General features: G+C 67.4%; 84 protein-coding genes, 1 pseudogene and 1 riboswitch (2 of these 86 cut by a window edge). Of the genes and pseudogenes, 51 read left to right on the forward strand and 34 right to left on the reverse strand.

Going from position 1 to position 115343, the window contains the following annotated elements:
• The 5 genes from GBA63_RS01110 to GBA63_RS01130 form a co-directional block, all read left to right on the forward strand.
• Positions 1–173, forward strand: partial view of a hypothetical protein gene (locus tag GBA63_RS01110; RefSeq protein WP_166172682.1) — the 3' portion only. It extends 346 nt beyond the left edge of the window; the window shows 173 of its 519 coding nt (coding positions 347–519); its start codon lies off the left edge, out of view; the stop codon is at positions 171–173.
• On the forward strand, positions 170–748 hold the full coding sequence (gene lepB, locus GBA63_RS01115; RefSeq protein WP_166172684.1) for a signal peptidase I: 579 nt from the start codon (positions 170–172) through the stop codon (positions 746–748). Before GBA63_RS01110 ends, lepB begins: the two co-directional genes overlap by 4 nt.
• 173 nt (positions 749–921) lie before the next feature.
• The gene (locus tag GBA63_RS01120) at positions 922–7197 is read left to right on the forward strand and encodes a hypothetical protein (RefSeq protein ID WP_166172686.1); all 6276 of its coding nucleotides are present in this window, start codon (positions 922–924) and stop codon (positions 7195–7197) included.
• A 210-nt stretch (positions 7198–7407) separates the two neighbouring features.
• Positions 7408–7833 (forward strand): calcium-binding protein, encoded by a 426-nt coding sequence (locus tag GBA63_RS01125; RefSeq protein WP_166172688.1) that lies wholly within the window; start codon positions 7408–7410, stop codon positions 7831–7833.
• 196 nt (positions 7834–8029) lie between these two features.
• Complete coding sequence (locus tag GBA63_RS01130; RefSeq protein ID WP_166172690.1) at positions 8030–9931, forward strand: hypothetical protein; 1902 nt, start codon at positions 8030–8032, stop codon at positions 9929–9931.
• A 226-nt stretch (positions 9932–10157) separates the two neighbouring features.
• Here the strand turns inward: GBA63_RS01130 and GBA63_RS01135 are convergent, their stop codons facing one another.
• Complete coding sequence (locus tag GBA63_RS01135) at positions 10158–10679, reverse strand: calcium-binding protein (protein WP_166172692.1); 522 nt, start codon at positions 10677–10679, stop codon at positions 10158–10160.
• 437 nt (positions 10680–11116) lie between these two features.
• Between GBA63_RS01135 and GBA63_RS01140 the strand changes: the two genes are divergently transcribed.
• The 11 genes from GBA63_RS01140 (at position 11117) to GBA63_RS01190 (ending at position 31883) form a co-directional block, all read left to right on the forward strand.
• Positions 11117–15013, forward strand: coding sequence for a chitobiase/beta-hexosaminidase C-terminal domain-containing protein (locus GBA63_RS01140; protein WP_166172694.1), 3897 nt, complete (start codon positions 11117–11119; stop codon positions 15011–15013).
• Positions 15014–15432: 419 nt separating this feature from the next.
• Positions 15433–15702, forward strand: a complete 270-nt coding sequence (locus GBA63_RS01145) for a methyltransferase family protein (protein ID WP_228282429.1) — start codon at positions 15433–15435, stop codon at positions 15700–15702.
• Between the two features lie 332 nt (positions 15703–16034).
• Complete coding sequence (locus GBA63_RS01150; RefSeq protein WP_166172696.1) at positions 16035–19763, forward strand: chitobiase/beta-hexosaminidase C-terminal domain-containing protein; 3729 nt, start codon at positions 16035–16037, stop codon at positions 19761–19763.
• A 334-nt stretch (positions 19764–20097) separates the two neighbouring features.
• Positions 20098–22047 carry a chitobiase/beta-hexosaminidase C-terminal domain-containing protein gene (locus GBA63_RS01155; protein ID WP_166172698.1) on the forward strand — a complete coding sequence of 650 codons (1950 nt, stop codon included), beginning with the start codon at positions 20098–20100 and terminating at the stop codon, positions 22045–22047.
• A 201-nt stretch (positions 22048–22248) separates the two neighbouring features.
• Positions 22249–24156 (forward strand): chitobiase/beta-hexosaminidase C-terminal domain-containing protein, encoded by a 1908-nt coding sequence (locus GBA63_RS01160; protein ID WP_166172700.1) that lies wholly within the window; start codon positions 22249–22251, stop codon positions 24154–24156.
• Between the two features lie 302 nt (positions 24157–24458).
• Positions 24459–24806 (forward strand): hypothetical protein, encoded by a 348-nt coding sequence (locus GBA63_RS01165; protein ID WP_166172702.1) that lies wholly within the window; start codon positions 24459–24461, stop codon positions 24804–24806.
• A 172-nt stretch (positions 24807–24978) separates the two neighbouring features.
• A complete protein-coding gene (locus GBA63_RS01170; RefSeq protein ID WP_166172704.1) occupies positions 24979–25575 on the forward strand; it encodes a DUF4352 domain-containing protein in 597 nt (198 codons plus the stop codon).
• Positions 25576–25832: 257 nt separating this feature from the next.
• The gene (locus tag GBA63_RS01175; RefSeq protein WP_166172706.1) at positions 25833–27707 is read left to right on the forward strand and encodes a chitobiase/beta-hexosaminidase C-terminal domain-containing protein; all 1875 of its coding nucleotides are present in this window, start codon (positions 25833–25835) and stop codon (positions 27705–27707) included.
• A gap of 461 nt (positions 27708–28168) precedes the next feature.
• Positions 28169–29557, forward strand: a complete 1389-nt coding sequence (locus GBA63_RS01180) for a chitobiase/beta-hexosaminidase C-terminal domain-containing protein (RefSeq protein WP_166172708.1) — start codon at positions 28169–28171, stop codon at positions 29555–29557.
• Between the two features lie 58 nt (positions 29558–29615).
• On the forward strand, positions 29616–31040 hold the full coding sequence (locus GBA63_RS01185) for a chitobiase/beta-hexosaminidase C-terminal domain-containing protein (protein ID WP_166172710.1): 1425 nt from the start codon (positions 29616–29618) through the stop codon (positions 31038–31040).
• Positions 31041–31214: 174 nt separating this feature from the next.
• Positions 31215–31883 (forward strand): response regulator transcription factor, encoded by a 669-nt coding sequence (locus tag GBA63_RS01190; RefSeq protein ID WP_228282255.1) that lies wholly within the window; start codon positions 31215–31217, stop codon positions 31881–31883.
• 34 nt (positions 31884–31917) lie between these two features.
• Here GBA63_RS01190 and GBA63_RS01195 read toward each other — a convergent pair whose 3' ends face one another.
• Both GBA63_RS01195 and GBA63_RS01200 read right to left on the reverse strand, forming a co-directional pair.
• Entirely contained in the window at positions 31918–32631 is a 714-nt protein-coding gene (locus GBA63_RS01195) for a hypothetical protein (protein ID WP_166172714.1), read from the reverse strand.
• A gap of 209 nt (positions 32632–32840) precedes the next feature.
• A complete protein-coding gene (locus tag GBA63_RS01200; RefSeq protein ID WP_207957009.1) occupies positions 32841–34673 on the reverse strand; it encodes a PhoX family protein in 1833 nt (610 codons plus the stop codon).
• 283 nt (positions 34674–34956) lie between these two features.
• On the opposite strand from GBA63_RS01200, the gene GBA63_RS01205 reads away from it, so the two are divergent.
• A complete protein-coding gene (locus GBA63_RS01205) occupies positions 34957–35415 on the forward strand; it encodes a calcium-binding protein (protein WP_166172716.1) in 459 nt (152 codons plus the stop codon).
• Between the two features lie 201 nt (positions 35416–35616).
• Here GBA63_RS01205 and GBA63_RS01210 read toward each other — a convergent pair whose 3' ends face one another.
• Together GBA63_RS01210 and GBA63_RS01215 are read right to left on the reverse strand one after the other, a co-directional pair.
• Entirely contained in the window at positions 35617–36825 is a 1209-nt protein-coding gene (locus GBA63_RS01210; RefSeq protein WP_166172718.1) for a mannosyltransferase family protein, read from the reverse strand.
• 166 nt (positions 36826–36991) lie between these two features.
• A complete protein-coding gene (locus tag GBA63_RS01215) occupies positions 36992–39112 on the reverse strand; it encodes a DUF6541 family protein (protein WP_166172720.1) in 2121 nt (706 codons plus the stop codon).
• A gap of 305 nt (positions 39113–39417) precedes the next feature.
• On the opposite strand from GBA63_RS01215, the gene GBA63_RS01220 reads away from it, so the two are divergent.
• Both GBA63_RS01220 and GBA63_RS01225 read left to right on the forward strand, forming a co-directional pair.
• The gene (locus GBA63_RS01220; protein WP_166172722.1) at positions 39418–40758 is read left to right on the forward strand and encodes a PAS domain S-box protein; all 1341 of its coding nucleotides are present in this window, start codon (positions 39418–39420) and stop codon (positions 40756–40758) included.
• 186 nt (positions 40759–40944) lie between these two features.
• On the forward strand, positions 40945–41310 hold the full coding sequence (locus tag GBA63_RS01225; RefSeq protein ID WP_166172724.1) for a calcium-binding protein: 366 nt from the start codon (positions 40945–40947) through the stop codon (positions 41308–41310).
• Between the two features lie 159 nt (positions 41311–41469).
• Here GBA63_RS01225 and GBA63_RS01230 read toward each other — a convergent pair whose 3' ends face one another.
• Positions 41470–43536 carry a hypothetical protein gene (locus tag GBA63_RS01230; protein WP_166172726.1) on the reverse strand — a complete coding sequence of 689 codons (2067 nt, stop codon included), beginning with the start codon at positions 43534–43536 and terminating at the stop codon, positions 41470–41472.
• A gap of 211 nt (positions 43537–43747) precedes the next feature.
• Between GBA63_RS01230 and GBA63_RS01235 the strand changes: the two genes are divergently transcribed.
• Positions 43748–45334 (forward strand): sulfatase family protein, encoded by a 1587-nt coding sequence (locus GBA63_RS01235; RefSeq protein WP_166172728.1) that lies wholly within the window; start codon positions 43748–43750, stop codon positions 45332–45334.
• A 126-nt stretch (positions 45335–45460) separates the two neighbouring features.
• Here the strand turns inward: GBA63_RS01235 and GBA63_RS01240 are convergent, their stop codons facing one another.
• Positions 45461–47083: a protein O-mannosyl-transferase family gene (locus GBA63_RS01240; protein WP_228282256.1), complete on the reverse strand. Its 1623-nt coding sequence runs from the start codon at positions 47081–47083 to the stop codon at positions 45461–45463.
• A gap of 291 nt (positions 47084–47374) precedes the next feature.
• Here GBA63_RS01240 and GBA63_RS01245 point away from each other — a divergent pair, with 291 nt between their 5' ends.
• From GBA63_RS01245 to GBA63_RS01260, 4 genes are all read left to right on the forward strand, one after another.
• Positions 47375–48574 (forward strand): NAD-dependent epimerase/dehydratase family protein, encoded by a 1200-nt coding sequence (locus tag GBA63_RS01245; protein ID WP_166172732.1) that lies wholly within the window; start codon positions 47375–47377, stop codon positions 48572–48574.
• Positions 48575–48576: 2 nt separating this feature from the next.
• Positions 48577–49629, forward strand: coding sequence for a DUF2304 family protein (locus tag GBA63_RS01250; protein ID WP_166172734.1), 1053 nt, complete (start codon positions 48577–48579; stop codon positions 49627–49629).
• A 161-nt stretch (positions 49630–49790) separates the two neighbouring features.
• On the forward strand, positions 49791–50900 hold the full coding sequence (locus tag GBA63_RS01255; RefSeq protein ID WP_166172736.1) for a winged helix DNA-binding domain-containing protein: 1110 nt from the start codon (positions 49791–49793) through the stop codon (positions 50898–50900).
• Between the two features lie 146 nt (positions 50901–51046).
• On the forward strand, positions 51047–52303 hold the full coding sequence (locus GBA63_RS01260) for a lipopolysaccharide biosynthesis protein (protein ID WP_166172738.1): 1257 nt from the start codon (positions 51047–51049) through the stop codon (positions 52301–52303).
• Between the two features lie 24 nt (positions 52304–52327).
• On the opposite strand, the gene GBA63_RS01265 is transcribed toward GBA63_RS01260, so the two are convergent.
• Positions 52328–52573: a hypothetical protein gene (locus GBA63_RS01265; RefSeq protein WP_166172740.1), complete on the reverse strand. Its 246-nt coding sequence runs from the start codon at positions 52571–52573 to the stop codon at positions 52328–52330.
• Between the two features lie 58 nt (positions 52574–52631).
• Positions 52632–53621 carry an NAD-dependent epimerase/dehydratase family protein gene (locus GBA63_RS01270; protein ID WP_166172742.1) on the reverse strand — a complete coding sequence of 330 codons (990 nt, stop codon included), beginning with the start codon at positions 53619–53621 and terminating at the stop codon, positions 52632–52634.
• A gap of 248 nt (positions 53622–53869) precedes the next feature.
• Here GBA63_RS01270 and GBA63_RS01275 point away from each other — a divergent pair, with 248 nt between their 5' ends.
• From GBA63_RS01275 to GBA63_RS01295, 5 genes are all read left to right on the forward strand, one after another.
• Positions 53870–55363, forward strand: coding sequence for a sulfatase (locus tag GBA63_RS01275; protein WP_228282257.1), 1494 nt, complete (start codon positions 53870–53872; stop codon positions 55361–55363).
• Positions 55364–55373: 10 nt separating this feature from the next.
• Complete coding sequence (locus GBA63_RS01280; RefSeq protein ID WP_166172746.1) at positions 55374–55988, forward strand: hypothetical protein; 615 nt, start codon at positions 55374–55376, stop codon at positions 55986–55988.
• Between the two features lie 120 nt (positions 55989–56108).
• Entirely contained in the window at positions 56109–58211 is a 2103-nt protein-coding gene (locus GBA63_RS01285; protein ID WP_166172748.1) for a DUF6077 domain-containing protein, read from the forward strand.
• 59 nt (positions 58212–58270) lie between these two features.
• The gene (locus GBA63_RS01290; protein WP_166172750.1) at positions 58271–58738 is read left to right on the forward strand and encodes a GNAT family N-acetyltransferase; all 468 of its coding nucleotides are present in this window, start codon (positions 58271–58273) and stop codon (positions 58736–58738) included.
• A gap of 66 nt (positions 58739–58804) precedes the next feature.
• Positions 58805–59209, forward strand: a complete 405-nt coding sequence (locus GBA63_RS01295) for a hotdog fold thioesterase (RefSeq protein WP_207957010.1) — start codon at positions 58805–58807, stop codon at positions 59207–59209.
• Positions 59210–59261: 52 nt separating this feature from the next.
• Here GBA63_RS01295 and GBA63_RS01300 read toward each other — a convergent pair whose 3' ends face one another.
• Complete coding sequence (locus GBA63_RS01300) at positions 59262–60206, reverse strand: alpha/beta fold hydrolase (protein ID WP_166172752.1); 945 nt, start codon at positions 60204–60206, stop codon at positions 59262–59264.
• Positions 60207–60340: 134 nt separating this feature from the next.
• Between GBA63_RS01300 and GBA63_RS01305 the strand changes: the two genes are divergently transcribed.
• The 5 genes from GBA63_RS01305 (at position 60341) to GBA63_RS01325 (ending at position 66645) form a co-directional block, all read left to right on the forward strand.
• The gene (locus tag GBA63_RS01305) at positions 60341–60829 is read left to right on the forward strand and encodes a MarR family winged helix-turn-helix transcriptional regulator (protein ID WP_166172754.1); all 489 of its coding nucleotides are present in this window, start codon (positions 60341–60343) and stop codon (positions 60827–60829) included.
• Complete coding sequence (locus GBA63_RS01310) at positions 60829–64368, forward strand: efflux RND transporter permease subunit (RefSeq protein ID WP_166172756.1); 3540 nt, start codon at positions 60829–60831, stop codon at positions 64366–64368. Before GBA63_RS01305 ends, GBA63_RS01310 begins: the two co-directional genes overlap by 1 nt.
• A gap of 3 nt (positions 64369–64371) precedes the next feature.
• Positions 64372–64863 (forward strand): thioredoxin domain-containing protein, encoded by a 492-nt coding sequence (locus GBA63_RS01315; protein WP_166172758.1) that lies wholly within the window; start codon positions 64372–64374, stop codon positions 64861–64863.
• Between the two features lie 75 nt (positions 64864–64938).
• On the forward strand, positions 64939–65199 hold the full coding sequence (locus GBA63_RS01320) for a hypothetical protein (RefSeq protein ID WP_166172760.1): 261 nt from the start codon (positions 64939–64941) through the stop codon (positions 65197–65199).
• Positions 65200–65529: 330 nt separating this feature from the next.
• Positions 65530–66645 (forward strand): serine hydrolase domain-containing protein, encoded by a 1116-nt coding sequence (locus GBA63_RS01325; RefSeq protein WP_228282431.1) that lies wholly within the window; start codon positions 65530–65532, stop codon positions 66643–66645.
• A gap of 33 nt (positions 66646–66678) precedes the next feature.
• Here GBA63_RS01325 and GBA63_RS01330 read toward each other — a convergent pair whose 3' ends face one another.
• Complete coding sequence (locus GBA63_RS01330) at positions 66679–68349, reverse strand: M14 family metallopeptidase (RefSeq protein WP_166172764.1); 1671 nt, start codon at positions 68347–68349, stop codon at positions 66679–66681.
• A gap of 270 nt (positions 68350–68619) precedes the next feature.
• Here GBA63_RS01330 and GBA63_RS01335 point away from each other — a divergent pair, with 270 nt between their 5' ends.
• Complete coding sequence (locus GBA63_RS01335) at positions 68620–70110, forward strand: protein kinase domain-containing protein (protein WP_166172766.1); 1491 nt, start codon at positions 68620–68622, stop codon at positions 70108–70110.
• Positions 70111–70168: 58 nt separating this feature from the next.
• On the opposite strand, the gene GBA63_RS01340 is transcribed toward GBA63_RS01335, so the two are convergent.
• On the reverse strand, positions 70169–70684 hold the full coding sequence (locus tag GBA63_RS01340; RefSeq protein WP_166172768.1) for a hypothetical protein: 516 nt from the start codon (positions 70682–70684) through the stop codon (positions 70169–70171).
• Positions 70685–70827: 143 nt separating this feature from the next.
• Between GBA63_RS01340 and GBA63_RS01345 the strand changes: the two genes are divergently transcribed.
• Both GBA63_RS01345 and GBA63_RS01350 read left to right on the forward strand, forming a co-directional pair.
• The gene (locus tag GBA63_RS01345) at positions 70828–71187 is read left to right on the forward strand and encodes a cupredoxin domain-containing protein (protein WP_166172770.1); all 360 of its coding nucleotides are present in this window, start codon (positions 70828–70830) and stop codon (positions 71185–71187) included.
• A 247-nt stretch (positions 71188–71434) separates the two neighbouring features.
• Positions 71435–73243 carry a peptidoglycan binding domain-containing protein gene (locus GBA63_RS01350; protein ID WP_166172772.1) on the forward strand — a complete coding sequence of 603 codons (1809 nt, stop codon included), beginning with the start codon at positions 71435–71437 and terminating at the stop codon, positions 73241–73243.
• Positions 73244–73320: 77 nt separating this feature from the next.
• On the opposite strand, the gene GBA63_RS01355 is transcribed toward GBA63_RS01350, so the two are convergent.
• The 4 genes from GBA63_RS01355 to GBA63_RS01370 are packed head-to-tail and all read right to left on the reverse strand — an operon-like array spanning position 73321 to position 77687.
• The gene (locus GBA63_RS01355) at positions 73321–74655 is read right to left on the reverse strand and encodes a type III PLP-dependent enzyme (RefSeq protein WP_166172774.1); all 1335 of its coding nucleotides are present in this window, start codon (positions 74653–74655) and stop codon (positions 73321–73323) included.
• Complete coding sequence (locus GBA63_RS01360) at positions 74636–76222, reverse strand: AMP-binding protein (protein WP_166172776.1); 1587 nt, start codon at positions 76220–76222, stop codon at positions 74636–74638. Before GBA63_RS01360 ends, GBA63_RS01355 begins: the two co-directional genes overlap by 20 nt.
• Positions 76222–76473 carry an acyl carrier protein gene (locus tag GBA63_RS01365; RefSeq protein ID WP_166172778.1) on the reverse strand — a complete coding sequence of 84 codons (252 nt, stop codon included), beginning with the start codon at positions 76471–76473 and terminating at the stop codon, positions 76222–76224. Before GBA63_RS01365 ends, GBA63_RS01360 begins: the two co-directional genes overlap by 1 nt.
• An 11-nt stretch (positions 76474–76484) precedes the next feature.
• Complete coding sequence (locus GBA63_RS01370) at positions 76485–77687, reverse strand: GNAT family N-acetyltransferase (protein ID WP_166172780.1); 1203 nt, start codon at positions 77685–77687, stop codon at positions 76485–76487.
• Between the two features lie 325 nt (positions 77688–78012).
• Between GBA63_RS01370 and GBA63_RS01375 the strand changes: the two genes are divergently transcribed.
• Positions 78013–79482 (forward strand): VanW family protein, encoded by a 1470-nt coding sequence (locus GBA63_RS01375; RefSeq protein WP_166172782.1) that lies wholly within the window; start codon positions 78013–78015, stop codon positions 79480–79482.
• A 44-nt stretch (positions 79483–79526) separates the two neighbouring features.
• Positions 79527–81026: a serine hydrolase gene (locus tag GBA63_RS01380; RefSeq protein ID WP_166172784.1), complete on the forward strand. Its 1500-nt coding sequence runs from the start codon at positions 79527–79529 to the stop codon at positions 81024–81026.
• 269 nt (positions 81027–81295) lie between these two features.
• Here the strand turns inward: GBA63_RS01380 and murJ are convergent, their stop codons facing one another.
• From murJ to GBA63_RS01400, 4 genes are all read right to left on the reverse strand, one after another.
• Positions 81296–82876: a murein biosynthesis integral membrane protein MurJ gene (murJ, locus tag GBA63_RS01385; protein ID WP_166172786.1), complete on the reverse strand. Its 1581-nt coding sequence runs from the start codon at positions 82874–82876 to the stop codon at positions 81296–81298.
• Between the two features lie 264 nt (positions 82877–83140).
• A complete protein-coding gene (locus GBA63_RS01390; RefSeq protein ID WP_166172788.1) occupies positions 83141–83968 on the reverse strand; it encodes a basic amino acid ABC transporter substrate-binding protein in 828 nt (275 codons plus the stop codon).
• Between the two features lie 132 nt (positions 83969–84100).
• On the reverse strand, positions 84101–84823 hold the full coding sequence (locus GBA63_RS01395; protein WP_207957011.1) for an amino acid ABC transporter permease: 723 nt from the start codon (positions 84821–84823) through the stop codon (positions 84101–84103).
• 18 nt (positions 84824–84841) lie between these two features.
• Positions 84842–85642: a basic amino acid ABC transporter substrate-binding protein gene (locus GBA63_RS01400; RefSeq protein WP_166172790.1), complete on the reverse strand. Its 801-nt coding sequence runs from the start codon at positions 85640–85642 to the stop codon at positions 84842–84844.
• 191 nt (positions 85643–85833) lie between these two features.
• Between GBA63_RS01400 and GBA63_RS01405 the strand changes: the two genes are divergently transcribed.
• The 3 genes from GBA63_RS01405 (at position 85834) to GBA63_RS01415 (ending at position 89085) form a co-directional block, all read left to right on the forward strand.
• Positions 85834–87123, forward strand: coding sequence for an ArgE/DapE family deacylase (locus GBA63_RS01405; RefSeq protein ID WP_166172792.1), 1290 nt, complete (start codon positions 85834–85836; stop codon positions 87121–87123).
• 79 nt (positions 87124–87202) lie between these two features.
• Complete coding sequence (locus tag GBA63_RS01410; protein WP_166172794.1) at positions 87203–88633, forward strand: APC family permease; 1431 nt, start codon at positions 87203–87205, stop codon at positions 88631–88633.
• Complete coding sequence (locus GBA63_RS01415) at positions 88630–89085, forward strand: universal stress protein (protein WP_166172796.1); 456 nt, start codon at positions 88630–88632, stop codon at positions 89083–89085. The genes GBA63_RS01410 and GBA63_RS01415 overlap by 4 nt, the downstream gene beginning before the upstream one ends.
• A gap of 174 nt (positions 89086–89259) precedes the next feature.
• On the opposite strand, the gene GBA63_RS01420 is transcribed toward GBA63_RS01415, so the two are convergent.
• The gene (locus GBA63_RS01420) at positions 89260–90318 is read right to left on the reverse strand and encodes a pyridoxal phosphate-dependent aminotransferase (protein WP_166172798.1); all 1059 of its coding nucleotides are present in this window, start codon (positions 90316–90318) and stop codon (positions 89260–89262) included.
• Between the two features lie 103 nt (positions 90319–90421).
• On the opposite strand from GBA63_RS01420, the gene GBA63_RS01425 reads away from it, so the two are divergent.
• A complete protein-coding gene (locus tag GBA63_RS01425) occupies positions 90422–91222 on the forward strand; it encodes an ankyrin repeat domain-containing protein (protein WP_207957012.1) in 801 nt (266 codons plus the stop codon).
• A 47-nt stretch (positions 91223–91269) separates the two neighbouring features.
• Here GBA63_RS01425 and GBA63_RS01430 read toward each other — a convergent pair whose 3' ends face one another.
• Positions 91270–91995, reverse strand: a complete 726-nt coding sequence (locus tag GBA63_RS01430) for an amino acid ABC transporter ATP-binding protein (protein ID WP_166179702.1) — start codon at positions 91993–91995, stop codon at positions 91270–91272.
• A 73-nt stretch (positions 91996–92068) separates the two neighbouring features.
• Here GBA63_RS01430 and GBA63_RS01435 point away from each other — a divergent pair, with 73 nt between their 5' ends.
• Positions 92069–92716, forward strand: a complete 648-nt coding sequence (locus GBA63_RS01435) for a uracil-DNA glycosylase (protein ID WP_166172800.1) — start codon at positions 92069–92071, stop codon at positions 92714–92716.
• Between the two features lie 32 nt (positions 92717–92748).
• Here GBA63_RS01435 and GBA63_RS01440 read toward each other — a convergent pair whose 3' ends face one another.
• A complete protein-coding gene (locus tag GBA63_RS01440) occupies positions 92749–93645 on the reverse strand; it encodes an aminoglycoside phosphotransferase family protein (protein ID WP_166172802.1) in 897 nt (298 codons plus the stop codon).
• 157 nt (positions 93646–93802) lie between these two features.
• On the opposite strand from GBA63_RS01440, the gene ahbA reads away from it, so the two are divergent.
• Both ahbA and GBA63_RS01450 read left to right on the forward strand, forming a co-directional pair.
• Complete coding sequence (gene ahbA / locus GBA63_RS01445) at positions 93803–94837, forward strand: siroheme decarboxylase subunit alpha (RefSeq protein WP_166172804.1); 1035 nt, start codon at positions 93803–93805, stop codon at positions 94835–94837.
• Between the two features lie 127 nt (positions 94838–94964).
• A complete protein-coding gene (locus GBA63_RS01450; RefSeq protein ID WP_166172806.1) occupies positions 94965–95708 on the forward strand; it encodes a sulfite exporter TauE/SafE family protein in 744 nt (247 codons plus the stop codon).
• A 13-nt stretch (positions 95709–95721) separates the two neighbouring features.
• Here GBA63_RS01450 and GBA63_RS01455 read toward each other — a convergent pair whose 3' ends face one another.
• From GBA63_RS01455 to GBA63_RS01475, 5 genes are read right to left on the reverse strand one after another with little or no spacing between them, the layout of a single operon-like run.
• Positions 95722–99123, reverse strand: a complete 3402-nt coding sequence (locus GBA63_RS01455) for a pyruvate carboxylase (RefSeq protein ID WP_166172808.1) — start codon at positions 99121–99123, stop codon at positions 95722–95724.
• A 25-nt stretch (positions 99124–99148) separates the two neighbouring features.
• On the reverse strand, positions 99149–100249 hold the full coding sequence (locus GBA63_RS01460; RefSeq protein WP_207957014.1) for a molybdopterin-dependent oxidoreductase: 1101 nt from the start codon (positions 100247–100249) through the stop codon (positions 99149–99151).
• A gap of 3 nt (positions 100250–100252) precedes the next feature.
• On the reverse strand, positions 100253–100402 hold the full coding sequence (locus GBA63_RS01465; protein WP_166172810.1) for a hypothetical protein: 150 nt from the start codon (positions 100400–100402) through the stop codon (positions 100253–100255).
• A 3-nt stretch (positions 100403–100405) separates the two neighbouring features.
• Positions 100406–101566 (reverse strand): UxaA family hydrolase, encoded by a 1161-nt coding sequence (locus GBA63_RS01470; protein ID WP_166172812.1) that lies wholly within the window; start codon positions 101564–101566, stop codon positions 100406–100408.
• Entirely contained in the window at positions 101560–101838 is a 279-nt protein-coding gene (locus tag GBA63_RS01475) for a UxaA family hydrolase (RefSeq protein ID WP_166172814.1), read from the reverse strand. The genes GBA63_RS01470 and GBA63_RS01475 overlap by 7 nt, the downstream gene beginning before the upstream one ends.
• A 283-nt stretch (positions 101839–102121) precedes the next feature.
• Here GBA63_RS01475 and GBA63_RS01480 point away from each other — a divergent pair, with 283 nt between their 5' ends.
• Both GBA63_RS01480 and GBA63_RS01485 read left to right on the forward strand, forming a co-directional pair.
• Entirely contained in the window at positions 102122–103807 is a 1686-nt protein-coding gene (locus tag GBA63_RS01480) for a SulP family inorganic anion transporter (protein WP_166172816.1), read from the forward strand.
• A gap of 34 nt (positions 103808–103841) precedes the next feature.
• Positions 103842–104642 carry an LLM class F420-dependent oxidoreductase gene (locus tag GBA63_RS01485; protein ID WP_166172818.1) on the forward strand — a complete coding sequence of 267 codons (801 nt, stop codon included), beginning with the start codon at positions 103842–103844 and terminating at the stop codon, positions 104640–104642.
• Positions 104643–104676: 34 nt separating this feature from the next.
• Here GBA63_RS01485 and pssA read toward each other — a convergent pair whose 3' ends face one another.
• From pssA to GBA63_RS01500, 3 genes are read right to left on the reverse strand one after another with little or no spacing between them, the layout of a single operon-like run.
• A complete protein-coding gene (gene pssA / locus GBA63_RS01490) occupies positions 104677–105222 on the reverse strand; it encodes a CDP-diacylglycerol--serine O-phosphatidyltransferase (RefSeq protein WP_166172820.1) in 546 nt (181 codons plus the stop codon).
• 2 nt (positions 105223–105224) lie between these two features.
• A complete protein-coding gene (locus tag GBA63_RS01495; protein WP_166172822.1) occupies positions 105225–105863 on the reverse strand; it encodes a phosphatidylserine decarboxylase in 639 nt (212 codons plus the stop codon).
• A complete protein-coding gene (locus tag GBA63_RS01500) occupies positions 105860–106405 on the reverse strand; it encodes a class I SAM-dependent methyltransferase (RefSeq protein ID WP_228282258.1) in 546 nt (181 codons plus the stop codon). The genes GBA63_RS01495 and GBA63_RS01500 overlap by 4 nt, the downstream gene beginning before the upstream one ends.
• Positions 106406–106584: 179 nt before the next feature.
• Between GBA63_RS01500 and GBA63_RS01505 the strand changes: the two genes are divergently transcribed.
• Positions 106585–107985, forward strand: coding sequence for an FAD-dependent oxidoreductase (locus GBA63_RS01505; protein WP_166172824.1), 1401 nt, complete (start codon positions 106585–106587; stop codon positions 107983–107985).
• Between the two features lie 30 nt (positions 107986–108015).
• Here the strand turns inward: GBA63_RS01505 and GBA63_RS01510 are convergent, their stop codons facing one another.
• Both GBA63_RS01510 and GBA63_RS01515 read right to left on the reverse strand, forming a co-directional pair.
• The gene (locus GBA63_RS01510) at positions 108016–109170 is read right to left on the reverse strand and encodes a cystathionine gamma-synthase (RefSeq protein ID WP_166172826.1); all 1155 of its coding nucleotides are present in this window, start codon (positions 109168–109170) and stop codon (positions 108016–108018) included.
• A gap of 65 nt (positions 109171–109235) precedes the next feature.
• Positions 109236–110171: pseudogene (locus GBA63_RS01515) on the reverse strand (PLP-dependent cysteine synthase family protein); the annotation flags it as partial.
• Positions 110172–110237: 66 nt separating this feature from the next.
• Between GBA63_RS01515 and GBA63_RS01520 the strand changes: the two are divergent.
• Positions 110238–111143 (forward strand): alpha/beta fold hydrolase, encoded by a 906-nt coding sequence (locus GBA63_RS01520; protein WP_166172828.1) that lies wholly within the window; start codon positions 110238–110240, stop codon positions 111141–111143.
• A 434-nt stretch (positions 111144–111577) separates the two neighbouring features.
• Here the strand turns inward: GBA63_RS01520 and GBA63_RS01525 are convergent, their stop codons facing one another.
• Positions 111578–114655, reverse strand: coding sequence for a response regulator (locus GBA63_RS01525; protein WP_166172830.1), 3078 nt, complete (start codon positions 114653–114655; stop codon positions 111578–111580).
• Positions 114656–114714: 59 nt separating this feature from the next.
• Positions 114715–114795, reverse strand: a riboswitch (cyclic di-GMP riboswitch).
• 254 nt (positions 114796–115049) lie between these two features.
• Here GBA63_RS01525 and GBA63_RS01530 point away from each other — a divergent pair.
• Positions 115050–115343, forward strand: partial view of an aminotransferase class I/II-fold pyridoxal phosphate-dependent enzyme gene (locus GBA63_RS01530; RefSeq protein ID WP_166172832.1) — the 5' end (the start) only. It continues 3054 nt past the right edge of the window; only the first 294 of its 3348 coding nucleotides appear in the window; the start codon lies at positions 115050–115052; its stop codon lies beyond the right edge, outside the window.

Below are 115343 nucleotides of genomic sequence, written 5' to 3' on the forward strand. Positions count from 1 at the left end.
GCAGGGCCGAGGATGCGGGCCTCCTCGACATGTCGGCGACGGGGATCGAGCTGATGATCGTCGTCTTCTTGCTGACCCTGCTCGACGGCAGGGGGCGCTCGGTCGCCATCAACGCGGTACTTCTCGCGGGGGCCGGGATCTGGGCCCTCAGGCTCGCGGGCTTTCTCTCTTGAGCCTCGCCGCCCCGCCCGAGAGCCGTCCCGAGGAGTCCGGGAAGGGACGAGAGCCGACCACGGAGGGCGGCACGGGGCCTTTCGGGTTTCTGTTCTTCGTCGTCGTCGCCCTCCTGCTCGTCTTCGGCGTCGTGCGCCCTTTCGTGGCCGAGCCTTTCTCGATAACCACGGCGAGCATGGACCCGACGCTCCGGGCCGGGGACAGCGTGCTCGCGACGAAGTTCGCCTACCGCTTCGCAGATCCTGAGCGGGGCGACGTCATACTCTTCGAGGCCCCCGCCGACGGCGCCCCCACCATCAAACGCGTGGTCGGGGTGGCCGGGGATACGGTGGCGGTCAGAGACGGCGTCCTGTTCGTGAACGGCGAGAAGACGCGGGAGGGCTACGTCGACTACAACCTCACCGATGCCACATTCTTCGGGCCGACTGACGTGCCCGAGGGCAGCGTCTACGTTATGGGCGACAACCGCTCCAACTCCCTCGACTCCCGTTCATACGGGCCGGTCCCCAGGGAGGACGTCCTCGGCGGGATCGACCTGCGCATCTGGCCGCTCGAACGGGTGGGAACCGTCTGAAAACCGCCGTTTTGCAGGACAATTCGGTGCGTGCGCGTCGAGGCCGGACCGCGCGGGCCGGTAATCCTAGTCCAGGTGGGCTAGGCAAAGATCGCCCATACATGTGATGGTTTGAGGCGTCTCGTGGGCGATCATTTCGGCACTGAAGGTTTTAGATCCAGAGGAGAGCCCAGATGGCAGCCCACCAGATCTCGACGAAGCTCACAGATTTCTCTTCCGGCATCGTCCGGGAGTTCGCGCTTTTCGCGGCCTCGGGGCTCTCGCTTCTGGCGGCGGCGATCCACCTGTGGGCCGTCCCGGAGCACCTCTTTGAGTGGTGGGGCTACGGCGCGTTTTTCGTGGCGCTCTCCCTGCTCCAGGGCCTCTTCGCGGTGGCGCTTCTGCGCCGTCCGTCCCGCGGGCTCCTCCTCTCCGGCGCCTTCGCGAACCTCGGCGTCGTCGCTTTCTACGTTACGACCCGCACCGCCGGCATCCCGTTCATTGGTCCCCACGCCGGCGAGGTCCACGCCGCCGGCGCCCTCGACCTGACCGCCACCGTTGCCGAGCTGGCGCTGGCCGCCGCGCTCGTAGCGCTCGCGGGCGAGGGGCGCAGGGCCCGCATCTACGTCGCCCTCGGCGCCGTCCAGGCGCTCGGCACCGGGCTCGTCCTGCACGCGCTCCACTCGGGTATACACGCCGAGCAGGGACTCGGCTTCGTCACGCACTGGGTGCAGAACTCCATCCTCGCGCTTCCCCTCTCCGTTCTCGCCCTCCTCGTCGCCGGCCCGCTCGCGCGGGCCGGCGCCGGGTTCTTTTTCGGCGAAGACGCGTTCGCGGCCAGGATCTCCTGGGCGCTCGCGGCGGCCGGGGCTTACGCCGCGGCCGGTATCCCGGCCAACGCCCTCGCGGCGCACCACGCTTCGGCCGGCGCGTTCCTCGCGCAGTCCGGCCGCGACGCGGGCGTCGTGCTCGGGGTCGGGTTCCTGATCCTGCTCGCCGTGGCCCAGCTTCGCGGGACGCCCTGGGAGGTCCCCCGGTCCATAGACTTCTGGCGCCCCCGCGCCGCGACCGCCCTGGTCGGGCTCGCGGCGGGGATCATGGTCGTCGTCGGGCCCGCGGCCTTCGCCGAGATGTTCGCCCAGCCGGTCCAGGCGCAGGCCGCGCCTGGCGCCTGCTCTTCTTCCTCCTACGATCGCTCCTACGACGTGGCCGCTGCCAACGTGGACATCCCCTACAACCGCTTCGCCCAGACGAAGGAAGTCGCCGGCGAGACCGTCGGCCTGAACATGGACCCCAACGGCCAGGCCTTCGTGCTGCAGGGAGATCAGGCAGCCGTCGAGAACTGGTTCAGGCCGCTCGGCGCCACGCCTTCTGAAGATCCGGCCGGGGCCGACAACAGGCGCCTCAGGCCGCGCCCGCTCGTGATCCGGGCCAACGCCGGCGAGTGCGTGAAGGTCACGCTCACCAACGAGCTCGAAGCGACCGGCGGCGACGGCCTGCCGGACAACCCCAGGGTCGGCATCAAGGTCTACGGCCCCGCCTACGACGCCCAGACCTCCGACGGCTCCGCGGTCGGCTACAACGCCGACACCACCGTCGGCATGGGCGAGACCATCTCCTACTACTGGAAGGCCCCCTCCGAAGAGGGCACCTTCCTCTTCCGCGACCAGGGAGCCCTGGCCGGCTCCGAGGCAAACTCCGGCTCCACCGGCCACGGCCTTCACGGCGCCTTCGTCGTCGAGCCGGCCGGCTCGACCTGGAGGGACCCCGAGACGGGCCAGCCCCTCTACGCCGGCGGCGCGAACGGAAAGACCCACAACCGCCTCACCAAGCAGAGCGGCGATTCGTACATAGACGCCGACATCGTCACGCCCGGCGGGTCGTTCCGCGAGACGCTCCAGATCAGCCAGGACGAGCTTCCCGGCGGCAACGGCTTCGCCTTCAACTACGGCGCCGAGCCTGCGTGGAACAGGATAGCCACCAACCCCGCCGGCGCGAACCCGGCGGCCGAGCAGAGCGCCCCCGACGCCATCGGCGAGGAGACCTCGCTCTCGTCCTGGACCTACGGCGACCCCGCCCTCATAAAGCTCGCCAGCGGTCCCGGCCCCTGGCTCCCCGGCGCCGACAGGCAGAACAAAGAGGATTGCGGCCTCGAGAACTCCTGCTACGTCTCCAACGTCACGCACGCCTACAAGGGGGATGCGACCAAGATCCGGTTCGCCCACGCGGGCGTCAAGGAGACCCACGTCTTCCACATGCACGCCCACCAGTGGCGCATAGAGCCGAACGACCCGGGAAGCCAGATCATAGACTCCCAGACCTTCGGCCCCGGCGAGGCGTTCACCGCGAGCCTCATAGGCGGCGCCGGCTCGACCCCCAAGACGGCCGGCGACTCGATCTTCCACTGCCACCTCTACCCGCACTTCGCCGACGGCTTCTGGGCCCTCTTCCGGGTCCACGACGTCTACGAGGACGGCACGGGCTCGCTCCCCGACGGCACGAAGGTCCGCGAGCTGAAGGCGCTGCCGGGCAAGGCGGCCCCGGCCGGCCCCACGGCCGAGAAGCCGGGCTACCCGCGCTTCATCCCCGGCAAGTACGGCTGGAGGGCCCCGCAGCCCCCCGGCTCCATCAGCGAGTCGAACGGCCAGCAGGACGTTGCCTCCACCGTCCAGCGCGAGGACCTCGACCCGGCCACCCGCGTGGTCGCCGGCAGGCCTCTGAAGGCCGACGAGCTCGGCACCCGGGCCGCCGCCGGAGACGCCCTCTCCCAGCAGCTTTTGGATAAGCTCCAGCTCGAGCAGCAGAACGTGCTGCCGAACGCCAAGCCCGGCGCGCCCTTCGCCGAGCCCTGCCCCTCCGGCGCCAGGGAGGTCACCTACAACGTCAGCGCGATCCAGACCGACGTCGTCTACAACGAGCGCGGCGACCACGACACGCAAGGGCGCATCATGGTCCCGACCAAGGACGTGGAGGCGATCCTCAGCGGTGCCAAGAAGCCCGAGCCGCTCTTTATCCGGGTGAACGCCGGCGATTGCATAAACTTCAACCTGACAAACTACCTGCCCAACTGGTACGGCGGCGACGCCTTCGTCGAGCTGGCCCAGACGAACATGGTCGGCGGGCACATTCACCTGGTCAAGTTCGACGTGCTCGCCTCCGACGGCTCCTCCAACGGCTGGAACTACCAGCAGGCCGCCTTCTCGAACGAGCAGGCGCAATTCAACAAGGACACGGTCGCGGGCAGCAAGCCCTGCAACTGGAACGGCTGCCGCCTCGAGGAGACGGACGCCCCCGCAAACTACGACCCGAACAACACCAGGACGACCGTGGCGGCGCCCGGGCAGACGATCAGCGAGCGCTGGTACGCCGACACCGAGCTTCGGACGGTCTTCACCCACGACCACCACTTCGCCGCCCTCGACCAGAACCGCGGCTACTTCGGCGCCCTGGTCGTCGAGCCTAGAGGCATGGACTTCCGCAACCCGAAGACGGGCCAGTACTTCCAGCCGGGCAACGGTTCGACGGCCTCCGCCCCGACCTGCGGCGACTCCTGCGTCGGCACGGCGGCCGGTGCCGCGATGGACATCATCGGCCCCGGCGCTTCCGACGACTTCAGGGAGTTCGGCATCGCCATCCAGGACTTCGTCTCCCTGACGAAGAAGGGCGGCGACTCGCGCCTGAAGAGCGACGTCATAGCGGGCCCGGCGGCGCCCGAGGAGTTCCCGGACGCGGACCCCGGCACGGTCGGGATCAACTACCGCAACGCCCCGTTCCAGCTTCGAGAGACGGACAAGAACGGCAACCCGTCCGACCCGGCGCACGTCTTCTCCTCGACGGTCCACGGCGACCCGATGACCCCGATCATGCAGACCTATTCGGGCGACCCGGTCCGCGTCCGCGCCATCCAGGGCTCGCAGGAGGAGCAGCACGTGCTCTCCATGAACGGCGTCCGCTGGCGCGAGGAGCCGGACGACCCGAACTCGCCGCTCATCAACGCCAAGACGATAGGCATCTCCGAGGCCTTCAACTTCGAGGTCCCGAAGATCACCTGCGCCGCCACCGACCAGTCCTGCGCCGGCGACTACCTCTACGGCGGCACCTCTACCGACGACCTCTACCAGGGCGCCTGGGGCCTCCTCAGGGCCCGCGCCGAGAGGGTCCCATCCCTCCTCCCGCTGCCGGACAACAACCCGGCCGCCACGGACACGACGCCCGAGCCCGGCGAGGGCGCCGGCACGGGGTCCGCCACCTCGCCGGCCCCGCCCGAGGCCGCCACCCCGGGCAACCCGTGCCCGACGGGCCAGCCGGCGGGCCAGGTCAAGACCTTCAACGTGGTCGCGATGCAGGCCAAGGTCGAGTACAACAAGCAGGGCGACAACGACCCGCACGGCCTGATCTACGCGCTCGCCGAGGACGAGGCGGCCATCCGTTCCGGCGAGTTGAAGCCCGAACCTCTGGTCCTCAGGGCCAACCAGGGCGACTGCGTCCAGGTCCGCCTGACGAACAAGCTCACGAACAACTGGGGCCACGGCAACGCCGGCACGGACGGCGATCCGACCCTTCCAACCGAGCCCGCGGGCGGCACCCGTTCGGGCCTCAGGGTCTCCCTGAACCCGCAGGTCGTCAAGTACGACGTGCGCGGCTCGGATGGCGCGGCGGTCGGCTATAACCGCGATTCCACCGTTGCCCCCGGCGACACCCGCCTCTACCGCTGGTACGCCGACGGCGAGCTCGGCACGACGAACCTGACCGACTGGGGCGACGTGCGCGGCCACCGCCACCACGGCCTCTTTGCCGGGCTCAACATCGAGCCGCGCGGGGCCACCTACCACGACCCCGAGACGGGCGAGCCGATCAAGAGCGGCGTCTCGGCCGACATCCGGGTGCCGGGCCAGGACAACGACTTCCGCGAGTTCACCACGTTCTTCCAGGACGGCCTGAACCTGCGCGATGCCCAGGGGAACGTCATAGAGGACCCGCTCGACCATCCCCCGACCCCGGAGGAGCCCGAAGGCGAGCCTATGGACGCCGAGGACATGGGCGAGAAGGGCTTCAACTACGCAAGCTCCCCCTTCAGCCACCGCGTCCCCGAGCAGATGGGCCCCGACGGCATCCACCCGCTGCCCCCCGACGGCGACGCGATGGCCCACGTCTTCGACTCCTCGCGCCACGGCGACCCGAACACCCCGATCTACCGGGCCTTCGAGGGCGACGACATCAGGATGCGCGTCCTGCAGGGCTCTGATAAGCCCCGCCAGCACTCCTTCCAGATGTCCGGCGCCTCTTGGAAGGCACAGCCGAACGATCCCGGCTCGAACCTGATCGGGGCCCAGGGCGGCATCAGCGTCGGCCGCTCCCTGAACATGCACCTCTCCGGCTTCGACTCCCGGGGCGACTACCGCTACGGCTGCGGGGTGGCTTTCCACCACCTCTCGGGCGGGCTCTGGGGCATCGTGAGGGTCTACGACAAGCCCGCGGCGGCCCAGGCCATAAACCCGACGCCGCTCGGCAACGTGGACAACCCCCACGCCGGCGGGCACCCGATCCTGCCCCTGGAGGCCCAGAACGTCGCCACGAGCGTGACGCTGAGAGCCGCACCGACCTCGGTCCAGCCCGGCGGGACTACGGTCCTCTCCGGCAGGCTCTCCGCGACCGGCGGGCCGCTCGCGAACCGGCAGGTAACGGTCGAGCAGAGGCCTGCGGGATCCACCGCCGCCTTCGCCCCCGTGCCGGAAGGGCGGGCCACGACCGACGCCGAGGGCAACTTCAGGCTCGCGAACGTCTCGCCCGGGAGGACCACCGAGTACCGGGCCGTCTTCGCCGGCAGCTCCGGGGCCGGCCTGGAGCGCTCCGTCAGCGCCGGGGTCAGGGTCGTCGTGATGGGCGAGACCACCCTCCGGGCCACCGCGAGCCCCGCCGTCGTCTTCGGCCAGTCCACGAACGTCACCGGCTCCCTGACGGAGGACGCGAAGGCGCTGGCCGGCAAGCAGGTGACCCTGGAGCAGCGGCCAGCGGGCCAGACGGCGTTCTCTCGGGTGGGCACGCCTGTAAACACCGACGCCAACGGCAAGTTTATGTTCTCCGGCATAAAGCCGCCCAAGAACACCGACTACCGGGTCGTATTCGCCGGGGAGACCTCCACGGGCCTCAAGCCTTCAGAGGCCACGGTTCCGGTCAAGGTGCGGGCCGCGGTCTCCGTGACCACCGCTGGTGCCGACCTCAAGCTGGGCAGGAGCCGCCCGATCTCGGGCTCCGTGGCCCCGGCCCACGCCGGCGCCGTCAAGCTCCTCATCAAGCGCAACGGCACGGCGCTCCCGTCAAAGACCCTGCGCCTCGACGCCGATTCCCGCTTCACCTACACCTACAAGCCGAACAGCCCCGGCTTCTACACCGTGCAGGCCACCTTCGCCGGGGACGCCGACCACCTCGCCGGCAGCAGCGCGACAAAGAGCTTCCAGGTAATCCGGTAACGCAATCCAGGTCCAGTGGCCCCGCCTTGCTTGGTGGGGCCACTTCGCGTGTCGCCGTTTTGGGGGTGCCCGTCTGGGGGTGCCCCTTCTAAAGTAGCTAGTAATGGCTAGTACAAAAAGGCCAATAAAAGTTAATCCTTTTGGGCGATACCGGTATCCCTCTAAGTGTCCAATATATAACCGTAAACCAGGGAAAGGGAGGCGACGACGATGCTGCGCAAGATAGGCCTTATGTTACTGATGGGAGTGATGCTTCTAGCGCTCGGGGTTGGGGCGGCGCTCGCGGGCGACGGTTCGACCATCACCGGCACGAACCAGGACGACAGGTTGATCGGCACGAACGCGGACAACAGGATAAACGCGTTCGACGGCAAGGACTTCGTTATGGGGATGGGCGGCAACGACACCCTCAACGGCGGGAACAACTCGGACAGGCTCAACGGCAACTGGGGCAACGACACCCTGATCGGCGGCCAGAACTCCGACGTGCTGCTTGGCCGGGTCGGCAACGACACCCTCAACGCCGCGGATAACCAGCAGGACACCCTCTTCTGCGGCCTCGGCACGGACCGCGCGATCGCCGACGCCATCGACATCGTCGCGTCGGACTGCGAGAGCATCAGGCGCGTGAACTAGCCACGGCATCCCGAACGACTAACGGTTCGAAGGTAAGAGCCGGGGCTTCGGCCCCGGCTCTTTGCCGCGTTGGGAGGCCGGTTTGCGGGGATAGCCCAGTTGGGCTAAAGAAAGATCGCCCATCTGCGCGATGGCGCCCGGGACCGCTGAAGCGATCATTGTCTCAGGCTGGTTCTTACCGAGAGAGGCTGCGCAAGTGGGAGCTACGAAGGCATCACCTAACGTTGCGGGCGGCAGGCTGTGGGCCTGCCTGATCCTGACGGCATTCCTGCTCGTCCCCCTTATGGTGGCCCCCCGCCCATCAGGCGCGGTCGTCTCCTCCACGGGCTTCCCCGTCTCACTCAACCCCGAGAACGAGACCCAGGCCGCCGTTAGCGGCAACACCGCCGTGTGGACCGTCTCCCGCGCGGGCGGCCCCGACATCCAGGGCAAGAACCTCTCCACCGGCCTGGATCTCCTCATCCCAACCGAGCCGGGCGCCCAGACGCGCCCCTCCGTGAGCGGTCGCACCGTCGTCTGGGAGGACGCCTCCTCCGGTAACGCCGACATCTACGGCTACGACCTCGTCACCCGCCAGAAGTTCCCCGTCGCCGTCGGCCCCGGCAACCAGACGCGCCCCTCCGTGAGCGGCCGCGACGTCGTCTGGGAGGACGACCGCAACGGCAACAGGGACATCTACCGCTTCGACCTCGACTCCGGGCAGGAGAGCCCGGTCACGACGGCCCCGGGCGACCAGCGCGACCCCGACGTCGACGGTGGGCTGGTAGTGTGGGAGCAGCGCGACGCCATGAACTCAGACGTTGTCCTCAAAAACCTCGCGACCGGCGCACGGAGGACCGTAGCCTCGGGCTCCGCCTGGCAGGATTCCCCCGCCGTCAGCGCTGCCGCGGTGGTCTGGCGGGTGGAGAGCGCCTCCGGCGACTACGACGTCCGCGGCTACGACCTCGCCGGGCAGCGTGGGATCGAGGTGGCCGTCGGTTCTGACGACGAGTACGCCCCGGATATCGACGGCCGGACGGCGGTGTGGACCCACAACCCCGGCGGGAACGCGGACGTTCGCGGCAAGGACCTCTCCACGGGCGAGTCTTTCACCGTCGCCCAGGGCTCCGGGCAACAGGAGGTCCCGGCGGCTAGCGGCGAAACCGTCGTCTGGGAGGTGCAGCGGGACGGGGACGACGGCTTCGGCAGCTTCGACCTTCAGGGAGCGAGGCTCGACCTCGCGCCCGCATCGCCTGCGGGCCTGGCGGCGATGGGCTCCGGCGAGGGCGTTGCGCTCGACTGGGAGGGCAACGCCGATTCCGACCTCGCCGGCTACAACGTCTACCGCGCCGCCTCCGAGGGCGGCGAGTACGCGAAGCTCAACACCCGTGGCCCGCTCTCCGCGACCTCCTTCGACGACGCCCAGGCCCCCAAGGGGACGAGATCCTACTACCGGGTCACGGCCGTGGACGCGGCGGGGAGCGAGTCGGCGGCGGCCCGCGCGAGCGCCGTGGTCCCGAAGGCCACCCAGCTCACGCTCTCCGCGAGCCCCACGCTGCTGAACTACACGCTTCCAAACTCCTCCACCACCCTCTCGGGACAGCTCTCGTCAGAAGGGACGCCCCTCGCCGGGAAAGGGATAGTGCTGGAACGCAAGCCGCTCGGGGGCAGCGCCTTCGTCCCCGTGTCGGGCGGCGAACTTACTACCGACGCCGGGGGGAACTTCTCCCTCGCCGGCCTCAAGCCGGAGCGGAACACCGAGTACCGGGCGCGCTTCGTCACCGACGCGGAGGAGCTCCAGTCTTCCGCCAGCCCGATCGCGGCGGTCGAGGTGAAGCTGCTCGTCAACACGGGACTCTCCGCCACGCGGGTGAAGCTCGGCAAGGCCGTGGGCATCTCGGGGTCGGTCTTCCCCGCCAACTCGGGCAACGTCACGCTGAACATCGCGCGCAACGGCCTTCCGCTGACGAAGATCAACGTTCCCTTGCAAAGCTCCCGCTTCTCCCGGCTCTACAGGCCGCCCAAAACGGGCCTGTACACCGTGAGGGTCACCCCCGCCGGCTACCCCCAGCACCTCGTGACCACGACCACCAGGTCCTTCAGGGTGACGATCCGCTAGAGCGGGTTTCGGAAGCTGATCGCTTCCGAAACCCGCGCGGTCAGCGATCAGCCCGCTCCGGCCTGCTTCGCAGGCCTCCGCTATCAGCCCTTCAGCTTTTTGGCTGAAGGCTGATAGCTGACAGCTTTGCAAACCGCTGTAAGACCCAAGTTACGCAACGGAACGAAGCCCAGGGGCCCCTCGTTGGAGGGGGCCTGAATTTCGCGCCCCGGCCTTCGGTAGGCCGCTACCGGCGCACCGTCAGGTTCTCGCAGCTGGTCTGTTCGGCGTACTCGATAAGGTTGGACCCGCCCAGCTCCCGGAAGTCCAGAACCAGGGTGTCGTTGCTGCCGGTGCCGCAGTTGGCGGCGTCGTTCTGGGGGTCTCCCGCGATGACGACGTGGTCGTTGCCCGTGCCGCCGTTGACGGTGTCCGTGCCGGGACCGGCGTAGATCTTGTCGTTTGCGGGGCCGCCCGAGATGGTGTCGGCGTAGCTGTTGCCGTAGAGCGTGTCGTACCCGAAGCTGCCCTCCACCGAGTCTGACCCGCTGCCGCCGACGAGCAGGTCGTTGTTGTGGCCGGCGTTCATCTTGTCGTTGCCGCCGAAGCCGTACATCTTGTCCACGCGCGTGCTGCCCGTCATCACGTCGATAAACCTCGTGCCCGTGCATTTACCGCCGTCGCAAGCCACGCGGGCGGCCACGGCAGTCCCGGCGAACGAGACCACCAGCACCGCCATCATCGAGATGAAAAGTACAGGTCTCTTCATGTCTACACCCCGTTTGGTCGTCGCCCCGGCCCCGACGTGCCCGGACTCTTCTCCTCCTTGGCTGCACACGCAGCAGATGCTACTAGTCTAGCATCGTGGCCTCCCCGTCCGGGGGTTTCCGGGGCCGGTTTTTGTCGTTTTCGCCCGGTGCTCGCCGTTCCGGGAGCCTGTCGTCGTCGGGACCTAGCCCAGATGGACTAGAAAAAAATCCTGAGCTTTCGCGATGGCGGCGTGGGCCGTATCGCCGATCATCTTCGGGTGCGAAGAAGACAAGAGGGGGACCAATCGTGACTCTATCAAGTAGAAGCACCGATGGCGCGCCACCGGGGACCGGAGCATTCGGCCGACGACGCCCACACTTCGGAAGACGACGTACGGATCCTGCAAGCGGGGCCAGCGAGAGACGTAACCATATCAACGTACGGAGAGGAAGGACCTTGATCGGTAACTACAAGCAAGCTTTGGTGGGTGGAAAAGAGAACGGGCGAGGCACTGCGGTCAGGATAACGCTCGCCGCCGTTGCCGCGCTACTGCTCCTCTCCGCCGTGCTCGGGGGGCTGGCCTCGCCGGTCCGGGCGCAGGAGCAGTCCCGTCAGGGCCTGGCCGAGAGCGGACCCATAAACCCCGACAGCGGATTCCCGTTCTGGTACAAGGACCACAGCGGGGCGAAGCTGGAGCTTTGCCTCAACCCCAAGCCGGCGACCGTACCCGACGGCGCCCCGAACGCGGGCGCGCCGAACCCCGGGGGCGGGCGCTGCCTGACGCCCTTCGAGATGCCAGACGAGAACGCGCCCATGGTCTTTCCCGACAACTTCCCGGGCGAGGCCTTCTGGTGGACCGGCGAGGCCCACATCGAGGACCCCAACGACCCGAATGCCACGAACGCGTTGCTGGTGATGGCGGCCGAGTCCGCGTTCGCCAACGAGAACCCCAAGGAGGGCGACCAGATGAGCTTCGGGCGCGTTCGCGTCCGGATCGACAACGGCGTCCCCGGCGCCACCTACAGGGTCACGCATCCCTACGGCATCGACACGGTCGTCGCCGAGGACAAGGACGGCGACCCCGCGACCGCCAACGACGGCCGGGTCTTCGTCACCGAGGACATCGGCTGCTTCCCCACGGCCATCACCACGTGCAACTTCGACAAGATGCTGAACGGCCGCGTGGGCCCCTTCCTCAAGTGGGACACCTTCGGCAACGGCACCGACGGCGACGAGGCCACGCCCGCCGACGAAAACCTCATGGCCCTCGACGCCGACGGCAACCCCGACCCCAACCGGCCGGACGCCTACTTCGGTGACCCCGACACGCCCCACAAGGTCGTCGGAAGCCCCAAGGGGACCAACTACTTCAAGATTGAGCAGATAAAAGACGGCGCCGGCCGGCCGCTCGCCGAGCCCGCGCTCGTCGGCGAGACCGACCTCTTCGCCGTCACGGGCAAGGTCGCCGAGCTCCGGCTCGCGGCCGAGGCCGTCGGGGCCGAGGGCCGCGCCGACACCGTCTTCAACGACAAGGACCAGAAGATAAAGCTCGTCCCCTCCGAGCCCGGCTCCGAGGTCTACTACACCACCGACGGCTCCGACCCGGCCGACGGGGCAAACCCGAACCGCAAGATCTACGACCCGAACGGCGCGGGCGTCGCCCTCGAAAGCGACCCGACCGCCGCCGCCGGCGTCGACACCAGGGTCCGGGCCATCGCCGTCAAGGACGGGAAGACCTCGGCCGAGCTCGACAGGACCTACACCGTGGACCTCGTCGCCCCGAACGTCGTCTTCTCCGGCCTCGCGGCGGGCAAGCACGAGGAGCCGGGCGACCTCACCATAGCCGCGACCCAGAAGGCAAGGGTCTACTACACCACCGACGGCTCGGACCCCACGGACGAGGCCAACCCGAACCGCAGATCGTTCGTCTACGACCCGGCCCCCGGGGCCCAGAACGAGGGCAACGTCCTGAACATCGCCCGCACCCAGACCGTGAAGGCCGCGGCCCTGGACCTCAACCACAACGAGGCCACGGGCCAGGACGAGGAAGGAGCCTGGAGCCGGATCAAGAGCCGGAAGTTCGTGGTCGCCAACCTCAAGGTCGGCCCCGTGAACCCGCACACCGGGTTCCCGTTCTGGTACGAGGACCGCAACGGCGTCAGGCTCGACCAATGCCTCAACCCCGTCGCGGCGCCCGAGGCGGGCGGCGGGTACTGCGCCACGCCCATGGAGATGCCGGCGGACTGGCAGCCGGGCGACGGCGTCCGCTTCCCCGACCGCTTCCCGGGCGAGGCCTTCTGGTGGACCGGCGAGTCCAGCATGGACACCAGCGAGAGGGGGTCTGCAGACCTGATCATGGCGCTGGAGGCCGCGTTCCTCAACGAGGAGCCGAACCCCAACGACCGTATGGTCTTCGGACGCATCCGCATCCGGGTAGACGACCTGATCATCGGCGAGACCTACAAGGTCACCCATCCCTACGGCGTCGACACCTACGTCGCCGAGGACAACGGCAAGGGCAGCGGGGAGATCAACGTAACCGAGGACATCGGCTGCATGCTGCCCTCCGAGGCGGAGCCCTGCGACTTCAACGAGGCCCGCTTCTCCCGCGTCGGCCCGTTCCTGACCCTCGCGGATAAGACCAAGGAGCCTACGGACGCCCCGGACGGCGGACGCTACCTCGCCGACCCCGTAACCGACCAGGACGTCGTCCAGGGCAGCCCCATCATGGCCCACGCGGACCCGAACGACCCCGACTCGCCGATGGTCCCCGCCAACTTCTTCAGGGTCGAGGGCCCCGGTATCCGGGCGGTCCAGGACGAGGAATCCGCGGTCGACTTCAACCGGGGGACGGCCGAGAAGCCCTACATCCAGTCCGACTTCTTCTCCGTAACGGGCCGGTACTCCGAGTTCCAGGCGGCCGCGAGCGCGGTCGGCGGCTTCTACAACAGGCCCCTGGACGTGACCCTCGGCGCCTCCGAGTTCGACGCGAGGATCTTCTACACGCTCGACGGCTCCGAGCCTGTTGGCGCGGACGGCCAGCCGACGGAGAACGCGCGGGAGTTCGTCGCGGGAGCCCCGATCCAGATCCCCGCCAACGGCGAGACCACGCTCAAGTACGCCGCCACGAGCGCCACCCATCCCCGGCCGACGAAGGTCTACACCGAGGTCTACAAGATGGACACCGAGGCCCCGGTCGTGGTCGCCGAGGACACCCCCGAGGCCGGCTCCGTCGTGGAAGGCGCCAGGGTCTTCGAGAACGTCAACCCGGCGGTGAGGCTGAGCGTCGCCAACGAGCCGGGCAAGGTCAAGATCTTCTACACCACCAACGGCACGGACCCCTCCGATCCCACCAACGTCGACAGGGCGCTCTACGACGCGGCCACGCCGGTAGTGATCCGCAAGGACACCACGCTCAAGTTCTGGGCCGTAGACGAGGCCGGCAACTCCTCCGAAGTCGGCGCGCAAGCCTACGACATCGTGGACAACCAGGCGCCGAACGTCCCGTCCGTGGACCTCGCGGCGGAGAGCGACACGGGCAAGTCCAACGAGGACAACGTCACCAACGCCGCCAGCCTCACCTTCACCGGCGACGCCGAGGCTGGCTCCGCGGTGAAGATCCTGGTCAACGGTACCGAGAGGGGAAGCGCCGTCGCGGGCGAAGACAACAGGTACAGCGTCACCATCGCCGGCCTCGCCCCGGGCGCGGATCTTCCCGTGACGGCCACGGCGACCGACCAATCGGGCAACACCAGCGCCGCCACCGATCCGGCCCTGAGCCTCACGATCGACCGGACGGCCCCCAGGGTCACGGCCCAGGCCGCCGCCGGCACCTACCCCAGGGCCCACACGGTCACGCTGACGCCAAACGAGGCGGCAAGCGTCCACTACACGCTCAACGGCGCGGTCGATCCGGCCCCGGGCGCGGCCGGCACCACGGAGGGCAACTCCGTCCGCATCGCCAACGCCCGCGACACTTTGAGGTTCCTCGGTGTCGATACGGCCGGCAACGTCTCCCAGACGTTCGTGGCGGAGTACAGGATCCGGAACTTCCTGCCCACTATCTCCAACATGAGCCCGACCACGGCCATAAGGGACGCGACGCCTCGGGTGGCGGCGACCGTCAACGACAGCGACTCCGACCTGACCGAGGCCGACGTCACGCTCTCGATCAACGGTCGGGCCATACCGCGGTCGGCCTTCGTCTACAACGCCGACACCAACCGCCTGACCTACCAGGTCCCGGCGGGCCAGCCGCTGGACCCCGGCCGCTACAACGTCAGGGTGACCGCCACCGACGTCGACGGGGGCTCCGCCGCGAGAAGCTGGAGCTTCACCATCCGTAACCGCTAGTAAGGGGGGCAGACGGGAGCAGAGGGGGCCGGCCCAGCATCGGGCCGGCCCCCTTTTCGAAACCTCGCCAAAGGCAACGCCCGGGTGGAGTGGGGTTGGCGAAACGCATTCGCGGGTCGAAGACGCGAAGAGCACCGAACTGGCCGCGAACCGCGGGTCGTGGCATGCTCCCGCATCGAACCCGGCTTGTGGGTGAGTTGGAGGAAGCGGCGTGGGCGAGGACGACGGTCGACGGGACGATTCGGGGGCATACTCGTACCCCCGCCGCCCATCTTTCTCGGCGGCCTGGTGGCGGGCCTCGCGCTCGGCAGGTCGGCCCGATTGCCCGTCCTGCCGGGTAGATCCTCGCGGGTTGTTGGCCTGGTGTTGGGGGGCGCCGGGGTTTCGCTGGCGGGCTGGTTCGGACGCACCATGAGGAGATCCGGGACACCCTTCCGGTTGGACGAACCGGCCGACAGGCTGCTGACCGGGGGCCGTTCCGCCACAGCCGCAATCCCGGGTACCTCTCGTTCGCGATGATATATCCGGGGATCTCGCTGCTGGCGAGGTCGTCCTGGTCCTTGCTCCTCCTGCCGGTGGTACTGGCGGTAATAAGGGTCAGGGTTATCGAGCAAGAAGAGCGTTACCTGGAGCGGGAGTTCGGCCGGGAGTACCTGGGCTACAAAGCTCGGGCGCGGCGCTGGATCTAGCCCGGGCGAAGCCCCGCCCCGTCGACACCGCCCTCCGGCTGGATCTTCTTGCCGGATAGAACCTTCCGCGGCCGTATTTAACCCAAATGAGCTAGAGGTACACGCCTATTTTGGGCTAGTCAAAGATGGCCTATCTTCGCGAGGGAGAACCGTGTGGGATGCCGCATCATTCTCTTGTGGGAAATAGCACATCAGAGGAGAAGAGGATGACCGGTATGGGTTACGAAGAGCAGGTCACGCACCGGCGACCATCGAACTATCTCTTTCGCGGACCCGAGGGGTCCGCGTTTCGGCGCGCGAGCGCGGGCGTTTCAACCAGCAAGGGAGAAGGCATGACGTACGTACGGGAGCACGATTCGAGCAGGGGTATCAGCGTAGTCAGGAAGGCGTTCCTCGCCTGCTTCGCCGCGCTGCTCGCCGTTCTGGCGCTCGCGCCGCAGGCCAACGCGCAGGCCGTAATAAACGAGCCGCCGCAGTTGCCCCACGAGGTCGTGGTATTTCCCCAGCGAGATTTCGTGGTGGCAGATGGCTACCAGGACGGACAGCGGCTGGACTTCGAGGTTATCCGCAAAGATACCGGCGGCAACGACGTGACGGTAGGCACCGCCACCGGCGTAGTGGCCGGCGGCCTTCTAGAGGTCAACCACCCGGGCGGCGTCTGCTGGACGGATCAGACCCCGGATATTCTCCCCGGCGACAGGGTGGTCGTCACCGATCCTTCGGGCAACGGCGACGCCGTGACCACGGCGAACGTGACCGCCGAGGCCGCTTTCATAAACGATACGACGGGCAACATCGAGGTCCACGGCACGGCCAGGGAGGCCGACGGCTCCAGGATCCCGATCGAGCGCCTGGAACAGCGCATCATCAACCCCGACCTGGTAGATACTTCGGTCGGCCGGCGAGACATCCGGGCGACGAGCGACGGCGCCGAGCTCGGCACCATCTCCTACGACGGCGAGACCGGCAACGCCTGGACGGCCACCTACTCCGACCTCGGCGACCAGGCCGAGCAGGTCGCCGTCGCGGGCCAGACCCGCATCATGAGCTGGCAGGCGACCAACGCCGCGGGCGACCGGCTCGGGATCACGATCTTCGAGGAAGACGAGATCGGCGGGCCCGGCCTCGGCGGCTGCGGCGCCGGCGCGAGCTACGGCGTCGCCGACTTCGGCCGCGACGCCATAAACGCTTCGAACGTCGGCCAGGCCCTCGACGTCACCGGCTCCGCCTTCGACGCGAGCGCCGTAACGGCCACCCTCTCCGACGGCACCAGGACCATAAACGCCAACATAACCCAGCAGCCCACGCCCGCCACCGGGCACCAGAGCTGGAAGGGAACCTTCTCCGCCGCCGACGTCGCGACACTCGCCGACGGCAACCTCACCGCTTCTAGCACCTACACCATCCAGGACATAGACGAGGCGACCCAGCTTCCGGTAGAGCGCCAGATCAAGGGCGCGGACAAGCTGATCCTCAAGGACACCGTGGCCCCCGACGCGGGCGGCCTCACGGCAACGCCCGGCGCCGGCACGTTCACGAGCCCGCAGAACGTGAAGCTCCAGAAGCCCGCTGGCGAGGACCGGCTCACGGAGGTTTACTACACCACCAACGGCAGCCAGCCCACGCTCGCCAGCCGTGTCTTCGGCGAGGACATCATCGTCACCGACGACCAGACCATCCGGGCCCGCATGGTCGACGCCGCGGGCAACCAGAGCGGCGTCAACTCCTTCGCCTACGACATCAACGTCGGTCCCGACTCGACCGTGGACGCCCCGGCCAACGTCACGCCCATAGACGTCCCCGACGCGCCCAACACCGGGACCATCAACAACCCGCCGCAGCTCCCGCACGACGTCACGGTCTTCCCCTCGCGGGACTTCGTGGTGGCCGACTTCTACGAGCCCTTCACCGACCTGTTCTTCAAGGTAGTCCGTAACGGGCACGTCGTCGGCGCCGCCAAGGGCACCACCGACGCGGCCGGCTTCCTGGAGGTCAACCACCCGGGCGGCGTCTGCTGGACCGGCCAGACCCCCGACATCAAGGCTGGCGACGAGGTGATCGTCACCGACGCCCAGGGCAACGGCGACGCCGTTAGCACCTCGGACGTCTTCGCGACCGGTGCCGAGGAGGTCGGCAGCACCGTCGTCATCCACGGCACCGCCGCCGACGCCAACGGCAACCCGTTCCCCATAGAGCGCCTCGAGCAGCGCATCATCAACCCCGACTTCAGGGACGCCCCCGGCAGCACCATCGGCCGGCGAGACATCCGGGCGACGAGCGACGGCGCCGAGCTCGGCGACATCTCCTACGACCCGGTCGATCCGCAGGACAACCCCGACGGCACCAGGTGGACCGCCGTCTACACGGGCCTCAACGCGGTCGAGCGCGACCTCGCGGTCGCGGGCCAGACCAGGATCATGGGCTGGCAGGCGACCAACGCCGCGGGCGACCGGCTCGGGATCACGATCTTCGAGGTCGGCGAGCTCGGCGGCCCCGGCTTCGGCGGCTGCCCCGCCCCCACGGACTTCGCCGTTACCGGCGCGAACCGGGACGCGGTCAACGCCACCAACGTCTCCCAGGGCCTCCAGATCGACGGCCTCTCAAACAACGCGAGCGCCGTCAGGGTAACGCTGACCGACGGGTCCGGAAACACGGCCTCCGCCGACGCCGCCATCACCCCGTCCCCCGGCCTCACGAGCCCGAACGCCCAGGTCTTCAAGGCCGCCTTCACGGCCGGGCAGCTTGGCGGCCTCGACGAGGGCACCCTCACGGCCTCCGCGGCCTACACGGTCCCGGGCGAGCCTGACGCGAACGGCAACCCGACCACCACCACCTTCGACGGCGTCGTGAACTTCGAGGTCCTCAAGGACACCGTGGCACCCGACGCGAACGGCATCACGGCCACGCCGAACGCCAACACGGGCACGAACCGTTACCCGACCTGGCAGGCGATCGCGCTCGAACACGGCGACGCCGAGGGAACGGGCATCCGCTTCACCCTCAACGGCAACGACCCGACCCCGTACAGCAGGCTCGCCGAGTCGCAAATCGTGCTCGACGCCAGGCCCGAGCCCTACGCCCTGAAGGCCATAGCGGTCGACAAGGCCGGCAACAAGAGCGCCGTCAGGACCTTCGAGTTCAACATCGTGGACGGCATCGCGCCGCGCCAGCCGGGCGCCCTCGATCTGGCCGCCGCGAGCGACACGGGCCTCTCCAACACCGACAACGTGACGAACGACGCCACGCCGACCTTCGGCGGCACGGCCGAGGCCCGCTCGACCGTCAGGCTCTTCGAGCTCACGGGCACGGACACCCTGAACCAGGTGGGCCAGGCGACCGCCGGCACCAACGGAAGCTTCAGCGTCACCGCCAATACGCTCTCCGACGGGGACCACGCCCTCCTCGTGACGGCCACCGACGCCTCCGGCAACGAGAGTGCTAGGTCAAACGTCCTCAACCTCACCGTCGACACGGCGGCGCCGAACACGACCATTACCTCCGGTCCTACGGGCACCGTCAACGTCACCACGGCCAGCTTCGGCCTCTCCTCCAGCGAGCCGCAGGGCGCGAGGTTCCAGTGCTCCCTCGACGGGGTCGCCTTCGCCGCCTGCACCTCGCCCAGGAACTACACCGGGCTCGCCCCCAACCGCTCGCACACCTTCAGGGCGCAGACTACGGACCTCGCCGGCAACCTCGAAGCCGACCCGGCCTCCCGCACCTGGACCATCGACACCGTCAGGCCCACGGTCACGAGGACGACGCCGGCCGCCGGCGCCCGGAACGTCGCGCCCGCCAGCAACGTCACGGCCACCTTCTCCGAGGCGATGACGGCCGACACCGTGAACGGGACCACCGTCAGGCTCGTCAGGAACGGCACCAGGGTCGGCGCCACCGTCAACTACAGCCCGGCAACCAGGGTCGTCACCCTCAACCCGAACGCCAACCTCGTCCGCGGCGCCACCTACACCGCGACGATCGTGGGCGGGGCGAACGGGGTGAAGGACACGGCCGGCAACGCGATGGCCACGGGCATGAGCTGGTCTTTCAGGATCGCCCCGTAGTCATCCGATAGGGCCTTCGAGCCGCGGGGGACCCGTTCTTTCAGGACGGGTCCCCTCGTCGTCCCGGCTTTTGGTACCGGATCGCCGGGGATTGTGCCTCATACGGCAAATGGGCTAGGGAAAGTTCGCCCATGCAAGCGATGGCGAATCCTGCGGGGTAAGCGACCATATTCCCGAAGCAGTACCTACGAGGACAGGACCTGCGGGGAGGTGGGCCTGGCGGACGAACTGTAACAGGCAGACCGGGCTCCCGCCCACGGGTTGCCGGAAGGTTCCGGTCCCCGAAGGAGCGGCAAACGAAGCGACAGGTCCAGAGAGAAAGGGAGTAGGGGAGATGGGTACACAGTACGGGAACATATTCGAGAGGGGGAGACGGCTCAAGAAGCTGGTGGCGATCTCCGCCACCGCCCTCCTCGTGAGCCTGCCGCTCGCGGCACCGGCTCAGGCTTTGCCGACCGGCCCGGGGATACAGCCCGGGCACAACATCACCGTCTTCCACAACCTGGACTTCATAGCCGTCTTCGGCTACCAGGTGGGTGAGGAGCTCACCGTGCAAGTCTTCCGCGGGGACCACATGATCGGCACCGCCACCGGGCCGGCGGTCGAGGCCGACGAGGGTCTGCCCCAGAACGGGGCCCTCGAAGTAAACCACGGGCCTGAAGGAGACCCTCAGCCGGGCGACTGCTGGGAGAACTTCACGCCCGACATCCTGCCCGGCGACCGCGTGGTGGTGACGAGCGCGGCCGGGACCGTGACCGAGGAGGTCACCGTAGACGGTATCTCCATGAAGGCGCCGAAGGACGACACTTCGACCGCCGACCCGAGCGACGTTATCGTCGAGGGCCGTGCCTCCTTCGCCGACGGGACGCCCATCCCCGTCGACCGGCTCGACTCCGGTGAGCTGCGGCAGGCGAGCCCAAGGTTCCGCGCGGCGCCAAGCGCCGTCGAGAGGATCCCGGGTACGACCGATGGCTGGCGTGCGATCTACCGGGCCCCGTACGATATCGTCCAGATGCCCGCGCCCCTCACGGCCCAGCAGCAGAAGGACGCCATCTTGAACGGCGATCACGCGATGGGCTACGGTCACGTGGCGCCCCTGCCGGCCGAGACCCAGCTCGTCGACGGCGTCGGAGGCGGCGGCCCCGCCCTCGGGTGCGAGGCGCTCGCGCCGAAGCAGTCGAACGCCGTCGCCACCAGCGACGACGAGAACGTGAACATCGCCAGCGACACCCTCAACCTCAGCGGCACCGCGATGGAGGACGTCTCCGGCGTCGACATTACCCTGGGCGACGGCGACGCGGCAACCACCGATCCCACCGTCAGCGCCACCAACCTCGCCCCCGGCCCCGGCGGAGAGCAGACGTGGTCCGCGCAGTTCTCGCGGGCGGATCTCGACGCCCTGAGCGACGGCACCCTGACCGCCACGGGCGCCTACGCCCTCTCCGGCGGCGGGACGACCACGGGCGCGACCCTGGAACTCCAAAAAGATACGGTCGCCCCCGGCCCGGCGACGTCCGACGTGCCTCCCGGCATCTACAATACCGACAAATCCGTCACGCTCAGCGCGGAGGCGGGCGCGAAAGTCCGCTACACGACGGACGGGACGGACCCCTCCGCCACCACCGGCGCCCTCTACGACGGCCAGCAGATAAACGTGACGAGCAGCCAGACCATAAAGGCGATAGTCGTGGACGCCGCGGGCAACCCCTCCAGCGTCGCCTCCTTCGGCTACACTATTGACCGCGTCGCCCCGAGCCTGACCTCGAACTTCGTCAGCGGCTCCTACGACGCGGCGCAGATGGTTCCCTTCACCTCCGACGACCCGGGCGCGGAGATCCGCTACACCACCGACGGCTCCACGCCCAACAGGACCAGCAAACTGTACACGGGCCCGGTCCGGATAGCGAAAACCCAGACGGTCAAGGCGGTAGCCTACGACGCCGCGGGCAACGCCTCCGGGGTCCAGTCGAGGACCGTCACGATCCGCAAGGCCACGACGACCAACCTCAACGTCCCGACGGCCGACATGAAGCTCGGCAACACGCGGGCCATAGCGGGCGGGGTGAGCCCCAACCAGGCCGGCAGCTTCGTCAGGGTGACGATAGACCGCCCGGGCACGCTCTCGACCATAACGAGGAGCGCAACGCTCAACGAGTTCTCGCGGTTCAGCACTACCTACAAGCCGACCGCGCCGGGCACGTACAGGATAACGGCGAGCTTCGTCAAGGACGCCGACGCCCTGGCCTCCACGAGCGTGATGAAGAGCTTCAGGGTGGTCCGTTAGGCAAGGAAAACAAACGACGCGAGTAGCTGTCCTTCGAGGCCCCGCCCGGTGTGGGCGGGGCCTCTCTTGCGTGGGCCGGTCCCATCGGTACGACGAATGGGCTAGAGAAAGTTCGCCTTTGCGGGGGATGGCGGGGTGGCCGTGAGGCGGGATGATTAGCGGTGATCCGTCGTGTAGAAGACCTGAGAGGGGCAAAAGGCGATGACCGATGAGAGCGCGGGACGGCAGGCGACCACCGGCGGCAGGCGGGCAAAGGTGCTGGCGGTCTGCGCCCTGTCCCTCCTGGTGGGCCTGACGCTGGCGATACCGGCGTCGGCCATGCCCACCGGGCCGGGGGTCAGGGACGGCAGGAACATCACCGTCTTCGGCAACCTGGACTTCGTGGCGGCCTTCGGCTACCAGACGCGCGAGAAGCTCACCGTGGACGTCTACCGCGGCGACACCCGCATAGCCACGGCGTTCGGGCTGGCGGTCGACACCCCGGAGGGCGGCGGTCTCGAGGTGAACCACGGCGTGGAGGGCAACGTGGTCCAGGGCGACTGCTGGGAGAACTTCACGCCCGACGTGCGTCCCGGCGACCGCATCGTGGTCACGGACGCCGCCGGGGTTACCGACCAAATCCTCGTCGACAACATAACGATGCCGGGTCCCGCGCAAGACAACCCCGCCACCCTCGACCCGTTCGACGTGATCGTGGAGGGCACGGCCTCCTACGCCGACGGGAGTCCGATCCCCATCGACCAGCTCAACTCCGGCGAGGTCAGGAGCGTCTCTCCCAGGCTCAGGGCCAACCCGACCAGGGTGGAGAGGATAGACGGCACGCAGGACGGCTGGAGGGCCATCTACGAGGCGCCGTACGAGATCTTCGATCAGCGGGGGGCGCTTACCACTCAGCAGCAGAAGCAGGCCATCTTGAACGGCGACCACGCGATGGGCTACGGCCACGTGGCGCCCCTGCCGGCGGAGGCCCAGCTCGTCGAGGGCCTCGGCACGGGCGGTCCCGCGCCTGGTTGCGAGGCCCTCGCCCCCGACGCGCCGGACAGCGCGCTCGGCGTCGCCTCCCCCGAGCTCATCACCCAGGCAAACGTGAACGAGAACGTCGCGGTAAGCGGCGTCATACAGGACGGCGTGGACGTCGGCCTGCAGCTCAACGGCGTGGAAGCCCCGGCGGCCGACGTGGACCGGGCGAACGGCACGTGGTCGGCCCTGATCCCGGCCTCCGGCCTCAGGGAGGGAGATAACGAGGTAAAGGCAACCTTCACCGGACCGGGCGCCCCGGCACAGCCGCAGACGGCGACCGTCGAGAAGGACACGGTCTCCCCGCCGCCCGCCACGGCGACCCCGAGGCCAGGCCTCTACAACACGAACCAGTCCGTCTCCCTGGGCGTCACGGAGGCGGGCGCGAAGATCCGCTACACGACGGACGGCTCCGACCCGACCGCGACCACGGGCACCCTCTACGACGGCCAGCAGATAAACGTGACGAGCAGCCAGACCATAAAGGCGATAGTCGTGGACGCCGCGGGCAACCCCTCCAGCGTCGCCTCCTTCGGCTACACTATTGACCGCGTCGCCCCGAGCCTGACCTCGAACTTCGTCAGCGGCTCCTACGACGCGGCGCAGATGGTTCCCTTCACCTCCGACGACCCGGGCGCGGAGATCCGCTACACCACCGACGGCTCCACGCCCAACAGGACCAGCAAACTGTACACGGGCCCGGTCCGGATAGCGAAAACCCAGACGGTCAAGGCGGTAGCCTACGACGCCGCGGGCAACGCCTCCGGGGTCCAGTCGAGGACCGTCACGATCCGCAAGGCCACGACGACCAACCTCAACGTCCCGACGGCCGACATGAAGCTCGGCAACACGCGGGCCATAGCGGGCGGGGTGAGCCCCAACCAGGCCGGCAGCTTCGTCAGGGTGACCATAGACCGTCCCGGCGACCTCCCGAACGCGACGCGCGGCTTCACGCTCAATGCCTTCTCCCGGTTCGGCTTCACCTACAGGCCGACAGCGGTAGGCACCTACCGGGTAAAGGCGAGCTTCGTCAAGGACGCCGACGGCCTGGGATCGACGAGCGCCGTCAAGAGCTTCAGGGTCGTCCGCTAAAGCGGATCGCGGTGGCATTGAGCCACCGCAACCCGCGCCGTCGGCTATCGGCCCGCTCCGGCTTCGCCTCCGCTCTCAGCGATCAGCGGTCAGCTTTTTTGTTCTTGCTGAAGGCTGACCGCTGATCGCTGAGAGCTTTGCAGAGAGGTTCTACCCCTCTGCAAACCGCTTCAGGCAGGGTCGGCCCTTAGCCCAATTGGACTACCCAAAAATCGTTGGAATTGACGAGGAAGATCCCGGCGTTTCGCGGCATGATCGTGGCGTACGGAAAAGCCACGAGCAAGGACGATAGAGAGGTAAGCATGAGGAAATTGGTGTTGATACTCACGGTCGCGGCGATGATGGTGGCCCTCAGCGCGGGCGCCGCCCTTGCGCTCAACCTTACGGGGGACAACGGCCCCGACAGGCTGGTCGGCACGGCCGAGAACGACACGCTTCGCGGCCTGGGCGGCAGGGACACCCTGATCGGGCGCGGCGACTCCGACCGCCTCTTCGGCGGCGACGGCAACGACTTCATAAACGCCGTCGACCCCGGCAGGGGCGAGACAGACCGCGTGAACTGCGGGGCCGGCTTCGACCGGGTGCTCATAGACCCCGGCACCGAGGACATCGTCGGGGGCAACTGCGAGAGGGTGGTCGTCTCCCGGTAACGTGGGGGGATAGGCGAGACCGGGCCGGGGCGGGAGCTCCGGCCCTTCTCTTTTGCCGGGGCTAGTCCAGATGGGCTAGTCAAAGTTCGTCCATACACGCGATGGCGGGGTACGCCCTGCGGACGATCATAACGGCGCAGAGTCAAGAGCCGAAGTGGAGGCGCGAAACCCTATGACCTCGCAGACCGCGATCAGAGAGACCGAAGACCTTTCCGGGGCCGTCTCCCCGACGGTACCCAGGTATCGGGCGGTGGCGGGGGCTTTGATCCTGGCTTTTGCCGTCGCCGCGGCGCTGGTCGCGGGCGGGTGGGGCCTGGTCTCTTCCCTGACGGGCGAGGAGCCCCCTGCTCGTGTCGGGGAAGACGTAAAGGTGCCCGGTGGGCTGCTTCGGGTCGAGAAGGTGACGCCGGAGCACATGGCGCCCATGCAGACCTCCAAGTTCTCCGCCGGTGGCATGAACATGTCCTCCACGGGCATGGACATGGCCCCGGAGGGATACGAGCGCTTCGCCGTCGAGGTGACGCTGGTCTCGCGCGGCGGCCTCGAGTACGCGCCCGAAGACTTCCGCCTCTCCGGCAAAGGGGTCAAGGACCACCAGCCGATCCGGTCGCAACTCGGCGAGGACAACCTCGCGGGCGGCAACGCCGTCGCGGGCAACCTGGTCTTCCAGGCCCCCGAGAAGGCCGAAAACCTGATGCTCCGGTTCGACGGCGGCCGTGCCGTCGCCCTGGATCTCCCGGCCGGCGAGGGCGGGGGCCACGGCCACTAGATTTGTGCCCCGCGTTTCTAGTCCACATGGGCTAGTAAAAGATCGCCCATAAACGCAATGGCGGATCGAACGCAACGGGCGAAGATTCGCAGACCAAAGCAGGAGGCGGAGGAGGTGGGTTCCACGAACAACGCGACGATCTACGATCCGGCAGGCCAGACGCATGCTTGTCCGTTGTCCAGGAGCCCGGATACATAAAGAAGGCAAAGACACCACCAGGCGAAACCGACGAGAAAAGCAACGAAAGGAAGAAAAGAATGACTGCCAGGCCCACAAACATATTAGAGAGCGGAAGCAAGCTCAAGAAGCTGCTCGCCCTCTCGGCCACCGCCCTCGTGATGGGCGCGGCCGCCGCGAGCCCTTCCTGGGCCGCCGTGAACAACCCGCACGCCTTGACCGTGTTCCCCGACCGCGACATGGTGGTCGCCGAGAACTATCAAAACGGCATAGACATGCGGATCGAGGTGCTCAGGAACGGCGTCGTCATAGGCGATACCGGGGCGGCCAGGACCGTCGCGGGGGCCGCGGGGTCCGGCCTCGAGGTCAACCACGGGGCCGAAGGAAATCCGGGACCGGGCGACTGCTGGGTCGGCGCCACCCCGGACATCCAGGGCGGCGACGTGGTGCGGGTTACAACCCCCGCCGGCGTCGAGACCACCACCGTCGCGGACATCGCCATCACCTCCGGGCCCACCGAAGACGCCAACGGCAACGTGGTCGTCGGGGGACGCGCGATCGCCCCGGGCGGCGGACAGTTCGCCGCGGGCGAGCTCGCCGAGGAGGTAAGGGACCTGACCCCGCGCTGGCGCGGCGAACCCGACAGCATCGACTACGTGGGCGCCACCACCGACTGGCAGGCCATCTACGAGGCCCCGTTCTCGGACAACGCGGTCCAGGAGGACGGCGGCATGACCGAGGCCGGGCGCAAGGATTCCATCCTCACCGGCGGGCACTCCATCATCTGGGCCAACGGCGCCGGCAACGAGACCACCATCTCCGAGCTCGGCGAGCCCGGCGGGCCCGCCGCCGGCTGCGAGGAAACTGCTCCGGCCGCGAAGACCGCGATGTCGAGCGTCTCGCGCGACCTGATCAACACGGCCAACGCCAACGAGAACCTGGTGGTCAGCGGCGTCGCCACGGCCGACATCACCAACGTCAACATAGCGCTCGGCGGCCAGAACTTCGCGGCGGCCCCGGCCAACGGGACGTGGGAGATCACCGTCCCCGCCTCCGCGCTGGCGAACCTGCCCCAGGGACCCTCCAACCTCGTCGCCAGCTTCACCAGCAACACCAACACGGCCCCGGCGAACCAGTCGCGGACCATCAACAAGGACACGGTGGCGCCGAACGCCGCGACGGCAAGCCCGGGCGGCGGCATCTACAACACCGACCAGTCCGTCTCCCTGGGCTCGCCCGAGGGTAATGCCCAGATCTACTACACTACGGACGGCTCCGAGCCGACGGCCGCCACCGGCACCCCCTACACGGGCCAGCAGATCGTCGTGACCGGCAGCCAGACCATAAAGGCGATAGTCGTGGACGCCGCGGGCAATTCCTCCAGCGTCGCCTCCTTCGGCTACACCATAGACCGCGTCGCCCCGGGCCTCAGCATGACCCCGGCCACGGGCTCCTACGACGCGGCCCAGACGGTGACCCTCGCCTCCGACGACCCTGACGCGGAGATCCGCTACACCACCGACGGCACCACCCCAAACAGGGGCAGCGACCCCTACTCAGGCCCGATCCAGGTGTCGAGGACCCAGACGGTCAAGGCGATAGCCTACGACGCGGCCGGCAACGCCTCCCAGGTGCAGTCGAGGACTATCACGATCCGCACCCAGAGCACGACCACGCTCAACGTCGCCACCGCCGATATGAAGCTCGGCAACACGCGGGCCATAGGCGGGGGGGTGAGCCCGAACAACTCCGGCGGGACGGTCAGGTTGACGATAGACCGGCCCGGGACCCTCACGACGATAACGAGGAACCTCACGCTCAACGAGTTCTCGCGGTACTCCACGAGCTACAGGCCGACCGCGGTTGGCACCTACAGGATAAAGGCTGCGTTCGCCAAGGACGCCGACAACCTGGCCTCCACGAGCGAGACGAAGAGCTTCAGGGTGGTGCGCTAGGAAGGATCGCTCGTGTAGGCAAAAGACACGAATAGCCCCGCCCATCGAGGCCCCGCCCACACCGGGCGGGGCCTCCCTTCTTGTTCTCGCGGCGAACGACTCTCGGAGCCGACCTTCGGAATCCACAATGCTCGGGGCCCCTGGTCCCACGCGCAGCCCCGGCTCTTCCCCTCTTCTTCCTCTTGTGCCACCGGCCGGACACCACAACTAGCCCATATGGGCCATTGCAATCAAGGTAGCAAGAATGGGCTACGCAAAGATCGCCCATTCGCGCGATGCTCGGAGAGGTCCCCCAAGGCGACCATGTTCGGCAGGAAGCGCGACGCTACGAGAAGGACTTGCGCATGACATTTTCGCCACCTCAACCCGGCCGCGCCGGGCGTGCGGTCCGGACGCGTCCCCCCTGACTGCCCGATAAGTTCGGGTTCGCCGGGGAGCAGTCTACGAAGGAGAGGGAAACGATGACCATAGAGGGAAAAGGCGGGAGAGGCGGCATGTTGAAGGGTGTCATCGTGGCGGCGCTACTCGCGGCCGTCCTCGCCGCCGGGGTTCTGGCGGGGTCCGCCTCGGCCGCCGATCAGGTCCAGGCGGGCCGCACTATCGAGGCCTTCACGGGGACCGACCTAGTGGACTTACAGGGCTACCCGGCCAACGCGGACGTCACCGTGGAGGTGATCCGCAGCGGCGTGCTCGTCGGGAGGGTGGGCGGTACGACCGACGATACGGGGTTCGTGGAGTTCAACCACGCCGGCGGCGGCCAGGTCCCCGCGGGCGACTGCTTCCAGCCGAACGCCACGCCTGACATCCGGGCGGGGGACGTGATCCGCACGAGGACAGCGGGAGATCCCGCGGGCGTCTTCGACTCCGCCGTCGCGCGAGACATAGGCGTCAACTTCGCGACGATCACGACCAACACCACGAACAACACGATCACGATCTCCGGCCACGTTCGCAGCAGGCCCGACGCGGTCGTGGTCCCCGGCACGGACGTTCTGGAGCTGCGCCTCAACAAGGCCAACCGCAATAACAACTGGGACTCCAACGGCAGGCGCGACCTGCGCGTGGACATCGGCGCGAACGTCGGCGCCAACGGCCTCTGGACCAGGGTCCTGCGCGTGAGCCACGACGACGCCCTGGACTGGAGGGCCAACCCCGGAGAGGTCTCCCTGGAGTGGTCGACCGCGGCCGCGGGCGAGGAAGAGGCGGCGCCGCCGGCGATCTTCGTCGCCGACGAGGGGGGCGGGGAGGCCATCGTCGGATGCCCGCCCGTCGCCGAGTACGCGGTCAAGGGCGCGAGCCACAGGGTCATCAACAAGAGCTTTGTCGACGGCACGTCGGACCTCGTGCTGACGGGCACCTCCTTCAACGCCCAGGCCGTGACCGTGAGGCTCAACAACAGGATCTCCGCGGACGCCGTGATCTCCACGCAGCCGTCCGGCCACCAGACGTGGCGGGCCGTCTTCACCAACGCCCAGGTCTCGGGCCTGGCCGACGGGGCCATCACGGCTGGCGCCACGTACACGGTCGACAGGGACGTCACCGGCGCGAACGTCACCCCGACGAACTTCGCCGGGACGCTGCTGACCCTCAGGAAGGACACGGTGGCGCCGGCCGCCAAGCCGGTCGCCAGGCCCGAGCCCGGCGTCTACAACAGGCCGGTCTCGGTCTTCCTCAAGGCACCGGCGGGGACAAAGGTCCGCTACACCGTCGGCGGGGGCGCGCCGACCATTAACAGCCAGCTCTACACGGGTCCGATCCGGGTGACCGGCACCCAGACGATCCGGGCCGCCGCTTTCGACCCGGCGGGCAACAGGGGCCCCGTCGGCTTCTTCCGGTACAGGATTCGCTAGAGGGCCCCGGCAACCGGCAGGCAGCCACGGGCGCAGCCCGGGGAGAGGAGAGAGAACGATGACGATAGGGAGAAGCACCCGGCAGGAGAAGGGGGGTGGCGCGGTGAAGAAGGCGCTCGCGGCTTCGTTGCTCGCCGCCGCCCTCGCCGCCGGAGCGCTTGCCGGGGTGGCCTCAGCGGCCGACCAGGTGAGGGCGGGGAGGACCATCGAGGCCTTTATCGGGACGAACCTCGTCAACGTGCAGGGCTATCCGGCCAACAAGGCGATCACCATAGACGTGCTCAGGAACGGGGTTCTAGTAGGCTCCGTGGGCGGGAGGACAGACGCCACAGGGTTCGCGGAGTTCAACCACACCGGCGGCGGGCAGGTCCCCGCCGGCGATTGCTTCAAGCCGCCTGTCTCGCCCGACGTCATGCCGGGTGACACCGTCCGTACCAGGGTAGCCGGTGAGACGGCCTTCGACTCGGCCGTCGTGCGCGACATCGCCCTCGATTTCCCGGTCGAGTCCGAGACGGTCACCGACCCCACGACCGGTCAGGTCTCCTACACGGGCAGGATCATCGCGACCGGCAACGTCAACAGCTTCGCTGAAGGGGTCGTGGTCCCCGGCACGGACGTCCTGGAGTTGCGCCTGAACAAGGGCAACAGGGATGATCCTTGGGACTCCAACGGCAGGCGCGACCTGCGCGAGGATGTGGGCGCGGACGTGAGGTCCGATGGCAGCTTCACGCACGTATTCGATGTCGGTGTGGCCGACGCAAGAGATTGGGACCTCAACCCCGGCGAGGCGGCGCTGGAGTGGTCTGCGGCGCCCGGCGCCGACGAGGCGGCTGGCCCGCCGGCGATCTTCGTCGCCGACGAGGGGGGCGGGGAGGCCATCGTCGGCTGTCCGCCTGAGGCCGAGTACGCCATCACGAACGGTTCCCCCAGGGTGCTCAACAAGACAACCGTGGGCGGCGGCATCCGTCTCTCCGGTATCGCCAGGAACGCCACCGCGGTTTCGGTAACCGTTGACGACGCCGACGCCGCGACGGACCCCGTCGTGCTCGACGCTACGCTTCAGGACGCGCGTGTGGCCACCTTCCAGACCTGGAGAACAGACGCGATGACCGCGGGCCAGATCTCCCTCCTCAGGGGCCTGGACGACGGGACGCTCACGGCCGCGGCCTCCTACACGGTCGGCGGCGCGGACCGCGCCGGCGTGAACCTGAGGATGCTCAAGGACACCGTGGCGCCCGCGAGCGCCCCCCGGGCCACGCCCAGACCGGGCGTATACCCGAGAAAGCAACTCGTGACGCTGAGTTCGCCGTCCGGGACGACCATCCACTACCGGGTGGGCGGCACGGCCCCCGTGACCGCCGATGCCCCGACGTTCGTGAGGCCGATCGGGGTCGGCACCACCAGGACGATCCGGGCCGCCGCCTTCGACCCGGCGGGCAACAGGGGGCCCGTCGGCTTCTTCCGGTATGTGATCCGCCGCTAGAAGGAGCGGATCCGCAGCACTTCCGGCCCCGTCCTTCATACCGACGGGGCCTTTTTTGAGGCCGACTTCTTTACTGGATTGTCACAAAAATCACGCAGATGAGTGATGGCGGGCGCGCGGCCGTGTGCCAGTATTGGTGGTGCGTGGACCTCTGCCCGCCCCGGAGACGATAGTGTGGACTCGGGGACGACTAAAATACTGCTGGTCGAAGACCATCACCTGCTCCGCCAGGCGCTTGCCGAAATCCTCGGGCGGGAGCGGGACTTCCTCGTGGTCGCCCAGGCCGGATCGCTGGCCGAGGCGCGCGGTCTGCTGGAGGGGGTGGACGTCGCCATCGTGGACCCCGGGCTCCCCGACGGGGACGGAACGGAGCTCATAAGCGAGCTACGCGAGGCCAGCCCCGGCTGCATCGCCCTGATCATGACGGCAAGCCTGGACAGGACTCGCTTCGCGCGGGCGGTGGAGGCCGGCGCGGCGGGCATGATTCACAAGGCTTCTTACCTGCAAGAGGTCATCGACGCCGTGCGCCGCGCACGCGCGGAGGGGACACTTCTCTCGACCGGCCAGATCATCGAGTTGATGGGCCTGGCGTCCAGCCAGAGGGACCGGGCCGCCGCCGCCCGGGCGGCGGCGGAGAGGCTTACGCCGCAGGAGAAGGAGATCCTCCAGGGGCTCGGCCAGGGGTTGGGCAACAAGGAGATAGCGCGCCGCCTGGGCGTCGCCATCGATACGGAGCGCAACTACATGGCGACCCTACTGACCAAGCTCGGCGCCCGCACCCGCCTCCAGGCGCTCGTTATCGCGATCCGCCACGGCCTCGTGGACCTCCACCCGAAAGACTGACCCAGGGGGCGGTCCGCGGGCGCCGCGGACCGCCTTACGAGAGTCCCTGTATTAGCGCCTTGAGCCTCGGGGCCAGGTCTTCGATGTCGTCGGGATCGCAGTTGATGTGCAGGTGGATCTGGACCGGCGGCGCCCCCGCCGCGCCCGCATCCGACGCGCCGTTGGCCTCGACTACCGCGGAGACCCCGGCTTCTGACGGCTCGGGTGATCCCCCCTCCTCCGGTTCGCCTTCGATGGGTTCCTCGGGCATCGGGTCCTCGTCGAAGACCGCGACGAGCTCCCCGGCCTCTTCCCTCAAGAGTTCCGCGGCCTTGAGGATCTCCACGATCGCGCCGGCCCCCGTCATCACGGGCTTGTTGCGAGGCTGGCCGGCGGCGTGGGCTATGTAGGCCTGGACGGTCGGGAAGAGCATCCCCTCGCGCAGCTTCACGGCAGAGACGACGTTCTGCAGGAATTCCGTGGAGCCGACGATCCCCCGCCAGTTCGCCCTTATACCCTCCCTGTCCTTGCGGGCAAGCGCAAGCGCGAGGGCGCGTCCCCTGCGCGTAATAAGCTTCTTCGTCTCCCCCTGCAGGACGCCGATCTCCGTCAGAAAACCGTTGGTCCGGCTAACGCTCGACTGATGCACCGAATCGAGCTTCCCCACGTCCCCGGTCCTCGAAGCCTCGTCCCTGGTCCCGTAGGCCACGATGATGTTCGCCAACTCCTCGTAAGGAGAACCCGGAAGCCGAAATTGCCTCTCCGCCACAATACCCCTCTCGCCAGACACCCGAAGGGCATTATAGAGCTATCAGCGGTCAGCCCGCTCCGGCCTTGCGGCCTCCGCTTTCAGCTATCAGCTTCGCAGTCTCGGACGATGCCCGTCTCGACTTCGTTGCCTGTCGGCCACGTCCTGTTGACGCCAGACTTCCACGCGAGCGCGGCCTCTGTGTCTGAAAGCTGACCGCTGATAGCTCTCTACGCGAAGCCGGTTATTGCGACGACGGAGCTTTTCGGCTCGTCGCCGTTGGGCCAGGTGCTGGTCGGCTCTTTGGGGTTCTCGGTCTCTTCGCCGGGGTGCTGGACGGCGAGGAAGAGGGTCTTGCCGTCGGGGGTGAAGGCGGGGCCCGTGAGCTCGGCCTCGACGGGGGCGCTGGCGAACTGGACGATGTCCCCGCCGCTCGCGCCGCCTTCGAGGCCGCCCGGCAGGACGAAGGCGCCGTTGTTCTTGAAGGTCGAGTAGATGCCGGAGCCCAAAGAGCTGCTGGAGATGTCCGTTATGACCCAGAGGTTGTCGTCGTCGTCGAAGAGGAGGTTGTCTGGGGAGGCGAAGCCGGTCTGTGGGCCGCCGGTGGCGAAGATCTCGTACGAGAACTCCTCTGCTTCCGGGTCGTCGTCCTTCTCGGTCATGCGGATGATCTGGCCGAAGAAGTTGCCGTGCAGGGCGTTGTTGGTGAGCGCCGCGTAGACCTGGCCCGTCCCCGGGTGGACTTCGATGTCCTCGCAGCGGTCCATCGGGGTGCCTATGGGGAGCTCGGTCTCGGGGTCTTCGAGCTTGGCCGCGTCGATGGTGCGGACGAGGACGTCGCCCTGATCCTTGTAGCCGTTGTCCTTGAAGATGGGGTTGTTCTCGTAGTCCATGGCGACCCACTTGCCCTGGCCGAAGTCCGCGACGTAGAGCATCCCGTCCGAGAGCAGGTCCATGTTCGCCTCCCGGTCGCCCTCGTCGTAGGTGCCGGAGGAGACGAACTTGTAGATGCACTGGTCTTCTTCGTCGTGGCCGGTGTAGACGACGACCTTGCCCGAGCCGGAGACGGTTATCGCGGCGTTCTCGTGGCGCACCCTCCCGAGCCAGGTGTGCTTACGCGGCTTTGAATCGGGGTCGAAGGGGTCTATCTCGACGATCCAGCCGTAGTGCTCGGGCGGCTGGGCGTTGTCCGGGTCGTCGAGCCAGCGGTAGGTCTCGGCGATCTCCAACGGCTCGGGGGAGTCGTCCGTCCCCTGGCCGGCCTCGCCCTGGTCATCGGTGCGCTGGCCGTAGTAGTCCTGGAAGTTCTCCTCGCAGGTGAGCACGGTGTTCCACGGGGTCACCCCGCCGCCGCAGTTGGCGAGCGTCCCGATGACCTCCGTCGCCCCCTTCATCCTGTCCGAGCCGGCGGCCGGTCCCGTAACGCCCATCGGCGTCGTGGCGTCGATGCGGCGGTTCATCCCGTCGCCCTCGACGAACTTCCAGGCGTCCCCGCTCTTCTTTACCCTGACGACGGAGCCGCCGACGCCCGCCTTCTCCCGGTCTACCTGCTCCTTGGTCTTCTTCGTGGCCCCTTCGGTGTCCGTGTAGTCGGACCAGAACATCGGGTTGACGTACTCGTGGTTTACCCAGAGTATGCCGTCTTCGGAGTTGTCCCCGCCGTCGAGGGCGTCCACGGGGAAGTACGCGACGAAGTCGTTGTGGTCGCCGTAGACCATGTCCCCGCCCATGGGGTCGCCGGACGAGCGGACGATCTCGTACTTAAAACCTTCGGGGAGCACGACGTCGTCCTCGCCGCTCGGCTGTATGGGGCCGAAGGAAGCCGCGGCCTTCTGCCCGCCGGGAGACCCGGAAGAGCCGCTCCGATCTTGTGAGCCGCCCTGCTGGGTTTGCTCCTCGCCCTCGGCGCAGCCGACCAGGACGCCCGAGCTGCCGGCGGCGAGCGCCGCCGAGCCCGTCCCGAGGAAGGTCAGGAACCGCCGGCGGCTCAGCCCCTCCTTCGGCTGGATCTCCAGGCCCCTCTTCTCTTTCTTGATCCTCTGAACGCTCGGCCTGGTAGCCACGCGTCCCCCCTCTCTGTTGTCTCAAGGTCTCTCCGGCACATGTTAGGGAGCCTACCGGAACGTAGGGTTACACGCGCGTGAAACCTGGGTTAAATGTCCGTTTCGCCGGTAAGCAGTCTCACAAGTCTTGGCGGGGACGGGGCCATCTCGGGGCCCACGGTCCGCATTAACAGAGATTTAAGCCGGATGTTTCGGAGCTTTAACCAGGGGGTCTTCGGCGACCTCTAGAATGCGTTGGTATGAACTATCTCGTGCCGAGATCCGGGCCGTACGGAACACCATCTTGAGCTCCAGGGGCACCACCGTTCTGCCCGTCCCCGCCCCCCGCGGGGAGCGGCGTCCGGCGGAGGGAGGGCTGCGGTGGGCCGGGCTCCTCTTCGCCGCGATCGGGGCCCTGCTGCTCGTCTTGGCCGCGGGGGACGCCCTGGCGGGCGTCGAGCTCGGAGGTGGGGGAGACAATACCCTGCGCGGCACCGACGGGGCCGACAGGATCGCCGGCTTCAACGGTGAAGACGCCCTCTACGGCGGTTCAGGCGACGATGCCCTTTACGGCGGCGCCGGGAAGGACGAGATCTACGCCGGCGATGGCGGCGACGACGTGCTGGCAGGCGCCGGCGACGACTTTATCGAGTCAAAAGACGGGGCCGTGGACCGTGTAGGCTGCGGCCCAGGCGACGACTCGATCAGCGCTGACCGCGAAGACCTCGTATCCCCCGACTGCGAATCAGTCTACGCGGGGTAGAGAGCTGGTCAGCACTTCAGCCTGTCAGCATCTCAGCACCCAGTTACTCAAGTCGTGGCTCTGCTGGAAAACAGAGACTCCACGCAGGCGCGCCACCGGAACACGTGCAATCCGGCGCCACGCGCGTCATCCGTTGTCGGTTGGAGCATGCGCTACCAAAGAAGGCTGACAGGCTGAAGTACTGACCCGCTGACAAGCTACCTAAGCGACAAACCTCCAGGTCACGAACAGGGCGCAGAAGACCAGCGAGAGGAGCGTGCTGAAGGCGAGCCCGGCCAGGAAAACCGGGCGGTTCTTCGCCAGGAGGCCTAGCACTATGAAGAGGGGGAAGGCCACTAGTACGTAGCGGGGGGCGCCCATGAGTGGACTCTGGGGGGTTCCGAAGAGGGCGGCGGGGAGGACGAGCAGGAAGGCGTAGAGGGCTAGGTCGGGCGGGAGGTCCCGCAGGCCGGCCAGCAGGACCGCGAGGGCGAAGACGAAGAAGAGCAGGTTGTAGAGGTCCCTCGCCTGGGACAGGTGGTCGGCGAAGCCCGCCAGGGAAGGGTTGGACCAGAGCGCCGGGTCGAGAAGGCGCCCCGAGCCCTCGACCGCCGATTGCCAGGCCCTCGCGGCGGTGGCTAGGGGGCCCGCCGGTTCGCGGCCCCACTTTTGCTGGTCCGTGTAGAACAGGAGCGGATCGCCGAAGCGTAGCCAGAGATAGGTCGCGTAGGCGGCGAGGCCGGAGGGCGCGAGCGCCAGGTAGACGCCCCGCCAGTTGTAGAGGTCCCTGTTCCTGAACCACTCGTAGGCCAAAGGAGCCAGCAGGAAGACGCCGACGTTGCGCGTTGCCGTTGCGAGGCCAGCGAGCAGGCAGGCGAGCAGCAGGTCCTTCCTCACCCTGGCCGCCCACAGGGAGCCCGCGGAGAGGGCGAGGAAGAGGCTCTCCGTGTAGGCCGCGTTCAAGAAGAAAGTGGTTGGGAAGAGGGCTAGGGCGAGGACGGCGCCGCGGGCGACGCCCGTGTCCCAGCCGTCTTCGGCGATACGGTAGACGAAGAAGAGGGCGAAGGGGAGTGCTATCAGCGAGATCAGGGTCCCCCACACCGAGAGGGCCCCCCACGAGACGGGCCCCCCGAAGAGCTCCGCGAAAGACCGCATCAGGAGCGGATAGAGTGGAAAGAAAGCGGGAGAGACCTGCTCCGGCGGCCGCAGATAACCACCGGCCGCGAGCGCGACGTAGTGCTCCCCATCCCAGTGGGACCAGAGGCCCATCCTGCCGAAAGGCACGTCCATGGTAACCGTCTGGAAGCGCGAGATCGGCACCACACCCGCGAGCACGGACCCGGCGGCCAGATAGAGCAGGCGACTCGCGCCGTACACGAGCAGCACGAAGGTTATGCCTTCCCTCTTTGTCGTCTCCTTCAGATACTCCATCTCTCGCCCGGACTCGGTGGCGCGCCGCGCCGGGCATTATAGAGCCTGCCAGCTTGTCAGCACGCTCCAGCCTTCGGCTTCCGCTCATCAGCACTTCAGCTTCTTGCCGACAAGCTGAGAGCGAGGCCCGCGAAGCGGGCCGATGCGTGCTGACTGGCTGACAGGCTTATCCCGCCGATACTATGAGAACGTCCTTATTCTCGAAGACCGCGGGATAGAGGTCCGGGTGGGCCTCGAAGCGTCTCCAGTAGTCGGCCGTCGGCCTGTCTGGCATGTTTTTGTAGAGGACGATGTAGCGAATATCGTACTCTTTCAGGGTGTTCGAGGCCTGTTCGCCTGTCGGGTTTATCATGGTGCGCAGGACGTCCATGAGGGGTTCGGGGCCGGTGGGGGGTAGGTCTCTGGGGGTCAGGATCTGGCCGTACTCGAACGACTGGAGCGCGGAGTACTCGCCCATCGCGAGCATCATCCGGCTCGGAACCTGGTTGGCGTGCGGGCTTACCATGATGTTGCCGCCCTCGTTGTGGCTTTCGAGCCAGGCCCCGGCCTCGGCTATGGCCGGCGTCGTGGTCATCTGGACGCTCGGCTTGGCCGCCCAGCGGAGGCTCTGGACCGTTCCGGTCCCGACGAGCGCCACCGCCAGCAACACCACCACCGAGGCTGCGAAGACGGATGCTGTTCTTCTGCGGGGTCCCGCGGACTTGAGCACGGCGACGAGGCCGAGGGCGGCCAGCAGGGCGAGCGGGATGCCCAGGTCTCGCCCGAAGCGTTGGGGGAAGCCGGTCACCGAGAGGCGGCTGCCGGCAAAGAGGATCGCGGCCCACAAGAACACCGTCAGGTGCGCCAGGGAGACGGGCATCCCGCCCGTCTCCCTTACCCTGACGACCAGGAGGAAGATACCAAGCAGGCCGAGCCAGGCTACGGGCTGGGAGACCATCGTCCCGACCAGGAAACCCTCGGCGTAGATCGCCTGCGTGTTCACCGCCATTCCGACGGCCTCACCGGTCGTCCCCCCGCCACCGCCGCCGAAGAACCGGGAAATCTCACCGCCCAGATCGTAGGTGTGCCAGGCGTACGCGACGGCGAGGGAGCCCAAAAGCGCCAGCGAGAGCGTCAGGGCGAGGCCCCCGCGCCTGTCGCGGAAGAGGAGCGGCAGCGCGAAGTACACCCCGACGAGCGCGAGCAGGGCCGCCAGGTACATGCTCGCGACCGGGTGGTAGAGGGCGACCGCGGAGCCAAGGATAGCCAGCGAGAGGCCGTTTCGAGCCGAAGGCGAACGGTACATCACGACCAGCGAGGCGAGCGCCATTACCAGCAGGAACTGCGAGGTGACCAGGTTCGGGTACATGGCGTCGTTGAAGTAGTAGTACGTGCCGCCGAGGAGAACGGTGAAGAAGGCCGCGGCCACCCCGTAGCCCCAGCCCCAGAGCCTGTTGCCGAGGGTGTAGAGGGCGAGGGCCGGGAGAAGTAGCAAGGCGGGGCCGAGGACGGGGAAGATCTCCAGCGGGTCGAGGCCCGTCAGGCGGGAGACGGAGGCGGTCAGGGTGTGGAAACCCGGGGGGTAGATCAGGTACGGCTCGATCCTCCCCGCGTCCATCAGCCGGTTCGCCATCACGGCGTGCGAGTAATGATCTACCCCCCGCATGAAGGGCCAGTCGTGCAACACGGGCCCGGTGTATCCCCGCGCCAGCGCGAGCAAGAGCACCGCGGGCAATAGAAGCCGCCGTACGCCCGGCGGGACCGTCGGCAGGAGAGATTCGGACCTTGCCTGCTCTTCCGGCGCCTCCGGGCGTTGGCGGAAGATCAGGTACAGCACCCCCGATGCTCCGACCAGCAACGCGAGGACGAGCGACATCCCCCTCGTAGGAACGACGCTGCCCGTGATCGCCGGCGCCACCACCTCCCCCGGCACGGCCCCGACCAGGACCCCGAGCGCCAGGGCCAGAGCCACCGCGAGCGGCGCGAGCGCGGGTGCCGGGAGCGGCACGGCCGGGTCGGGGACGACGGGCTCGTCGTCACCCTTGGCCCGTCCGAACCTCGCGTGGGCCGCGAAGCCCGCCAGAAACACAAAGAGGGCCGAGGCGACGACCACGGGAAGCGTCAGGCCGAGGCCGAGCAGGCGCGTCGGTACGAGTGCTACGGCCGGCATGAGCGCCATGGAGAAGGCCACGGAGAGGGCCGCCCGTTCGGCGAGGTCCGTCGGCGCGCGCAGCAGCCCGGCCCAGAACCATCCGGGGGCGACCCCCACCGCGACGGCGGCCAGGGACGCCAGGGTCAGATCCAGCAACACGGCTCTTCGTTCCTTGTCCGGCGGCCAGGCACGCCGAACAGGTTAGCAAGCACGCCGCCCGCCACGGGCCCCATCCGGCGCATTTAACCCATTCTTTACCCGGCTTTAAGACCCGTTTTACGCACCACGGACAAACCCCGCCCGGCGGGCCGCTCGGCCAGGGTTTCGGAGGGGCCAATTGCTTGGTCCGTGCCGGTAGGCCCTATCTCACTTGACCGCAACCAGGCATCTTGCGTAACATACGGGCATCTATGCGTAGCCCTGTTGGGCTAGATGTGGGTGTGGCGGAGGAGAGGATGGCCATGCGTAACCCGGCTGACGACGCGCGCAGGACCCCGCCCGGACGGGCCGTTGGGCCCGAAAGCATGCCCTTCGTGGTGTTCGCGCTGGACGCGGACGGGGTGTTCACCGCCTCCGACGGCGAGGGGCTGTCCGCTTTGGGCCTGGAGCCCGGCGAGGTCGTCGGAAGGTCCGCCTTCGAGATGTACCGCGGGGAGCCGGGGGTGCTGGAGAACCTCGACCGGGCGCTTCTGGGCGAGTCCTTCTCCTCCGTGGTCGAGGTCGGCGGGAAGGCCTTCCGGTGTCGCTACGACCCTTTGCGCGACGCCGCGGGCGGGGTGGTCGGCGCGGTCGGCCTCGCGGCGGAGGCCGAGGAGATCTCAAGATCCGCGAGCGACGTCCGCCTAAAAGAGCGGGCGATGGCCGCGAGCTCGGACGGGATAGTCATAACCGACCCGAACCGTCCGGATGACCCCATCGTCTACGTCAACCCCGCCTTCGAGAAGATGACCGGCTACTCGGAGGCCGAGGTGCTCGGGCGAAACTGCCGTTTCCTGCAGGGGGAGGACCGCGTCCAGCCGGCGCTGGACGAGCTCAGGGCTGCGCTCCGGGACGGCCGGGAGTGCTCCGTGGTCCTGAAGAACTACCGCAAGGACGGCACGCCCTTCTTCAACGAGCTCTCCGTCTCGCCCGTCTTCGATGGGGAAGGGCATCTTTTCAACTACATAGGGGTCCAGAAGGACGTAACCGAACGGGTCCGGCACGAGGAGGAGCTCAAAGAGAGCGAAGAGCGCTTCCGGATGACCTTCGAGGCGGCGGGGGTTGGCATGGCCCACGTCGCGCCCGACGGGAGGTGGCTCAGGATCAACGGCAAGCTCGCCGAGATAGTGGGCTACCCCAGAGAAGAGTTGCTGTCGCTAACGTTTCAGGACATCACCCATCCGGAAGACCTCGAGAAGGATCTGGAGCACGTGAACAGGATGCTCCTCGGGGAGATAGACGGCTACTCGATGGAGAAGCGCTACGTCAGGAAGGACGGGCTCAGGGTCTGGGTCGAGTTGACCGTCTCTGCGCTGCGCTCTGGCTCCGGGGGATTGGCATGTTTCGTTTCCGTCGTAGAGGACATAACCGGGCGCAAGCTCGCGGAACTGGTGTCGGACCCACTAACCGGGAGGGAGCTCGAGGTTCTGGAGCTCGTCGCGGGGCGCCGCACGAACGGGGAGATAGCGGAGACGCTCAACTACAGCGTGGCCACCGTCAAGCTGCACGTCGGGCGCCTGATCTCCAAGCTGGGCGTCGAGAACCGGGCCCGTGCCGCGGGACGGGCCGTCGAGATCGGGCTCATACCCCCTCCGCCCCAATAATCCCACCGCGCGCGAAACACCACTCGTAGCTGTCCGGAAAGATCCCGGAGCGCCGGACCGTTGGTTTTTGTGGCGGTAGCGGCCGGCCGGTGCCGCAAGGGGCATAAAGGAAGAGGCTAAACATCCCCCCTTCCGTTGCCGAGTATGCGAGCAAGGATGTACGGGTTCTTGCGGGAGGTTGGAAAGATGCGGAGAAGGTTCGCGGTGATCCTGGTTGCGGTTTCGGTTCTCATTCCGACGTTGGGGGGAGGGGCGGCCCTGGCGGCCACGCTCATCGGTACCGGGGGGCCGGATCGCATCGTCGGCTCGGTCCGGGCGGACTGGATCGACGGGCGGGCGGGCGACGACAGGATATCCGGGGGCGGCGGCGAGGACAGGATACAGGGCGGACCCGGAAACGACCTCGTACGGGCCAACGACGACTGGTCCAGAGATTACGTCGATTGCGGTCCCGGCTTCGACACCGTCTCCGCGGACCCCGGATCTTCCTCGCCACGCGACTTATACGTAGACTGCGAGTTCCGTTCGGCACCGTACCAGCCAACGCCGTGAGGCCAACGAATCGGCGAAACGCGAGACCCGGCCGGGCTGCTAGCCGACGGCGCGGAATGTAGGGGCACAACGTCTTCGCATTCCACTTCAGCGAGAACGCACAAAGTTGTTTTCGTGCTCCTTTGCCCTTGCGGTCAGCCCGTGGAAGTTGGGCGGTCGTCAGGTGTCGCGGGGCTCGAAGATGACGACGCTCTCGTTCTGGTAGGCGATCCTGTACAGGTCCTTTTGTTGGGCGTATGGGAGCCAGCTTATGCCTGGGTAGCGCTTGTGGAAGACGACGTAGCGGATGTCGTTCTCCCGCATTATTCGCTCCGTTTTCCCACCCGTGGGATGCTTGAGTACCCACAGGGCGTCCAGGAGGGGGCCTTCGCCGAAGGGGGGGAGGTCCCTCGCGCGCAGGATGCGGGCGTAGTCGTAGGACTGCATCTTCGTGTAGCCGCCCATCGCGAGCATCCCCCGGCTCGGGACGTAATCGAGGTAGGGCGTCGCGACGATGCTGCCGCCCCCGTTGTTCTCGCCAAGCCAGGAGCCCGCGGCCGCTACCTGTGGCGGGGCCGGCCTGTCCCTCGGGCGCTCGCTCGGGCCCGACGCCTGCTCCAGGTTGCGGGTCGTCTGGACTACCAGGAGCCCCGCGGAGAGTAGGGCTGCGAACAGGGACGCCGCTAGCGCCGCGCGGGACGGGGTGAGGCGGGGCGAGGCGCGCAGGAGCAGGACGAGCGCCGGGGCGGCGAGCAGGGCGAGGGGGGCGCCGAGGTCCCGGTCGAAGCGGTCGGGGAAGCCTGAGTAGCTCGTCTGGCTGCCGACGAAGAGGAGGGCGGCCCACACGATCAGGGTGAGGTGCGCCAGCCTGGCGGGCGCGTTGCCGCCCGCGCGGTTCGGGAGGAGCATCATCGCGCCGAAGAGGCCCAGCCAGAGGACCGGGGCCGTGATCGTCACCAGAAGGTACGTCGGGTGGTTGGCCGGTTTGGTCCCTATGGCCATCGCCACCGCGTCCCCGCCCCGACCGGTCCCCGAGCCGCCGAAGAGGCCCGCGACGAGGTCGGGCAGGTCGTAGGTGTCCCAGGCAAAGGCCGCGGCGAGCACGAAGAGTAGGGCGAGCGAGCCGAGGAGGAAGATACCCGTCCTGCGGTGCCTGAGCAGCAAATACGGCAGGAAGAACAGGGCGACGACGGCGAGCAGCACGGCCATGACGTAGCCCGCGATCTGGTGGTAGAAGACCGCCGACGAGCCGAGCAGGGCGAGCAGCAGGCCGGCCCGGATCGTCGGGGTGGCGTAGGCCCCGATCAGGGCCGCGACCGCCAGGATTATGATGATCTGCTCCCCCACGAAGTTCGGGTACCGCGCCTCGACAAAGTGCAAATACGCCCCGCCGAGCACGGGCCCGGACAGGAACGCCGCCGCCACGCCCACCGTCCTCCCCCAGAGCCGCGCCGCGAGGGCGTAGCTCGACAGCGACGTCAGCGCCAGAAGCGCCGGGGCGAGCGCGGGGAAGAGGGCCATCGGCTCCAGCCCGCTGAGGTTGGAGATCATGGCCGAGAGCGCGTGGAAGCCAGGGGGGTAGAGCATGAACGACTCCGTGGACCCGCCCTCCGCCATCATGCTCGTCATGATCGCGTGCTCGTAACGGTCGACCCCCCGCGGGAAAGGCCATCCGTTCAAAACGGGCCCGAGATACCCCCTCGCCAGCGCCAGCAAGAGCGCCACGGAGAGCAGGCCGTACACGAGCGTGGGCGAGGCTTCGTCCTGCGTCTCTTCCGGCCCCGTCTCTCCCCTCCTTCGCATCGAGAGCCAGTAGAGAACGCCCGAGAGGACGATGAGTGCCGCCGTCGGGATCATGGCCCAGCCGCCGAGGAGGCCGAAGAACGTGCCGAGCGCCAGAAGCAGCGCCAGGCAGAGCGGCACGAGCGTGGCGATGTCCGGCGCCGGGGGCAGCGGTGCCAGCGGGCGTGAGGACCCTTTCGCGGCGCCGAACAGGAGCCTGGCGGCGAGACCTGCGGCGAACACGAGGACCACGGAGATTATGGAGACCGTCGTGGTGACGCCCGTGCCGAGGATGCTAGAGAAGATCAGGGCGACGGCGGGAACCAGCGTTACGGAGAGGGCTATCGCGTAGGCGAGGCGTTCGGCGAGGTCGTCCGTGGCCGCCAGGCATCGCGCCCAGAAATAGCCCGGCACGAGGCCGACGAGCAGGGCCACGGGGACGGCCCGGATCAGGTCGAGCAGCACCCGCGCCCCCCCACTCTCGCTACCATCCTGGCCCTCTGCTATTGGACTCGCACATCGTCAGAATGTATAACAGAGTTTTTGGCCCCGGTAGGGCCGCGCTCGCGGGGTGCGTGCATGGGCGCCGCGGAGGGTACAAAAACAGAGCGTTCGCGGTCCCAGGGGCCGCGCGGTTGGTGAGGGATTGGTTTCTGACGAGGGAAGATCTGAGAGCGTGCTACTGAAGGCCGGCCGGGTGGTCCTCCTGCTGGCCCTCCTCTTCGCGCTCGTCTCCTGCCTGCCGACCGCCGAGGGCAAACAACAGCCCGACGAGCCGCAACGAGAGGAGCCCGAGCGGCCGAACGTGGTCTTCATCCTCACGGACGACCTGGCCTACGAGGACATCTCCCCGGCGATGCTGGAGGAGATGCCGAACCTGAGGAAGGAGCTGGTCGAGGGGGGCACGACCTTCGAGAACGCCTTCGTCACCAACTCCCTGTGCTGCCCGAGCCGGGCTACGACCCTGCGCGGCCAGTACGTCCACAACCACCAGGTCCTCTCCAACGAGCCGCCACGCGGCGGCTTCCAGAAGTTCCGCTTCCTGGGCCACGAGAACTCCACCTTCGCCACCTGGCTGCAGGAGGACGGCTACCGCACTTCGTTTTTCGGGAAGTACATGAACGGTTACGCCGAGACCCACGTCCCGCCCGGCTGGGACGAGTGGTACGGGGTGGCCGGCAACTACCTCAGCCACGTGCTCAACGAGAACGGCCACATGGTCAACTACGACCCGGCCGAGTCCTATGACACCGACGTCCTCTCGGACAAGGCCTCCGACTACGTCGAGCGGACCGCGGGCGCCGACCCGCCCTTCTTCACAACCGACCGCCCGTTCCTGATGTGGCTCGGCACGAAGGCCCCCCACCAGCCCGCCACCCCCGCCCCCCGCCACAAAGACGACCTGAAAGACGTGGAGCTTCCGCGTCCGCCGTCCTTCAACGAGAAGGAGGTTAGGGACAAGCCCCGCTGGGTGCAGGACAATCCGCCCCTGGGCCCCGACCAGGTCGCGTACATGGAAGAGCTTCACCGCAAACGACTCCAGTCCATGCTGGCCGTGGACGACATGATAGGCGACCTCTTCGACTCGCTGCGCGAGACGGGCGAGCTGGACAACACCTACGTCTTCTTCACCTCCGACAACGGCTTCCACCTGGGCCAGCACCGCCTCGGCGCGGGCAAGTGGACGGCCTACGAGGAGGACATCCGGGTGCCCCTGATGGTGCGCGGGCCCGGCGTGCCGGAGGGGAGGAAGCTCCCGCACATGGTCCTCAACAACGACCTCGCCCCGACCTTCGCCGACCTCGCGGGGGTCGATCCCCCGGGCTTCGTCGACGGCCGCTCGCTCGCGCCGCTTCTCGCGGACGACCCGCCTCCCGAAGAAGACTGGCGCCAGAGGTTCCTGGTCGAGGCCGTCGCCGAGAGGAACAGCGTCCCCCATCCTCCGTTCGTCAACGAGAGCCAGGTGAGGCCCCTGCTAACCGGCGACCCGCTGCCCAGAGACTGGCGCAAGACCTCCTCCGGCAGGGCCGATTCGAGCGAGGAGTGGGGCCGCCCCTGGCTGAAAGCCCTCAGAACCAAGAACTACCTCTTCGTGTACTACAAGACGGGCGAGAGAGAACTCTACGACCTGAGAAAAGACCCCCACCAACTCGACAACATCTACGATTCCGCCCCCGAAAAGCTGACCCGGTGGCTGGAGTCCAAGCTCGTAGCGCTGAACCAGTGCGAGACGGACGACTGTCGCGCCGCTGAGGATGAATAGCGGTCAGCTTTCAGCTTCTTTGTTCGGTGTTTGGCGGCGGAACCCGGATCCCTCGCGGAGACGCTTCGGTCAGAATCCGGCTTCTATCTTCGAATTTCTTGCTGAAAGCCGACCGCTGAAAGCTGCTCACTCCGCAGGAGTGAGCTTGTAGAGTATGTTCTCCTCCACCTCTCTTACTTCGAAGCCGAAAGCTTCGTAGCGTTTGGGGTCGGGGATGTATTCGCTGTCGAGGACGTAGACGGGGCCTTTTTGGGCGGCGATCTTCGCGGCTTTGACGCCGCTGAAGTCGTCCGTGCCGTAGCGGCGGTCGGTCTCTTTCAGGGTCAGGTCTGCGGGCCATACGATGTCCGCGTACTCGACTTCCGTGTTGTGGAGGTAGGGGTCCACGAGGGTGAGGTCCTGGCGGCGCCTCTCGACGAGGACCAGGTACCACGCGCTGCTGCGGTGGTGCAGGATCGTCGCGTTCGGGGCGGCCTTCTCGGCGATGGCGTCTACCTGCTGCCGGCCCAGGTTCGCCTCGCTCATGTCGTTCGCCGCCGAGGTCTCCCGCACCCCGATGAGCGGAATGAGCAGCAACGCCACCGATAGAACGACCAGGATCGCCCTCTGCGGCATCCGCGGGAGGCGTTCGGTAAGGTGCTCCGCCTCCGTCAGCAACGCCCCGAGGCCCACGGCCGTCCAGAGGCAGAGGACGAGGTAGGTCGGGATGAAATACAGGTTGATGTCCGGGATGTCGTTCTCGATGGAGTAGAAAGCCCAGCCGAGAAACAGGAAGCCCAGGAGCAGGCCGACGGGCCGGTCGCGGGCCACCATGAGCGCGGCACCCGTGAGGCCGACCATGACGAGGACGGGGTTTATGTTGTCCGTAAGGTGCCCCCAGTAGAAGAGCAGCCTGCCCGGCAGTTCCGCCGGACCGTAGGCGAAGAAAGAGCCCGTGAGGTTGCCGCCGCTCACCACGTACCAGAAGCGCTCGAAGTTGGACGGGTTGTTCGCCTCCATCGGCGCGTCCATCCAGGACCGTATGGGCAGGTAGAGGTAGGGCGTGAGCCCGAGCAAGAAGAGCCCGGCGCACTTGAGCATCAGGCGCCACTCCAGGAGCCGTCTCCGGTCGACGAGGCCAACGAAGAGGAGGCTCGCGGGCAAGAGCAACCCGCTCGTCAGGTGGTGGGTGAGGCAGAGGCCGCAGAGAAGGGCGGCCAGGAGCAGGTAGCGGTCCCTCTCGCGGTCGCGCCAGAGGAGCAGGCAGACGAGGGTCAGCGCTATGAAGAGCGCGTTCATCGTGTAGACCTCGGCGATCACGGCCTGGGACCAGATCGCCCCCCCGAGCCCGAAAGCCACCGCCGCGACCGCGGCCGCCACGACACGTCGGCTCAACAGATACCCCGCCCCGAAGACGACCCCCACCGCGAGCGCCGCGTAGGCCGCGCTCGCCAGGTTGACCCTGTAGGCTACGTCGCCCACCGGCAGGTAGGTGAAGAAGTGGGTGAGGGTGAGGTACGTCGGGTAGCCCGTCGGGTGCGTGATGCCGAGTACGGCGACCTGCATCTGGAGCATGACCGCGTCGAGCATGTCGGGGTCGTCGTAATAGAGGACCGTCGGCGCCAGCGTCCTCACGTAGAGCACGAAGACGAAGAGGCCGGCTGCCGTACCGGCCAGCGCCGGGCCGAGCCTGCCGAGGCGTCCCTTCCCGCTCGGGAGGGTGCCGGACGGGGCAAGGGTCCTGCCGTTGTGTTCTCTCTCCTGGGCCAAGCTGCGGATCATCCTCGGTCCGGTTTCGGGCCGGGACATTGTACTTCAGCCGGCCATGGGTTATTAATAGACATTAATATGGGTTAATATACATGCCGTCGGGTAAAGCCTGACGGGCAGGGCCTGTCGCGTCCGGCGTGCCGGTGAGGTTGAACAGAGCGTTTACCGGGGTTTAAGAACCGTTTAACCGTTTATCCTATACAATCGGCGGCTGGCGTGTGCGGCGCGGGCCGAAGCGCGAAAAAAGCGGTGTGATCCGCGACAGATGCCCGGAAGAAGGGAGCACGAAAAATGAAGGTACTGGTTCTCGGCGGCGACGGCTTCTGTGGCTGGCCCACCTCGCTGCACCTCTCGGCGCAGGGATACGAGGTGGCCATAGTCGACAATCTCTCCCGGCGCAAGATAGATGTCGAGTTGGAATGCGAGTCCCTCACCCCGATCCGCCCCATGGGCGAGCGCCTTCGCGTCTGGGAGGAGCTGACCGGCAACCGGATAGACTTCCACAACATAAACGTCGCCCAGAACTACCAGCGGCTTCTTGATCTGCTCCTCGAGTGGCAGCCCGACGCGGTCATCCACTTCGCCGAGCAACGGGCCGCGCCCTACTCGATGAAGTCCAGCTACCACAAGCGCTACACCGTGGACAACAACCTCAACGCTACCAACAACCTGCTGGCGGCGATCACCGAGAGCGGGCTCGACACCCACGTGGTGCACCTGGGGACCATGGGCGTCTACGGTTACGGCACGGCCGGGATGCAGATCCCCGAGGGGTATCTGACGGTCAAGGTCGAGACCGAAGAGGGCGAGCTCGTAGAGCAGGAGATCCTCTACCCGCCTAACCCCGGCAGCATCTACCACATGACCAAGACCCAGGATCAGCTCCTGTTCGCCTACTACAACAAGAACGACGGGACGCGCGTCACCGACCTGCACCAGGGCATCGTGTGGGGGACCCAGACCCAGGAGACCAGGCTGGACGAGCGCCTCATAAACCGCTTCGACTACGACGGCGACTACGGCACCGTCCTCAACCGCTTCCTGATGCAGGCCGCCGTGGGCTACCCGCTCACCGTCCACGGCACGGGCGGCCAGACCCGCGCTTTCATCCACATCCAGGACACCGTGCGCTGCATACAGCTCGCCCTGGAGAACCCGCCCGAGAGGGGCGACCGCGTCAACGTCTACAACCAGATGACCGAGACCCACCGTTTGCGCGACCTCGCCAAGATGGTCTCCGAGCGCACGGGTGCCGAGATAGACTACGTGCCCAATCCGCGCAACGAGGCCGCCGAGAACGATCTGCACGTCCGCAACGATCGCTTCCTGGACCTGGGCCTGCAACCGACCACTTTAAGCGAAGGGTTGCTGGAGGAGGTCACCGAGATAGCCCGCCGGTACGCCCACCGCTGCGACACCTCGAAGATCCCCGCCACCTCGCTGTGGAGGCCGCGGGAGGAGATCGCGCACCAGCAGGAGGGACATCGGTAAGGATGTTCGCGGCAGAACACATAAGCATCGCCGGCGTCGTCATTGCGCTGCTCTTCGTGGCGTACGGCATCTTCAAGTTCCGCGGCGGGGGGAGCAGGCTCGACCTGCTCCTCTCGCTCGCGATCGCGCTCGGCGTGGCGCTCGTCTCCGTGGTGCCCCAGATCTTCGAGCCCGTAAGCCGCCTGCTCGGCCTCGAGAACCGCGCCTTCGCCCTGCTCGGGCTGGCGAACCTCCTGCTCTTCGCGCTCTTTCTGAACCTTTTGGGTAGGGTCCGGTTGGCGGGACGCAAGAGCGGCGAGATCGTCACCGGCCTCGCCGTCAAGGAGTACACCGAGAAGCACCTCTCGCCCAAGGAGAGGCTCGAAGGGCACCCCGGCGAGATCCTGATAATCGTCCCGGCCTACGACGAGGAAGGCGGCATCCAGGGCGTGCTGCGCCGCATCCCCGACGAGGTCCTGGGCCACGAGGTCAAGACCGTGGTCGTGGACGACGGCTCGAAGGACGCCACGGCGGCCAGGGCCAGGGCCGAGGGCGTCCCCGTAGTCTCCCACGTCGTCAACCGGGGCCAGGGCGACGCCTTGCGCACCGGCTTCGCCATCGCCGAGGCCGAGCGTTCCCTCGCCGTCGTCAACCTCGACGCCGACGGACAGTACAAGCCGGAAGAGCTCGACCGCCTCGTCGGGCCCATCATCGAGGGGAAGGCCGACTTCGTGCTCGGGAGCCGGTTCATGGGCTTCTACGAGGAGGCGGGGAGCGTCAGGCACGTCGGCGTCGTGTTTTTCTCGCGCCTGATCTCGCTTCTCACAGGCGTAAAGGTCTCGGACTGCACGAACGGCTACCGGGCCATAAGGGTCTCGGAGCTCCACAAGATGGACCTCCGGGAAGACCGCTTCAACGCCAACGAGATCACCCTCGAAGCCCTCAGGAACAGGCTGCGCTTCCACCAGGTCCCCGTCTCCATGATGACCCGGGCCGCCGGCGAGACGAAGAAGCCCCCGAGGTTGGCCTACCCGCTGGGCGTCTTCCGCGTCATCATCTCGACCTGGCTCAGGTAGCACGGCGCTTCGCGGGCTTTCGGCTTTTTGTTTTTGGCCGGGTGTTGGTCGTTTGCGGAGGGGGCCAGACATCAGGTTTGTGGTGTCTGACGGCGGGGCTTGGCGTATTCTTCTTGGGTGAGGATGCCACTGGTTTCGCCGTTCGGTAGTGGGAAAGCCCTTTGACGTTGCGCGTCCTGTCTTTGCGGGAGTTGAACCGGGCCACGCTCGCCCGCCAGATGCTGCTCGAACGGGCGGAGGTCTCTCCTTATGAGGCGGTCCGGCGATTGGTCGGACTTCAGGCGCAGGTGCCGAACCCGCCCTACGTCGGGCTCTGGACGAGGTTGCGCGACTTCGGGCGCGGGGATCTTACGGGTCTGATGGAGCGTCGGCGGGTCGTCCGGGCTCCGCTCATGCGCTCCACCCTGCATCTGATGGCGGCCGAGGACTACCTCTCGCTGTGGCCGGCCCTCCAGCCCGCCCTCGTGCGCGCCCTGAACGCCTTTTTCGGCAAGAGGGCGAAAGACGTAAAGATCCGGAGGCTCGTAGCGGCGGCGCGTGACGCCCTGGACGAAGCGCCGCGCACCATGGGCGAGCTCAAGAGGGTGCTCGCGGAGGTCGAACCGGGCCGCGACGGGGACGCGCTCAACTACGCCGTGCGGGCCCACCTCCCGCTCGTGCAGGTGCCGCCCGGCGGCACGTGGGGCTCCGGCGCCGCGGCCGCCTACGCGACCGCCGAATCCAGGCTCGGCCCACCGGCGCCGGACCCCGAGGCCGCCCTGCGCGACCTCCTCTTCCGCTACCTGGCGGCGTTTGGCCCCGCGAGCGTCAAGGATTTCCAGGCGTGGTCCGGCCTCGTCCGCCTGAAAGGGCCGGTTGAGGAGATGAAGGGTGAGTTGCGTCTGCTCAGGGACGAGCGCGGCGGCGAACTGCTGGATCTGCCGGACGCCCCACTGCCACCGCCCGACGCCCTCGCTCCGCCCCGCTTCGTGCCAGAGTACGACAACCTCGTACTCTCCCACGCCGACAGGCGAAGGGTTATCGCCGACGAGGACCGCAAGAAAGTGTTTCTCTCGGCGGCGCGGGTCAGGGCGACTTTCCTGCTCGACGGTTTCGTGGCCGGGGTGTGGAAGATCGAGAAAACGAAAAATGCGGCATCCCTCATCGTCGAACCGTTCGCGCCGCTGTCCACAGAAGACCGCGACGCGCTTGCCGAGGATGGCGAACGCCTCCTGCGCTTCGCCACCGACGGCGAACCGGAGATCGACATCCATTTCGCGCCACCCGGTTGATGCCCGGCGCGTCGGTGTAAGGGGCAACCGTTACGCGCCCACACACCGACAGACGGACGTAGGGGCGGTTCGCGAACCGCCCTTACGCAACCGACAGGTCCACGGACCCGCGTCCGGTCCCCATCGTATGGCGTAAGATGCGCGGTGTGAGGTTCGCGAACGTACTCAAGGGAAGGCAGGGCGCGGGGGCGGGTAGCGTTGCTATCGCGGTTTCGTTCGGGATCTCCGGCGTGCTGACCTATGCTTTCCACAGCCTGGCGGCCCGGACGCTTGGAGAAGAGGGTTATGCGCCCCTCGCGCTTCTGTGGTCGGCCACCTTTCTGACGGTTCAGGTCCTTTGGGTCGGGGGTACTCAGACCCTCGGGCGTTACATAGCCGAGCGTGAGGCGCAGGGCCAGAACTGGCGACCGGTAGAGTCTTCGGTGATGCGCTGGCAGGCGGTATTGCTCGGCGTGTTCGTTGTCGTGGCGTTGCTTGCCAGCCCGTTGCTAACGGCGACCGTTTTCGAGGATTGGTGGCTGACGGCGGCCTTTATCCTGGTCGTGGCGCTCTACGCGCCGGAGTACTTCCGGCGCGGCATCTTCAACGGGCATCGGCAGTCACTCCGCCTGGGGGGGCAGATCGTGGCGGAGGCGGCGGGACGTCTGCTCCTGGCAGCCGTCTTGCTGTTCGTTGGCTGGGGCGTGTTCGGACCCGCGCTCGCCATAGTGCTCGCGCCGGTGATCGGCGTGCTCGCCGTTCGGCCGGCGCCCGTCGCCGTCCCGGACGTCGAAGGCGAGTCGTTCTCCGCCGGCAAAGCCTTCCGTTTCGCCGGTCCGGTCCTGGCGTGCATGGCCTTCGCCCAGGCCCTGATGAACGGGGGACCGATCCTCGCGAGCCTTCTCGGGGGTACCAACGCCCAGGTCGCCGTCCTCGGCGCCGCGCTCATCCTGACCCGAATCCCGCAGTACGTCTTGAGCCCGGCCATCGGCGCCCTGCTGCCCCGCGCCAGCCGCATACTCTCTACGGAAGGCCGTGCTTCCTTCAACCGCTTCGTGGTCGGGGCCGCGAGCATCGTGGGCCTCGTCGGCGCCATTATGGTAGGGGGGACGTGGCTGCTGGGCGAGTGGGGGCTCAGGCTGTTCGCGGACTTCGAGGCGAGCCGGGGTGTGCTCGTAGCCTTGGCGGCGATGGCGGCCTTCTACATACTCTCCGAGACCCTAAATCAAGCCCTCTTCGCCCTCGGACGCGAACGCCTCGCCGCCTTCGGCTGGCTACTCGGCCTCCTTGCTTCCATCTTCTGCGTGGCGACCTTGAACCTCGGCGTGGTCGAGAGGGTCTCTTTCTCCCTCACCGTGGGCGCAACCGTAGCAGCCCTCGCCCAGATAATCTTCTACCTCATCGCCCGCCGCAGACCTTCCTGAGACCCGAAACCTGTAGCCCGACTTTCAGGTTCCGCGGGGGTGGAGGGTTCGGTCCCAGAGGTCCCTGAGTTCCTCTTCCACGGCCGAGATCACCCGCTCCAGGTGCAGGTCGTCGAGGCGGGTGCGCATGTCGTGGCCTTCGGGATAGGTCTGGGCGATCTCCTCGACCCCCCGCAGCCTGTCCCGCACAAGCTCCAGCTTGCGGATCTCCTCCGCCATAGCCATCCGGCGCTCCTTGCCCGCCCTTACCTCTGGCCCTTCTCTCTCCACCGCTGCCTCCCGGTTCGCTGCCGAACATATCCTACGACATCCAGGATATACCCCGTTTCTAGCGGTTCTTCTCCATAAACCATTCCACGGTGCGGCGCAGGCCCTCATCGAGGTCCGTCTCGGCCTGCCAGCCGAGGAGGCGTTTGGCCTTCGAGGTGTCGGCGAAGTTGCGGCGGACCTCGCCGCGGCGGGCTTCGGTGTAGCGGACCTCGACGTCCTTGACACCCGCTTCGGCCAGGGCGGGGAGGAGTTTGTCGGTGAGCTCGCGGACGGTCGTCTCCGCGCTCGTGGCGATCTGGAACGTCTCGCCGCCGACGCCTTCTGTGGTGGCGGAGAGCTTTATGGCCCTTACCAGGTCCCCGATAAATATGTAGTCGCGGGTCTGGGTGCCGTCGCCGTAGATCTCGAGCGTCTCCCCGCCTGCGGCTCTTTTTATGAACCTGGCGACGACGCTGTTCTTGTGGCCCGAGAGCGGGCCGTAGACGTTGCCGAAGCGTAAGGCCACGCTCCCTATGTCGAAGGTCTGGAAGTAGGCGGAGCAGTAGCCCTCGCCGGCGAGCTTGCTGGCGCCGTAGGGCGCGACCGGGTGGGGGGCCATCTCCTCGTGGATGGGCGGTTCCGCGTCCCCGATCACGGTCCCCCCGCTGGAGGCGAAGACGAACCGACCCACGCCGTTGTGCCTGGCGGCCTCGAGGTAGTTCAGGGTGCCGAAGACGTTGCTCCGGCAGTCGCCCATCGGGTCTTCGACGGAGGGAAGGACGCCGGTGTTGGCGGCGAGGTGGACTATCACGTCCGCGCCCTCGGCCGCCCGCAAGGCGAGGTCGGCGTCCGTGATGTCGCCGACGACGAGCTCGACGGGCCCGTCCGGGTCTATCGGGCCCGGGGATTCCGAGGGTTTCTCCACGAATTCCGCCGCCGTTTTCAAGTCGTCGCGGTCGCCGACGGTGAGGTTGTCGACGACGCGGATGCCGTGGTTGCCCTCTTGTTTGAGGGACCGGATCAGGGCCGTCCCTATAAACCCGCAGCCGCCCGTTATGAGCCAGTTCAAACCGATCTCCTCTTCGAATCGTGAAAGTGCGCGCCCGTCTTTTTGCCGCGCCTACCTTAATGCAACCAGGGACGGAGCGCGAGCCCCGGGCCTCTCCTGCGAAGAGCGGCGCGGCACGTTACAATCTCCGGCGGCCCGGCGCCGTTTGGCGGGCCGTTGTAGAAAAGCGGGGCACCCGCTCCGAGAGAGAATCCCGAAACCACAGACGGCCCGCCGCGGTTCCCGCCATGGCCGTCAGGAGGAACAGATTGACCAACCGTACCCTGACACGCCGCGATTTCTTGAAGGTCGCGGGCGCCGGGGCTGCCGGGGCGGCCACGCTTGGGGCGGCCGGGTGCGGCAGCTTCACCAACACGATCACGCAGATGCCAGAAGAGTACCTTCCGAGTGGGGGATCCCGGATGAACGTAGTCCTTGTCTTGATCGACTCCTTGAGAAAAGACCACGTGGGCGCCTACGGCTCGAAGGTCGCCAAAACGCCGAACCTCGACGCGGTTGCGAAGGACAGCCTCCGCTTCACGCGCTCCTACCCCGAATCCATTCCGTCCATCCCCGCCCGGCGCGGCATCCACACGGGTATCAGGACCTTCCCCTTCAAGAATTGGGAGCGGTGGTACTCCGAGGACGTCGGCCTCTGGGGCTGGCAGCCCATCCCAAGGGACCAGACCACGCTCGCCGAGATACTCAGCGAGGAAGGCTTCTACAACCTCTTCGTGACGGACACCCTCCACCAGTTCAGGCCCTTCTACGACTTCCACCGCGGCTTCCACGCCTTCCACTTCGTCCGGGGGCAGGAGCGGGACTTCTTCAGGCCGCAGACGGCCGAGTCCAAGAAGAAGATAGAGGAGGCGCTTATCGGCGGGCCCAACGGTTCGCACGCCGAGGAGATCATGCTCCAGTACTACGCGAACACCCTGGGCCGCGAACGCGAGGAGGACTGGTTCGCCCCCCAGGTTTTCCTGAAGGGCATGGAGTTCTTGGAGGCCGCCCAGCAGGGCCAGCCGTTCTTCCTGACGGTGGACGTCTACGACCCGCACGAGCCCTGGGACCCGCCGGAGAAGTATACGAAGATGTACTCAGACGGCTACGGCGGCCCCGAGCCCATCACTTCGAGCAGCGGCCGTTCGGACTGGATGACGGAGGCGCAACTCGAGAGGATGCGCGCCCTCTACGCCGGCGAGGTCTCGATGATGGACCACTGGCTCGGCAACTTCATGCAGAAGGCCGAGGAGCTCGGCCTGATGGAGAACACGATGTTCGTCTTTCTCTCCGACCACGGCCACGCCTTCGGGGAGCACGGCTACGCGGGGAAAGTGGTCACGGCCCTCTACCCCGAGCTGACGGACACGGTGTTCATGATCAAGCACCCCCAGGGCAAGTCGGCCGGCAAGACGAGCGACTTTTTCGTCTCGACCCACGACGTTACCCCGACGATACTTGGCGCCCTTGGCATAGAACCCCCGTCCCCGCTGCAGGGCCAGGACCTGACCCCGCTTCTTGACGGCGGCGAGACCGAAGAGGCGCGCCCGTACTTCACGGCCGGCTACCACGACCACGTCTGGGCCCGCGACGACCGCTACGCGATGTTCGCCCGCTACGACGGGGCCGAGGCGAAGCTCTTCGACCTGGAGAACGACCCGAAGATGGACAAGAACGTCTCCTCCGGGAACCCCGGCGTGGCGAAGAAGATGTTCACGGACTACGTGATAAAGGACGCGGGCGGCCCGCTGCCCAGCTACTAGGATGAAGGTCGTGCGCCGGTTGGTCTGGTTCCTGGTCAGGTGGTCCGGGTTGCTGGTGGTGCCGGGCGGCGTGCTGTGGACGCTCTCCCCGGTAGGCGCCTCCATCTCCGAGACCGCCTTCGGCACGCCGAACGTGTTCTGGAAGCTCTTCCCGTCGGCGCCGTTGTTGCTCCTGGCGGGGCTGGTTGGGGTCCAGATCCTGCAGTGGGGCCGTTCTGGAACCCTGCAGAAGATCGGGTTCGGGCTGGCCCTCCTCGGGCTCGTCCTCGTCGTCGCGGGCGACCTCGGCCTTTACTGGCTCGGGCTGGACGACGTCTACATCATGACGGCGCCGGCCTACCGCGCGTTCCGGATCGGCCTGCTGCTGCTCGGCGTCGGGTCCATCCTGTTCGGCGTCGCGGCCCCGCGGGACGGGGCGCTCCCGACCTGGGGCCTCCTGCCCTTCGTCGTGGGCTCCCTGTGCGGCCTGGTCGCGTTCGTCGTCGACCTCGGCTCTTTCGGGGCTGCGCTCTGGATGCTCTTCGGCCTCGGATGGGCGTGGCTGGGCCTCTCGCTGGCGGTCGACGGGTTCCTGTCCTGGCGCTCGGGCCGGTCCGCGCGCGGCGGGGCCGCCGCGAAGGGGTGAGGGGCCGGTTTTCGGGACGCCGGGTCTCCCGGCCAGGCGGGTCTCGGTCGCGCCTGCTTGTTAGAATTGCCACCGCCGAACGGCCGCACCGCGCGCTGGCGACTTTCTAGGAGGGTGGTGTTGGGAAAGGCCAAGCTCGCGCAACGCGCGCGCTCACCGGAGTTTCTCGTCGTGCTGGCCGGCGTCCTCGCCTCACTCGCGCTCTGGCCCCTGAGGGGGGGGCTTTCTGCCTTCCCCGGCGTACTCTACGCGGCCACCCTCGTCCTGTACCTGGCGCCCGGGCTTCTGGCCACGCGCTGGTTTCTCGGGGAACGGTTCTCCGGGGTGGCGGCGTTGCCGGTGGCGTTCGTGCTCAGCACGGGCCTCTTCGGGATGCTTGGCGTCCCGTTCCTGATGGCGCACAGCGGCCTCGACCTCTACCTCCTCGTCTCGGGCGCGGTCGTGGCCGCGTTCTTGCTCGCCGCTTTCGTCTTCGCCCTCACGCGCGGCCGTCCGGTCGAGATGGCCTCCGGCACGGGGGAGGGGGCCCGGCGCCTGCTCTGGCTGCCCTTCGTGGCTTCGGGGGCCGTTCTGGCCTACGCGTCCCGGATGCGGGTGCCCCACTCGTACAACGATTTGTGGGTCTACCTGGCCTACGTTCGGGAGTTCCTGAACACGGAGGCGCTCGCCCGCTTCGAGCCGTACTTCGGCAACGAGACGGGGGCCTCGCGCGTCAGGATCAACGGCTGGTTACTCGAGCAGGCCGCCCTCTCCAGGGTCTCCGGCATCGACCCGATCGACCTCGTCCTGCGCTACCTGAACCCGACGGTCGTCGTGCTCGCCCTGCTCGCCGCCTACGCCCTGATGCGCCTGCTACTCAAGAACGAGGCGGCAGCGCTCGTCGCCGGCACCGTGTACGCGCTCTTCTTTCTCCTATACCTCGGCCCGAACATCTTTACATTCGGCGGCGAGTTCATCACGCGCGCGGTCGAGGACAAGTTCACGGCCCGGTTCCTCTTCCTTCCCGTCTCGCTCTGCCTGGCTGCCGCGTTCCTGGAGGGCCGGAAGAAGCGCCACCTGCTCTTCTTCGGGTTCGTGTGCTGGTCCGTCGTGGCCGTGCACCCGGTCGGGCTGGCTATCATCGGCCTCTGCGTGACGGGTTTCGGCCTCGCCCACCTGGCGGTCAAATGGCGCGACCCCGTGGTCTGGAGGACCGTGATCTCGCTCGGGGCCGCGCTGCTTAGCATCCTCGTCTTGCCCCTCCTGTTCGTCGTGACGACCGGCGAGCCCCTCTCGGCGGTGCTCAAGGGCGCCGATATAAACGCCCACGACCCCGAGGTGCTCGCGAACGCGGTCTTCGTCAGGCCGGGGTGGCGGCGCATCCTCCTGCTCGGGGGCGGCTACTACATGATGCACCCGTCCCTGATCCTGAACCCCGTCGTAGCGTTCGCCTACCTGGCCGGCCTTCCGTTCCTGTTCTGGCGGGTAAAGACGAGCCTCGCCGCGCGGTTGCTCCTCGGGGTGCTGTTGCTCGTCACGGCCGTCTGCTTCTTCCCGCCGCTCACCACCTTCGTCGGGGACAACGTGGTGCTGCCGGGCCAGATCTGGCGCCTCGCCTGGCCCATAACGCTGGTGGCCCCGCTAATCGTCGGGTGGATGGCTTGGGAGGGCGCCCGCCACGCGGGCATAGTCCTCGCGCGGCGGAACTGGCGGCCAGGCCTCGCGCCTTTTCTGCCCCTCGCGCTCGTCTGCGTCCTGATGGTCGCGGTCTCGCCGGCGGCGGGCGTCGCCATGAACAAGGTGCTCGCCACGCGGTCTGTCCCCCAGGCGTTCGCGTATCCGCTCGACCCCGCGTTCCGCTGGATGCGGGACAACATAGACGAGCCGGCCGTCGTGCTCGCGCCCGACCTGGAGAACACCATCATCCCGGCGCACTCGGCCGAGGCAAACGTGGCGAGCCTGAGGGGGAACCTGATCCTGAGCATCCTCCCCGCCCTCGAAGAGCGCGTGCCGGGGGAGATCGAACGCCCCCAGGGCGCGCTGGACATGAACCGATTCTTCTCCGGCCCGAGCATCCCCGAGGCCGCGAGCATCCTCCGCCGCTACGAGGCCGACTACCTCTTTCTCAAGGCCAACACCCCCCTCGACGGACAGCTCCTCGACACCCCCGGCTTTACACCGCTCGACGTCCCCGGCGAACGCTACAGCATGTACAGCGTGGACCGCCGGGGGCTGCCTGGGTAGGGAGCTATCAGCCTTCAGCTTTCAGCGGTCGGCTACCCCGTCGTCATGGGCGGAGCGGGTTGATCGTCAGGGATTACAGAGAGCACGACGCGGGGGAGATCTGCCGCCTGTTCTACGGGACGGTCCGCGCGGTAAACCTCGGGGATTACTCGCCGGAGCAGGTGCGAGCCTGGGCGCCGGCTCCTCCCGACCCGGACCTCTGGCACGAACGGATGTCCGGGCGGCACACGCTGGTCGTCGGGGGAGACGATGGGGTGGTCGGTTTCGCCGAGCTCGAGGAGGACGGGCACCTGGACATGTTCTACTGCCGGTGGGACGTCGTCGGCCGGGGCGTCGGGTCTCTGCTCTACGCGGCGGTCGAGGAACGGGCCAGGGAGCTTGGGGTCGGCAGGATCTTTACGGAGGCGAGCATCACGGCCCGTCCGTTCTTCGAGCGCAAAGGGTTCTCTGTTCTGCGGCGCAACACCGTCGCGAGGGGCGGCGTGGAGCTCACGAATTTTTCGATGGAGAAGGTGCTGGGTCCGTAAGGTCCCGGGCCCGTGGTGGGTTAGTATGCCGGCGGTCGTTGCGGCTACGAATGGGAGGTGAGGGCCTTGAACCTGGAAGACCTTATGAGGAACGACGAAGGCGTTACCGGGAGCCTCGGCGTCGAGTTCGTGGAGCTCACGCCGGAGCGCGTCGTGGCCACGATGCCGGTCGACGGGAGGCACCACCAGCCTTTCGGGTACCTGCACGGCGGGGTCAGCGTAGTGCTCGCCGAGAGCGTGGCGAGCATCGGCGGCTACCTCAATTGCCCGCCGGGCAAGGTCGCTTTCGGCTCCGAGATCAGCGCCAGCCACGTCCGCCCGAAGAGGAGCGGAACGCTGAAGGCCGTCGGCACCCCGGCCCACGTCGGGCGCACGAGCCAGGTCTGGGAGGTCCGAATAACCGACGAGAACGACAAGACGGTCTGCATCTCGCGCTGCACCGTCGCCGTCGTCGCCGCCGAACCGTCCTGATACCGTCCCTTTCCCACTCGGTGGGGACGGCGCCACCAAAACGGGCGCACCCCTACCCGGACAGGAACCTCCGTACTTCTTCGTTGAACGTCCCGGCCCGCTCGATATGGGGGAGGAGGGAGGCGTCCCTGAAGACGCGGGGTTCGGCGCGGGGATTGTTCCGCGTGAAGCCGTTCAGGCCCGAGAGGGGTACGGTCTTTGCCTCCTGGCCCCAGCAAAGGAGGCTTTTCTGCGGCACCCTGGGCCAGAGGTCCGAGATGCCGAGGTTGAGTTTGCCGGCGACGAAGGCCGCGGGGAAGTGCCTGGCACCCGGTCCGTGTCCGGCCCGGTAGTAGTCTTCGATCACCCCGTCGGTCACGAGCTTCGGGTCGCGGTAGGCCATCTTCTCCAGGTAGTAGCGGATGCCGGCGCGCGAAATGAGGGCGTGGTAGAGGCTGTTACCAACGACCGGCGCCCGGAAGAGTCCGTAGACGGCGTCCCCGAGAAGGCCGGAAGGGCGGTCCAGGGTTCCGTAGCCGGTCGGGCAGATGAGGACGAGTTTCTTGAAGAGCCTGGGGCTCCGCACGGCGGCAGGCACGGCGAGGGCCGCGGAGAGCGAGCTCGCGACGAGGTGGGCTCCCGCCCCGATCTCGTCCCTCACGAAGCCCTCGACCTGCGAGGTAACGTCCTCCGGCCCGTAACGCCGCCGGGGCTTCTGGGAGAACCCGCACCCGAGCAGGTCCGGGGCGTACACCCTGAAGCTCTTGGACAACTCCTCGAAGTTGGCCCGGAACTCGAGCGAGGACGCCCCCGCGTAGACGCCGTGAACCAGCAGCAGCGGCTCGCCTTCCCCGGCAACGGAGTAAGCGATCTTCCCCCCACCCCAACGGTAGCGGCGCGCCTCGCCGCCCAACCTGGCAGGGGAAGTGGTCCTCTCCAACCTCCTGTTCAGCGCCCAGAGCCCGCCCGCAGCACCGGCCGCCACGGCAGCCTTCAGCCTGACCATAAACCTCCCCATCTCACGAACCTTCCGGCGGACCGGATCGTACCCGATCTCCATACCCCGCGAAAAACTCCCTTGACAGACACATGTCCTCGCATACCATTAAGCGAGTTAAGTAAGTAGCTTAATAATACGCGGACGGGACGGGTGTGGACCGGGAAAAGTTGGTAGACGAGATCGTGTTGTTGTTGCCGGAGTTGGGGCGTGAGTTGAGTCGTCCGGTGCCGCTGGAGATGGAGGCTTCCGTGAAAGCCGGGGCGCCCGAGCATGCGTTTCCGTCCGACGCGCACATCTCGCCGGGCCACATACAGGTTCTCATAGCGCTCGCGAAGGGGCCTTGTTCGGTAGGCCACATCGCCCACACTTTAGGGGTATCGCGGCCGGCGGCCACGCAGCTCGTGGACAGGCTCTCGGAGCACGGCATGATCGAACGCCGCCACGACCCTGACGACAGGAGGGTCGTGTTGGTCGATTACGTGCCGGGGATGCACGAGGTGGCGCGCAGGATCATGGACGTCCGGCGCACCCAGCTGAACTCCGCCCTCGACGCTTTGACGGACGAAGAGGCGGTCGCTTTCTACAAGGGCCTCAAAGAGATCACGGCGGCGCTCGGACGGGTGCCCGGGGAGGACAATTAGTGCAGGCGATAGTCCGCTGGTGCCTGAAAAACAAGTCCGTCGTCTTCCTGGCGGCCGTGATCCTCGTTGCGGCCGGCTCCTACGCGACGACGCGGCTCAACCAGGAGCTTTTGCCCGACATCGAGTTCCCGCTCATCACCGTCTCCACACCCGTGCCGGGTGCCGGGCCGGACCTGGTGGACGAGCAGGTCACGCAGCCGTTGCAGGACTCTGTCGAGGGGATCGAGGGCATAGAGAGCGTCCAGGCCACCAGCTCGCCCGGCTTCTCCGTGCTCGTCGTCGAGTTCGGGCTCGACGTGGACACCGAGCAGGCCGAAGACGAGATCAACGACGCCATAAACGGCGTCTCCCTCCCCGAACAGGCGGTAGCCCCCGAGGTGAACCGCCAATCCGCCTCGCAGTTCCCGATCCTCAACGTCTCCCTCTCGGCCAAAGACGGCGACCTCGCCCGCGTTACCGAGTACGCCGAGGACGAGGCCATACCGCTCATAGAAGACGTCGAGGGCGTGGCGAGCGCCGACCTCGTCGGGGGCTCGGAGCGCCAGATCGAGGTAGACCTCAAGCCCGCCGAGCTCGAAGAGCGCGGGATACCCGCCGAGGCGATTATCGGGGCCATCCAGGGCTCCAACGTGAACGCCCCCGTCGGCGACGTGAGCGTGGAGGGCCTCGCAACCCCCGTCCGAACCACGAGCGAGCTGTCCACGGTCGAGGATCTGCGCGACCTGCCCGTGGGAGCCGCCGGAGCCCCGGCGGCTCCCACGGGTGCCCCGTCTGGTGCGCCAACCGGAGCGCCGGCCGGGGCGTCGGCGCCCCCGTCCGGCGCGTCCGCGCCGGCGGCTGCTTCGGCGGCGGCGAGCGCGGCTCCCACGGCGGAGGCGCCCGAGCCCGTCTTGCTCTCGGACGTGGCGGAGGTCAGCGAGTCGAGTTCGGACATCTCCGGGATCTCCCGGACCAACGGCGAGCCGAGCCTCGGGTTGAACGTGGTCAAGGAACCGGAGGCGAACACCGTCGAGGTCGCCGAGGGCGTCACGCGGGCGCTCGGGCAGGTGCGCGAGGACCTCGGGGAGGACGAGGTTATCGTCGTCTTCAACTCGGCCGAGGACGTCGAGGAGTCGGTAAACGGGCTGGTCGAGAAGGCGCTCATCGGCGGGTTGCTGGCCGTCGGGATCATCTTCCTCTTCCTGCGCTCCTTGCGGGCCACGCTCGTAACGGCGGTGAGCCTGCCGACCTCCATCCTGGCGGCGCTTCTCTTCTCCTGGGCCGACAACCTGACGCTGAACATCATCACCCTCGCGGGCCTGACGATAGCCGTCGGGCGCGTGGTGGACGACGCTATAGTGGTCCTCGAGAACTCCTACCGCTACGTCCAGGAGGGCTACAGCCCGGAGGAGGCGGCCCTCAAGGGCACGACGGAGGTGGCGAGCGCCATCACCTCCTCCACGCTGACCACCACCGCCGTCTTCCTGCCGCTCGGGCTCGTCGGCGGCATCGTCAGCAAGTTCTTCCTGCCGCTCTCGCTTACCGTGGCCTTCGCCCTCATAGCCTCCCTCATCGTCTCGATAACGGTAATCCCGGTTTTGACGAGCGTCTTTATCAAGCGCCAGGCGAAGCGGGGGGCGATCCCGGAGGCGCGGACGGAACAGGACGACCGCGAAATAGACCCGGAAGATTACGACGACGGGTACCTGGACTACGAGAGCCGCCGCTCGCGCCGGACCAACGGGCGCGGACCCGGCGCGCTGCGTTTGCTGGTCTTCTCGTCGCTGGTGATCGGCGCGCTCTTCGCCGGGGCCGTGGTCGCGGCGGGTGCCGGGTTGCTGAACGGGCTCTCCTTCGTCCCGGACGGCCTCGTCGATGGTCTCGGCGGCATCGCCGATGGCGTGCGAAACGTAGTTGGCGGGATAGACACGGGTTCGCCCGTCTTCCTGGTGGTCGCCGGGGCCGTGGCAGCGCTGGTGGTCGTGGGGCTGGCGCTTCTCGCGGCGCGGGCGGCGCGGCGTTCCGCCCGCCGCGGCGAGGACTCGGACGGTTTGCTCGTGAACCTCTACGCTCCGTTGCTGCTCTGGAGCCTCAGGCACAGGCTGGCGGTCTTGCTTCTGGCGCTGCTGGCTTTCGTCGGGGGGCTCGCGGCGATACCGTTCCTCGCGGTCAGCTTCTTTCCGCCGAGCGAGGAGCGCCTGCTTCAGGCGACCGTCGAGTTGCCGGCTGGGACCGCCATCGGCGAGACCAGCGATGAGCTGCGGCCTTTCGAAGATTTCATGAACGAGGACCGCGGCGTGGAGAGCTACCAGCTCTCCATCGGTGGGGAGGACAACTTCAACCCGGACTCTCCTTTACGCACGGGGAACCAGGCCCAGGCCTTCGTCGTGGTCGGGGAGAACGCGAACGTGCAGCGGACGCTCTCGCGGCTGGCCGATGAGGGGCGCGACCTCTACGGCGAGGGTTTCCAGGTCCAGGTATTGCAGCAGGGGCCGCCGACCGGGGGGATCGAGGTCACCATAACCGGCGGCAGCGAGGACGAGCTCAGGCAGGCCTCAGAGACCGTGGTCGACGAGATCGAGAAGAACGACGACATAACAAACGTCCAGAGCGACCTCTCCGAGGTCAGCCCGGAGATAGAGGTCTCCGTCAACGCCGCCGACGCCGCGGAGGCCGGCCTCTCCCCCGGCGCCGTCTCGACCTCGCTCGGGACCCTGCTCGGCGGCACCGGCTCCCAGGTTACGCTCGGAGACGAGCCCGTGGCCATCGGCCTGCCCGAGGGCTCGGTCGATTCCATAGAGGAAGTCCGCGGGCTTCCCCTGGGTTCGGGCCAGACCGTGGGGGACGTGGCCGAGGTCAGGGAGGTCCAGGCGCCGTCGGCCATCAGCCGCGACGACGGGGACCGGGCCGTGACCGTGACGGGCACCATCACCTCCGAGGACACGAGTTCCGTCTCGAATGAGGTGAACGCAGCCCTGCCGACGCTGGACCTTCCCGACGGCGTTACGGCGAGCGTCGGGGGGGAGAGCGAGGACATCGAGGAGAGCTTCAGGAACCTGCTCCTCTCCATACTGGTGGCGCTCGTGCTGGTGTACCTGATCCTGGTGGTCTTCTTCGGCTCCCTCGTCACGCCGCTTATCATCCTGCTCGCCGTCCCGCTCACGACGGCCGGCGCCTTCGGGGCCCTGCTCATCACCGGGACGGCCCTGAGCCTGCCGGCCCTCCTCGGCGTCTTGCTGCTGATAGGTATTGTCGTCTCGAACGCGATCTTGCTGGTCGACTTCGCCCAGAACGCCCGCGACCATCACGACACCGTGGACGCCGCCATCTTCGAGGCCGGGCGCGCCAGGTTGCGCCCCATCCTGATGACCGCCCTCGCCACCATTTTCGCCCTCATCCCGCTCGCCTTCGGGTTCGGCGGCGGGGGGAGCGCGCTCATCTCCAGCAGCCTCGCCATACCCGTGATAGGCGGCCTCATCACCTCGACGTTCCTGACGCTTCTCGTCGTCCCCGTCGGCTACTCGCTCGTCAGGGGCGGCCTCAGGCGAAAGAAGGGCTGAAGCTTGGAAGCGAGGCTAGAGAGCGGGGAGCTGGCGCCGGATTTCGACCTCGTCGCCGCGGGTTCCGGGCGGCGGGTTGGCCTGCGGGATCAGGCCGGACGCAAGGTCGTGCTCATCTTCCATTTGCAGGGCACGGCGCCGACGGCGCGTGAGATCAACCACGCCGTCCGCAACCGCTTCCCCGACCCCGAGGACGTCCTGGTCGCCAGCGTCATAGACCTCTCCATCGTCCCCCCGGCCTACTGGATAACCGTCGGCCTGGTCCTCGGCAACGCCTACGACCAGGCGACGCGCGAACTACCCCCGGACGTGGAACCCGCCGACTACCTGGTCTTCTTGCCCGACTGGGGAGGACGGGTGAGCCGGCGGTACGGCGCCCGCGACACGGGCCGCGCCGCGGCCATAACCGTAATCGACGGGGACTCGAACATAACCCTCTCGTACCAGGGGGAGGGCCCCGTCGAGGCGGTGCTCGGTGCCCTCGAAAGCGGTTAACGTGTTTTGTACGACAGTCTCGTAGCGAGGCAGGCTACAGACTGGACGGAGTAGGACCCGGCACAGGAGGTCGGCATGGCCATCAGGGAGGGAAGGCACCGGACCCCGGACAGGCGGCAGCAGATCCGGATGCGCGAAGCCCTCAAAGAAAGGTTCGAGACCATCCCGGTCCACGTCCCACGCAGCGAGGTGGAAGCCCTGGGCGCCGAGATAGGCCTCGAAGACCCAACCGAAGCCGCCCGCCTCTTCGACCGCCTCAAAGGCGTCTCCTGGCGCGGCGACTACGTCCGTTCGGAGACCGGCTGGACCGCCGCGTGGGTGAAAGAGATAAGCTAGTCAGCACGCTGGCTTCGCCAGCTCTCAGCACGCTGGCTTCGCCAGCTCTCAGCACGCTTCGGGCCTGCGGCCCTCGTTTTCAGCTTGTTGCCTTTGGCTGAAAGCTGACCGCTGATAGCTTTACAAACAGCCTTGCAACCCGCTCTGGGCTTCATCCAAGAATCACCCGTTTGCGTGATGCGCCGACCCCAACTTTGTAGGATTCTGACCTCGTAGGTTGTGTATCAACGGTGGCAGGCCGGGGTGACCAAGCGCGAGGTCCGTGGGGAACGTAGGTGGTGCGGCGCCCCGCTGCTGGGGACTCCGGCGAGGGGGCTATCGTGCCTTTTGGTGGTCTTTCTATCGGCCCTCGTGCCGTTCTTCGGTTGCGGGAACGATGCCCGGGACGCTCCCCGTTTCTCCGACGACGTCGTCCGGCAGTTGGACGATGCCGTCGCGGACCAGATGCGGTTCAACGACCTGCCCGGGGCCGTGGTCGGCGTGTGGGTGCCCGGCGAAGGCCGGTACGTTGTCGCCAAAGGCAAGGCCAACCTCGAGACGGGAGAGGTACGGAACGTGGACGACCCGTTCCGTATCGGCAGCATCACGAAGACGTTCGTGGCCACCGCCGTACTGCGGCTCGTCGACGAGGACGAAATCAGCAAATCCGACAAATTGTCCCGATGGTACCCGGACTTTCCGAACGCCGATCGGATCACCATAGACGACCTCCTCAGCATGCGCAGCGGGATCGCGGAAGCGTCGGACATCGACATCTTGTGGGACGCCTACAAGGAGGACCGTCTCGCCGGCATCTCCACCGGGGAGGTGATAGAACGCTCGATGGGCAGGTCGGCCCGGTTCGGCCGCCCTCCAGATCAGAGGACCGAGTACACGAACGTCAACTACATCCTTCTCGGAGAGATCGTCGAGAGGGTCAGCGGTGAGGACCTCGGCACCCACATCACCCGAAACGTCCTCGAGCCGTTGGGCATGAAGAACACCATCTACCCCGTCGAGGACGACCTGCCGGGCAGCCTGCACGGTTACCACCGGGACATCGCCCGCGTGAAGCTGGTGGACACGACGACCATAAACCCCGCGCCGATAGCGGGGGCAGGCGCGATGATCTCGGACGTCTCGGACCTGAAGATCTGGGCCAGGGCCTTGTGTACCGGGAAGCTGCTCGAACCCGAAACGCACGGGGCGCGCCTCCAGACACGGCCCGTACGGGGGTGGCCGGGTCACATCGAGTACGGAGAAGGCATCGTGAACGCGGGCGGTTTCTGTGGGCACGGTGGCGACCTTTTCGGCTTCAACAGCCAGATGCTCTACCTGCCCCAGAGGGACGCCGTCCTGGTGATCAACGTCAACAGAACCGACCCGTACGATGAACCCGCCGCCGAAGCCATCACCCGGGACATCATTAGAATCCTCTTTCCCAAGTACGCCGCGAACGGTTGGTAGATCAAGGACGACGCGGGCCCCCGAAACCGAGATTTACCCTTCCAGCCTCACCGTTCCGGCCTTCTCGCTGCGGACCTCCACCCCGACCGCACCTTCGCCCCGGACGACCCAGACCTGGCGCCTGGCGTAGTCCGATGGCAGGCCCTGGAAGAACGCCGGTCCTTTCCACCCGCCGCCCACGAGCGCCGAGCGCCCGGCGAGGTGGCCCAGGTCCGCCTCGAGCTCGCCGGAGATGAGGGTCGCGCCTGCTGGCAGGCTCAAGGCGGCCTTTACCGGCTTGACGAGTTTCTTGTCGGCGGCGAGGCGGGTGACGTTGGTCGGCAGGTAGCCCGTGTTCTCGACCCGCAACTCCAGGCGTCGCACGCCGGGGGAGAGACGTTCGGCTCGTAGCTCCGCTTCGAGGCGGGGGGCTGTCGAGGCGTGGGCGAGGGCGAAGCGGTACAGTTTTTCGCATTCGGCTTCGAGAAACGCCGGGGGCGGGTTCTGGTGGGTGAACTTGGTCTTCCAGCCGCCGACCTCGACGCGCCCTAGCTGCGGGTGGTCGAAGGGTGTCCAGGGGGAGAAGCCTTCGCCGCCCAACTCCCCGTCGTTCCAGGCGAGCATCTTGAGGGAGGCTTCCTCCGGCGGGTCGCGGAAAAAGGAGATGAAGTCTTTTACCTCGACGCCGGCGGCCGCGGGCAGGGACCAGAACTCTATGGTGAAGGCGAAGACGCCGTAGTAGTCGAAGGCCCAGTCGTCGAAGGCGCCGGTTATGAACTTGTTCTCCTCGTAGCGGAAGTCGTGGTAGACGGAGATGTTCGGGTAGCCGGTCAGCTCGGTTCCGCGGTCGCCGATGGCCTTGTAGACGGCGAGGTCGTGGTCCGGCATCTCCTTGTCGTCCCGGTCGGAGTAGGGGCGCAAGATCGCGCCGCAGAAGGTGTGGTGGCTGTGGATCGAGAAGACGTTCCGGCGGGCCAGCAGGGCGTCCACGTGCGACCTGGACTCCGGCTCCGAGAGGGGATACGGGCCGGCGCCGCCCTGGTCGGCGTCCTCCCGCCAGCGGTAGGGGTACTGGCGGTTCATGTCCAGGCCGTGGAAGGGACGCGCTATCTTCCTCTCGAAGCCGTCGAAGTCCTTGAAGAAGCCCTCTTTGTAGAGGCGGTAGTAGGTGCCGCCCGCCTCGTCCGGGGCGCGCGGCACCATCAGCCGTTCGTCCCCGTCCGAGACGCGCCACTCGCCGTTTGGGTCCTCGACGCGCATCTGGAGGACGTTGCCGTCGCCGTCGACGTCCTCGGGCTGGAGGCCCGGGTCGGGCTCCGGCTCGGGCCAGGGGCGGGGGTTGGAGCGAAGGGTGTGGGGCGTCATCAGGTAGTGCTCGGCGCCGTCGGGGGAGATGCGGGGGAGGACGTAGAAGGTTTGCTCATCCAGGAGGCGGGTGACGAGGGGGTCTTTGCCGTATCCCTCAAGGAGGTTTTCGATCAGGTACAGCGCGGCCATCGAGCCTGTTACCTCGCCGGCGTGGGTGTTGCCGTCCACCCAAAACGCCGGTTTCTCCGAGGCGGGTCCGGTCTCGCCGTTGGTAAGCTCCGCCAGCCAGATCTCACGCCCCTCCACGCTCCTCCCTACGGGCTCGACCCGGCACAGGGCAGGATGTTCTTCGGCGAGCGCGTGCAGGGTTCGCGTCAGCTCTTCGTGGCGCAGGTACCTGTCGAAGGTCGTCTTCATGTCACCTCTGAGTAATTTGGGTTCGGAGAGAGGATATTAAAGCTTTCAGCGGTCGGCTTTCAGCCGTCAGCAACAGGGGTGGTTCGATGTTTCGGGAGGCAGGCCCCATCCGAGAGAAGCCCGAAAACCTCTGTATCCGCCACGACAACGCGCTTCCCGGAAGAAGCTGACAGCTGAAAGCCGACCGCCGAAAGCGCCCGCGGGCCACTATATGTGGCCCGCGGATTTGACATGACTCCCTATCTTGGGTAACGTCGTTATCCTCCTTCGATGCCGTTTCTGGAGGGCATCGGGGGCTTTATAATTTTGTTGTATTACAGGCTGGGTACGGTCAGAGGTGGTAGGGCGCTGGAGACCTCGGTTGGAACCGTCCTCTCGGGACGGTACAGGGTAAAGAGCACGCTCGGCTCGGGCGGGATGGCGGTCGTCTACAAGGCCCAGGACGCCATTCTCGGACGTTCCGTCGCGCTCAAGACGCTCCACCGCCACTACGCCGAGACGCCTTCTTTCCAGGCTCGCTTCAGGCAGGAGGCGCGGGCGATGGCCTCCCTGGACCACGAGAACATAGTCAAGGTCTACGACATCTCGCAGGATGGCGAGGTGCCGTTCATAGTCGTCGAGTGCGTGGCGGGGAGGGACCTCGGCAGGCTCCTCGGCGGGCAGGGCGGGGGGCGGCTGAGCGAGGCGTTCGTCAGGCGGATGGCAGAGCAACTCTTGCGGGCGCTTTCGTACGCGCACAGGCGCGGGATCATCCACAGGGACATAAAGCCATCGAACATCCTCCTCACCCCCGAGGGCACCGTCAAGGTGGCCGACTTCGGGATAGCGCGCATCGTCGAGGAGGACGACCTGGCCGGCGGCGAGCCGGGGGAGATAGTCGGCAGCGCCCGCTACATGTCGCCGGAGCAGCTCAGGGGCGACGAGGCGAAGCCGGAGAGCGACATCTACTCGGTCGGGGTTCTGCTCTACCACTGCCTCACCGGAAGGCCGCCCTTCTCGGGCGACGTCAAGAGCCTGGCCCGCCAGCACATGCGCGAGCAGCCGACCCCGCCCCGCCGGCTGAACAAGAAGATCTCACCGGGCATGGAGGCCGTGATCCTGAAGGCCCTGGCCAAGGACCCGAGGGACCGCTACCCTTCCGCCTGCGCGATGCTCGACGACATAGAGGTCGGGCCGCTCCCCGTCGCCTCCCGCGCGACCGAGACGGCCAAGTCATCGCCCCGCAGGCGGCGCGGCGGGCTCGTCCTCGCCTCGGTCCTCGCCCTCCTGCTCCTGCTCGGCGGCGCCGCCGCCCTTGCCTCGGGCTACGTGGGCCTGCCGCAGGACGGCGTGCAGAGCGCCCTGGACCGCATAAACCCCGTCGAGACCGACACGGCCGCGGCGCCCACGCCGCCGGAATCCTCCCAGGAGACGGCCGCGGAACCGCAGAACCCCGACGGGGCGCGGGAAGACCCCACCAACACCGAGAGCGCCCCGCAGCCGGCCGCCCCTGGCGCGGAGACGGCGTCCCGCCGGGAGCAGCAGGAGCCCCGCAGGTCGCTCGTCCCGGTCCCCGACGTTACGGCCTACTACGACTACTACGCGGCCGACACCCTGGCGGCGAGCGGCCTCGACGTCGTGTATGTCAGGGACTACCGGGAGGGCTTCGCCGCCCGCGGCGTCACCTGGGCCACCGAACCAGCCGCCGGCACGCTCGTCCCCGAAGGCTCGACCGTCACGGTCTACGCCACGCCCGAGGACCTGCCGCAGCCGGTTTTTTAGAGCACGCCGCCTTTGGCGGCTTGTCAGCACGCTTCGGCCTGCTCCGCAGGCCTCGCTTTCAGGTGGTTCGGTAGGCCTCTCTTCGGAGTTTGAAGGTGTGGTGGAGGAGGAAGATGGCGATGGGGAGCGCGCCAGGGGCTTGTGGATTGAAGGTCGCCACGTAGCGGCGGTTCGTAAAGCCGCCGGAGACGCGGACGGTTTCTTCTCCGTCGTGCGAGCGGGCCACGGCGCTGTTTCGGAGCGGTGAGATGTTCGCCTCGTAGGCGCTGTTGCCGGATCTGAGCCGCAGGGCGGTCGCGGAGCCGGCGGGCTCGGCGGCCAACGTATCGGCGTCCCCCGTCGTCATCCTATAGCCCCTGTCTGACGCCGGCGCGATCGTCGCCGATAGGTCGCCGGCCCGAACCTGTGTTCCACCTATCTTGTCCGCCCGGATGTGGCCGAAAGGCTCGCCCCGAGCCGAGAGCAAGGTCAGTTCCGGCGAAACCATGCCGCGGGCGCGGGCCGTGAAAGAGCCACCGAGGCTCCGGGCCAGGGCCTCCCACAACGAAGCCGCGTCGTTTCTACCAAGGTCCATGCACCAGATCATACGACGGCTGACGCGGCGAAGTCTCTCTGACCACTGTTCAGTCCTCGCAAATAGCCGAAAGCCGAAAGCTGACTGCCGACAGCCGAAAGCGTTTAGACTATCTTCGGAGACAAGAGAAGGCTTGGAGTCAAATGGAGCTACAAAGCAAAGAAGAGATACGTAACGAGATCCTGCAGCTCTGGCTTCGCAGCGCCTGGGTCTACCCGTTCGAGGCGCCGGACGGGAAGAGCTACCTGCGCCTGACCCCCGGCGGGCGGCTGAAGGTCAGGCGCAGGATCCGCGACCTCGAAAACGCTCTGGGCGTCGAGGGCGAAGAGTTGGCGAAACAGGAGGAGGCGGGCACCCTTCCCGTCGAGCGCGAGAAGCTGGAGCTGGCGATGATGGTCCAGGCTTACGACTCCGAGCGCCGGTTCATCCGCAGCCAGGGCGGCGTCCTCGGAACCCCCGCCGTGACCCTCGGAGACGCCGAAGAACCAGAAGCTGAAAGCTGACCGCCGAAGGCTGACGGCTTATTCGCCAGATGTGGTGGCCGGATCTTCGGTGGCGCACATCCGATGGTGTAGAAGCGGGCCTCCGAAGGTGGCGTATCACCCCGGCCCGTGATAGGCTCTTCTGGCGATAAGCGCCCGCCTTCGGCGGGGCTCCGCCGCGGAAGAGAGAGGGGGGACCTCTCCAGGAGCGCGTAACGCTGGTGTTGTCGGGGTGTGCCGAAGAAAAGCACGCGGAGGGTACTGGATCTTGAGCCTCATAAATCGGAAGAAGAGAGACAGGCGAACCGGCGGAGACGGGTACGGCAACTACGGTCCCGCTTACGGCAGCACGGGCAGCCGCCGCTCCCGGCGCCGCGGCTTCGCCGGCCCGATCATCATAATCTGCGCCCTCGTCGCCGTGCTGGTGGCCGCCGACTTCTGGATGAACTCGGGCAAGGTCCACCGCGGGGTCGAGGTCGGCAACGTCTCTTTGGGCGGCATGGAGCCCGCCGAGGCGCGGGAAGTGGTGAGGGAGCGGGCGATGGGCCCGCTGCAGGACATCGAGCTCAGCGGCCCCGACCGGTTCTCCCGGTCCGCCGAAGAGCTCGGCGTGAACTTCCACATCGACTCCACCGTCGACAAAGCCTACGCCGTGGGCCGCGACGGAAACGTCCTCGAACGCCTCTCCGAGCGGCTGCGCGCCGCATTCCCCGGCATCACCATAGACCCGAACATAAGCTACCGCTCCGACAACGTGCAAACCGAGGTCGAGGAGATAGCCTCCCAGGTCAACGCCCAGCCGCAGGACGCCACGGTCAAGGTCGTGGGCTCAGAGGTCGAGGTCGCCCAGTCCCAGGAGGGCTACAGGCTAAACGTCGAGGACACCATGACGAGCGTGGACGGGGCGATCGACGGCATGACCGGCGAGGCGAAGATAAAGGGTGACGTGCTCGGGCCCGACATCACCACCGCCGAGGCCGAGACGGCCGCGGAGAAGGCCCGCGGCGCCGTCTCCGAGCAGCTGGTCTTCGAGCACGAGGACCAGAACTGGACCGTCTCCCCGGCCGACATCGGCTCGAGCCTCGACGTCGCGCCGAACGACGGCAAGATCTCCGTAAGCCTCAACCGCGATCGCATGAGCGACCGCCTGGCCCCCGTCTACTCCGACCTCGCCGTAAAGCCAAAGAACGCCTCCTACGACTTCGACGACAACGGGGACGTGATAGTCCTACCCAGCCGTGAGGGCCGGACGATCGAGTGGGAGAACCTGCTCGACTCGGTCGAGAACAACATCTTCGAGGGCAAGCGCGAGTACCAGGTGAACACCACCGTGGACAAGCCCAAGTACACGACCGCGGGCCTAGAAGCCAAGAAGCCGACCGAGCTTCTCGGCTCCTACAAGACCGACTACATGGCGACCTCAGACCAGGGCGCCGAGCGGGCGGAGAACCTGGAAATCGCCGCTAATGAGGTCAACGGCACCTTCGTCGCCCCCGGCGAGACCTTCTCCATGGTCGAGCACGTCCAGGACGCCAGGTACAATGCCGCGCACGTTATCGTGGAGAGCGGGACGCAGACGGCCGAGGGCGGTGGCCTCTGCCAGGTTACCTCCACCCTCTACAACGCGGTCCTCTACGCCGGCCTGCCGGTGACGAAGCGCGAGCCCCACGACTCGGTCCTGCCCTACATCCGGCCCGGGATGGACGCGACGATCTGGTACGGCGATACGACGACGACGGCCGACGACACGGACATGCAGTTCAAGAACAACACCGATGGTTACGTGCTCATCGAAGAGTACGTCTCAGGCGACGGCTACATGTACGCCAACGTCTACGGCGTCCCGAACAACATAGAGGTGGAGATGTCGTCCAAGCCGGTCTGGGAAAACGCGGACGGCGCCGAGTGGGTCACGTACTACACGAGGTACAAGAACGGTGAGGTTGAGTACGAGGATAGCTGGAACAGCTTGTACAGCGCTCTGTACGACGAGAAGGGCAAGAAGATACCGGCCGATCAGGTCCCGACCGCCGAAGTGGACGGTAGCTACCTGGGACCGAACATAGCGGCGGAATAGTCAGCGTTTCGCCCCGTTAACAAGAGGCCCCCGGTTTTATAACCGGGGGCCTCTCTTCGCGTCGAAGCTCTTGCTGACTAGCTCCTCGTAAGCGCCTTCTGTCCGTTGAGCACGTCTTCCGGTTTGCCGCCAGCGCGGAGCAGGAGTGCCTCGCCGTTGTGGAGGAGCACCTCTGCGGGGGAGGGGTGGCTTAGGAAGCCGAGGTTGGAGGCGGAGTAGCCGTAGGCGCCGCTGTAGAAGACGCCTATCAGGTCGCCGACCTCGGGGGCGGCGAGGGGGATGTTGTTGCCGAAGGAGTCGAGCGGGGTGCAGCAGGGGCCCGCGACGGCGACGCCCTCCTCCGGGACGGCGCCGTCCGTGCGGGTGAGGTTCAGAATGGGGTAGGCCTTGCGGAAGACCTGGCCCATGTTGCCCGTGGCGGTGAGGTGGTGGTTCATGCCGCCGTCGGTGACGGCGAAGGTCTTGCCGCGGGTCTCCTTCACGTCGACGACGCGGGTGACGTAGACGCCCGCGTCGGCGACCAGGTAGCGGCCTAGCTCGAAGAGGAAGCGGCAGCCTTCCAGGCGGGAGTCCGAGCGGTAGCCAGAGACGATCTCCTTGAGTCCCTCGCCGAAGCGGTCTAGGTCGAACTCGCTGGTCTTCTCGAAGTAGGGGACGCCGAAGCCGCCGCCGAAGTCGATCATCTCCAAAGCGTGGCCGGCGTGGTCCGCCGCCTCCAGTGCTATATCGAAGATGTTGCGGCAGTGCTCGAGCAGGGGGTCGACCTCGAAGACCTGGGTGGCCGTGTAGACGTGGACGCCGCGCATGACGAGGCTCTCGTGGGAGAGGACTTTTTCGACGGCTTCGGCGAGGTCGGCTTGGTCGATGCCGAACTGGCCGACCGTGCCGCCCATGCGCATCCCGCTACCCATGAGCTGGGCCGTCGGGTTTATTCTGATCCCGACGCCTATGGTCTTCCCGGCCTCCTCCGCGATGGCGGCCAACCGCTCTATCTCGCCGAGCGACTCGACGTTGACGGCGTGGATGCCCTCATCCACGGACATCCTCAGCTCCTCGTCCGTCTTGGCCGGCCCCGCGAAGACTATGTCCTCGGGCGCGAAGCCCGCGGCCCGCGCCACTATAAGCTCCCCGGAAGAGGCGACCTCCCCGCCCGCGCCGGCCTGCGCTATCAGCGAGCAGACGGCGAGGTTCGGGTTCGCCTTGAGTGAGTAGGCGACCTCGGTGCCGAGGGCTTCGCGGACGCGGCGGACGCGGTCGGAGATCATGTCTGCGTGGTAGAGGTAGAACGGCGATCCGTACTCTTTCGCTATCTCCGAGACGGGTATGCCGCCGGGGGCGAACTCGCCGCCCTCGGTGGCGGAGTTGCCGAAGCGGTTCGCCAGGTCGTTTGCCTTATCCGTTTGTGTAAGCACTGCTGATCCCCTTGCGGTCTATCTTGCCTGAACCCGTCTTCGGGAGCTCGTCCCTGACGATTATCTCCTTCGGGATCATGTACGGCGGGCCGTTCTTTATGGCGTACTCCCGGATGGAGTCGAGCGCCCCGTCGCCCGTTGTGTTCCTCAAGGAGATCACGGCTATAACGTCCTGCCCGACCGCCGGGTTCTCCACCCCGAAGGCGCACGCCTCGTTGACGAGGCCCGAGGCTATAAGGAGGTTCTCGACCTCCTCGGGGCTCAGGCGGTAGCCCTGGTTCTTTATCATGGCGTCCTCGCGACCGAGGAAGTAAAGGTACCCTTCCTCGTCCCGCGTCACCGTGTCGCCCGAATAGACGACCCGCTCCACGTCCAGCAACTCCGGCGGGGCGAGCGGGTTCGGGCGGTAGGCCTTCTGGGTGGCCTCCTCGTTGCCCCAGTAGCCCATCGCGACGGTGGGACCGCGGTGGACGAGTTCGCCCGGTTCGCCGGGGGCTGCCTCTTTGCCCTCTTTGGTTATTACCATGATCTCGGAGTTCGGGATCGCCTTGCCGATGCAGTTGCCCTGCTCGGGAGAGGAGCGGTGGATCTCCGCGGGGTCGAGGTAGGTCGAGCGGAACGCCTCCGTGAGGCCGTACATCAGGTAGATCTTGGTCCCCGCCGGTTCGAGCAGGTTCCTCATCTCGTCCAGGTTGGCCTGCGGGATGCGTCCGCCGGTGTTGGCGACGTATCGCAGGTGGGTCATCGGGTTCTCCCGCAGGGACTTCGCGCCGCGCAGCAGCAGCGCCCACAGCGGCGGGACGCCCGTCACACCCGTGATCTCGTGCCGGCGCAACGCCTTGAGCAGATCCCCCGGCAGCCTGGACCGGAGCAGATAAAGCGTCGCCCCGGACCTGAGCGACGTCGTGAACTGGCTCATCCCGGCGTCGAAATTCAAGGGAAGCGCCGAGAGGATGCGGTCGTCCGGAGTATTCTCCAGGTAAGAGGAGACGATCTGTGCCCCCACCGTCACGTTGCGCTGGCTCGTCGCCACGCCCTTCGGCATCCCCGTCGAGCCGGACGTGTACAGGATGGTTCCGAGGTCGATCTCGGAGACGGTGCGGTCCTCTTTCAGGCCGCCGCCCTTGAGCGCTTCGGCGACGTCCACGTAGGACTTCGCGGCGGCCCCTTCGGGCTTTTCGCCCCTGTAGAATGCGGTCTCGACCGTTTTCGGTTGAAGTTCGTCGAGCTTCGGGGTGTCCCCGATCATGACGCGGATGTCGCAGTCTTGGGCCAGGTACTCGATCTGGGGCGCCTTGAAGAGCGGGTTGACGTTTACGTAGGCCGCCCCGATGCGGGAGGCCGCCAGCATCGAGACTATGGCCTCCCACGACTTCTCGACGAGCACGCCCACCCTGTCGCCCTTGTTTACCCCGGCCTCGACGAGGGCGGCACCCAAAGAGCTGCTCTCGCGTTCGAGATCCTCGTAGGAGTATTCCGCGTCGCCGTCGACGACCGCCGCTCTCTGCGGGTCGCGTTCTACGGAGTTGTGGAGGAGGTCGTGGAGGGTGAATTCCGGGCGGGGCATCAGGCTGCCTTGCCCTCCACCAGGGTGGCGATGGCGTCGACGGAGCCGAAGTTCTCCTCGTCGAACTCGTCGTCCTCGATCATGATGCCGAACTCGTCTTCGAGGAAGGTGACGAGCTCCACCGTCTGGAGCGAGGTCATGACGCCGTTCTCTATGAGGGGCTCGTCGTTGGCGACGTCGCGCCCGCCCGTCACGTTCTCCTGCAGCCAGCCGCGTATCGCGGCCCGTGCGTCTGTGTTGTTTGCAACCATAACGTATCTCCTTATCTGAGCCAGAAGCTCGCTTCGCCGTCGCCGATGTTATACGACCAGTTGGTAAGATCGAGCGCCATCCGGTGCTGGTCGCCGTCCTTGAACTTGACCAGAAGGTTGTTGCGTCTCCCCCTGCGGGAGAAGAAGCCCAGGCGCGTGAGGTCGCCCGACCGCGCCGAAGTGGGGGAGTCGAGGTACCTGTAGCGGATGATCTGGGCCCCCTCATCCCTGAAGTGCCGCACGATTCCCCGCAGCAGCGCCCGCGTCACGTCCCGCCGCCCCGGCAGCGCCACGAGGTCGAGCACGTACCCGTCCTGCCCCTTGGAAGCGGCCCTGAGCACGGCGTACCCGAGCAGCCTGCCGCCGGAGCGGACGCCGAGCACGGTCACCGGCGCCTGGGGGGAGCCCGGGCCGTACCGCCACCTCAGAAAAGACGAGTCTTTCTCCGCGACGCAGGGGACCACGGCCGCCACCCTCTCGAAGAGGTCGTCGAAAGACTCGTCGAACCCGTCGAGCACCTCCGCCCGCAGGTCGCCGCCGAAGTTTCTGCCCAGGGCCTCGTCCACGGCCCCGAGGCCGCGGTTCAGGAGGTTCTTGAGCGGGCCGGGCAGCGGGGCCCTGGGTCGCGGCGCGGGCGGGGCCACGTATTCGTCGGCCTCCTCGGTCTCGACGCCGGGGCGGTCCGTAAAGCCGCGGGACGGGGCGAAGCTATCGGGGAGGTTGAGGGCGCGCCGGATCGGACCCGGAACCGGCGGCATGGGGAGCCTGGAGACGTTCAAGAGCTTCGCCGCGTAGTTCATCTCACCCGCGACCTTGGCCCCGAGCTTGGTCTCTATCTCGATGACCGCAGGGACCATGTCGCAGACCACGCAGTTCTCGGTGGTCCGGAAAAAGTTGCGCATGAGGGAGAGTGCCTGGAAGCCGTACCCCTCGTCCACCATGTAGTCGCCCGGCGTGTGGGCGACCACCCTCTGCCCGTCTACCCTGTAGTACTGGGGCGTCGCCGCCAGGTGCCCTACCACTTTGTCCCCGTCGAGCGCGACCCACCTGTGCACCTCGTCGGCCAGCGGGTGGCTCTCGAACCAGCGGTAGACGTCGGCGTAGAAGGCGGTGTCCCTGGTCTCGGGAAAGAAGGGGAAGGCGCGGATGCGCAGTTTGCCCACGCCCTCCTCGAGCCCGGGACCGTCCATCGGCTTGACGACCACCTTCTTCATGGTCGCGGCCCCGAGAAGCCGGGATACCCGGAGGACGCCCCCCCGCTCTCTCGTGTTTTTTCCGCCACGGCCGCACGACCCTTCTTCTGTTATTTCATCGACTCCCTGCCGGATGGCAGGACTCAAAGACCAGAGTGTAAAGGAGCAGGCACGCAAAATCCAAAAGAGGAGGTTCAGGTCGTACGAGCGGTGCCGGAGGCGTCCGTCGAACCAGTTTTCCTCCGAAACTTGAAGGTTCGGCTGGTTGCCCCGATAATTAGCGCCTGCGCGCCGCTGCTGGTCAACGATAAGGCGGCGCGGGTCGCACTGTAGGAGGGGCGGACGTTTGAAGGAGATAAGCAAGGAAGGCGGGCCGCGGGCCGCCCGGAGGTCGGGCCGCGATCGGCCGCAGGCCAACGGCGGGTCGCCGCGCAGCCGCAAGTCGCGCAGCCGCAAGTCGCGTAACTACGCCCGCAGGCGCGGGCTGGCCGTCGTCGCCGTCGTAGCGGGCGTTCTCCTGCTCGGTTTCGCGGCGGTAGACCTCGCCTCGGGGGACGGCGGCATCCAGCGCGGCGTCCGGATCGGGGACGTCAACGTCGGCGGGATGAGCAAGGACGAGGCCCGGGCCGCCGTGGAGCGCAACGCATCGGAGACCTTCCAGGAGATCTCCTTCGGAGAAGGCCCCGACGCCGTCTCGGTCGGCGCCGACAGGCTCGGCGTAGAGGTGAACGCCGACGCGGCCGTGGAGGAGGCTTACTCCATCGGGCGCAGCGGCGGCCCTTTTCAGAGGATCTCCGACTTCTTCGGCTCGTACCTGGGCGGGACGCAGGTCGACCTGAAGGCCGGCTACGACGAGAGGGCCGCGAACGAGACCCTCGGCGGGATCGCCGAGGGCTTCAATCGGGAGCCTAAAGACGCGACCTTCACCGTCACCGACGGCGGCAAGGTCGAGGTCCAGGAGGCGAAGGACGGGCGGGTGCTCGACGAGAAGGCGACCCTCGCGAACCTCGAAGGGGCGCTCCAGAACATGAGCGGCCGGGTGCCGCTGGCAGAGGGCACGGCACCTAAGCCCGAGATCACCACCGCCGAGATCCAGAAGAGCAAGCCCGAAGAGGTCATAGGCGAATACCAGACGGACTTTCGCTGGGACTCGAATCCGAACCGGAAAGAGAACATGAAGCTCGCGGCCGGCGCCGTGGACAACACGGTCGTCAAGCCCGGCGAGGTCTTCTCCTTCAACGAGTTGGCAGCGCAGCTCGACTACAAGGAGGCGAAGACCTTCTCCAACGGCGGCGTCGGCATCGACAACGGGGGCGGGCTCTGCCAGGTCTCATCAACGCTTTACATGGCGGCCCAGTACGCCGGGCTCGACATCGAGGAGCGCCACCCGCACTACGCGGTCCTGCCATACATCAAGCCGGGCTTCGACGCGACGGTGTGGTTCGGGGACGAGTACGGCTACGGCGTGCAAGACATGAAGTTCAGGAACTCGACGGAGGCCCCCATCCTCATCCGCGAGTGGGTGGACGGCGAGGGCTTCCTGAACGCCCAGATCCTCGGCCAACCGACCGGCAAGAAGGTCGAGATGACGACGGAGAAGATCTTCGAGGACACCACCCGCGGTATCCGGTGGGACACGTACAAGAAGGTCACCGAGAACGGCGAGGTTATCTACGACGACATGATCCACACCTACACCTACTCGTACAACCCGCCCCCGCCCGAGGACGGGCCTCACTACGACACCTCGGCCCCGCGGGTGGCCGGCTGGAACGACCCGGGCAACACCACCGGCTGGGCCGAAGTCCCCGAGTAACGCGGTGGACGGGCCAGGGTCGGACACCCGAGAGTAGGGCACCCTTGAACTTCTTTCAGCGCAAAAAAATGTTCGTCTCGCGCTCCGAGGCGCGCCGCCGCCGGCGCAGGGTTCGCCTCGGCGTCCTGGCCGCCCTCCTGGTGGCCGTCGTCGGCGGCGTGTTCCTGGCGGGCCAGTTGTCCGGCGGGACCTCCTCCGCGGGCCTCTCCCCGCTCTCGGACGACGGGTCCCGCCAGGAGCCCCGGCAGGAGGAGCCCGCCCCCGGACCCGGCAAAGAAGGTCCACGCGCGGAGGGTAAAGAGGAGCAATCCCCGCCCGAGGAACCCGCCCCCGACCCCGAGCAGAAGACGCCCGAGGCCGCGGCCTTCGTCGCCGTCGCCCCCGAGTTTCCCGGGGTGAAAGAGGGGAACGTCGCGGGCGTGTACAGGAGCAGGATGGACCCTTCCTGGGCCTCCGTCAGGTTCTCGCCGGAGGGCGAGAACAAGGACTTCGTCGTCTTCTCGCACAAGGAGGGGGACCTCTGGCGGGCCGAGAAGTCGATAAGGGCGGACGAGCCAGACTACCCGGACAACGACGTCGTCCCGCTCGCCGGCGTCCCCAAAGACCTGCTCGACTACCTCTACGAGGAGAACCTCTTCGCCGCCGAGGTGCCAGAGCCCAAGCGGGAGGAGATCGGCGGCCTGCCCGACCTCGATCCCGCCGAGAAGCCCCCGGCCGAGACGACGACCGACGACGTGCCGGAAGACGAGCAGGAGCGCGTCGATGAGGTGGTCGGAAAGTTGGAGGACCGGGTAAAGGGCTACGACGGGGTCGCGGGCGTCTACGTGCGGGACCTCGAAGGGGACTTCGGCTACGGGGTGCGCGCAGACGAGACGTTCTTCTCTGCCTCGATCATCAAGGTCCCCGTCATGGTCGCCGTCTACCGGAAGGTCGAGAAGGGGGACCTGAGCTTCTCCCAGGAAGTCGAGCTGAAGGAGGAGGACTGGGCCGCGGGCGCCGGCTGGCTGCAGTGGGAGAAGGCGGGCACGAAGCAGACGGTCGGAGACCTCTTGCTCCTGATGATGACCCAATCCGACAACGTCGCTACCAACGCCCTCGTACGCATGGTCGGCGGCAAGGACCACGTCAACGACGTGGCCGAGTCCCTCGGGGCCAAGGACACCCTCCTCTACCAGAAGGTGAGCAGCGAGCGGGGCGCCGTCCCCGCCCTCGACAACAGGACCACCCCCCGCGACATGGCGACCATGATGCAGAAGATAGCCGACGACGAGGCCGCCAGCGAGAAGAGCTGCGGGTACATGAAAGACCTGATGCGCACCAACGAGCTCGACTGGTGGCTCGACGCCGGCCTCCCCGCCGACGTGGACGCCGCCAACAAGGCGGGCTGGCTCTACCAGGTCTACGGCGACGTCGGCATAGTCGAGCACGAAGGCAACCGCTATGCCATCGCCATCCTCAGCAAACACGGCTCCGCCACGGTCGACGAGGGCGCCGTGCTAATAGAAGACCTCTCGAGAACGACCTGGGAGTCGCAGGCGCCGTAGGCGTCTGCGAGCACGCTCGCTTCGCGAGCTTGTCAGCCCGGCGCCTGACGGCGCGTCGGCCTGCTCCGCAGGCCTCGCTCTCAGCACGCCTCCTTCGGAGGCTCTCAGCCAAGTCGTCCGGACTCGCCGCGCATCTCGACATCCGAACCGCCCCGCATGGCGCAGCCCGGTTGCGCCCCGCACGGCTGAAAGCTGACAAGCTGAGAGCGAGGGGCCGCGGAGCGGACCCAAAGCGGGCTGAAAGCGGAGGCGAAGCCGGAGCGCGCTGACTAGCTGCCCGAAGGGCCGGCGCGCCGCCTGAGAAGCTCTGCCACGGACTTCAGCTCTTCCGTGCGGAGCAGGAAGGCGGTGGCGAGGTAGGCGGCCAGGGAGACGGTTCCCACGGTCGTGAGGATCAGTAGGCGTTCGGTGAAGTCGGTGCCGGTGCCCAGGAGGGTCGTGCCCGCAAGGGCCACCGCATACATGACCGTTCCTGCGGCCAGGATCTTGGTGAGGGAGATGAGGGTGCGGCGGCCGTCGATCCGGCCTATCTCGCGCCGGGTCGTGATGAGGGCGAGGATCGCGAGCAAGGCGTAGGCGATGGAGAGGGCCAGCACGACGCCCACGGCCTCGAAGAGGTGGGAGAGCCCGTAGGCGAGGGCCGCGTAGGCGACGAGGATGCCGACGTTCAGGAGGGCGGGGGTCATCGTGTTCTGGCGGGAGTAGAAGGCCCGGACGAGGAAGAAGTACGCGGAGTATCCCAAGAGGCCGACCGCGTAGGCGACGAGCAGGCCGGCGACGATTCTGGTGTCCTGCGCCCCCCACTCGCCGCGCTGGTAGAGGATGCCGACGATGGGCTTCGCGAGCACGATCAGGCCGACCGTGGAAGGCACCACCACGAAGGTCATCGTCCTGAGGCCGAAGGAGAGCGTCTCCCTGTAGCCTTCGACGTCCTCGCGGGAGTGCTTTTCGGAGAGCTCCGGCATCAGGGCCGTCGCTATGGCGACGACGAAGATGCCGTAGGGCAGGGAGAATATCGTGAACGCGTAGGTGAGTTCCGCGTACCGGCTGAAGCCGGTCGCGAGGCTGGCCGCCAGAAGCTGGAACGCCACCGAGGCGGCCACGAGCACCACCATCGGCCCGGCGAGCTTCGCGGTCGGAAGCAGGGCCGGGTGTCCGAGTTGCGGGCGTGGCCTGTAACCGAGGGCGAGCAGCGTCGGCACCAGGGCGAGCGCCATCACCGCGACGCCTACAGTCACCCCGAAGGCGAGGACGTAGAGGGCCAGGCTCTGGTTGTCGTCCTCCAGGAGGATGTAGGCCGCGAAGGAACCTATGATGATCAGGTTGTTGAGCACGGGGGCGAAGGTGGGTAGAAAGAAGCGCCGGTGGGCCTGGAGCACCCCGGTCGCGATGGTGGTAACGCCGTAGAAGAGCATCTGCACGGCGAAGACGCGGAAAAAGAACACGGCGAGCTCCGTGGTCTCCCTGGCGTCGGCGGGTGAGATGTTCGCGGAAGGGCTCAGGCCCACGACCAGCGCCACGAGCGGGCCGGCAAAGACGACGCCCAGGAGGGCCAGAAGCGCCATCAGCGGCATTACCAGCGTGATCAGGGCGTTTGTCAGGCGGCGGGCGTCCTCCTCGCCGTGGCCCGTGATGCGGTCGACCAGGACCGGGATGAAGATCGAGTACAGGATGCCGCCCAGAAAGAGCTCGTAGATCAGGCTCGGCAGGAGCACCGCGAGGGCGTAGGCGTCCGCCACCACGGCCGTGCCAAGAACCGCGCCCTGCGCCGCGATGCGCACGTACCCCGTAGCCCGCGAGAGCACGGTCGCCGCGGAGATCGAGAGCATCGACCGCAGAACGCCGGTCATGGGAGCACGCTGGCTTCGCTAGCTTTCAGCGCGCTCCGCCCCAGGGGCTTCGCTCTCAGCACGCTTCGGCCTGCTTTGCGGCCCTCGCTCTCAGCCCGTCAGCTTCCTGCCGCGCAGGGGCCGAGCGGGCAGCGTCATTCGCGACGATTCTGTTGACGGGTGGCGTGGCGAGTCCGGACGACTGGCTGACAAGCTGAGAGCGAGGGCCGAAGGTCCGAAGCGTGCCGAAAGCGGAGGCGCAGCCGGAGCGTGCCGGCAAGCTCTCTACGGTATCTCTTCCGGGGCGCGGCCGATCCACTTCTTGTAGATCTCCTCGTAGGTGCCGTCTTCTTTTATCTCGGCCAGGGCCTGGTTGACGGGTTCGACGAGGGGGCTCTCTTTCGGCAGGGCTATGCCGTACTGTTCGCCCGTCGGGATGGTCTCCACGAGCTCAAGCTCTCCGTTGGACTCGTCGACCTTCTCCTGGGCGGCCGGCAGGTCGTAGATGACGCCGTCGATGACCTCGTTCTCGAGCGCGGCGAAGGCGTCCTCGATGGTGTCGAAGGTGCGGACCTCTTCGACGTCGCCGGCGTTCAGGAGTTCCCCTGCTTCCGCCTGCCCCATCGTACCGGGCTGAACCCCCAGAACCTCTTCTTCCAGGTCGCCCGTGGACTCTATCCCGGAGCCTGCCCGGACCACCAGCGCCTCCTGCACGTTGTAGTAGGGATCGGAGAAGTCAACCTGCTGGCGGCGGGTCTCGGTTATGGTCATCCCGGAGATCACCGCGTCGAACAACTCCGAGCTGAGGCCCCGCAAGAGGCTGTCGAACTGGACGTCCCTGTACTGGACCTCGAGGTCCATCCGGTCGGCTATCTCGTTCATCAGGTCTATGTCGAAGCCCTTGGGCCCCGTGCGCGGGGCGAACTCGAAGGGCGGGTAGGCGACGTTCGAGGCGACGACTATCTTTCCGTCGGCAAGCGCCGGGCTGGTGGTCTCCTCCTGCCGCACGACGTCGGCCGGGGAAGACGCGTCGTCCCCGGCGCTGCATCCGGCCGCAAACGAGGCGCCCAGGACGAGCATCGCCGCGAAGAGCCTCACCAACCACCCTGTCACCCTGAGCTTTCCTCCCGCGTCTGCGACCCGGGGGTTCCTCCCGTCGTGCGGGCGGGCCGGGTGTGGCGTCTCCTGGACGCAATACTATTCATCAGGACCCACGAGGTCAAGATACTCGACGGGCGCCCTCCGCTACGCCACGCGGCGGTTCAGGCGCCGCTCGAGGCCGTTCGCCAGGTAGATCAGGGGCAGGCAAATAGCCAGATAGAAGAGCGCCGCCGCCACCAGCGGCGTTGCGTTGGCCGTCGCCGACTGGAGCACCCGCGCCGAGCGCAGCAGCTCTTCGAGCCCTATTACCGAGACTATGGAAGTGTCCTTTATGAGCATCACGAACTCGTTGGTCAGGGGAGGAATGACGCGGCGGAAAGCCTGCGGGACGATGATGTGGCGCATGGTCTGGGCGTAGGTCAGGCCCGAGGCCCGGCCTGCCTCCATCTGTCCCTTATCTATGCTCTGGATGCCGGAGCGGAATATCTCCGCGACGTATGCCGCGCTGTTGAGGGTGAGCGCCACGAGGCCGGCGAAGAACAGGCTCTCGATGCGGATGCCGATGTTGGGCGTGGCGAAGTAGATGAAGATAATCTGGACCAACAGCGGCGTCCCCCGGAAGACGTCTATGTAGACCTGGGCCGGGGCCGACAGAAGCTTCGAGCGGCCAATCTTCATCAGCGCGAGCACGAGGCCGAGGACTATCCCCAGAAGCTCCGCGCAGAGCGCGAGCACGATGGTCACGAAGAAAGCCTGCAGCAGGGTGTCGAAGTTGTCGAAGATCACCCCGAAGTCCAGGTACTGCTCCTGGACGTTCGAGGGGCTGAAGCGGCTCGGGTCGAACTCCACGGGCCACTCGAAAGGCACCGCGCTACCTCCTAAGCTCTACTCGGGGATCTCTTTGGGGGCGCGGCCGATCCACTTCTTGTAGATCTCCTCGTAGGTGCCGTCGTCCTTGATCTCTTGGAGCGCCTCGTTGACGTCCTGGCGCAGGTCGGAATCCTTGGGGAAGGCTATGCCGTACTGCTCGCCGGTCGGGATGACCTGCACGATCTCGAGGGCCCCGTCCGAGCCGTTGACCTCGTCCTGGGAGACGGGTAGGTCGTTGATGATGGCGTCTATCTGCCCGTTGTTGAGCGCGGCGAAGGCGTCCTCGATGGTGTCGAAGGTGCGGACCTCGCCGGTAATGTCGCCCCGGTCCTTGAACTCGTTCGCCTTGATCTCGCCGGTCGTCCCGATCTGGACGCCGACGGTGGCGTCCCCGATCTCGTCCACGGACCCTATGTCGGAATCGCTGGGCACGAGCAGGGACTGGTCGGCGTTGAAGTACGGGTCGGAGAAGTCTATGCGCTCCGCCCGCTCGGGCGTGATGGTCATGGCGGAGATCGCCATATCGTACTGGTTGTTGCGCAAACCGTTTATGATGCCGTCGAAGGTGACGTTCTGGTACTCGGGCGTGAAGCCGGCCCGCTTACCGATCTCGTCCAGCAGGTCTATGTCGAAGCCCACCGGCTCGCCATCCTTCTCGGACTCGAACGGCGGGTAGGCGATGTCCGACGCGACCGTGACGTCCTCGCCCCCGCCCTGGCTACCGCCGCCGCCACCGCCGCAGGCGGCAACAGCCAGGGACAACACCGCAGCTAGAACGAAAAGAGGGAGGACCCTCCCGAATAAACTCTTCACCATAGAAACGCCCTTCTCCGTATCCGGCGGGACCCCCGAATGGCGTGGTCCCGAAAACCGACCGTTCATCGAACCGATATGAAGCCAATATAGTTTCGCGGCGTTCCCTGGTCAAGCGCGGGGCGGTTACGTTGGCCGGCGAAGGGCGAGCGTGCTACGGTGCCGGGGGCCGATCCGATCCCTGGGGGTACCCGATGGATAACCTGGACCCGAAACTCATAGACGCCGTGAACCGGGAAGTCGAGGCCCGCCGCGACGACGCCGTGCGCCTCCTGCAGGAACTGGTCCGCGTCCCATCGACGACGGGCGAGGAGGGGGCCGTCCAGGAGAAGGTGGAGCACGCCTTCCGCGGGCGCGGCCTGGAGGTGGACGTGTGGGAGGCGAGGCCCGAAGAGGTCGAACCCTACCGCGACCACGTCGGGGAGCAGGAATGTTACGAAGGCCGCCAGAACGTGGCCGGGGTGCGCCGCGGGCGGGGAGGAGGCCGGTCCCTGCTGCTGAACGCCCACATGGATACGGTGGTGCCCGGGGACCCGGAAGCCTGGGGTCACGACCCGCTCGGCGGCGAGCTCGTCGGCGACAGGATCTACGGCCGGGGCTCCTGCGACATGAAGGGCGGCCTCGTCACCCACCTGGCCGCGCTCGACGCCCTGGAGGCCGCGGGCGTCGAGCTGATGGGCGACGTCACGGTGGCGGCGACGGTGGGGGAGGAGAACGGGGGGCTCGGCGCCCTCTCCGCCGTGCTCCGGGGCTACCGGGCCGACGCCGCCCTGATAACCGAGCCCACCCGGTTGCGGCTCGTGCCCGCCCAGGGGGGCTCTCTGGTCTTCCGCCTCACCGTCCCCGGCCGTTCGGCCCACGCCGCCGTCCGCGACGAGGGAGTCTCCGCGCTCGAAAAATTCGTGCCGCTCTTCGAGGCCTTGAGGGGGCTGGAGCGGGAGCGGAACTCGTCGCTTTCCCACCCGCTCTACGACCACCTGGAGAACAAGGCGCCCATAAACATAGGCGTCGTGCGGGCGGGAAACTGGGCCTCGACCGTGCCGGAGGGGCTCGTGGCGGAGGGGAGGGCCGGCCTGATCCCCGGCGAAGAGGTCGAGACGTTCAAGGAGCAAGTTCTCGAACTCCTCTCCGACGTCGCCAACAGGGACCCGTGGCTGCGCGAGCATCCCCCCGTTCTCGAGTGGTTCGGCGGCCAATTCGCGCCCTCCGAGGTGCCGCAGGACGCGCCCATCTGCGAGGCCGTGAAGCGGGCTCACGTCCTTGCGGCCGGGGAAGATCCCACCGTGGAGGGCGTATCGTACGGGGCGGATATGCGGCTCTTCATCCGGTTCGGGGGGACGCCGTGCGTGATGTACGGCGCGGGCGACGTGCGGGACGCCCACGCGCCGGACGAGCACATAAGCGTCCCCGACCTCGTTACCGCGACGAAGACGGTGGCGTTGTTGATCTCCGACTGGTGCGGCGTCGCCCGGCGGGCTATTTGACCGGGGCGCGGCCGGTCCATACAATTCACATCCTGTAGCCTTTGCTGCAAATTATCGACAACAAGAGAGGGGAACGCTTTTGGAGACGCCGGGCGCGCAACCCACCGTTGCCCCGAGTGCCGTGGAGCAACAGGAGGAGTTGGTACGCGCGATCAGCGCGCCGCTGCTCTTTTTTTACGTTCTCGGGGACGTGCTCGGGAGTGGCATCTACGCCCTGATCGGGGTGATGGCCGCCAACGTCGGCGGCGCGTTCTGGACCTCGTTCGTCGTCGGTGTGGCCGCCGCGATGCTCACGGGCTTCGCCTACGCCGAGTTGATCACCAAGTACCCCCACGCGGCGGGGGCGGCCATGTACACCGGCCGGGCTTTCAACAACCGCTTTTTTACCTTCCTGGTGGCGTTCTGCACGGTGGCCGCGAGCCTGGCCGCCACGGGCGCTTTGGCGCTGGCGTTCAGCGGGTACTTTCTGGAGCTTCTGGTGTCGCTGTTGAGCGTGCCGCTGCTTCTGGCGGCCCTCGTCTTCGTCGTGTTGCTTGCCTTCATCAATTTCCGCGGCATCTCGGAGTCCGTAAAACTGAACCTCGCCATGAGCGTCACCGAGATCGCGGGTCTAGCGCTGGTGCTCGGGGTCGGGATCGTCGTGTTTTTGACCGGCGGCGCGGACCTGGGGAGGCCCTTCGAGTTCAACGAGGGGGGCAACCCCGCGATACTGGCGCTGGCGGGCGCCACGCTCGCATTCTTCGCGATGACCGGCTTCGAGAACGCGGCGAACGTGGCCGAGGAGGTCCAGAACCCGAGCAGGGTCTACCCGCGCGCGCTCTTGGGCGGCATGGCGTCGGCGGGGATTATTTACCTGGTCATCGCGTTTATCGCCTCGATGGTGGTCTCCACCGGCCAGCTCGCCGGCTCGGAGGTTGCGCTGCTGGAGGTGGTGCGGCAGGGCTTCCCGGCCTTCCCGGGCTGGCTGTTCGCGATCATCGCGTGCATCGCGATAACGAACACCTGCCTCGTCGCCCTGATAACGAACTCGAGGATCATGTACGGCATGGCGCGCGAGGGCGTGGTCCCGCGCATCTTCGCCCGCACCCACCTGTCGCGGCGCACGCCCTGGGTCGCCATCGTCTTCACCACGATCATCGCGCTGGTCCTGATCGTCGGCGTCGGGGAGGAGGGCGTCAACACGCTGGCGAGCGCCACCGTGGCGTTTCTCCTGGCGGTCTTCGCGCTGGTGTGCCTGTGCGCGCTGGTCCTGCGCCGCGACCGCGTCCCCCAGGAGCACTACACGGCGCCGACGGCGATACTCGCCCTCGGGGTGGCGGTGAACGTGGCCCTCTTGCTCTACGTCCTGATAACCGACATTCAGGGCCTCGCCTCGGGCGACACCGGCCTCAGGGAGAGCGTGGTCGTGGTGTGTTTGGTGATGCTGCTGATAGGGGTCGGGCTCTACTTCGTGAACAACCTGGCAAAACGCAGGCTTGATTCGTCACGCAACCGCGGAGGAGGAGCATGACCCACGCACTCGTCGCCACCGACGGCTCGGAGCAGTCGCTCAAAGCGGCCAGGTACCTGCGGGACCTCCTCGACCCTGCCTCGGTGGAGAAGATCACCATAATAGCGGTGGTCCGTCCCCTTGCCGCCGTCCCCTTCGCCAGCGACTTCGGGGAGGAGGAGCACGCCGCCCAGCAGGCCCAGGTAGACCCGACGGGATACTCGTTCCAGCGGGCGGCCAGGGAGGCCGTCGACCGGGTGGCCCTGGAGTTGCGGGACATGACCCCGAACGTGGAGACGACCGTCCGCGCCGGCATGCCGGCGGACCAGATCGTGCGCGCCGCGGACGAGCTCGAAGCCGACCTCATAGTCATAGGTGGCCGCGGCAAGGGCGCGATGGAGGCAATAGTCCTCGGCAGCGTCGCCTACCGCGTCCTCCACCACGCCCCCTGCCCCGTGCTCGTCATGCGTTGAGCACGCCGCCCTTCGGGCAGCTAGTCAGCACGCTACGCCCTACGGGCTCCGCTCTCAGCACGCATCGGCCTGCTCCGCAGGCCTCGCTCTCAGCCTGTCAGCCAAAAAGCTGAAGTGCTGACCGGCTGAAGTGCTGACAAGCTGACAAGCGGAGCCCGTAGGGCGTAGCGCTGGCTACGCCAGCGCTCCGAGCAGCCGGTCGTTCTCCTCGGGACCCCCGATCGTGACCCTGCTCCACCCGACCGGATAACCCAGGGCCTCGCCCTCCCGCACGAGCACGCCGGTCTTCTCGAAGAGCTGAGGCTTCGCGCCGACCATGACGAAGTTGGTGTGGGACGGGACGTACTCCAGGCCAGCCGTCTCGAACGCGTCCTGCACCCGCTCCCGCTCGCGTTTCATCTGCCGCGAGCGTTCCGCTATGGCCCCCGGCTGGCCGAGGGAGGCCGTCGCCGCCGCCTGCCCCGCCTGGTTCACGGAGAAGGGAACGTGTACCCGCCAGACGAGGTCGGCTAGCCGCTCCGGGGCGAGAGCATAGCCGACCCTGAAACCGGCGAGGCCGTGGACCTTGGAGAAAGTGCGGGTCGAGACGACGTTGTCGGACTCCAGCACCAGGTCGTGGGAGCCCGAGTACAGCGGGTCGTCAACGAACTCGTAGTAGGCCTCGTCCAGGATCAGGAGCACGTCTTCCGGCAACGCATCCGCGAAGCGGCGCACCTCGGACAGGGGAAGGTACGTCCCGCTCGGGTTGTTCGGGTTGCACAGGATCACGGCCCGCGTCTCCCGCGTGACGGCGGCGAGCATCGCGTCGAGGTCGGCCCTGTGATGGTCGTCCAGGGGCACCTTCTTCGCGTCTAGCCCGACCACGCGGGCTGATGAGACGTAGAAAGGGAACGAGGGCCAGGGGATGACGACCTCGCCTGGCCTGTCCAGGATCTGCATGAGGTCCACGAGCGTCTCGCTGGAGCCGTTGCCCACGACGATGTTTCCGACGGAGATACCAGGGTGGGCATGGGCTATGGCCTCGCGCAGGGGCGTCGCGTCGCGGTCGGGGTAGCGCCCGGCGCGGGAGAGGGTCTCGATTATCGCGGCGCGGGCCTCCGGCAGGGGGCCGAAGGAGAGCTCGTTCATCGTCAGCTTCACGTACTCCTCGGAGCCGTAGTCTACCGAGATCTCCTCCCGCAGCCGCGGCGGGTTGTACGGGCCAATACCCTCGAGAACCGACCTCGTCTTCAAGTTGACTCCGATCCCTGGCGTACTTCGAATGCCAGGCAAAGATAGCCTCCCGCAACCCAAACCGCAACGCCGGGCGTCGTTCCGAATTACACTGTCCCGCAAGATGAAGAACCTCCTGCGCCTGGTCCCCCTGATCCCCATCCTGGCCCTCCTCGCAACGATCTCCTGCGGCGCGAGCACCGGCGAGAACGCCAACCCCGAACCTCCAAACACCTCCGCCTCAGAAGTGGCAACGACCGCACCCGCAAAGACGGCGGCGGAAAACAGAACGACCATGGGCGGGGAGGCCACCGTGAACGAAGACCTGGGGGCGGCCCTCGTCTCCGCGGCCGGACGCGGGGACGCGCGGTCCGTGAGTCGCCTCCTGCAACGGGGCGCCAGCGTCGAGGCCAGAGACGAGACCGGGAGAACCCCGCTCGTCGCGGCGGCCTACGGCAACCACCTGGAGGCCGCCGGGATCCTCGTAGACGCAGGCGCCGACGTCAACGCCAAAGACGAGACCGTCCAGAGCGCGTACCTCATCTCGACCAGCGAGGTCGGCGACGACCCGCGCCTGCTGGATCTCACCCTCAAAAACGGCGCCGACGTAAGGAGCCTCGACTCCTACAACGGGACCGGCCTCATCCGCGCCGCCGAACGTGGCTACCCGAAGATCATCGACCGCCTCCTCCAGACGAACATAGACGTAGACCACGTAAACAACCTCGAATGGACCGCCCTCCTCGAAGCCATAATCCTCGGCGACGGCGGTCCCTCCCACGCCGAGGTAGTCCGGCTCCTTATCCAGAAAGGCAACGCCGACCCAAACCTCCCCGACGGAAACGGAGTAACCCCCCTCCAACACGCCAGGCAGAACGGCTACACGGAGATAGAAAAGGTCCTCGAAAGAGCCGGCGCGGAATAGAGCCGGTCAGCCGGTCAGCACGCGCAGCGTGCTGACCGGCTGACCGGCTAGTGCACTATCTGGTTCAGAAAGCGCTTCGTGCGCTCGTTCTTCGGGTTGTCGAAGAAGTCGTCCGGGGTGCCCACCTCGATTATGCGGCCCTCGTCCATGAAGACCACCTTGTCGGCGACGCGGCGGGCGAAGCCCATCTCGTGGGTGACGACCACCATCGTCATGCCGCCGCGGGCGAGGTCTGCCATCGCCTCCAACACCTCGTTAATCATCTCGGGGTCCAGCGCGCTCGTGGGTTCGTCGAAGAGCATGATCCTGGGTTCCATCGCGAGCCCCCTGGCTATCGCCACCCGCTGCTGCTGCCCGCCGGACAGGCTCTCGGGGTACTTGTCCGCCTGCTCCGGGATGCCCACCCGCGCCAGCAGCCTGGAACAGCGCTCGTCGGCCTCCTGTTTGGAGACGTTCTTGACGCGCAGGGGGGCGAGCTTTATGTTCTGGGAGACGGTCATGTGCGGGTAGAGGTTGAACTGCTGGAAGACCATGCCTATCTCCGAGCGCAGCTTGTTGATGTCCACCTTCTTGTCGTGGACCGGGAAGCCGTCCACCTCAAGCTCGCCGGAGGAGACCTCTTCGAGGCCGTTTATGCACCGCAGCAGCGTGCTCTTGCCCGACCCGCTGGGCCCGATCACGACGACGACCTCGCCTTCCTCGACGGTGAAATCCACGTCCGTGAGGACCTGGAAGTCGCCGAAGAACTTGTCCACCCCGCGGAACTCTATGATGCCCAATCTCTCTCCCGAAACCCGTTAAACGTGCGGTGTAGAATAGCATAGCACCCCGATTCCAGGAGGAGTTTTGGACAGTCTCTTCGACGCAGCGGACGGCGGCGAGAACCGCGAAAAAAGGCTCGAAGACCTCGCGCGTCAGGTCTCCGTCTGCACGAAATGCGACCTCGCGATGACCCGCACGAACACGGTCTTCGCCAGCGGCGACCCGCACTCCCCGCTGATGCTCGTCGGCGAGGGGCCGGGGGAGAACGAGGACGCCACGGGCCTGCCCTTCGTCGGCCGGGCCGGCAAGCTCCTCGACGACATCCTCGCCGCGGTGGACCTCACCCGCGACCAGGTCTACCTGACGAACACCGTCAAGTGCCGGGCCGCCGTGGCGGAGGGCGGCCGGATGAGAAACCGACCGCCGAAGACCACGGAGATCCGGGCCTGCAACCCCTACCTCCAGGGCCAGATGGAGGCGGTAAAACCCGAGATCGTGCTCTGCCTCGGCGGCCCCGCCGCGAAGACCCTCATAGATAAGGATTTCAGGATCACGAAAGACCGCGGCAAGTGGTACGACCTGGACAACGGCGCGAGGGCGATGGCGACCTTCCACCCGGCCTACGTCCTGCGCCAGCGCGGCGACGACCTCGACAACACCAAACGCCTGGTCTGGAAAGACATCCAGAACGTCTACGCCGAATACCAGAAGGCGATGGAAGAGCGGGGATAATCCCGTATTGAGGCTTCAGGTATCAGGTAAGGTCATGCGCCGTGCCTGTGGTCGGCGATGACTTCCTCGACGGTGCGCTTCGCCAGGGCGACGAAATCCGGGTTCGTTTTGGCGTAGTACGGGATGATCATGGCCGCCTGGTGGAGCGCGAAGCCGCGGGCCCGGTTCCACGCGCCGTCGTCGACGTCGAGGGCGTCGCGAAACGTTTCTCGTCCGGCACGGCCGAAGACGCTCCAGGCGGGGATCACGTCGGCGGCGGGATCCCCGACCCCGACACCGCCGAAGTCGATCACCGCGTGGAGCCGGCCTTCGCGAACGAGCAGGTTGGGCCTGAGCAGGTCGCCGTGTATCCACACCGGCTCTCCTTTCCACGCCGGCGCTCCGAGCGCGCGTACCCAGGCTGCTGTGGCCGCCTCGACGTCTATGATGCCCCCTGCCGACCCGACCGCCGCGCGTGTAACGGCGTCTAGCTCGCGGAGTGGCTCGCGCCCGCCGCGGGGCGCCCCGGCGACGGGATCTATCCGGCGCAACTCGGCCACGAACCGCGCGAGATCCACGGCCGCCTGGTGTTCGTCTACGAGCCCATCCGAATACGGCTGGCCGTCGATCCACCCGTAGACCGCCCAGGGGAAGGGGTACGAGGCCGCAGGGTGGCCCATCGCAACCGGCTCGGGGAGGCGCAGCGACAGGCGTGGAGCGAGCTTCGGGAGCCAGAGCCACTCTTTGTCCAGGTCTTTCGCCCACTCCTCCACGCGCGGCAGCCGCGCGTAGAGGTGGTCGCCGAGCCGGTAAATGGCGTTCACCGTCCCCGTCGACCGGACCGCGCTGATCGGCAGGTTCGCCCATTGCGGGAACTGCGCGGCGAGCAACCGCCGGACGAGAGGTTCGTCGGTGTGGACCTCGTTGGCGTGCATCTTGCCTGTGGGCATAGGCAACCCTCTTCGCGTTGGACTCGTTGCATGGCGGCGTCGTAAACATTCTCATACCAGAATTCGACCTTGCCTGTTATGATGGCTCGCAACAGTAGTCTGAAACCGTCGCGGAAGGGCCCTACAAAACGTGGTAAGCACAGTCTCCGACAGCCGAATGATGGATAGCACAGACAAGAACATCCTCAACCTTATCCAGCGCGAGGTGCCGCTGGAACGGGAGCCGTTCGCGGCGATAGGGCGCGAGTTGGGGATAGGCGGCGACGAGGTGATCCGCCGCATCGAGGCGCTCAAGAGGGGGCGTGTGATCCGTCAGATCAGCGCGATCTTCGACACCCGCGTCCTGGGCTACCAGTCGACGCTCGTGGCCGCCACGATCCCGGCCGACAGGCTGAACGAGGGCGCCAAGGCCATAAACTCCCACCCCGGCGTCTCCCACAACTACGAGCGCAACAACGAGTTCAACCTCTGGTACACGGTCGCCGTACCGCCCGACTCCCGCCTGGGCCTCGAAGGGACCGTCGACGTGCTGCACCACATTAGCCGCGCCGAGAAGACGCGCATCCTGCCCACGTTGAAGCTGTTCAAGATCGGGGTGACCCTCGACATGAACAAGGGCGCCACCGCCAAGAAGGAGGCCCCCCAGTACGGCGAGGCCGACCGCCAGAGCGCCGACCGGAACGTCTCCGAGGACGACAAGGCGGCCATAAGGGCCTTGCAGGAGGACGTGCCTCTCACCCCGCGGCCTTTCGACCTCTGGGGCAGGCAGGTCGGGCTCTCCCCCGAGGAGCTTCTGGAGCGGGCGCACGATTTGAGGGAGCGCAAGATCATGCGCCGATTCTCCGCCGTCCTCTACCACCGCAAGGCCGGCTTCCGGGCGAACGCGATGGGCGTCTGGAAGGTCCCCGAGGAGCGGATAGAAGAGGTCGGAAACGCCTTCGCCCAGTTCCAGGCCGTGAGCCACTGCTACGAGCGCCCGACCTACGAGGACTGGCCCTACTCCGTGTTTTCGATGGTCCACGGCCGCAGCGTCGAGGAGTGCGAGACCGTCCTGGACGCGATGGCCGAGGAAACGGGCCTCACCGAGCGAGACTCCCTCTACTCGACCCGCGAGTACAAGAAGACGCGCGTCAGGTACTTTACGCCGGAGATGGAGGCGTGGGAGCGGCTGTACGCGGGCGTGTTGAGGTAAGGTTTTGAGGCATTAGGGGTGCGGTGCGCGGCCCAAGGCCCAGAGTCGTGACTTGGGTTAGCCGCGGGGCATCGCTACCACGTCACCCTCTCTCTACCACCCCTCAAAACCTGAGAACCTCAAAACCTTGCTGACCTGGAGCTTGTTGGTGGCGCTCGTCGCGGCTTTGCTGGCGGGGACGGTTACTGGGCTTACGGGGTTCGGGCTGGCGCTCGTCAGCACGCCCTTGCTTCTTTTTGTTTACGAGCCTCGGACCGTCGTGGTGCTGACGGTGTTCTTTTCTATCTTCATCAATATCGCGGTGGTCTGGGATTCGTGGCGGGAGGCGCGGCGGGCGCTCGCCCTGGCGCTGCTGTTGCCTTCTGTGGTTGGGGTGGTGCTCGGGGCCGAGGTGTTGCGGGTGGTAGACCCCGTTTACATTCGGCTGGCGGTTGGCTTGGTGGTCGTGTTCTCGGCCTTGTTGCTGGTTCGGGAGGTGCGGTTGCCCGGGGCCGGGACGCGGTGGGGACCTGTCGTGGCCGGGTCGGCTAGCGGGGCGCTCTCGACTTCTACCGGGCTCGCCGCCCCCCCGATAGTCTTGCTGCTCGCTTCGCGGAGGCTTCCGAAGGCGGAGTTTCGGAGCACGAGCGCCCTATATTTTCTCGCGATGAGCCTGGTCGGGTTGGTAGTGCTCGGGGGGCGGGGGTTGATCGAGGCGGGCGAGGTCTCGCTCGGCGCGGTACTCGTGCCCTCAGCCCTCGTCGGCAAGGTCCTGGGCACCGCCCTGTTGAAGAGGGTCTCCGAGAGGGCTTTTCGGGCTTTCAGCCTCGGTTTGGTCATCATGACCGGCACTTTGGGCGTCGCGACGGCGTTGTGGGCATTGATCGGCTAACCCCGGGCCGGCGTTACGGCGAGACGACGGCCAGCAGGTCGCCCGGTTCGACGTTGGTGCCCGAGGAGACGACCACCCGCTCGACGGTGCCGGCGATGGGGGCGCCGATGGACGACTCCATCTTCATGGCCTCCATCACCCCGAGCTGCTGGCCGGCCTCGACCTTCTGGCCCTCTTCCACGCCGATGGTCACGACCCCGGTCATGGGGGCGGCGACGTGGCCCTGCTCCGCGGGGTCGGCCTTCTCGCGCCTGGGGACGTCGGGTTCCAGCGAGCGGTCCTGGGCGTCCACGGGCCTCGGCTGGCCGTTGAGGGTGACGAGTAGCGTGCGGATGCCGCGGTCGTCGGCCTCGGTCACGGCCTCCAGCTCCACGTAGAGCCTGACGCCGGGCTCGAGGTCGACGGCCAGCTCCTGCCCGGTCTCCAGGCCGTAGAGGAACTCCTTCGTCGGCACGACGGAGACGTCGCCGTACCGCTCCTCGGCCGACCTTTTCTCGGCTGTAGGGCCTGGAAGCAGGATCTCATCGAGCGCGCCCCGCCGTTTCGGGTCCGCGCCGGTCCCCCTGGGAGAGAGCGCGGTGCGCTGTTCGTCCGAAAGATCCAACGCGGGGTCGGCCGCCTCTCCTTCTCTTCCGGAGAGGGCCTTGGAGCGGAAGGGCTCGGGCCAGCCGCCGGGCGGCTCGCCCAGCTCGCCGCGCAGGAAGCCCAAGACGCTGCCGGGGAGGTCGCGGGAGGCGGGGTCCTCTTCCAGCTCTTCGGGGTCGAGGCCGGAGGAGAGCAGGTACAGGGCGAGGTCGCCGACTACCTTGCTCGTGGGGGTCACCTTGACGAGGTTGCCGAGCAGGTCGTCGCAGCGGGCGTAGAGGCGCTCTATCTCCTCGAAGCGCGTCCCGAGGCCCATCTCCCTGGCCTGCTGGCGGAGGTTGGAGAGCTGGCCGCCCGGGATCTCGTGCCGGTAAACCGTCCCCGTGGGGCTCCTCAGACCCGCCTCGAACGGCGCGTAGAGCGTCCTTACGGCCTCCCAGTACGGCTCGAGGTCCGCCAGCGCATCGAGGGAGAGCCCCGTCTCCCTCCCCGTATGGTCCGTGGCGGCCACGACTGCCGAGAGCGAGGGCTGGCTGGTCATGCCGGAGAGGGGTGCCGCCGCCCCGTCCACGGCGTCCACGCCAGCTTCGGCGGCGGCGAGGTAGGTGGCGAGTTGGCCGCCCGCGGTGTCATGGGTGTGCAGGTGGACCGGCAGGTCGTGCTCGCGCCTCAGGGCCGAGACGAGCGTCCTGGCCGCGGGCGCCCTCAGGAGCCCGGCCATGTCCTTGATGCAGAGGACGTGGGCGCCCATCCTGGCGAGCTTTTCGGCGAGGCGCAGGTAGTAGTCGAGGGTGTAGAGTTCTTCGCGCGGGTCGGAGAGGTCGCCGGTGTAGGAGAGGGCGCCCTCGGCGAGGCCGCCCTCCTCCAGCACGGCCTCTATGGCCGGGCGCATCCTGGCCGGGTCGTTGTTGGCGTCGAAGACGCGGAAGACGTCCATGCCCGTGGCGCGGGCCTCGGCGACGAAGGCGCGGACGACCTCGGAGGGGTAGGTGGTGTAGCCGACGACGTTCTCGCCCCGAAGGAGCATCTGCAGGCAGACGTTTGGAAGGGCCTCCCTGAGGCGGGCGAGACGCTCCCACGGGTCCTCGTGCAGGAATCGCAGGGCAACGTCGAAGGTGGCCCCGCCCCACACCTCGCAGGAGAGGAGCCGGGGCAGCTCGCGGGCCACGTGCGGGGCGGCGGCGAGCATGTCGAAGGTGCGCATCCTGGTCGCGAAGAGCGACTGGTGGGCGTCGCGCATGGTCGTGTCCGTGACCAGCAGGGCCTCCGAGTCGCGCATCCAGCGCGCGAAGCCTTCCGGTCCGAGCTCTTCCAGGCGCTGGCGGGTGCCCGCAGGCGGTTCCGTATCCGCGTCTGCGGGGAGCTTCGTGGTCGGGTCGGGGACGGCGGGGGGGTGGCCGTGGGGGCGGTTGACAGTCGCGTCGGCGAGGAAGGTGAGGAGGCGGCTCGCCCGGTCCTTGCCGGTCGCGACGGCGGTCAGGTGGGGGCGTTCGTCCACGAAGGCCGTGCTCACGCGGCCTGCGAGAAAGTCCTCGTCGGCGAGCACGGCGCGCAGGAAGGCGACGTTGGTCGCCACACCCCTCACCCGGATCTCCGCGAGCGCCCGCCGCGCCCGCCTGGCCGCCGCGGGAAGGTCCGAGCCGCGGGCGGTGAGCTTGACCAGCAGCGAGTCGAAGTACGGGCTGACGACCGCGCCCGCGTGGGTGGTGCCGCCGTCCAGCCGGATGCCCGCCCCGCCCGGCGAGCGGTACGCGGAGATGCGTCCCGTGTCCGGCCTGAAACCCTGCGCCGGGTCCTCCGTGGTCACCCGGCACTGCAGGGCCACGCCCCGCTGGCGGATGTTCTCCTGGGAGAGGCCGAGGTCCCCCAACGTCTCGCCCCCGGCGATGCGCAGCTGGGCGTGGACGAGGTCGACGTCGGTGGTCTCCTCCGTGACGGTGTGCTCCACCTGTATGCGCGGGTTCATCTCTATAAAGGCGTACCGGCCGTCCTCGCCGACGAGGAACTCGACCGTTCCGGCGTTCCTGTAGCCCACGGCGCGGGCGAACCGGACGGCGTCGTCGCAGAGGCGGTCCCGCAGGGCGGGGTCGAGGTTCGGCGCCGGCGCTATCTCGAGCACCTTCTGGTGGCGGCGCTGCACCGAGCAGTCGCGTTCGTAGAGGTGGACCACGCCGCCCGCGGCATCGGCGAGCACCTGCACCTCGACGTGGCGCGGACGGACGATGGCCCGCTCCAGAAAGACGGTCCCGTCCCCGAACGCCGCCTCGGCCTCCCGCGTCGCGGTCCTCACGGCTTCCGGCAGGTCTTCAGGGCGTTGCACGAGGCGCAGGCCCCTGCCGCCGCCCCCGGCCGCCGCCTTCACGAAGATCGGGTAGCCGATGCCCTCCGCGGCGACGGCGGCCTCGTCGGGGTCGGAGACCGGATCCGAGGCCGCCACGACGGGGACGCCTGCGGCCTCGGCCTGCGTGCGGGCCTGGATCTTGTCTCCTGTAAGGGAGAGGACCTCGGGCGGCGGGCCGACGAAGACGATGCCGGCCTCCTCGCAGGCGCGGGCGAGTGCCGGGCTCTCGGAGAGGAAGCCGTAGCCGGGGTAGACGGCGTCGGCGCCGGTCTTGCGGGCGGTCTCGACCAGCGTCTCGACGTCCAGGTAGGCCCTGACGGGGTGGCCGGATTCGCCGATCTCGTACGCCTCGTCGGCCTTCTGGCGGTGCAGGGAGTCCCGGTCGTCCGGGGTGTAGACGGCGACCGTGCGGATGCCGAGCTCGTAGGCGGCCCGGAAGGCCCGGATCGCGATCTCCCCCCGGTTTGCTACCAGGACCTTCTCTAGCATCGCGTCCCTCCCGCTTTAGACCCTGTCAGCCGCCGACCCGGACGGAGACTTTGTGCCGGGCGTTGTTGGCGTAGCCCTGGAAGTTCCAGACCTCGTCGACGGTCTCCGGCTGCGTTTCGCCCCCGGAATCCGTCGCCCGCGCCACTATCTCGCACGGTCCCGGCCCCGGCTTCAGGGTCGCCTCCCAGAAGAGCCACGTCGCCGGTCCGCCCTCTTCGGTCAGGGCGGCTTCGGTCCAGGTCTCGCCCCCGTCGGCTGACACCTCCACCCGCTCGACGCGCCGGTCGCCGCCGGTCAGGGCGTATCCTCGCACGCCGACGGCGTCTTGCGCCAGGGTCTCGCCGCTCTGGGGGGCGCAGATCACGCAGTTCAAGGGGGTCTCGCCGAGCATCTCGCCCTCGGAGTAGTCCGCGGTCTCGGCGGTCACGTGCGGCGGGAAGAGCTTGTACTCGACGGCCTGGTAGTAGTTGTCCGACGGCCCGGCCTGCAGCCTTACCTCCGAGAGCCACTTCACGCTGCGAGCCCCCACGTACCCGCCTACTACGACGCGCAGCGGGAAACCGTGCTCGGGCGCCAGGGGCCCGCCGTTCATCTCGTAGGCAAGCAGCACGTCGTCCGACGTCGCCTTACCGAGGGGGATAGAGCCGCCGAAGAGTTCGCCGGTCCCGGCCTCCACGTCCCTGTCGAGGCCCGTGAAGGCGGCGTGGCGGGCCCCGCCCTTGATCCCCGCCTCCCCGAGGACGTCGCGCAGGAGGGTGCCGCCCCAGCGGGCGTTGCCGGCGGCGCCCGTCTCCCAGGCCACTTTGCCCGGTATGGGGCTCTTCTCCATCAGCTCCGAGCGGCGGTTGCCAGCGCAGTAGAGGGTCGAGGCGAACTCCGTTTTGGGGAGGCCCTTGATCTCCCCCAAAGACAGCTCCAGCGGTCTCTGCACGAGGCCCGAGACCTTCAGCCGGTACGTACCCGGGTCCACCTCCGGCACGTCGCCGTGGTTGCGGACGTAGAAGGCGTCGGTCGGGGTGACGAAGCTCGCCCGCAGGAGATCCGGCGGGGTCTCCGCGTTGTGCGGGTGGTCCTTGCGGACCGTTGTGTTTCGGCCTTCTCGGAAAGGCCGCACGGACTCCGCCACGGTCTAGGCCTCCGTCTTCGGGGCGTGTCGGCGGCCGGAGAACGGGATCGCGGACTCCACCGAGATGAGGTGGGCCGGCGTCGCCTCGAGGGCGTCGGAGGTCTTCGCCATCGCCGCCTCGCTCAAAGCCGCGATCCCGGGCACTCGCTCCACGCCCTACGCGCTCCTGTAGAGCTTGGTCATAGTGAACTCCCTGTGCCCGAGCGCCTCGGCCGACGTAACACGCCCGTTCGCCGTGCGCGTCAGGTACTCCATCATCAGCCCGCCGGCCTGCGGCAGCGTGAGCTCCCGGCTCAAGAGCCCGCTAACGTCCACGTCGATGTGCTCGGCCATGGTCTTCACGGTGTTCGGGTTTCCGGACACCTTTATGACGGGGACTATGGGGTTGCCGATGACGTTCCCCTGGCCCGTGGGGAACATGTGCAACACCGCCCCGCCTGCCCCCATCAGCGTGACGTGCTCCGCCGCCGCCGACGAGCTGTCCATGAAATACAACCCGGGACCGTTTTGGGGCGACTGCGCCGGCGCGAGCACCCCGATGATCTCCTTCGTCCCCGTCTTCTCGATGTTGCCGAGCGCCTTCTCCTCGATGGTCGAGAGGCCGCCGGCGATGTTCCCCTGCGTCGGCTGCGAGCCCAGGAGGTCCTCGGACTGCGTCTCGATGAGCTCGACGTAGTCGTCGTAGACCCTCCGGAACTCTTCCTTCAACTCGGGAGTCGCCATCCTCCCGGCGATCAGGTGCTCCCCCCCGGTAAGCTCCGAGGTCTCCCCGAAGAAGACGGTCCCGCCCTCTTCGACGAGCCTGTCCACCGCGACGCCGACGGTCGGGCAGGAGGCGAGGCCGGTCGTCGTGTCCGACTCCCCGCACTTGATGCTGACCACGAGATCCCCCAACTCGACCGGCTCCCGGCGGAGCTCGGAGGCCCACTGGACGAACTCCCTGGCCTTCCACGAGGCCCGCCTCACGGTCTCGAGGTCGCCGTGGCCCTCGATGGAGAACGCGGCGACGGGCTTGCCCGTCTCGGCTATGCCGTCTGCTATCTTCTTCGTCCAGTTCTCCTCGATGCCGACGACGATGACCGCGGCGACGTTCGGGTTCGACCCGGTCCCGATCATGGTCCTGAAGTGCAGCGCGAGGTCCTCCCCGTACTGCAACCGCCCGTACGAGTGGGGCAACGCCATCGTCCCCTTGATGTGCGCCGCCACGGCCTCGCACGCCGCGTTTGAGATGTCGTCCACCGGGAGTATGACCACGTGGTTGCGAACCCCGACGCGGCCGTTCTCGCGCCTGTAGCCGTGGAGTTCCACGCCTACCACCTCGCGCTCTTCAGGTTGTGCGTGTGGACGTAATCCCCGACCTCGATGTCCTCCGTCGCCTTCCCGATCCTGACGCCGTACTCCGTCACGTCCCCCCCGGCCTCGCAACCCTCGACCGCGATCTTGTGCCCCAGGGGCACCTCCCCCCGCGCCTCGACCTCGACCATCGAGTCGTCGTCCATGTACACCCCGACGACCTTCTCCCCGGCCTCGATGTCCGAAGTCGCCACCCCGACGTGGTCGCCCCCCTTGTGGATCAGAAACCTATGCACCCGACCTCCTCCCACAGAGCCTACAGGTAATACCAATCTTACCGGAGCGGCTTCCTTGGCGTGCGGGCGGCGGAGAGTAGTAGACTTGCGGGCACACAGGAAGGGGAAGGCGTGCCGGACTTTACAGAGGGTGAGAGCGGCTCCCGTCCCAGAGGCCGCGCGTCTATCGCGGCGCGCATCGCTCTTCTGGGCTCCAACGGCCGGCACGGGCCACGCTGGGCGGGGTGATGTAGGTGGTCTCCGGCGTCCCGCGAACGGGTCCTCGTCGGAGGTTTCGGGGCAGATGAAGCGGGGCCTGCCGGCGGCCTTTCCGTTTCTCGGGTGGCTCGGGGCCTACAGGCGGGCCGACCTGCCGCGGGACCTCTCGGCGGGCCTGGTCGTCGGCGTGATGCTCGTGCCCCAGGCGATGGCCTACGCCCTGCTCGCTGGGCTGCCGCCCGTCTACGGCCTGTACGCCTCCATCGTCCCCACGGTCGCCTACGCCCTCTTCGGCACCTCGCGCCACATGCCCGTCGGCCCCCCGGCCCTCATGGCCCTGCTCACCTTCTCGGGCGTCTCCGCGCTGGCGGAGCCGGGATCCGGCGAGTACGTCGGGCTGGCCCTTCTGCTGGCGCTCATGGCGGGGGTCTTGCAGCTCGGGCTCGGGCTTTTGCGGCTCGGTTTCGTATCCAACTTCATACCCCTGCCGGTGCTCAGCGGGTTCGTCTACGCCTCGGCCGTCGTGATCTCGTTGAGCCAGGCCGCGAGCCTGCTCGGCATCCCGGCCGGCTCCGAGAGGTCGACGCCCGGCATACTCTCCTCACTTGCAGGGCGCATCGGCGAGACGAACCTCCCGACGCTGGCCATCGGGGTCGGCGGCATCGTTGCGCTGGTGGCGATGGCGAAGCTCCTCCCCAGGGTGCCGGGCGCGCTCGTGGTCGCGACCGTCGCCACGGTTATCGTGTACGGGCTCGGCCTGCGGGGGATGGGGGTCGAGGTCGTAGGGGAGATACCGGCCGGTCTTCCGGGCCTGTCGGTGCCGCCGCTGGGGCTGGAGACGGTGCGGGGGCTGCTGCCCGCGGCGCTGGCCGTGGCGCTGGTCGGGTTCGTCGAGTCCGTGTCGGTGGCCAAAGCCGTGGCGGCCAAGGAGCGCTACAGGCTAGAGTCGAACGCCGAGCTTCGGGGGCTCGGGCTCGCAAACATCGCCGCCGCCTTCACGTCCGGGATGCCGGTGGCCGGGTCGTTCTCCAGGACGGCGGTCCAGTACGGGGCCGGGGCGCGGACCCAGTTGGCCTCGGTGGTAACTGCCGGGGTCGTGGTGCTCACGCTGCTGTTCCTTACGCCGCTCTTCTACTACTTGCCCGACGCGGCGCTCGCCGCCGTGATCCTGGTCGCCGTCTTCGGCCTGTTGGACTTCCGGCAGGCCAGGCGCATCTTCGAGGTCAGCCCCGTGGACGGGGCCGCGCTGGTCATCACGTTCCTGGTGACGCTCTTCGTCGGGGTCGAAGAGGGAATACTCGCCGGGGCGCTCTTTGCGCTGCTTGCTTTCTTGCGGCGAACCGCGTACCCGAACGTCACCCAGATGGGGTTCGTCCAGGAAGAGCGGGCGTATCTCGACGTGGAACGGTGGCCCGCGGCGGAGACCTATCCGGACGTCCTGATCGTACGCTTCGACGCTGCGCTCTACTACGCCAATATCCCGTACCTCGAGGAGAAGCTCATAGAGCTCGTCGCGGAGAAGCCGGAGGTCGAGTGGATCGTCATAGACTGCCGCGGCGTCAACGCGATCGACGTGACCGCCGTCGAGGGACTGGAAGCGCTGGTTCAGGGCTACCGTTCGCGCGGCGTGGGCATCCTCCTCACCCACGTCAAGCTCCTCGTCCGCGAGCGCCTCGCGGGCGCCGGCTGGTCCGAGAAGTTCGGGGACTGGACGCTACGCTCCACCAACAGGGACGCCGTGGCGTACGCGAGATCGCGCGGGGGTGCATAATCTGCGGGTTGGAACCCACACGAGGAGGCGGAGAGTGGCGACTGTAAGGGTAGGGGTGCAGATCCAACCGCAGCACGCGGAGTACCGGCAGATGCGCGACGCGTGGCTGAGGGCCGAAGAGATGGGGGTGGACACCCTCTTCAACTGGGACCACTTCTATCCGTTGTACGGGGATCCGGACGGCAAGCACTTCGAGTGCTGGACGCTCTTGGCGGCGATGGCCGAGGCAACCGAGAGGGTCGAGTTCGGGGCGCTCGTGACCTGCAACTCGTACCGCAACCCGAACCTGCTCGCCGACATGGCCAGGACCGTGGACCATATCTCCGGCGGGCGGCTCATACTCGGGATGGGCTCGGGCTGGTTCCAGAAGGACTACGACGAGTACGGCTACGACTTCAAGACCGCGCCCGACCGCCTGCGCGACCTCGACGCGGCGATGCCGGTGATCGAGGAGCGGCTCGGCAAACTAAATCCGCCGCCCACCCGCGAGATCCCGGTCCTCATAGGCGGCGGTGGGGAGAAGGTCACCCTGCGCATCGTCGCCGAGCGCGCCCACATCTGGAACGGCTTCGGCAATCCCGAGCAGGCCGGGCGCAAGAGCGGCATCCTCGACGACTGGTGCGCCAAGGTGGGCCGCGACCCGAACGAGATAGAGCGGTCCATCCTGGGCGACCCGGGCCAGATCATAAAGAACGCCGACGCCTACGTGGAGAACGGCATAACCCACCTGATGCTCGGCTTCACCGGCCCGGACTACGACCTCGACCCGCTAAAGGAACTCGTCTCCTGGCGCGACGGCTACCGCGAGCGCAACCCGGAGGTTCTGGCGGGGTAGGGCGGGTGTTTTCGGGCGGGTTTGAAACCCACCCCTACGCGTCGTGGGGACTCTTTTTGCGGCCGAGGAGCGCGGCCGGGGTCGGGAAAGGAACGGTGCTGACCATCAGGACGCTCGTGGCGGCGAGCGCTGCCAGGATCAGGAGCGGCGGCGGGCCGAGGGCGGCCAGAATGGATATGAAGAGGCCGGCCGGTGGTATGGGGAGGCCGACGAAGCGGTCGGGCCCGCCGACGAGCGGGAAGCGGGCCAGCCTCAGTGCGCCGCAGACGAAGAAGGCCAGGCAACCGGCTATGCCCGCGACCGGCAGGACGTGCAGGACCGCCGCGTAGGCGGCGAAGGCCGGCGCCGCGCCGAAGGAGACGACGTCGGCCAACGAGTCGAGGTTCTTGCCGAACTCGGAGAGCTGGCCTTCCTCGTCGCACCCGTTCCGGGCGATGGCGCCGTCCAGCAGGTCGAGGGCGGCGGCGACCAGGATGAAAGCCGCCGCGTAGAGGAAGTCGTCAGAGGCGGCGAACAGCAGCGCCACAAAGCCGGAGGCAAGGTTGCCGCAGGTGGCGAGGTGGGGGAGGGCCGACCGCACGGTCAGCGGGGCTCCTCGTAACGGGCGAGCGGGGTGAGGCCCGCGCGGATTTTGTCGCCGGGGCCCACCAGCGGCTCGGCGGTTCCGGCCGGGAAGAGGACGTCCGTGCGGCTTCCGAGGTGGATCAGGCCGAGTTTGCCTCCCGACTCTACGCGCTCCCCCGCTTCGACCCACGTGGAGATACGGCGCGCGATGAGGCCGGCTTTCTGGATCACGACGACGGGACCTCGACTGCCGGAGATCTCGATCCTGTTCCTCCGGTTCTCCTCGGAACGCTTGAAGAGCGCCGGGTAGTACCCGCCGCCTATCTCCTCTATCTCTTCTACGGTGCCGCCCACCGGGCTCCGGTTGACGTGGACGTTGTGCAGAGAGAGGAAGGTGCTGATCCTCGTCGCCCTGCCACCCGGCATCGCCGGATCGTAGACCTCGTCCACCTCCCGAACCAGCCCGTCGGCGGCCGCGTAGAGCACGTCGGGCAGGCGGTCGATCTCCCGCTCGGGGTCGCGGAAGAAGGCGAGCATCCCGCCCGCCGCCAGCACGCCGAGCCAACCCGACCGCCTGCCGGCGAGCAGGAGTAAGAGACCCAGGATCAGGGGAACCAGCACGTAAGGCCTGGCCGCCTCCCAGCCGCGCCGGGTCACGAGACCTCGCAGGAGAACAGAACGGCCGGAGGGACGTTCAGGGGGGAGAGGCGGCGCCGGATCTTCGGGAACCGCCGCTCTAGCTCCGGCAGGACCGTCTTCGAGTACTGGAGCACGAGAAAGACCCCGCCTGGCGCGAGGGCCTCGCGGGCGGCGTCCAGGAGGTTCTGCCCGACGGGGGCTGGCAGGGTCGAGAAAGGGAGGCTCGAAACAACGACGTCGGCCTTCTTTCCGAGCGCTCCCAGGTGCCCCAGGACGTTTTCAGCGGAGGCGTTGACCACCTCGAGGCGCCTGTCGGGGAGCCGGCGGGCGACCGCCGCCGCCAGGGCGCCGTCGACCTCGTAGGAGAGAAAGCGGGCGTCGGGGGCGAGGCGTCTCAGGATGCCCTCCGTGTAGACGCCGGTGCCGGCACCGAACTCGACAACGACGTCCGCCGCTCCGAGGTCGGCCATATCGAGCAGGTCTTCCACGGCCCGGCGCGAGGTCGGCCAGACCGCGCCCACCGTCCGCGGGTGCCGGAGCATCGAGAGCCCGAAGAGCACGCGCCTCCTTAGGTCCTCCGCGAAGCCTCTGGGGTTCTCTTTACTCAGGGTCTTGCCTTTCGTGATCCAACCGAACGACCGGCGAAGAGGCAAAAATACAGCCTGGAACGTGCGGGATCAAGCAGATGGGGTGAGACGCTTCGCTGTCTTTCTGTTTCCGCGCGCTTAGAATCAGCGCCGTGTTAGAGAGATGGAGAACTCAAAAAGAGGGCCGGCGCGGCCGCGCCGTCGTCATCGGCGCCGGCATTTCGGGCCTGCTCTTCGCGCGGGTGCTCTCGGAGGCCTTCGACCGCGTAACGGTAGTCGAGCGGGACGCGCTGCCGGAAGGGGCGGTCGCCCGCAAGGGCGTCCCCCAGGCCCGTCACCTGCACAGCCTCGCGGCGCGGGGCTCGCGGATACTGGAGGAGCTCTTCCCCGGTTTCGACGCCGAGCTGGCCGCCGCCGGATGCCCGCTTCTCGACCAGGCCTCGGATGCCGTCACGGAGTTCGCCGCCGGACGCCTGCCGCGCTTCCGCTCGGGCATCACCATGCGAGCCGCCAGCCGCGCCCTCATCGAACGCCGGATCCGCGCCCGCCTCGAAAGGGAGCCCGCGATAGCCTTCTTGCCCGGCCGCGAGGTCGTGGGGCTCCTGCCTGGATCGAAGGGCGTCTCCGGCGTTCGGATGCGCCTCAGGCAAGACGGTTCCGTCGAGAAGCTGGCCGCCGACCTCGTCGTGGACGCGAGCGGCGCGGGCTCCCGGGTGCCGCGCTGGCTGGAGGAGATGGGCCACGAGGCCCCCAAAGAGACGGTGGTGGACGCCCGGCTCGGCTACGCGACCCGCTGGTACAGGGTGCCAAAAGACTTCCCGGGCGACTGGACCGGCGTCGCCGTCCTGCCCGGATGGCCCGAGACCACGCGCGGCGGCACGTTGCGGAGGGTCGAGGGAGACCTGTGGACGGCCGTCCTGATCGGGACCGGCGGAGACTACCCGCCCACCGACCCCGAAGGGTTCGCGTCGTTCGCGAGCTCCCTGCACAGCCCCGTCATCCACGACGCCATTAGGAGCGCCGAACCGGCCTCCCCCGTCTACGGCTACCGCCGCACCGCCAACCGCCTGCGCCACTACGAGAAGGTTGACCTGCCGGAAAACCTCCTCATAGCCGGCGACGCGGCCTGCGTCCTGAACCCCTCCTACGGCCAGGGCATGACCGCCGCAGCCCTCTCCGCGGCGGCGCTGCGCGAATGTTTGAACAAAGGCACGTCGAACCTATCCCGCCGCTTCCAGCGCCGCCAGAGAAGGGCCGTGGCCCCCTGCTGGACGGCCACAACCAACAGCGACGCCCAGTGGGCCACGAAGGGCGTCGAAGACCTGAACCCCGCGCGGCGAGTTTTGTACAGGATCTCCGAGGAGGTGATGAACCTCGCCGTCGAGCGCGAAGACGTGGCCCGCACCCTTCTCGGCGTCAAGAACGTCATCCAACCGCCGGCGGCCCTGCTTCGCCCCGGCATCCTCGTTCCCGCCCTGGCACGCGCCGCGATTCGGACTTCGGCCGACCCCGCCCGACCCCCGGCAGAAGACAGGCTGATAGCCGACCGCTAAAAGCGTAGCCCAAAGGGCGCGGCGTGCCGACTAGCTGATAGCCCGCTCCAGGTCCGCGACGAGGTCCTCTTCGTCCTCGATACCCACCGAGAGCCGGAGGAGGCCATCCGTGACGCCCCGCGCCTCGCGCTGCTCTTTCGGGATCGCTGCGTGGGTCATGCTGGCCGGGTGCGTGATGAGCGACTCGACCCCGCCCAACGACTCGGCGAAGTGGAAGATCTCCGTCTTCTGGACCGCGGCGTGGGCGGCCTCGGTGCCACCCTTGAGGGTGAAGGAGACCATGCCCGAGAAGCCGGACATCTGGCGTTTGGCGAGGTCGTGCTGGGGGTGGGTCGGGAGGCCGGGGTAGTTGACGGTCGCGACCTGCGGGTGGTCTTGCAGGTAGCGGGCCACGGCAAGGGCGTTCTCCTCGTGCTGGCGCATTCGGACGGCGAGGGTCTTCAGTCCCCTCAGCACGATCCAGGAGTCGAAAGGCCCCGGCACGCCGCCCGCGGCGTTCTGGTAGAAGGCCATCCTCTCGCGCAAATCCGAATCCGAAGTTACCGCCGCCCCCCCCACGACGTCGGAGTGGCCGCCCATGTACTTCGTCGTCGAATGGACGACGATGTCCGCGCCCAGCGCCAGAGGTTGCTGGAAGTATGGGGAGGCGAAGGTGTTGTCGACGGCGACGGTCGCCCCGCGCCCGTGGGCCATCTCGGAGAGCAGGGCTATATCCGAGAGCGTGAGCATGGGGTTGGTCGGCGTCTCGATCCAGAGCATCTTCGTCTCGGGGCGGAGGGCCGCCTCGACGGACCCGGGGTCGGTGGTGTCCACGAAGGTGAAGTCGAGGCCGTTTGACTTCTGGAGCACCTTGTCGAAGAGGCGGTAGGAGCCGCCGTAGAGGTCGTCGCCCGCCACCACGTGGTCGCCGGGGGAGAGGAGGCTCATCACGGCGGTCGTGGCCGCGAGGCCGGAGGCGAAGGCCAGGCCGTGTTCGGCGCCTTCGAGGGCTGCTACGCACTGCTCCAGAGCGCTTCGGGTCGGGTTGCCGGTTCGGCTGTACTCGTAGCCCTTGTGCCGGCCCGGGGCCTCCTGGGTGTAGGTGGAGGTCTGGTAGATCGGGACGATGGTTGCCCCCGTCGACCGGTCCGGCTCCTGCCCGGCGTGGATCGCCCTGGTGGCGAAACCTTTCTCCCTGTCGCTCATTCGCCCTCCCCGAAGACGCGGTACGGCTTGTCGAGATCCTCCTGCGTGGCCGACGAGTTGGCGAGCACCCACCCGTCGTCGAAGACCTTGGAGACGTAGTTGCGGCCGGTGTCCGGCAGCAGCACCACGACCACGGCGTCCTCCGGCAAGCCCTTTGCCGCCCTGATGGCGCCCACAGCCGCCATGCCGCAGGAGCCGCCGACGAAGAGGCCCTCCTCGGACATCAGGCGGCGGGTCATGAGGAAAGACTCGCGGTCGTCTACCTGTATGACCTCGTCCACGACCGATCCGTCGTGGTTCTCGGGGTAGAAGTCCTCCCCCACGCCCTCGACGGCGTAGGAGTGGACGTTGTCTGGATCGGAGAAGATGGAGCCCTCCGGGTCCACGCCGACGACCTTTACCTCCGGGTTCTGCTCCTTGAGGTATCTTGCGGTCCCGGTGATGGTGCCGCAGGTTCCCATCCCGGCCACGAAGTGCGTGATGCGGCCCGCCGTCTGGCGCCAGAGCTCGGGGCCGGTCGTCTCGTAGTGGGCCAGAGGGTTCGCCGGGTTCTCGTACTGGCCCGGCTTGTAGCCGCCCGGTGTCTCGTTCGCGAGCCTCTCGGCGACCTTGTAGTAGCTCTCCGGGTCGTCGGGCGGCGCCGAAGGCGTCACGACCACCTCGGCGCCCAGGGCCTTCAGGAGGTCCTGCTTCTCCTTGCTCGCCTTCTCGGGCATCACGCAGATGCACCTGTAGCCCTTGACGGCGGCCGCGAGCGCGAGCCCGGCGCCCGTGTTGCCGCTCGTCGGCTCGACGACGGTCCCGCCGGGCTTCAGCAGGCCCCTTTCCTCGGCCACCTCGAGCATCTTCAGGGCCGGCCTGTCCTTCACCGAGCCGCCCGGGTTCATGTACTCGACCTTTGCGAGGAGGGTGGCCCCGATCCCCTCGTCCCGCGCCACGCGTCCGAGCCGCACCAGCGGCGTGTTTCCCACTACTTCCAGCACGTTCTCGTAAAACTCCATAGGCTCTGTTTTCATGCCGGTAATGTACCATCCTGCCCCATCCGGGCGCCTGTATAATCCCCGCCCATGGAGACCATCTGGAAGAGCGAACGCGTACCCGGCGAGCCCGGGATCTCCGTAAACCGCGCCGGAGACGGCCCGGACCCCGTCATCTGCCTGCACGGCATAACGGCCCAGCACCGCGCCTTCACCGCGGCCGCGCGGCGCGTAGGACCCGTCCGCGGCCTCGCCGGGGTGGACCTCCGCGGGCGCGGCGACTCGGACAAGCCGGACTCCGGCTACGGCCTCGAGGCCCACGCCAACGACGTCGTCCGCGTCCTCGATCATCTCGGCCTCGAACAGGCCACCATGGCCGGGCACTCCATGGGCGCCTTCGTCGCCATAAAGACGGCCCTGATGTTCCCAGGCCGCGTCCGCGCCCTCGTCCTCCTGGACGGCGGCTGGCCCCGGACGGAGGTGCCACTCCAAGAAGACATGACCGAAGAACAACGGCGCGAGGCGGAGGCGATCCGCGAGGGCCTCGCCCGCGCCTTCTCCCGCCTCGACATGGTCTTCGAGACCCCGGACGACTACCTGAACTTCTGGTTCCCCGACCAGAACCTCACCATGAAGGACCTCCCGCCCGACCTCGCCGACTACTACCGCTACGACCTGCAAAAGGTGGAGGGCGGCTACAACCCGAAATGTTCTTCGGAGGCCGCGAAACAGGACTCGCCCTCCGTCACCAAAACCAGCCCGACCATCGAGGAGATGCGTGCCGTAGGATGCCCCGTCGCCCTCGTCCGCGCCTCGGAGGGTTTCTTCCCCGGCAGCCGGCCGCTCATCCCCGACGAGACCCGCGACGCAATGGCCGGGGCGCTCGACATCCGCGCCGAGATGGTCCTGCCAGGCGCCAACCACTACACGATGATGTGGCCACCGTACACACGGCAGTGGGATGACCTTCTCCGTTCGGATGAGTGGTACCGCTAAGGACGTGCGCTTCGCGCTCGTAGAGTCTGCCTACGGGTTTTCGGAAGGGCGGCGAAGGTCAGATCCCTGCACCTTCTTCGCGAAGGCAACGACCGAAGAGCAGGAGGCCGGCACCCGGATCGAGTGCGTGAGTTATGACGATGGGGATATTCGAAAGCGCGTGCCCCGAACAGACGACGATTGTGGTTTCTCTGCGGATACGGTTGCCCGGGCTCATAGCCTTCCCGGAAGCGGCGTGAGAGCTGGCTCGCCGGCCGAGTAGCTCGGGGAAGGAGCGAAGTACGGCTGCCCCCGGAAGCCGCCACGCTCGGGGACGGTGTTCCTTCGTCGGGGGACCCGTTTCGCCCGCCGCGCGACGCTTCGCCTCCGCACTCGGTGGTGTGGGTGTGCTGTTCTGGCGGATGCTGCAGCCGAAAGGGTGCGTTCGGCGCGGGTTAGCTAGCGCCCTTCGACAGCTCCTGTTCGAGCGCCGCGCGGACGCGCTCGTACTCTGCCTCTAGTCGAGAAAGCAGGCTCGGAGCGGCCGAAACGTCATTAGAACGGCCCATCCCCTCGAGCTCTCCGCAAATAGCCTCCATCGCCACGGCCCCCATGTTCGCGCAGCTTCCTCTCAGGGTGTGCGCGACCCGCTCGACGGGGCGGGCATCCCCGGCTTCCACGGCGTCTCGCAGGGCCACGAGCTGCGGCGCTACGCTGGCCAGGAACAACTCGGTCAGTTCGCCGAGGATGTCTGGCTCGCCCTCCACCTGCAGCTCTCGCAGGCCCGCGAGTACGCCCCGGTCCAACGGACCTTGCTCCGAGTCCTTCCCGGCAGAGGCGTCATCAACCGCGGCGGCCTCGACTCCCGGGTCTCCTTCCTCGGGGACCCACCGTTCAAGTACCTTCAGGAGTTCCTCGGATTTCACAGGCTTCGGGACGTAGTCGTCCATACCGGAGGCCAGCGCCTTCTCCTTGTCGCCTTGCATCGCGTTCGCGGTCATGGCGATGATGGAAGTGTGACGACCGACGCTCTCTCGGCTCCGGATCTCGGCGGTCGCCTCGTAGCCGTCCATCTCCGGCATCTGCACGTCCATAAGCACGGCCGCGTATGAACGGCGGGAGAGCGCTTCGAGCGCTTCCAGACCGTTCGCGACCACGTCGGTCTTGTAGCCCAGCTTCTCGAGCATCCTTACCGCGACCTTCTGGTTCACCGGGTTGTCCTCCGCGACGAGCACGTGGGCCCGCCAGGGCCGTCCGAGGGAACGGAGATTCGCATCGTCTGATCGGGCGGCGATGGACGCTTTGTGCGGCGGGGCCGAAGTCGTGTCCGCTGGGCGGCCCATCGCCGTTGCGATGGCGTCGTAGAGCTTGGACTGCCTCGCCGGCTTTGCGAGGTAGGCCGAGAAGCCCGCATCTAAGGCCTGCTCCGCTACGCCACGCAAGTTGACAGAAGTGAGTAGTATGAGTCGGGTGGAGGCTATCGCTGGATCGGCCTTTATCGTGCGGGCGAGCTCTATGCCGTCCATGCCCGGCATGGCCAGGTCGAGGACCGCCAGTTCGTAAGGCTCGTTCCGCCGTGCGGCGTCTCTCAGGATCGTTAGGGCGCTCGGGCCGTCTTCGGCCGCACCGTTCTTCATGTCCCAAGAGACGACTTGCTGGTGCACTACTCTGCGGTTGGTCTCGTTGTCGTCGACGACCAGGATCTTTAGGCCGCCCAGATCAGCGTATCGATTCCGAACGGTCCGGGCGCCGAGCGGCGACCTTTCCAGGTGCGCGGTGAACCAGAAGGTGCTCCCCCTGCCCGGTTGGCTCTCCACCCCGATCTCTCCCCCCATAAGCTCCACCAGCTGCCTGGAGATGGCGAGGCCGAGGCCCGTGCCGCCGAAGCGGCGCGTCGTGGAGGCGTCCGCCTGGGTGAAAGGCTGGAACAGGCGCGCTTGCTGCTCTTCGCTCATCCCTATGCCCGTGTCCTCTACCTCGAATCGGGCCGTCACCGTTCGGGAGGTTTCCTCGGCCATCTCGACGCGCAGGATCACCTCTCCCCGCTCGGTGAACTTTATGGCGTTGCCGATCAGGTTGATCAAAACCTGCCTCAGGCGTCCGGGGTCGCCCCTGAGGGCCGTCGGCATCCCGGGGTCGACCAGGCTCGCCAGTTCCAGGCCCTTGGCGTGAGCCCGCTCGGCGAGCAAGCTCATTGTCTCCCCGACCGTGGCCTCCAGGTCGAAGTCGAGCTTCTCGAAGTCCATGCTCCCGGCCTCGATCTTGGAGAAGTCCAGGATGTCGTTGATGATGACCAGCAGGTTCTCGGTCGACGCCCTCACCGTCTCGGTGTACTCGCGCTGCTCCGCGTCGAGCGGCGTGTCCAGGAGGAGCTCGGTCATGCCTATGACGCCGTTCATGGGGGTGCGAATCTCGTGGGACATGTTCGCCAGAAACTCGCTCTTGGCCTTGTTGGCCGCCTCGGCCTCGTTTCTGGCCACCTTCAGCTCGTCGATGACGGCTTCTAGCTGCGAGGTACGTTCCTCGACCCGTTCTTCGAGTCCCTCGTTGAGGTGGCGGATCTCCGCCGCGGCCCGCTCGTTGTTGCGCATGAGGCCCATCATGCGGAACAGCACCAGCAAAAAAAGCACGACCGAGCCCCCCGCGATCACGGGCACGCTCAGCGGCGCCCCCCGCGCCGCCTGGACCGCGAGCAGCCCGGGGGCCGTCAGGGAGGCCGCCGCGAGTAGCGCGAGGCGTCGACGCGTGAGCCTGGTCTCGGGATCCGGCGCGACGCCGTCGGAGAGATCCACCATCGACGGGTGCAACGCGGCGGTACCCAGAAAAACCAGGAAGAGCATCTCGAGGGCGTCGACCGGGGTTCCGGTTTCGTAGGTGCCCGCCAGCGTCGACACGGTGTAGGCGGCGTCGAAAGCCAGCGTGCACGACACACCCGCGACCAGCGGGTAGTAGGCGAACGGGCGTTCGCCGGAGACGAGCAACATCCGCACCACGAAGGCGAGCAGCAGAACGTCCATGAGCGGGTAGGTCACGGAGACGAGTTGCTCGAGCCGGGTGAGCGACTGGTCCTCGAAGAACGGCCGCATCAAGAAGACCCACGCGATAACCCCCACGCCCACGGCGACGATTATGGGATCGATGACGCTGGCCCTGTCGCGAACGAACCTGCGCTGCTGGAAAAGCAGCAGGGCGCCGGCCGCGCAAGGGTAGCTGGCGATGAGCAACGCGTCGGCCAGGGAAGGAAACGGGGTCCTCCCCAGGGTGACCTCGTAGTAGACGAACGTCACGATGCCGAGGACGAAGAACAGCGTGCCGAGGGTGAAGAGGTACCAGGGCAGCGGACGCTTCGGCCGGTGCATGAGGATGCCGGCCACGAACGCCCCCAGCGCCGCCAGGTTGAAGAGCGGGCGGAGGGTGTCCTGCGCGGCCGGTGACGGGAGGAAAAAGTACGCGACCGTCGCGAGAGCGCCCACGATCAGGTAGACGAGCCACGCCCGCGACCGCCCCCCCTCACTCTTCCACGCGCTGATCATGCTTGAGTCGGGCGCCCTTCGGCTCCGAGAAAGAAGGACGGCATAGACTCTATCTCTCCTTCGGCGGCCCGGCTGCCTCCCCGTGAGTGAGGTCCGTGGCTTTGTGCCCCCGCCTCGCGGCGGGTTTACCTTTTCCAGGACGCCCGACATTGTACATCGTGGCCGGGGGTCGCGCCGTGCGACACGCGGGTGTTTGTGGCGACATGGGGTCATGGTACGCCAAGTAGCTTGGTTCGCACGGTAAGTGGCCGGTTACGTGAACGCGGCAAGCATCCTCCCGAAAGGCTCGTGCTATTCTTCATGCGAAAGGCCGCGCGTGCGGGAAGCGGGGGCCGCTTGCTGTACGCCGCGGCAGCGCTCGCGTGACGCGGACAAACTATCCTGGAGGGGGAACATGGTGCTGCACAAAGGCGGCCGTCAAGAGGTGCCCGACGACCTCCGCCCGCCCTTTCCCGACGACGAGGTCGAGCCCGACACCCTGATAGATCTGCTCGTGCACAGGGCGTCGCACCAGGCCAGGGACCAAGCTTTCATGTTCCTGGAGGATGGGGAATCCGCGGGGGACTTCGTGGATTACGCGGGTTTGGACGGGCGGGCCCGGGACGTGGCCGCGAGGCTGCAAGCTCTGGGGGTCGAGACCGGGGAGCGTGTCCTCCTGTTCTACCCCCCTGGCCTTGACTACGCCGCC

Source organism: Rubrobacter tropicus (assembly GCF_011492945.1).
In the GTDB taxonomy this organism is placed as follows: domain Bacteria; phylum Actinomycetota; class Rubrobacteria; order Rubrobacterales; family Rubrobacteraceae; genus Rubrobacter_D; species Rubrobacter_D tropicus.

Bases quoted from the DNA above. Each gene is read 5' to 3' on its own strand.
- GBA63_RS01120 (WP_166172686.1), top strand. From the start codon at position 922: ATGGCAGCCCACCAGATCTCGACGAAGCTCACAGATTTCTCTTCCGGC.
- GBA63_RS01125 (WP_166172688.1), top strand. From the start codon at position 7,408: ATGCTGCGCAAGATAGGCCTTATGTTACTGATGGGAGTGATGCTTCTA.
- GBA63_RS01135 (WP_166172692.1), bottom strand. From the start codon at position 10,679: ATGAAGAGACCTGTACTTTTCATCTCGATGATGGCGGTGCTGGTGGTC.
- GBA63_RS01150 (WP_166172696.1), top strand. From the start codon at position 16,035: ATGACGTACGTACGGGAGCACGATTCGAGCAGGGGTATCAGCGTAGTC.
- GBA63_RS01155 (WP_166172698.1), top strand. From the start codon at position 20,098: ATGGGTACACAGTACGGGAACATATTCGAGAGGGGGAGACGGCTCAAG.
- GBA63_RS01160 (WP_166172700.1), top strand. From the start codon at position 22,249: ATGACCGATGAGAGCGCGGGACGGCAGGCGACCACCGGCGGCAGGCGG.
- GBA63_RS01165 (WP_166172702.1), top strand. From the start codon at position 24,459: ATGAGGAAATTGGTGTTGATACTCACGGTCGCGGCGATGATGGTGGCC.
- GBA63_RS01170 (WP_166172704.1), top strand. From the start codon at position 24,979: ATGACCTCGCAGACCGCGATCAGAGAGACCGAAGACCTTTCCGGGGCC.
- GBA63_RS01175 (WP_166172706.1), top strand. From the start codon at position 25,833: ATGACTGCCAGGCCCACAAACATATTAGAGAGCGGAAGCAAGCTCAAG.
- GBA63_RS01180 (WP_166172708.1), top strand. From the start codon at position 28,169: ATGACCATAGAGGGAAAAGGCGGGAGAGGCGGCATGTTGAAGGGTGTC.
- GBA63_RS01185 (WP_166172710.1), top strand. From the start codon at position 29,616: ATGACGATAGGGAGAAGCACCCGGCAGGAGAAGGGGGGTGGCGCGGTG.
- GBA63_RS01210 (WP_166172718.1), bottom strand. From the start codon at position 36,825: ATGGAGTATCTGAAGGAGACGACAAAGAGGGAAGGCATAACCTTCGTG.
- GBA63_RS01220 (WP_166172722.1), top strand. From the start codon at position 39,418: ATGCGTAACCCGGCTGACGACGCGCGCAGGACCCCGCCCGGACGGGCC.
- GBA63_RS01225 (WP_166172724.1), top strand. From the start codon at position 40,945: ATGCGGAGAAGGTTCGCGGTGATCCTGGTTGCGGTTTCGGTTCTCATT.
- GBA63_RS01245 (WP_166172732.1), top strand. From the start codon at position 47,375: ATGAAGGTACTGGTTCTCGGCGGCGACGGCTTCTGTGGCTGGCCCACC.
- GBA63_RS01250 (WP_166172734.1), top strand. From the start codon at position 48,577: ATGTTCGCGGCAGAACACATAAGCATCGCCGGCGTCGTCATTGCGCTG.
- GBA63_RS01300 (WP_166172752.1), bottom strand. From the start codon at position 60,206: ATGGGGAGGTTTATGGTCAGGCTGAAGGCTGCCGTGGCGGCCGGTGCT.
- GBA63_RS01320 (WP_166172760.1), top strand. From the start codon at position 64,939: ATGGCCATCAGGGAGGGAAGGCACCGGACCCCGGACAGGCGGCAGCAG.
- GBA63_RS01330 (WP_166172764.1), bottom strand. From the start codon at position 68,349: ATGAAGACGACCTTCGACAGGTACCTGCGCCACGAAGAGCTGACGCGA.
- GBA63_RS01335 (WP_166172766.1), top strand. From the start codon at position 68,620: ATGCCGTTTCTGGAGGGCATCGGGGGCTTTATAATTTTGTTGTATTAC.
- GBA63_RS01340 (WP_166172768.1), bottom strand. From the start codon at position 70,684: ATGGACCTTGGTAGAAACGACGCGGCTTCGTTGTGGGAGGCCCTGGCC.
- GBA63_RS01345 (WP_166172770.1), top strand. From the start codon at position 70,828: ATGGAGCTACAAAGCAAAGAAGAGATACGTAACGAGATCCTGCAGCTC.
- GBA63_RS01360 (WP_166172776.1), bottom strand. From the start codon at position 76,222: ATGCCCCGCCCGGAATTCACCCTCCACGACCTCCTCCACAACTCCGTA.
- GBA63_RS01365 (WP_166172778.1), bottom strand. From the start codon at position 76,473: ATGGTTGCAAACAACACAGACGCACGGGCCGCGATACGCGGCTGGCTG.
- GBA63_RS01370 (WP_166172780.1), bottom strand. From the start codon at position 77,687: ATGAAGAAGGTGGTCGTCAAGCCGATGGACGGTCCCGGGCTCGAGGAG.
- murJ (WP_166172786.1), bottom strand. From the start codon at position 82,876: ATGACCGGCGTTCTGCGGTCGATGCTCTCGATCTCCGCGGCGACCGTG.
- GBA63_RS01400 (WP_166172790.1), bottom strand. From the start codon at position 85,642: ATGGTGAAGAGTTTATTCGGGAGGGTCCTCCCTCTTTTCGTTCTAGCT.
- GBA63_RS01405 (WP_166172792.1), top strand. From the start codon at position 85,834: ATGGATAACCTGGACCCGAAACTCATAGACGCCGTGAACCGGGAAGTC.
- GBA63_RS01415 (WP_166172796.1), top strand. From the start codon at position 88,630: ATGACCCACGCACTCGTCGCCACCGACGGCTCGGAGCAGTCGCTCAAA.
- GBA63_RS01425 (WP_207957012.1), top strand. From the start codon at position 90,422: ATGAAGAACCTCCTGCGCCTGGTCCCCCTGATCCCCATCCTGGCCCTC.
- GBA63_RS01440 (WP_166172802.1), bottom strand. From the start codon at position 93,645: ATGCCCACAGGCAAGATGCACGCCAACGAGGTCCACACCGACGAACCT.
- ahbA (WP_166172804.1), top strand. From the start codon at position 93,803: ATGATGGATAGCACAGACAAGAACATCCTCAACCTTATCCAGCGCGAG.
- GBA63_RS01455 (WP_166172808.1), bottom strand. From the start codon at position 99,123: ATGCTAGAGAAGGTCCTGGTAGCAAACCGGGGGGAGATCGCGATCCGG.
- GBA63_RS01480 (WP_166172816.1), top strand. From the start codon at position 102,122: ATGAAGCGGGGCCTGCCGGCGGCCTTTCCGTTTCTCGGGTGGCTCGGG.
- GBA63_RS01510 (WP_166172826.1), bottom strand. From the start codon at position 109,170: ATGAGCGACAGGGAGAAAGGTTTCGCCACCAGGGCGATCCACGCCGGG.
- GBA63_RS01520 (WP_166172828.1), top strand. From the start codon at position 110,238: ATGGAGACCATCTGGAAGAGCGAACGCGTACCCGGCGAGCCCGGGATC.
- GBA63_RS01525 (WP_166172830.1), bottom strand. From the start codon at position 114,655: ATGATCAGCGCGTGGAAGAGTGAGGGGGGGCGGTCGCGGGCGTGGCTC.